Consider the following 111,595-nt stretch of genomic DNA (forward strand, 5'->3'; position numbering starts at 1 on the left):
GTGCTGAAGTCGGGCACCGTCCAGTCGAGGCCAACCAGTCGCAGCAGACTTTCGACGAACCCGGTCGTCTGCCGGAGCGCCATGCCGAACAAGACCTTCATTGAAAGGCAGGTCTGGATAGCGGCATCGCTGTAGGTTTGCTGTCGGCCACGCCGGCCTGTCGGCGCGCCATCCCAGCTCATCTCAGGGTCGAACCAGATCGTCAGCGAGCCCCGGCGCTTGAGCGCTTCATTGTAGGCTGGCCAGTTCCTGGTTCTGTAGGTTGGGGGTGTAGGTCTGCTCATGCATCCCAGCTACCACGCTGGATTCACGAGATGAATCCCTCACACGATTTGTGCAACAGAGCCCGTCTTGGTGGCTTCATCGTCGTGGAGGGAAAAGTCCGGAACCTCCTCGTCCGCGTCAACGTCAGTTCTCCACGCTTTGAACACCGCCCAAGTAGTGCCGGGGAAGTCCCCTGATGCGTCTATCTCGTGGCACCGCACTTCGAGGCTGTCATTCGGCTCAGAAACGAGCGAGAAGTCTTCAGGCCAGTCGAACTTTGGATCGTGCTGAAGGATTGCTCGGCGCTGACGGTAATAGTAGAGGCGAAGCGCCGCGTTCCGCGCAGCTAAATAGTCCTTTAGGTATTCCGCTCGAATTTCAACGAATACAACGGTTCCATCTTCCTTACGAGTTAGTCGGACTACTTGTTCATACCCCTCTTCGGGGCGCAGCCAGTAGTCGCCTTCTTCAAGAAGCCCGTAGGCCATTACGAAGTCTTGATTGATGAAAACGTGCCGTGGGTGAGTAGAATTAAGATAACGCGTAAGGACAAGCCTCAGCCCGAGGCGCCCATCGGGATCGTCGTAGAAAGACTCGGCCTCAAAATATTGTCCATCTCCGTCCAGGTAAGGGGTCGTGTTGTCGAGGGACCAATAATGCCAATCTAACTCCTCTGCTTTCTCGCGCTTGTCGTTGAAGATAACTGCTGACCCAACGGCGAGTGTCTCCTCGACATGCCCAACTTCAGGGTAACGTCCACGTTCGAGAGGAAGAATTGTGCCGTAGACCGGGACCCAGACGGCACGAGAATACAACCTGCGGCGATGGTCTCGCAGTTCGAACCATTCTTGACTCAACTCGTCCATGGGAAACCTCTTGTGCGTGCGCAGGCAGCATCAGCCTGTAGTGGGCTTAGTCAGCCCCACCACAATATGAAGCATATGGGTTTGCCGCTGCAATGCCGAAGATGTGGCCGAGTGAGCGCTTGGCTACATATGCAGCGAATGTCCGGAATGACGGGCTGCTGCGCAGAGTGGTGGTAGGATGTTGAGCGGCCGCTGTGGGCCGTTAGTCACAACCAAACTCTGGCGTCACCCGTCGCCTTCGAGCGTCAGCAGAAACTGAGACACGAAAGCGTCTAAGAAACGCGGGGCTATTCAGCGATTTCGCCGAGGCCTTCCGCTAAAGTGCCAGCCGCTGGCCACCTTCGAGTTGTTCCTCGAAGATGGCAGGGTCGGTATCGACCACAACGAGGCCGAGCGCGCCATGCTCCCCTCGGCACCAGGCGGAAGAACCTTGGAGGGTTCGGACAGCGGTGGCGAATCGCTGGCTTATGTCATGACGCTCCTCGAAATGGCCCAAAAGAACGGTCTCGTCGCTCAAGTTTGAGCTTGCCAACGGCGGCGGGTAGATACTCCCGCACAACCACCCCATTAGGCATGTGCCGTAAGCATCCAGCGGCCGTTTTGGCGACGGAAGAGCCTGCTGGGGGCAAGCCGGGTGCGAAGAGCGTCATAGATCCTCGAAAGCCCTTCGATGGCAGGCTCGCAGCCTGCCTCGCAGTAACCTGTGTCGCCGTCTTCAAGTTTCTGGATAACAGGCATCAATCCGGGCCGGTCGTCCGGACCCTCGTTCCAGTCGGGCCGAATGATTAGGCGGCCAGTCATCGTGATTTGCTTGTCGCGAAGGTAGAACCGGATCCCTTCTGGTTCGTGGGCGAGGAGTAGGTCGCCAGTATTAACGAGTTCCATGACTTCGTGGTGGGCGGGAGAAAGTGACATGATCTTGGCCTTTCATGCTTGATCAGGACAGGAAATGGATATCTGGTGACCGATGCGGAAGAAGTATCTGGCCCCCCCCAACTTGCCTCGTGCAGGTTGCTATCCACCCATCAGTGAAGTCAGGACCGGATCGTCTCGGGGGGCAACGGCCATCGCTTCAACCTTCTCGCAACCGACAGCAATATTAGCCACTGCCGGCGGATGGGAAGCCTTGACACAGAAAAAGTGCGTGATGCTCACTGCGCTGTCGTGCGCATCCGATGCTCGCGAACTTTGGCTCTTCCTCGGCGACTCGCCCGGCTCCTCGCGCCGGCCAGGATGTAGGCCTGGGCGGTGCGGCCGTTCCCTTGGCCGCATAGGGCAAGCGCTATCCACTGCTCGTCGGTTTCGCTTTCAAACATCATGCTGTGCCAGAGGCTACGAACGATGTGCTCTCCGGTGCCGAAGTGTCTGCGCCAGCACCGTGACGGCCACTCGACATAGGGCTCCGTCTCTCCGAAATCATGCGAGAAGATCGGCTGGCCACTCTTCTCGTCGTAGGCACGCCAGAGATCGGCTTGGGCTGTATCGAGCATCAACAGCGCATCCAGGAAGGGCGTCAGCTCAGGCCAGAGCGAGGGCCGGTCATACTCCGTCTCAGTCTTGGATGTAGTAATCCGCAACGACCATCCGGTGGCGTGACGGCGCAGATGCGTGCCGAAACGAATGCGGTGCAAGTCGCCGCACCTCAAGGGACAGACCACGCTGAGAGCGAGACATGCCGCATCCAGGATCGCCTGGGCTCGAGCCGCTGAGCCGGCCATCTCGCCATGGCTGGCGGCAAGCAGATCCTCAGCCCGCACCCAGACGTCACCGATGTTGACTGGGTTTTCGAGCGCCCAGGCGTCCTTGAGCTTCATGTCACCTGTGGCCGCCCGTAAGTAGCGGCCGCGCGTCTTGTGCAGATGCTCGAGCATGTCATCGTCCTCGTCGCACCAATCAGCGAAAATACACAGCTCTTTCAATCGCGCTGCCATCGAGACGGGTTTCATGCAGCGGCCATGGCAATCCTCCCGCCATGCTGTCACCGCGTCTTTGGTCATCGCCGCTGGCAATTGGCGGTTAGCGCAGCTCTTCGCCAGTTGACGCAGAGTGCTAACCAAGTTTCGAATTACGGACGTGGCGGGCGGTTGACGATCATCCAGGTCCAGCAGGCCTTGATCCTGCACGTCACGCAAGCGTCGCATCTCACGGATTCGCTTGCGCCAGAGGCTCGGGAGTTCGGCCTCGGGAACTGATAGCGTTGCCTTTGTTCGCGGCGTGCGTGTCTGGGATGTTTCTGGCGTCGGCTTCACCCTCCGCCACTTCTTCGACCTGAGTTCCCGCAGCGCCGGACGTATCGCGGAGGCACTGCGTTCATCGACGCCGGACAGGACGGTTCGCAGCCTCTCGAGCGTGGATATGCCTCCGAAAGACAGAAAGTCCTCAGGTCTCGGAACGTCAACGCCACGATGGCGCAGGTGATCGTGCCAGCGCTCCAACATGCGCTGCTGCGCAGGTTGAAGCTGCGCGTGACTCAAAAATTCCGTCATTCTGCAAAGTGCCCTTTCCGGTGGCGCGCGGCTATGGTTCGAGCCTGACGCAACTTCTCTCTACCCGCCTCCGAGGCTTTCCTGCGATCAAGCCAGCCGTAGTGCTTGCGCACGGTATCGACGTCGATGTTCAGGACGGCGGCTGCATCGTCCCAGCCGTTCGGATCGACAGACAGGATGAAGTAGGCCGTCACGTGTCTGGCCTGGTGCATCTGCATGTCGATGCCGACTTCCAGAAGGCCCTCCCTGAAGTTTCGATTGAAGGTGCTGGCCTCTGAGGCGGACGTGGACGTTGACGGAAAGAGATAGTCACTGTCCCGGCAGTTCTTGCCGAAAGGGTGCGCCTTGATCAGCCGCGACCGGATATTCGTGAGATACCATCGTAGGATCGGTGCAAGATCGTCATCGGCGACTTCGTCGATGTCCGCACCGTTCTTCACAGCTGCTCCGGGCAACTTGAGACGCAATTCTCGCAGACGACTGTCGTCAACGAGATCGAAGCAGAGCAACTCCGCTCCCGTTCCGCGCATCCTGAGAGTGCGAAGATTCGTTGCTCGGATCGGCGAAGCCCGGAACAAGATTGCGGTCTGGGCCGCTGCGACCCCGAGGCGAAGCGCCATCATCAGCTTGGACTTCTGAACCGCGAGCCCGCGATCATAGCGATCGAGGACCGGAATGGCTCGCTGCATTAGAGTCTCGGGCAACTGATGGACTTTCGCCTGCGACGCAATGTCCCGATCAAACTCCTTGATCCACTCTTCGCGGGCAACAGACATGCGGCCGACCGATTTCGTCTTGATGGCCGGCGCCTTGCGCAACTTGCGTAGTCGCGCCGCTTCCTTGGATGACGGATCGAAGTGTTCGAGTGCCATCTGGACAAGGCGGCTCGTGTGCACATGGAGCGTGGTCTTGTCTGACTGAAGTCCACGGGCTTTCCGCTTCGCGATCCAGTGGTTGATTGCAGCAACGAGGTTCGCGTGCGTGATCGCCTCACTAAGATCCATACCAGGTTGCAGGAGATCGATAGCGCCAAGGCATCCGAGCAGCCATTGCACGGATTCCTTCATGCTCTTGACTGAGGAGTCCTTGTAACCCGAAGGTGTGCCTTCGATCTGAGGGTTCTCTTCTCCGAATTTCCGGATTTCCATGATCCTGTCGAAGTCTGCCCAGACCAGAGTGGCCTCCGGATTCTTGGCCGCCCGCGTCCATGAGGTCGGGCGCGTTCGAAGAGCTGCCGGCACAGGCAGAGGACCGTTCGGCAACCGGAAGCCCGAGAATGCAAAGGGCACGCGTTCTAACACGCGGTTGACCCCCTCGATTCCGCGGCAAAACGATTTCCGTGGTTCGCTCGGGAGCATTCGCGCGCTCTCATCGATCCATGCGCTCGTCAACTGATGCGGAGCAATACCCGCGGCTGATGCCACACGTGCCACCACGCCGATCGTCAGATCCGAATTGGGTCCCAGCGGCCTGCTCTTACCTTGGTTCTCGCGCACGCACGCCAGGAGCGCCTGCCACTCTTCGCTTAGAGTGGTGGGTTGCTGATGCCCGTGTGCTCTGCGAATGGCGGCGCGGACATTCTTGCGCCAAGTGCGAAACTGGTCGGCAGTGTCGAAGTAGCTCGGATAGCGTGATATGCGTCCAAAACCCCACCTCGCGTCGAAGTCCGCCAGGTCCGCCTCGATCCGACCGAGTTCAGTCTGATAGACTTTGGCACTGGTCCGCACCGAGCCAGCGACGTTACGGCCGTGCTTGTCAGAATAGCCGAGTGTCGGAACGAGATCCGCGAGCGTTTCCATGGTCATCATCATTTTCGCGGTCCTTCCGGAGTTGTTCGGGGGGAGGGGAGGTTCACCGAAAGACCTCCCGCCAGCCGATCACGACCGGTAGGAAGACATGCCGCAAACCAGCCGGTTTCCAGCAATTCGTCCGAATTTTGGCACGTTCCAGCCAGACACCTGGCAACATACATCCCGGGTATGTTGGCCGGTGGTCGGCTGGATCCCCGGCGGTATGGGCGCTTTCGCCGCCAACCTGCCGGTTTGCGGCAACAAGCGGCTGGAGGTGCGATCGTTCAAGCATTCGCAGACCCCTCCAGACGTTTCACATCGCGTTCGCGAAACCGCCATTCGGTGCCCAGCTTGATACCCGGCAGTTTACCTTTTTTCGCCTGGTCCGAGATTGTGCGCGGCCGCAGCTTTCTCAGGTATTCGGCCTGCGCCTCGGCGGGTTTCAAGAGCGGCTTCTTGAAAGCCGACATCTCCTCGGATGGGACGTAGGCCGCGCCCTCAAGGCACCAGACATCGCGCCAATCGTATCGGCGGGGGCCGGATTCCACGGGTGCGATGTTACCGACGTCGAGCAACTTCTGCGTCGTCTCACGCGACAGTGCCCAGTGTCGGGCGATCTCGCTGACGGTGGCTGATCCGGGTGCTTTCGATTTCATGTCCAATTCCTTCTTTCGAGGGAACTGGGTCCGTGAAGCTACCTTCGGTAACCGTCCCGAAGGTTTTTCTCCGTGCGCCTTTGTTGGGGCGTGCGGAGGGCACTTCGCCAGCCCGGGCCCCGGCTGAGGCCCGGGCTCGGCATCGACCGATCAAGCGAGCGCCGCGGATCGGATTTCCGCGAGTCTCGCCGACGTTGCCTCGAGTTGCCGGATCTCGTCCTCAAGACGCACGAAGAGCGGCAGGTAACGCTCACCGTCCGGTCTCGTCCGAATACCCAGCTTGACGTAGTCGCGGAGCTCCACAAGTCGGGCGTAGCCACCTGCTTGAGTTCCAGACGTTGTGGCTCCGCGTCGCGTCGGTCGCATGTTCGCTCCATTTCAAGTGAAACGAACGATCCGTTCGACCTACATGCCTTCTCTCAGGCACGCCTCGTCCGGACCGTCCGCGGAGGAACGGGCCCGGGCAGGGGTGACCAACCGTGCTCCGGCACTTGCCGTCGGCACACGGGCGCGGAGCGCCCATATATGGGAAGAATGGTGACGACGCTTTGTGAAGCTGATAACTTGCCGTCAAGTCATTGAATTTAATTTGTTTTTATGAGGCACACCTGCCTGAGGCTTGACCCGTGCTTTTTACGGCAATACCGGTCGGCGATGTTGACGATGGACTCGTCGAGATGGTTCCGGCGGAGGACCTTTCGGAAGAGGTCACCAGGTTCCGTTTGTAGGAAGAACGGGTTCGTAAAGGCGGCCCGGAGCCGTGGAGCCCCTTGGCGCGCGCTTCGGATCAGGTCTTCGATGAAAGCTTCGCGTTCTACAGTCGGCGTGAACCGATAGCGCTCCGTCAGAAAGAGAATGGAGTCGAACAACTCGTAGTTGTCTCGCCGCTTCGACTTGCTGTTGCTCGAGTTCTGCCGGTGGGATGCACGATCCGAGACTTGCCAGTGCTGTTTTCTACACTTTGCAGAACAGAATTTCTTGTTCCGCCGTTTCAGGTCGAAGCGTTTCCGGCATTGTTGGCACCGTGCGCGGGGGCGGATCTGTGAGCACTGGAGGGGAGCGGACATCCACATCGTAAAGCGTCAGAATATGGCGGCAGTGCAGCATGCAGCCGGCAAGTCTATGGTCATGAGAGCTTACTTCGTGCAGACAATAGGAGGTCTTGAGCTTGCGTCCCACTCTTCACGCTAATCACGCAGGCATGAGCCGGTAAGTTCGCTGCGCAACTTCGGCAGACCCCTTCCAAGCAGTATCGCCGGCTAAGTCATTGTGCTAAGGTGGGAGGATGAAACAGACTTTCATTGTGCAAGGCTATCCGGTCCCAGGATCTTGGAAAAAACCCCTCGAAGAAGAGGAAGGCAACAAGCCTGGGAAGTGACATTATGAGATCGGTGTATCTCGCACCGGTTCGCCGGGATATGTCAGTGCTATACAAGCTGGCGCCAAGCCAACGCGGGAAGTTGTTTGGCCGCATTTAAGCACTTCCAGACAAGCGGAGCCCATTTGACAGTAGGCACTTCCCGTGTCGTAATGATCTTGCCGGGCCAGCGTGTTACGTCGAATTCCGGCGCGAGCGCGACTTACCTCGCTGTCGCTGCCTGTCCCCCTGGGGCCTTTCCGATGGTGGGAGCCGTTCCCAAAGTCAATTGCATTGGGTCGATATTGAGTAAGTCGCACGAGGCAAGGTCATCGAAATTGGCTGGCGCTCGACACGGTTGCTGACGCTGGACTCGATCTTCATGATCCTACCGAACAGCCAGGTCGCGCGCCGACGCATCATCAACTACTCCGCCCCGAAACCGCAGTATCGCGCGCAGCTGTCTCTGAAGCTTGCGCATGAAGTTCCCTTGGACGCCGCCAAGGAAATGATCCTGAAGGCGGTGGGCGAGGCGCGCCTGATCCAGACCGAACCGGCACCGGATATCCGCTTGCAGGAGCTGGGAAGCGATGGCAATTCCTATGCGGTCCGGTTCTGGCTGACGCGCTTCGAAAGGGACGTCGATTGCCGGGGGACGAGCTGCTGTCTCTGATCGACCGCGTGATGCGGCAGGCGAAAGTCCCGACCCCACGCAATTCTCGCTTTGCGTCTCAGCCCCTGGCTTGCCACGCCGAAAGCTGATCGGAACCATCCAACTGGTCTATCGCTCGACAAAGGTTCTTAGTCCGCTGAGGCAGGCAGATACGGGCGCAAGCAGAAGTCCAGCAGCCACTGACCTTGGTTGGCTTTCTGCCTGCCCTGAAGGTGTTCATAGCAACGACGAAAACCCACTTTACGCTTGGCGGCGCAGCACGATTTCGTAGCGGTAGCTCTCGGCCGGGAGGACACTGAGGGTGATGATCTGGGGTGTCCCCTCACCGTCAAGGTAGGTTCGCCGAAGCTCGAGGGCCGCACTCCCTGCTTCGACCTTCAGGGTCCGTGAGATGTCGACAGGAACCGGCGCCGCCCGGATCGACTGGTGGATCTCTCGGATGACCACGTTGTGCCGCTCTTCCAGCAACGTGTAGACAAGACCGGCATAGTCCCGGATGTCCTCTGCCATGTCCTGAAACGCCTCGTTCAGGTAGACGTCCGTCCAGCCCACGGGTGTCGCCTGATCCCCGATGTGCCGGGTCTGACGGATAAGCGTCCAGCGCCGCCCGGGACGGTCGTCGAGGGCGATCGCCAGTGTCTCGTCCGCGACGACCGGGAAGATGTCGCGGACCTCTCGCCAGGATGGGCCTGCGAACTGCATGAGATCCCCGCTTGCGGACATGGAATGGACGTAGGTCGGCGGCGGTTCGATCGAGCGGACCCGCGTCGCGGCGCCCTGGCGGCGTTCGACCAGGCCGAGCCTCTCGAGTTCGGCAATCGCGCTCCGCACGGTTGACCGACCGACCTCGAACTTTGCGCAGAGCGCCGTTTCGCTCGGCATCGCGTCTCCGACCTTGAACGCGCCGGAGCGCAGGTCGGCCATGATTCGCGCGGCCACTTCCGGGTATCTCTTCTTCATTTTATATCCCTTTCAATGGCTTACGCGGGTGCGCGCCAAGGCATCTTGACGGCAGGGAAATTATGCCCAAGCATATCCGCATAAGTCAACTTATTCGAATAAGTTTGGCGATGCCAGGGGAGGGATGACGATGGCGGACATGGCCCAGACCGAAGGCCGGCAGGTGCAGGAGGCAGCCGACCTCGATGCGGAGGGGATCGACCGAAACCTGCCGCGCGGTCTCGCGACGGGCCTCCTGATCGCCTCGGCGCTCTATGCCGTCTTCCACCTCACCGTCCTCAACTTCTGGTCGATCGACGAATGGGTCTACCGGGTGATCCACGTGAACATGGGGGCCGTCCTGGCATTCGTCGGGATTCGGGCCTGGCGCGGGGAACGTGGCTGGGTCGCGCTGCCCGACCTGCTGCTGATCGCCGGGGCGGTCTGGTGCAGCGTCTACGTCGCGGCCAACCTCGACATGCTCATCATGCGCACCGGTGTCATGACGACGCCGCTGGATTTCCTCTGCGGAGTCGTCGGCACGATCGTGGTGCTCGAATTCGCGCGGCGGGTCGCGGGGCCGGTCCTGCCGATCATCGCGCTGGTCTTCGTGGCCTATGTCTTCGTCGGCCAGTGGCTGCCCGGGATCCTGCGGCATTCGGGGTTCGAGACGGACAACTTCTTCTCGTTCCTCTACAGCCAGGACGCGATCTTCGGCATGACGGTCGCTGCGTCATCGCGCTACATCATCCTCTTCGTGGCCTTCGCCGTGTTCCTCGAGGCTTCGGGCGCGGGCGAGTATTTCATGCGGCTCGCGATGATGCTCTTCGGGGCCGCACGGGGCGGGCCGGGGAAGGTCTCGGTCTTCTCCGGGCTGCTCTTCGGCACCGTTTCGGGTTCGGCCGTCGCGAACGTGGTGGCGTCCGGCACCTTCACCATTCCGATGATGCGCCGGGTCGGCTATCCCCGCGAGAACGCGGGCGGGATCGAGGCCGCCTCCTCCTCCGGAGGCCAGCTCGCGCCGCCGGTGATGGGGGCAGGGGCCTTCATCATGGCCGAGATCACCGGCATTCCCTATTCCGAGATCGTCGTCGCCGCCATCCTGCCCTGCCTGCTGTTCTACACGGCGATCTACCTGACCGTGGACCTCGAGGCGCGCCGCCTGGGCCTGCATGGCATCCCGCGGTCCGAGCTGCCGAAGCCCAGGGAACTGGCCGGAGACGTCTTCCTGCTCCTGCCGCTTGCCGTGCTGCTCTATCTGCTGCTCTCCGGCTACTCGATCATCGCCGCGGGAACCTGGGGGCTCGCCGCCACGCTGCTGGTGCTGCTCTGCCGGGAGCTGGGCTTCCGGTCCCGGGTGCTGGCCCTGCCGCTCTGCCTCTTCGTGGCGCTGCCGCTGACGGGGATGCAGGTGAACTTCGCGGGCGCCATAGCGACCGCTGCGAGCGCGGGGTTGATGCTCGTGCTGGCATTGGTCCGGGGGCAGGCTACCAGACTTCCCGGGGTGCTCGCCACGATGTCCCGCACGACCTTCACCGGCCTTGCCGAGACGGCGCGGAAGTCGCTGCAACTCATCTCCGTGATGGCCTGCGCGGGGATCGTGGTGGGCGTGCTCGGGCTCACCGGGCTGGGCGGCCGCTTCTCGTCGGTGTTGCTGTCGGCGGCGGGCGAGAGCCAGGCGCTGGCCTTCATCCTCGCCATGCTGATCTCGATCGTGCTCGGCATGGGGATGCCGACGACCGCGGCCTATGCCATCGCGGCCGCCGTGGTGGCGCCTGCGCTTCAGCAGATGGGGGTGTCGGCGCTCGCCGCGCACCTCTTCGTCTTCTACTGCGCGGTGATCTCGGCGATCACCCCGCCGGTCGCCATCGCCGCCTTCGCGGGCGCCGCGATCGCCGGCGGCAAGCCGTGGCCGACCTCGATCAAGGCGATGCGCTACGGCATCGCGGCCTTCGTCCTGCCGTTCATGTTCTACACCAGCCCCGAGATCCTGTTGCAGGGAGACTGGACCGAGACGGCCCATGTCTTCGTCACCGCGCTGGTCGCGATCTACCTGATCGCCGTCGCCGGCGAGGGGCAGCTCTTCGGCCGTGCGAACCCGGCCGAGCGGATCGTGGCGGCTGTCGCCGCGCTGCTCCTGCTCTGGTCGAGCCTCGCCACCGACATCGCCGGACTCGCCCTCGCCGCCATCCTGCTGGGCTGGGCCTGGCACAGGTCCGGCCGGGCGACAGCGCCGCTCGCCGGCGACAGAAACCACCCATGAGAGTCAGACAGAGGAGGAACTCCATGACCATCACCACACGTTTCATCACGGCGGCGGCGCTTGCCGCGGCAACGGCCCTGCCGGCGTCCGCACAGGACCGCCCGGCGTCGATGACGATCTCGACGGCCTCGCCCGGCGGCGTCTACGCGATCTACGGCGAGGGCGTGGCGCAGCTCGTCTCGGACGTCGTCGGCATCCCGACCTCGACGCGGCAGACCCAGGGGCCGGCGCAGAACCTGGTCCTGCTGAAGGGCGCGCAGACCGAACTGGCGATGACCACCTCGGGACCGGCTTTCGAGGCGATGGAAGGCAAGCTCGAGCTCGCCCCCGGTGACACGTATGGCGACCTGCGCGTGCTCTTCGCGATGTATCCCACGCCGTTCCAGATGATCGCGCTTGAGAGCAGCGGGATCACCGCGCTCGACCAGCTCGACGGCAAGCGCGTCGGCGCGGGCCCGCGCGCGGGGACCGGTGGCACCTACTGGACCCGGTGGCTCGGGAACATGGGGATCGACGCCAGCCTGCAATACGGCGGGATCGGCGACCAGGCCAGCCAGCTTGCCGATGGCAGGCTCGACGCCATCGTCACCGCGGGCGGCATCCCGCACCCGTCGCTCTCGGAACTCGAGAACACCCAGGACGTGACGATCTTCGGCATGTCCGACGAGACCCTCGAGGGCATCATGGAGGCCAATCCCTACGCAGTGGAATTCACCATTCCCAAGGGCACTTACAAGACGCCCGAGGGCGACCTCGCCACCGTCGCGATGTGGAACTTCGTCGTCGCCGACGCCTCGATGTCGGACGACCTGGCCTACGAGATCACGAAGGCCGTGCTCGAAGGCAACGACCGGATGGTCTCGACCCATTCGGCGGCGAAGGGGATTCTGGCGGAGAACATCCTGAAGGACACCTTCATCCCGCTCCATCCCGGCGCCGCGCGCTACTACCAGGAGCTCGGGGTCGAGATCCCGGACGCCATCGCCCCTGCCGGGAAGAACTGAGCCCATGAGCCTTGCATCGACCGCGCCCGGTCTGCTGTCCGAGACGGCTGGCTACCGCCGCGCCGCCGCGATCTTCGGCGAGGCCGGAACGGTCGATGCCTACCTCAGGTTCGAGATCGCCCTGGCAAGGGCCCAGGGCGATCTCGGCGTGATCCCGGCCGAGGCGGCGGGGGCCATTGCGAAGGCCTGCCGCCTCGACGCGCTCGACATGGACACGCTGCGGGCGCGGGCGGCGCGCGTGGGCTATCCCGTCGTCCCGCTCGTGACGATGCTGGCGGAGCTGGCCGGAGAGCACGGGGAATGGGTGCATTACGGCGCCACCACGCAGGACGTGATGGACACGGCGCAGGTGCTCCAGATCCGCGATGCGCTCGGGCCGGCGCTGGACCAGGCGGCCGCGTTGGAACCTGCGCTCGCGGACTTGGCGGAGCGGCATCGCGAGACCCCGATGGCGGGGCGTTCGAAGCTTCAGCATGCGGTGCCGATGTCCTTCGGCTACAAGGTCGCGCTCTGGCTCGACCAGGTCCACCGATGCCGCCTTGCACTGGCCGGCGCCCTCGACAGTGCCTCGGTGCTCCAGTTCGGTGGCGCGATCGGAACGCTCTCTTCCCTGCCACAGTCAGGACTCGAGGTCCGGCGCCGGCTTGCCGCCGCGCTCGACCTGGCCGAGCCCGACATTTCCTGGCACGTGAGCCGCGACCGGATGGCGGCGCTCACTTCGGCGGTGGCCACCATGCTGGCCGCATTGGGGAAGATGGCGCTCGACATCGCGCATATGATGTCCACCGAGGTGGGCGAACTGCGCGAACCGGCGGCCGAGGGGCGGGGCGCCTCGTCGACGATGCCGCAGAAGCGGAACCCGGTGATGTGCGAGGCAATCGTCGAGGCGGCGCGCAGCGTCCAGGGCGCCTCGGGCGTGGTGCTCGACGCGATGTTGCAGGAGCATGAGCGGGGTCTTGGTCACGGCTACCGCGAGCGCGCGGTGATCTGCGATGCGATCCTGTCGCTCTCCGGCGCCATTTCGCTGGCGCGCGAGTTGATTGCGGGACTCGAGGTGGACACGGCGAGCATGTTGCGAAACCTCGAGCGGACGAACGGTCTCATCTACTCCGAAACGACGATGATGAGGCTGGCCGAGAGGTTCGGGCGTCTGAAGGCCCACGCCATCCTTCACGACGTGGCCCGGCAGGTTTGCAGCGGGGAGATCGGATTCGACGAGGCGCTTGCGGCCGCGATCGGCGGGTCGACTCCGGTGGCATCGGTCGATGCGGCCCGCCGGATGGAAACGGAACAGGCGATGATAAGTTCGGTCCTTAGTAGGGCGTGTCCGAGATAGGCCGGGGTTGCCGAGGATCTGATACAGACCGGCTGGCTCAGCGGCGCCTGTCAAAACGCAGTTGGGTAGACGCTCGACCGGTTAAAGTATGAGAGATGGCTTCAAGACCGGCCTTCGAGTTCCCGGGCCTGATCCCTGGAGCTCGAAGGCTTGGTGACCGCCTGTGGGCGCAGGGACGCGAGATAAGTCGTCAGGCGAAACCTGCATGGCAAGCATTGTCTGGCGATGCTCGGAAGCCAGATCCGCGATCCTGGCGCCGTAGCTATTCCAAGCTGTCGGAAGATCGTCTCCGCGGTAACTTGTCGCGTGCACGAAGAGCATTGCATACGACGCGCATTCGATTGTTTCGAGCAGTGCAACAGCCGGGAAAATCCAGCTTCCGGCGGTCCAGGGTCGGGGAGCAGTGGATCAACCCGTGGACTCTCCGGAAATCCGGAGGAGAGGCGGGCCTCCGGTCACTTCAAAAGTCGGAGCCGTCAAGCCGTGATCGTCAGTCTGTTACGGTAGGCTAAACGCTTTTTGTCGCAGTCCGACAGAGGTTTCTGTGTTTCTCCGGGAGTGCATCGGCCGGGTAAGAGTCTTCGTGGTTGCGACAATAATATCCTATCGCAACCCAAGACTCGCGCCATCAGTGCGGGAGTCGTTTTGGCAATTTGCCCATAATCTCAGTAATTAACTTGCCCGGATCATCGGAAATCACCGATAGCCAAACGAAAAATTCAACTACGTCAAGCCGCCGCTCGCAGAGTTCAACTTTGGCGACATATGACGGTGGCCGTCCGAGAAGCTCCGCCAACGCGGCTTGCGACAGACCGGCAGCCTTCCGAACCCTTACGAGCTCGGTGACGACATCCTTGTATTCTTGCGAGTGAAGCGTGCCTGCCATGTGCGGTTTTCGGAGTGGACAGGCACTGATACGTAGGTTAGGGAATACTCCCAAATTGGGAGTATAGCGAGGTCGACCATGGATATGTTTTACGCCGATGTGAGATGGTTGGAGCCGGGGTGGCGCGAAACCTTCCGCCTCCGGCTGTCCGGCTGGCTGCCGAACGACTGGGTCGGGGAAGGAATCCGAAACGGTGTCATTTCATGGAGGCAAAACGCAGGTGAGATCGTCGACATCACCGTGCGCGGACGCCATTTAACAGACCTTTCAGATCATTCGTTCACAGATGAAACAACGAAGCAACTCGGTCTGGTCCTGGCGGCACAGGACTGGGACAGCGCTTGGTTTGCTTCTACTCCAGGGATTGCCGGAGGCTGGGTCGGCATCTCGGACATGTTTCCTGAACATTTCCGAGAGAAAGTCGTTGGTGCGTTCGCCCTAATCAGGAGTGGCTCTGATGAAGTTTGTAGGTCGGGCAAGTAATATGAATGGAGTCTGCCCGCTTTACGCTTGCGACCGAGCGAGTCCGCCATGACGGACTCGGTGCGCAATAATCAGAAAGTGGCACAGCCGCGCCTTCTCCATTGGAAACAGCCACTCGAAAACGACGCGAAGAAGGGCGGCAAGCCGCGCAAGTGACATGGCCAGTGCACGAGAACTCCCACTCGATCTTCGCGACGTTGCGGTTTGGCTTGATATCCTCGAAGGCGGTATGCTCGGTGAGGTCTTGGCTGCCGTGAACTACGCACACGACGAAACCTTGCTGTCAGGTCTGCTCGTGCAGTGCGACGAACCCGAACTTCGCCGGATGCTCCGTGCCGAAGGCAAAAGGTGTCTCACTGCGCTCGGCTACGAGTTTGTTCCAACGGGCGGCGACGTCTATTCTGTAAGCGCAGCCCGTCGAAATGGCCTGTCTGCGCATGCTAAAGTATCGATGATCGCTCGGATCAAAGCTGCACTCAATGGCGAGGAGTTCGGGCCGCCGATAGTATTGGACCCGCCCCCGCGCTGGCCGACCGCGGACGAGCCCCCTCAGGATGCCTTCGACGATGATTTCTGAAGAAGAACAGAATAGGCGCCGCGAGTCGTGGCGCCAGGCGAATGCATCGGTCAGGATCGAGGGCGGAACCATCTCGGAGGAATATCAGGCGCTCCAGGAACGCCATATCCGGGGTGAGATCAGTCGCGCCGCACTGCGTGCGGAACTTGATGAAATGGATCGGATGAGATGACTGAGCTCAATGACATGTCGCGCGAACAGCTGGTCGCCATCATCGAGCGTCTGATCGCAGAACGCGGGCGCGGACCGTTTATCACCGGGATGTCGACGCGCGGTGACAAGAACGGGCTGCCTGAACATATTCTCCTGTGTGCTGCCCCCGGCGCTGATGTCGTCGCATCATATCGCCGCGTCGAAGTTCAGTGCCTCGCAGAGCATGTCGTATCTGACCCGGAAATCCGCGGCGGCATTCCAACGCTGGCCGGAACTCGATGTGGCGTCTACGAAGTCTCAGATCTGGCCGCGGCCGAGCCCATAGAGCAGATCCTGAAGGACTATCCGAGCTTGACCCATGATCTGATCGAAGCTGCCGTCGCGTATGCCCGCGAGCACCCCCGCCGTGGCTGATCGATCATACCCCCGGCCGGAGATTACGCTCGATGAGCTGCTCGACGCACTCTACGATGTCGGCGCTGACCGAGGAATAGTCGGCACGGGCAGTCCTAATCGGATCGGAATTTCGATGCCCGGCGCGAGCGATGCTGAGGTCGATGCAGTGTGGCAGAGGGCGATGCTCAAGATCGGTCGAGAAGCTAACGACGAGCAGTTCCGGCGCGCTTTCGAACACTCGCGATATCGCATCAGTGCCGAGATCGACCCAGACGAAGATTCCTGAAGCCAAGGTATGCGGAAAGGCGCCCGAAACCTTCGACGAATTACGGCCCCGCGCACAAGCTTCGCCCCGTTCCGCAGCTTCGATGAGTCCTGACAGACCTCGCCTTCGCCTCATCAATATCAGTCTGCACGCGATTATTCGAGTTCATGCATCGAGCTTAACACCCGCCGTAGCTGCCGCATGGCTGAGGGTATTGACGGTCAACTTACTCGCTGCGAACTCGCTTGCTCGCACTGTCAGCAGGTCGACAGGCAACCCGGACGTGCGTTTCACCTGCCAGACGTTTGGCGCCGCATCTACGGCCGACGGCGCGTAATCTGAGATGACCACCAGGACATCCCAATCGCTGCCTGGTCGGGGATCACCTCGCGAGCGGCTGCCAAAGAGCCAGACCTCCTCGGCAGCGAGTTCCACCATGCACATCTCGACAAGCCGGTGGAGCCGCGGTTCAACTTCGAAAAGCTCCTGAGCGGTCGGTCTGAGCATGTCTGTGATCTTCCTCCGACATCGTATTTTTGCGCCACGCGTCGGGCGCATGTCCATTCCAATGCCGAAAGACAGATAGGCATGAGGATGGGACGAACGACCACAGGTTTGATATGAGCTGGAGGGCGTGGCGGTCACGGCTCAAGCGTAGTTACTACGATACGCGCTCTGATCTCAGAGGATCCAGAGCGGATGTCGACGGCGGAGTGTGGATTGCGCTTCCTGCGACTGAACAACCCCGCTCCGCGATGGCGAGATCCGAAGCCTCGACATCTCTCAGCTCCCAGCCCACGAGCGCATGCGGATCATCGGCAACCGCTCACCCGACCTCTCCGAGATGCTGCGTGCGGCTTACACGGCCGGCTGCAAGCAAGCTGAACGGCTACACCTCGGGGACTGGGCGGTCGAGGGCAGGGGTAATGCGCTCGTGGCTGTCATCGTGGCGCCGCGCCCTCCGCAGCTCGGGTGATGCGCCACGCTACATGATCAAGTATACTCACGTCATGGCAAACGAAGACCGCGAGAAAGACCGGCAGGCCCTGCGCGCCATGCTCGACGAAGGCCGCGCAAGCGATCAGGTCGCGCAGAAATCGGCTGAAGAACTGCGGCGTCGAGTGCGGCAGCAACCTGCTGAAATGGAAACACCCTCGACATCGACGACCAGCGCGCCTGCTTGGGAGGGCATTGTCACCGTGGTTCCGGGCCTGCGCGGTGGGCGACCGGTGATCCGCAGCATGCGGATCACAGTGGGTGACGTTCTCGGTTGGCTGTCGTCGGGAATGAACGAGGCGGAGATCCTTGCCGAGTATCCAGAGCTGAAAGAGACCGATATCAGTGCAGCCGTGGCTTTCGCCGCAGAGCGCGCAGAACTTGAGGCCGAGGCGCATCGACTGCGAGCTGCGATTGAGCGCATCAGCCGCAGGTTCGCTTGTCGCCTGCCGGCATCTGAGCGTTTGACGCGAGACGATGCGAACAGTCGGAGTCGGCCGGGCGATGGTGACGATGCAGATCAGGACAAATGACCGTCCCCGTAATCCTCAACTTTCTCGACGCCGTGCTTGCAACCGACCACGTCGAAGTCCTCGGCGACGAGCTCTGGCATCATTTCGCGTGCTCATATCGTCATGCCGGCCGCGAATTCTGCTTGGAAAGCTGGGCGATGTCCATGCTTGACGCGAAACCCGGGTGAAGACGCTTTGCGGCTCTCCGGAGCGGCAGGTTGTGGAGGCCGTCGATTTCGTGGATGGCTGGGCGCCGCAGGTCTGGCAGGCCTACGAAGTTTCATATGGTGGGCGCCGCGCAACTTCGTGAACTTCATTGATATCTTTCGTCTTCCTGATCGCAATGCTCGATGATCCAATCGACACATCGATCGAACCATACCCCTGTCCCTTAATTGTCGCCTTGGCACCTGTAGCCTTTGGCGGGGTTCTTGGCGTCCAGTTCCTTCCAGAGCATGGTGTGGCCGTGCATATTGAAATTCGGGGAGTCGGCGGCCTGCACCTTTCCGACAATTTTCTCTGGGGGAGACCGGGCCTTATAGGCCCCCTTCATGATGATCTTCCCGATCTCCCCGGTTTCGGCGCTACCCGATGGAACAATTGAGACCGCTGCATTGGCAGCGCCGGGCTTGCCGGCTGTCCGCAATTCGTGTTGGCGTGATCCGTTGGTCCACAGAATGGCGCATCCAAGCCTTGTGAAGCTGGTGCAGTGTCAGAGGCATCCGCGAGCGCTTACCGGTCAGGTGCCCTTATCAGGCCCGTCAAGAGTTCTGTCAGGGCCATGGTGAAGTCTTGATCTTCTTCTGGGTCACAGTCCAGGCCCCGGGCGCTCATCGCAATCGCCAAGGCAGAGCCATGGGTGAAGTCCACGAGTATATCGCGCCACAGCGCCGTCCGGTCACCCGGCAGGCCGACTTCCGCCAGAAGAGTAGAGATCTCGTTGGTGATCCGTTCTGCCTGCTGCGGAAAAACGGTCGGCCGGCTGAAGATCAGCATGGTCAGGGCCGGGTGGCGAAGCACCTGGCCATGGTAGGCCTTCAGTAGCTCGCCAATCCGATCGACTGGCGTGGCGTTCTCAACAGCCTTTACCTGCGCATAGACCGCGTCTGACATTGCGCCGATCAAGCCATCTCGTCCGCCAAAGTGATGATGGATCGTCATCGGGTTGATGCCGAGACGCTTCGCCAGCGCTCTCATCGTCAAGGCGTCTGCCCCATCGTTATCCAGAAGATCGAGGGCAGCCACGACCATGTCGTCGCGCGAGACAGCAGCTTCCGCCCGGGGCGGCCGCCCCCGGGGCCGCTTCATGCGTCGACCCGGTAGCGGGATTGGACAAGTCCGGAGGGAAAGCGCTTCGTCTCCTCGAGGCGCAGCGAAATGTCCGCGCGGACCTTGCCGAACAACCGGCGTCCATCACCCAGGAGCACCGGAACGCTCGTGATCACCATGTCGGAGATCAAACCGGCCCGAAGGAAGGACTGAATGAGAAGGCCGCCATCGACGTAAACCTTCCGATGTCCTTCGATCTCCAGCATTCGCATCGCCTCTTCGGGTGCCTTGTTCACGATCCGGACCTTTTTGGTCAGGTCGTCCGGCAGATCAGTCTGAGCCATCTTCGACGACAGGACGACCACAGGACGACTGTAGGGCCAGGGCATTACGGTTCGCATTTTCTCGAACGTTTCGCGGCCCATCAGAATGATGTCGATGTCCGCAAGGAAGGCATCGTAGCCATGGTCTTCATCGGGGTCGTCACGTTCCAGAAGCCAGGCGATATCGCCGTCGCTTCGAGCGATAAAGCCGTCCAGACTGGTAGCGATGAATACATGTCCCGTGATCATTTTACACCTTTATTTATACTTTGTATAATAAATGGTGCAGCGACCGCCTGGTGTCAAGACCGACACCAGCCCCCAGCGTTGCCAAAGCCGAAACTTCGCGCCAATGAAATGACCCCCCGATAGTGAAACGGTTGCAAAGCCCGAATATTTGACCAAAGCGGTTTGCGGACACCCCCAAGAATTTCATGACCCCGTTCGAAAAGTTGGCGTTGCCACACTATCGCGGGAAACCGTCGGCGTGGCGCTTGATTGCTTCAAGTGCGGCACCACGAGCGGCGCCTTCCGGATCGACGATCCAGTTTTGAAGTCGCGACGGTGCCCCGCCGTGTTTCCGGGCGAGGGCATTTCGACCTCGATAGCCAGTTGGAGGAGCCGTGATCCGATCGGATCGCAGATGCAGGGGCGTCATAGACTTCCGAGGCCCGACAAGCGGTCTCTGCCATAACGATCCTCTGGCCCCGTCGTTCAATCTGTCTGTCTTTCCAGACGAGAGGATCGTGTCCTTGATCCAAGAAGGCCTGAAAGATTGCAACCCGGCGTCAACCGCGGTGCCGGCGAATGCTTCAAGGGGCGGAGGGGCTCCCGCTTTGGACAGGTTCCTAAGCGTGCGTGCGCGCGAGTGCCACGTCGGCGATTGTGGATCGGTTCAGGTTATCGATGAAGGCCATCTCGGCGACCCGAAGCCTTGATTTCAGACGACACCTTCCGTCGATGGTGCACTCTCCGCCACCGGAACCGAAGCATTCCACTAAGGCCTGTCCATCTTCCAACATGCGGACCACATCACCGAGCCGGATTTCCTCGGGCGCCACTGCGAGGATGGCTCCGCCACCTCCACCGCGACGGGTCTGCACCAGGCCAGCCCTTGCCAGGCGCTGCATGATCTTGGTCAGGTGGTTGCGCGAAAGATTGAACTCTTCTGCAAGCTCTGCGGTCGAGAAGGCACGCTCAGGCGCACTGCCCATCCGCATCAGCATGCGAAGACCGTAATCTGTGAAGGAGGTCAGGCGCATTTCGCATCCATGAATAGGTATTCGTAGTGCTTATTAGGGGGCATATGGCAATATAGGAAGAGCAAGGTGGTCGTGCGAGGGGAATATCCCGATCTCGACAGACTTTTCCAGCTTCACCGGGGAGGGCAGCAATGGTCGCCGATTTCGACAGCTTCAGGTGCCGGAGCGGCTTCTCTTCGCCCCCGTGTCTGGCGAGTGAGATGGCCCCCGACTACTTCGAGCCGAATTCCGTAGATCCTCAGCAGAGAATTGATGTCGCACGGTGGCGAAGGGCTGAACGCACCAGGCTGAGACAGGCGCGCGCGTCATTGAATGCAGGTGAACGCAGGAATATTTCGGCGGCGATCATGACTGGTGTGCAGAGCATCATAGATCGCAGGCAATGCGACGAAGCTAAGACGGTCGCGCTCTACTGGCCGATCAAGGATGAACCGGACCTGCGTCCGCTGATGACCGCGTTGCATAGCCGGGCGTTTCAAGTGGTTCTGTCGGTGGTGGAGCAGAGGGCCGCGCCGCTGGTCTTCAGACTTTGGACACCCCAGACACGGATGATACGCGGGAATTGGGGCATACCTGTCCCGCCATCGACTTCGGGTGCACTCCCGCCGGACATAGTTCTGGCGCCGCTCCTCGGGTGGGACAAGCGAGGCTATCGACTGGGATATGGCGGTGGCTACTTTGACCGCACATTGGCCGGCCTCTCACCTCGCCCCCATAGCATCGGAATCGGTCTGTCCTCGGCGCGCCTCGCAACCATTTTCCCGCAACCCCACGACATCGCTCTGGACGTCATCCTGACGGAGCAAGGCATCGAATACGAAAGGACCCAGTGACATGCACAAGGAACAAATCGCACAGGCACTTCTCGAAGATCTACCGGATGCCTTGGTCGTTTCAGATCGGGAGGGCATCATCTGCCTCTGGAACGGAGGCGCCGAGCGGATCTTCGGTTTTTCCACAGAGGAAGCGATCGGGGAGACACTCGACATCATCACGCCCGAACGCCTTCGAAAGCGGCATTGGGGCGGATACCGCCACACGATGTCGACTGGCGAGACGAGGTATGGCTCAGGAGATCTCCTGTCCGTCCCTGCGATCAGAAAGGACGGAGCGCAGATCTCGGTCCAGTTTTCCATCATGCCGATCAGGGGTGAGAACGATGAGATCTCTGCCATCGCGGCGATCATGCGCGATGTCACCGCGGAGTTCGAGGAGCGCAAGAAACTGCGCAAGTCACTGAACGCAGCAACGGCTTGAAATCTGCCAGGGAGTGCGTGCTGGCGGTCGAAGGAACCATCTGCGGATGGTTCCTCATCGCGCTCCACTTGCTGTAACGGCAGGTGTTTCCGTCAATACCAACGCTGCCGGCGCCTCGGTCTTCGGGGGCCCCGCTCTTGTCGACCGCCGGACTTCCAACGCCTGGCGACCAACGCGACTTCCGCTGTCGGTCTACGGCCGGCTCGATTGCCGGGAGACTTCGGCCGTCAGGAGAACTTGCGGGTTTGAACATGATGCAGGACAATGGGCGCGCGATGCCCGGTGCCCTCTTAGGGGCCCGGCTGCCGCCGGTCCTGGGCAACGGCGCATTCGCGACAATCCTTCCAAGGTTCCCATACGCCGCTGATCATAGCGATTGGGCATTGCTGTCGGTCTATGACGCCATTACCTCGTGAAGCCTGCGGGCTTCACGCCGGTCGCAGGAACATCCGGTCATCCTCGTGCTTCTCCACATCCGGGCCGCGAACTTCGCGGTAGCAGTGCCAGGTCGCATGTCCCAGGAGTGGAAAGATCACGATCAGTCCCAGGCCCAGCGTCAGGATGGACAGGGCGAAGAGCGCGGTGACAATGGCGCCCCAGGCGATCATCACCCTTCGATTGTGCCAGACCATTGCCATGCTGATGCCGAGGGCCGACATGGCATCGGTCTTCTCGGCCAGCAGCATCGGGAAGGCGAACACGCTGATCGCGAACGCGAAGGCGGCGAACAGGGCGCCCACGGCACACCCTACCAGCAGGAGACCCCAACCGGTCGGGGTCAGCAGGAGCATCGGCACGATCTCGCCCGTTCCCGGGAACGGCACCATGCCGAAGAAGAGGGCATAGATCAGCACGGCGGCACGCATCCAGAGCAGGAAAAGCCCGAGCATCAGCACACCGGTCATGAGACCTGCCCGACCGGACCGAGGATGCACAAGGACCATCTGCGCAAAGGTGGTCCGCTCTCCGGTCTCGAGCCGGCGGCTCTTCTCGTAGAGACCGTTGGCGATAAGGGGGCCGACGACCATGAAGCCCGCAAGGGCAGGAAACAGCGCATAGTCGAATTCCAGCCGGAACAGCCACCAGACGACGAGCGCGGACAGAAGGAAGACGGCAAATCCGTAAAGCAGGCTCGGGACCGGATTGGTCCAGAGATCAGACCATCCGGCCTTCAGCCAGGTTTGCGCCGTGCGCCATGGCAGGTCCTTCGCGAGGGGGCGCTCCGTCGGCAGGGGTGGGACGACCTTGGGTATGACGCCGGCGGCGTGCGGGTTGTCGGGCGGCGGCGGGCCGTTTCTGTCGTTCAGCATGATGGTCTTGCCGCGCGGTAAGGCGTGGCCCCTTCCTCGTGGACGCAAGCGGGCTGGGAGGACAGCGACACGCTGACGAGATGGAAATTCGCGGCAGCAAATGCGCCGAGAATCAGGAGCGCGCTGGCGCCGATATACATGCGATGGCGCTCAATCCGCATGTTCTCCCTCCTCCTTCAGCGACGAGAGATAGATCGTCAGCATCTTGCGGTCGGCCAGCGGCAGCCGTTCCTCCCACGCGGGCATCCAGCCCCGACGACCATTGTAGACGGTTTCGAACATCGTGTCGTGGTCGCTGCCGTAGATCCAGAAGTCGTCGGTCAGGTTGGGCGCGCCAAGATCCTGCGATCCGGCGGCATCTTCGCCATGACAGCTTGCGCAATTGTCGGCGAAGATGGTTGCGCCTTCCTCCATGGCGGCCGGCGTGAGGCCTGATCCAATCCCGGAAAGGGACCGCACGTAGGCGACGACCGTTTCGATCTGGGCGCGATCGAGCAGCCCGTCCCGGCCGAAGGCCAGCATTTCCGCGTAGCGGCTTTCCGGATGCGGCGCGTTGATCCCGACGCGCAGCGTCTCGAGGATCGTCTCGTCGTCACCGCCCCAGAGCCAGGCGTCGTCGACCAGCGAGGGGTATCCGGGTCCACCCTGCGCGCCGCTGCCGTGGCATGCCGCGCAATTGTCGCCGAACAGCGTGGGCGCAGTCCGGGAGACATGGCGCATCAAGTCGTCGTCCGCCCTGATCTCGTCTGGCGTGAGGGCGGCGACCTGGTCGACCCATTCACCGCGCGCGGCGCTTGCGGCTGCCAGGCGTTCCTCCACCTGCTCCTGCTGGTTCCGTCCGAGCAGGCCCTTGGTGTAGGTGTTCACCAGCGGCCAGGCCGGCATCAGCACCCAGTAGACCAGCGCCCAGACATGGGTGATCGCGATGAAGAGCCAGATGGCGCGGGGGACGCGGGTGTTCAGCTCGGTGATCCCGTTCCATTCGTGGCCGGTCGTCTGGTGGCCGGTTAGCGGGTCGCGTTCCTTTACCGACATGGGCCGTCCTCGTCGTCCAGAATGCTGTTGGCGGCCTTGTCGAAGCGTTTCCCCAGCGAAGGCCAGAAAGCATAGACGGTTATCCCGATCGACAGGGCCAGCAGGTAGAAAAGCCCAAAGGATTTGGCGATCGCCGAGGTCAGTTCGTGGGTCATTGCGTCATTCCTCCCTTGCCGGTTGCGTTTCCGCCGGCAGGTCCGTCAGACCGCCGAGGATTTGCAGGTAGGCGACCAGGGCATCCATCTCGGTGACCCGGTCGCGGCGTCCGTCGAAGAAGCGGACGTTCGTCTCGTCCCCGAAGCGCTCGACCAGGCCGTCGGCGCCATCGGTCTCGGGCATCGCCTGGCCTCGTGCGTCGGCCGAGGCATTCTCGATCTGCTCATCCGTGTAGGGCACCCCGACCGCGCGCAGCGCGGCCAGCCGGTCCGGCAGGTTCTCGGTGTCGAGCTCCGCGTTCAGCAGGAAGGCGTATTGCGGCATCACGGACTCCGGCACCACGGCGCGCGGATCGATCAGGTGCTGGACCTGCCAGTCGTCGGAGTATTTCTCGCCCACGCGGGCCAGATCGGGCCCCGTCCGCTTCGAACCCCAGAGCATGGGGTGATCATACTTCGACTCGACGGCCAGCGAGTAGGGACCGTAGCGGTCGACCTCGTCCTGGAGCGTGCGGATCATCTGGCTGTGGCAGGCATAGCAGCCTTCGCGGATGTAGATGTCGCGTCCGGCCTGCTCCAGCGGCGTGTAGAGACGCATGTCGGGCGCTTCTTCGACCGTCTCGTCGATGGTGAAGAGGGGCGCGATCTCGACGAAGCCGCCGACCCCCGCCGCAAGGATGATGCCGATGGTCAGGGCCATCGAGTGCCGCTCGGCCCGGTAGTGTGTCCGGGCCTGGAATTCGAAGAGGCGCGCGAAGGGGGAAACGAGTTTTCGCAGCATCGGTCTACTCCGCGGCCGGCACGGCGGGTTCCGTGGCTTCGGATGAGGTCGGATAATCCCTCTCGGGGCGCTTCTCTGGCGCGTGCCGGATGGTCATGACGACGTTGAAGAGGGCGAGCACCGCGCCGGTCAGGAACAGTGCCCCTCCGACGGCCCGGGCGACGTAATAGGGATGCATCGCGACGAGCGTGTCGGTGAAGGAGTAGGCGAGCGTCCCGCTCTCGGTATACGTGCGCCACATCAGCCCCTGGGTGATGCCGCTATTCCACATCGCGAAGACGTAGATCACGGTCCCCGACAGGGCGAGCCAGAAGTGCCACTCGACCAATTTCCAGGAATACATCGTCTCGCGCTGCCAGAGCAGGGGCACCACCGCGTAGATCGACCCGAAGGAAATCAGCGCGACCCAGCCCATGGCTCCGGCGTGGACGTGTCCGACGGTCCAGTCGGTGTAGTGCGAAAGGGAGTTGACGGCCCGCACGGCCATGAACGAGCCCTCGAAGGTGGAGAGCCCGTAGAAGACGGCGGCCACCATCATGAACCGCAGCGTCGCGTCGTCCCGCACCTTGTGCCAAGCGCCGTTCAGGGTCATCAGCGCGTTGCCCGCGCTGGCCCAGCTGGGCACCAGCAGCATGACCGAGAAGGTCATCCCGAGCGTCTGAACCCATTGGGGCAGGGCGGTGTAGTGCAGGTGGTGCGAGCCGGCCCAGATGTAGAAGAACGTGATCCCCCAGAACGACAGGATCGACAGCCGGTAGGAATAGATCGGCCGCTCCGCCCGCTTCGGCAGGAAGTAGTAGAGCATGCCGAGGAAGCCGGCGGTCAGGAAGAAGGCCACCGCGTTGTGGCCATACCACCACTGTGTCATTGCATCCTGCACGCCGGAGAAAGCCGAGTAGCTCTTGGCCCCGGTCAGGCTGGCCGGAACGGCGAGGTTGTTGACGATGTGGAGCACGGCCACCACGAGGATGAAGGCAAGGTAATACCAGTTTGCCACGTAGATGTGCGGCTCGTTCCGGCGGGCGAGCGTGCGGATGTAGAGGACGAAATAGACCACCCAGACGATGACCAGCCAGATGTCGGCATACCATTCCGGCTCGGCGTATTCCTTCGACTGGGTGACCCCCATCAGATAGCCGCTGGCCGCGATGATGCAGAACAAATTGAAGCCGAGCAGGACGAACCAGGGTGAGACATGCCCGGCAAGCCGCGCGCGGCTGGTGCGCTGCATGACGTGGAACGACGTGGCGATCAGGGCGTTGCCGCCGAAGCCGAAGATGACGCCCGACGTATGGACGGGTCGGATGCGCCCGAAGCTCGACCAAGCGGCGTCGAACCGCAGGTCCGGCCAAGCCAGTTGGGCCGCGACCCAGACACCCATGCCCATGCCGACGACGGCCCATCCCAGAGCCAGGATCAGCCCGACCTTGGTTGGATCGTCGTAGTAGCTGACCGCGCGATCTTCCCGCGGTTCCGGGTCATAAATCGACCCGAGCGTGAGGAGGAAGACGGCTCCTGCGAAGAGAACGACAATCCATCCGTGTATCCCGAGAGGATCGGCGCGGCCGGCAGCGGCCATGGCCAGTCCGCTGAGTAGGGTGAGAACACTGATGATCAGGGCAAGCTGGCGTTCGGCACCGGTCAGACGCTGCATCATGTCGTCCGTTCTCCTCTTCGTTCCGACTGTCTGTAATCCAGGGGGCGATCATCGGCTTGGAGGATTCGCCGGGCATCGCCTTCGGGGTCGTCATATTGGCCCGAACGGACTGTCCAGAAAAACGTAAGAAGTCCGACGCACCCCATCGCCAGGGTCAATGGGATGAGCAGCATCAGGATTTCCATGCAATGCTCCTTCTCGATTGGATGCTTTCAGGTTGGGCGCTCAACGCTTCGATGGCCCCGATGCAGAACTGTTGCAGCCGATCGCCCGCGTCGCCGATCTCGCTGATCGTGCCAACCCCCATGCCAGCGTAGAGAGGCATCCGCTCGAGTTCGCCGGTGGTAGTTCGCAGTGGAGAGTCCGTGCTTTGCAGAAGGCGTGGGATACCCTCATCGTGCGCGATGATCTCGTGACGTATGCCGCTGGGATCGTGACCAATGAGTGTGGGGCCGAGTGCTTTGGTCACACTGTTATTTAGGACCCGAACAGCTGCGCCCGCGGGCCAATTCAGGACGAAGGCGTCCGTGAGGACGGTGTCCTCTGCGCTGGCATCGATCAAGCGCTGCTTGTGATAGTCGTGGGCAAAAGCCTCGTGCGTCGCGAGGAAGGCGGTCCCGCACTGGATACCGCAAGCGCCCAATTCGAGTGCCTCTGCAAATTGCGTGCCGGTGGTTATGCCTCCGGACAGCACCACGGGCAGCTCGGTCTTTCCGATCAACGCCGCGCCGAGAGTGAAGGTGCCGGTTCGGCCATGCACATGACCGCCAGCCTCGACGCCTTGGGCGATCAGGATATCGGCCCCGGCGGCTTCGGCATCGCGTGCGCACTCCAGCGTCCCGACCTGGTGCAGCACCGTGCAACCTGCCCGCTTGGCACGGGCAACTGCTTCGGGGACCACGTCCCAGAAGAAAGAGAAAATGGTTACGCCAAGCTCCAGACAGGTTTCCATTTGGGCGGTGAGAAGATCGCGATCGGTCGCAGCGGGGATCAGATTGACGGCGAACGGGCGGTCGCTTCCGCTACGGTAGGCAGCAACCTCCGATGCGATCAGCTGTGGTGGCTCCCGCACCATGCCAAGTGTAGGAAACCCGCCGGCACGAGCGACAGCTATGGCCAGTTCGCTTCGAGCGACACCTCCCATGCCGGCAAGGAGGATGGGAATTTCACATCCCAGCATGTCGCAGACGACGGTGTGCAGGCGCGAAACGTCACTCATCTCGAGATCCTCGTCATTCGTCGCTCACGAAAATTCCACAGCGACAATATGGACTCGGCGCCAGCCTTTTGCTGAGCAGCGTAACAAGTCGACACCGGCGACACGACTGCACCCATAACGTTGTCCGTTTCGTTGCAGTTATTCGCCGATCTCCACATAAGTCCTCCAGATGTTCGTCCTGTCGACCAATGACTTTTGGGGTGTGTGGCGATGACTCAATTGGTCTTGGTCGGCTTCAGGATAGGTCGGGAACGCCAGACTCACGAGCGTCCTGAACCGCCATGTTCAACGACCGTGCGATCCTTTCAGCCCGTTCGGTCACATGCTTTGCTCCAGCCGGCGAGCATACCTCCCCGGCTGTTTCTCGGAACAGGTCCAACCAGCGATCAAAGTGTGCCCAGATGACCGGTAGTCCCACATGCTTCTGCACCGGCGCACCATGATATTTGCCGGTCATCAGGGCGACAGAGGACCAGAAGGCCGTCATCCGATCCAGGTGAGGGCCCCAGTTTGAGATGCGATCGGCGAAGATGGGTCCAAGGTCCGGGTCCATACGCACCTTTGCGTAGAAGGCATGAACGAGGTCTCGAAGAACAACTTCGTCGAGCCCGGTTTCAGCCTGGATTTGGGCTGTGACGGCAGGGCGCATCGACGGAACATTGGCGGACATCTCGTGTGCGTTCATCTCTTGGCCTCGCGTGTCGTTGCCAACAAGGGGTATGCCCTGTAATAGGTATTGTAAATACCAATTCAAGCGGGGCAGGGGACGAAAGCTCTCAGGCGCAGGCCCATGCTGTCAGGTGCAACGATAGGTGCCATAATGATAAGTAGTGTTACCGTTTCGGAAGAAGGCTTTGTCGTGGATGCTGCGCTTGTCGGTCGTGCATTCAGGCTTTCGTCCGATGATGTTCGCGAGGAGATGCGGAAGGGACAGATCACGGTCAGGTCGGAGACTGGGATAGGTCGGGACGAGGGGCGCTGGAGACTGACTTTTGTTCGCGACCGACGAGCACTGCGATTGATCGTCAATCGAGATGGGGACGTGCTGTCGCAGGGGACCTTTCCGGTCGGTTCGAACCGACCACCATCCCGTCCTGCCCCTTAGAAATGGTCGCTTGCAGTTGTTGCGAAGAAGCTTCTTGGGGATCGGCGCGATCCGCACGTGCCTTTCGTGAGACCCTAAGCAGCTTCTCACTTGGCCTGCCGACCCTTTCATGATCAGAATCCGTTCTAACTATGCGCCGGGGGTAAAGATGGGGGATGTTGAGGGGCGGGGCGGCTGCGCGGGGCAGGGCGAACTCTACCGGCTCGCCTGCTTGGCTGCGGAAATTGGCGTCTGGGACTGGGAGCTTTCTTCGGGGACAATTTCCCTGTGCCCCCTTGCGCGAAAGGTCCTGGGCTTGCCGTCCGAAGGGCCGATTTGCCTCGCCGATATCCGGGCCCTGACCCATCCCGACGACGCGGTAGAGATGCGCGCTGCGCTTGACCGCGCTCTCGATCCGGAGATCCGATCCCGCGAAAGCTATGTCTACCGGATCAGGCGCGGCGATAGCGGCGATATACGTTGGCTGAGGGCCAATGGAGTTGCGACTTTCGGAATAGTTGAGGGCCGGACTCAAGCAGTCCACTACAGCGGCTCGATCGAAGATATCACGGAGCGGGAGCACATGCGACGCGCCCTGGTTGAAAGCGAAGCTCGTCTTCGAGTCGCGCTCGATGCGGCACGGATGGCGGTATGGGAGCTCGATATCGAAAGTGACACGGTGGCACCGTCCGCGGAACTGAACAGGCTCTACCGCTTCCCCGAGGATGCGAGACCCTCCGCCAATGACTTCCGGCGCAGATACGCGCAAGGAGAGGCAGAACGACTGGCGCAGGCGGGCGCGGAGGCCCGCAGGCGTGGGGAGACGCAGATACAGACAGCTGTGCGCCACGTATTTCCAGACGGAACGGAACGCACGTTCATGCTTCGGGCGGCATTGGCACCGGCAGATTGCACAGGGCGTGAACGGGCTATCGGGGTCGTCTTCGATATCACCGATCAAGCAAGGCAGGAGGAGCGGGTCGAGACGTTGACCCATGAGTTGCGTCATCGCCTGAAGAACATGGCGACTTTGGTGGCTGCGATTGCTGCCCAAACGTGGCCTCGAGACGACCGATACGAAGGTTTCCTGGGGAGGGTTCGAGCGCTGGCAGCAGCGACCGATCTGATGTTCGGCAACGAGACCCGTTCTGCCACAGTGCAAGAACTGCTCGAAAGTGTGCTAATGCCCTTCCGCGCAGCGCACGAGGCGATCGATATTCATGGTCCACAACTGCCGGTGCCGGAGCCTGCGATCTCAGGACTCGCAATGGCTTTCCATGAACTCGCCACTAACGCGGTAAAGCATGGCGCACTCTCCGTCCCGGATGGCAGGGTCGCCGTGAACTGGCACCATCGCCCGGATGATGGAGCACTTTGTCTCCGCTGGACAGAACGCGGCGGCCCGCCGGTTTCTTCACCTGACCAAGAAGGCTTCGGCACTCAGTTACTTCGGCGAGGTGCCCTACCGCCTCCCAACGAGGTCAAATTGCTATTTGAGCCCGGCGGGCTGGTCGCTTGCATCTGCATTAGGTCTGAGCGGCCAGTGTAAGAGACTTGCGCTCGTTTGGACGAGCATACAGTCGGCGTCGTCAGCGGCATGTCCGGGGCGATCATGATCCTGCCGCGTGATGGGCTGATGGATCACGAAGGCGAGCCGGTGAAAGACGACCGCGCGTATTACATCGGGGAGAACAGCTTCTACGTCCCGAAGGATCAGAACGGCAACTACAAGCGGTTCGATGACGTGGGCGAGAGTGACCCGGACACGCTCGAACTGATGAACGGGCTGATCCCGAGACTCGTCGTGTTCAACGGCAAGGCCGGTTCCCTGACCGGCGACAGCAGAGCGAGAAGGTGCCATTTGAGCACAGCCAGGCCAATCGTGACACCCGACCGCACCTGATCGGCGGCAACGGCGACCTCGTCTGGGAGGCCGGCAAGTTCAGCAACCCGCCGGAACGCGACCTCGACATAACCGGGCCCGTAATTCACGCCGGTCAGGTAAATCGCGTCGGCCCAGTCGTGGCTTCCCTTGGATTGGCCCACCCATGCGATCCCAGCCGAGAAGTAGCTGTTTGGGGGACGGCAAAGACGAGGACTTCCGCGACACGCAGGACGAGAAGGCCAACGAAGGTCAGATGGATCGTCCGGGTCGATCCGCTATTCGGATCAGGGGTAAGCCGTCCGAGTTGATATAGGACGCCATGGTGAAGAAGCCCGGTGGCGCTGACCAGAGCGACACCGAAGACAATCGCGAGGAAGGTCATTTCGACAGTGGGTCAGGCAGCGTCGACGGCGGCGATCAGCAGATCGCGGACTGACCCGGCCACGGAATGAAGCGCCTCGTTTTCGATTGACGCCATTGAAGCCATCGGGTCGATGGCACTGACCTCGGTCCCCTCCGCGGTCTCGCGCAGGATGACATTGCACGGAAGCATCGCCCCCACGCGTGGCTCCAGGCCTATCGCTTCGTAGGCCATTTTCGGATTGCAGGCTCCGAGGATGCGGTAACCTGCCATGTCGGCGTCAATTTTCTTCTTCATCGTCGCCTGCACGTCGATCTCCGTCAGAATGCCGAAACCGGCATCTGCGAGGGCGGCCCGCACGCGTTCATCTGCCTGATCAATCGTCACGCCGTGCAGAAGTCGGTCATGGGTGTAGCTCATGTTTGCTCTCCTTGTGGGTGCGGTGTGCCCCGTCCGTTTGTCTCGATGCGCTTCGGCCCGAATCAGAGCCCGGCCTTCCGGTCGGCATATGCTTTGACGAACGTGCCGATCTCATCCTCCGAAAGGTCGAAGCCTCGGTCTCGGCCCTCGGCCAGTGCGGTAGCGCCGTCCCAGCCGTTCTCGGCGGCGATCGCCATGAGCGCCATCGCGCCAGCCCGCTTGCCGGAGGCGCAATGCAGGAACACCGGCTGTGGCAGGTCGTCCAAGGAACGGCGGAAGTTGTCCACGTGGTCGTCATCCAGCTCGGTGGCGGTCACAGGATGGTGCAGGTAGTTGAGGCCGGCCTTTTCCGCCACGCGGCGCTCGTCGGGGATAGACAGGCCACCGTTCTCACCAGCGGCGCGAAAATTGACCACGCTCATCATGCCGGCCGAGGCCGCCTGGCGCAGCGCCGCTTCGTCTGGCGTAAACAGGGCGACAATGTGATTGCTGTCGATAGTAACGATCTGGGTCATGGTGTCCTCACGAGTTTTTAGGGGTTTCTTCGGGGTAGCCGGCGGAGGTCCACGCCTTCCAACTGCCCGGCACGTTGCGGATGTTCTGGAAACCGTTTGCCGCCAGCAGGCTGGCAGCGATGCTGGCGCGAAAGCCGCTTGCGCAATAGGTTGCGTAAGGAGCGGATCGATCGAGGTGCTCCATCCGCTCGCGCAGCTCTCCCAGGAAGGCGTGCCTGGCGCCGGGCACATGGCCGCCGTCCCATTCGTCCGTCTTTCGCACGTCGAGGGGCGTCACATCGGTGGTCTGGTTCAGCTCGTGAACCGACATCTGCGGAATCTGTGCGAAGGGCCGACCCGCCTCACGCCATGCGCTCATGCCACCAGCGAGGTAGCCGCCGAAATCGGCAAAGCCGGTGCGCCACAGGAGCTTGAGCACCTCCGGAAGGTCGCCATCTTCACCCAGGACCAGCCAGATAGGACGGTCGGGATCGAGCAGCCAGCCCGCCCACACGGAAAGTTCGGGCTGCGCACCGATATTGATCGCGCCTTTCACGTGACCTGCACCAAAGGCCATCATGTCGCGCACGTCCAGGACCTGCGCGCCGCTTTCGGCGGCGGCGGAGAATGCATCTACGGATTGTGGCGGAACTCTCGGCAGGTTGTGGAGAACCTTGGGGCCTTCCGCGTTGACCTTCTTCAATCTCGGGTAATGGGTCGGAACGGGCGGCGCATCATCCTGCATGGCTTGCTTGAACGCATCCAGGCTTTCGATCCGGGCATAATCGTTGAACCGTCGCTCGTAACCGATGGTGGAGGACATCCGGTCACCGATATCGGGCCCGCAAGCCGAGCCGGCGCCGTGGCACGGGTAGATGATGACGTCGTCCGGCAGCGCCATGAAGACATCGCGCACCGTGTGAAACAGCTTTTCGGTGAGTTCCTCGGTCTGGTCATCCCCCAGAAGATCCGGCCGACCCACGCTGTCGACGAAGAAGGCATCGCCCGAGAGAACGCCCCAGGGCGTCTTCTTGTCGCCGTCGTAGAGCATGTAGGACAGGTGCTCGGGCGTGTGGCCAGGCGTGAAGCGCGCCTGCATCCGCATGCCGCCGAAGGTGAATTCGTCTCCGTCACGCACGGGCTCATGGTCGAACCCGTATTCGGCACCGCCCTCGGCACTGACGCAGAGCTTTGCCTGCCCGCCCAGCCGGGCAACCAGCTCGCGCGCGCCGCTCATGAAATCGGCGTGGATGTGGGTCTCGAAGACATGCGTGATGGCAAGGCCGAACCGGCGGGCGCATTCGAGATAGATGTCCACATCGGGTCGCGGATCGACGACCGCACAGACGTGGGCGTCATCATCCCCCAGGAGATAGGAACATTCGGCAACGCCGTCGGCCAGGATCTGTTGAAAACGCAGGGTCAAGACGTGTCCTCCTTTCGGGGAAAACGAGCCGTGCCGCTGTCATGTTCCAGTGGGGCACATTGCATGACCCGCATCCGGCAAGCATCCGCACATCCGAAGTCCGCGACACCCTGCATTCGGACCGCTCTCGATCAGCGCGTCGAGCCCGGCGTCCCGAGGCCAGTCGGATGCAGGATCGCAAAGGACATTCACTGAGAAACGGGACATGTTCGCTTGAGACACGGCCGCGCTGTTGAGCATCCGATTGGTGCACCTACGGCCGCGTCGTCGACGATATCCCCGGGTCGTTCAGATGATGCGCACCTGGGCTCCTACAGGGGTGATCGCGAAGAGCTCGGCGATCTTCGCGTTGTAGAGACCGATGCACCCGTCCGACGAGGGCCTTCCGATCTTGCGCGTGTCGTGGGTGCCGTGGATCAGATACGCGGGCCACGAAAGATACATTGCATGGGTGCCCAGCGGGTTGTCGGGACCGGGCGGCATGTATTTCCAACCAAACCGTTCGACCTGGCTTGGCGTGGGCGTCCAATCCGGTCCTACCTTCTTTCGCACGATCCGGGTGTAACCGCGCTTGGTCAGGTCCTCGGAGATGGGCACCGAGGTGGGATAGACCCGGTAGTCCGTTCCGTCGGAGTTCCAGTAGTGCAACGCCCGTGACGCGGTGTCGGCGATGAGAGTCGCGACGCCCAAATCGTCGAAATGGTCCTGCCAGCGGTGCGTGGTGAAGCTGGAGACGTTCCGCCGGGCGGGATCTTCGGCGGCCCTCAGAACCGTGGGTGTGGCCAGCGCGGCCATACCGGCCAGAAGCGCGCGGCGGCGCGAGAGTGAATCGGTCATTTTCGTTCCTCCTTCAGGGTTGATCGACAGTCGTGATCAGGCGCGAGCCAGTTCGACAGCGTCGCGCAGGGCAGCGGCATCCATCGCGCCGGGATAGATCGTGGTGCCGATGATGAAAGCCGGGGTGCCCCTGAGCCCCAGCATCGTCGCCTGGTCACTGTTGCGGCCCATCAGACCGTCCCACCTGCTGCGTTCGTCCCGATAGGCGCGGTCCAACGCCGCGACATCGAAGCCGACGTCCTTCAGCGCCTCGTGAATGCGGGTTTCATCCAGCTTGCCATCGGTTTCCATCAGGGCGGAGTTGGCAGCCTCGTAACGTCCGAGCGTCGCGGCACCGAGAGCGAGCTGGCTCGCCCTGACCGACGGGGCGCCGAATATGGGCCAATCCTTCATGACCAGCCGGATGTTGCCGTCGGCCTCGACGGTTTCGGTCAGGACCGGATGGTTGGCCTTGCAGTAGGGGCACTGGTAGTCGAAGAACTCGACGATCGTCACATCGCCCTCGGGATTTCCCAGCACCGGGTTCGCCGGATCGAAGAGCACCTCCTCCACGGTGATTTCCTTGGCGAAGGCCGGAGCGCGGAGGAGCGACAACAGCCCGGTTCCTGCCGCGGCCGTGAGGACGCCCCCTGCCAGAAGGGTTCTGCGTCTGATGTTGGACATTGGATTTCTCCTTTTGTGGTGTCAGTTGCTTGCCGGTTTCGCGATCGGGGGCACGGTTCCCTTGCCGCTTTCCGCCTCGGTCAGGACACGCACGCGGGCGCCGGCGCGCACCCGTTCGTGAAGGTCGACGATGTCCTGGTTGAACAGCCGGATGCAGCCCGAGGAGACGGCCTTGCCGATCGAGAAGGGATTGTTCGTGCCGTGGATGCGGTAAAGCGTGTCGCGGCCGCCGCGGAAGAGGTAGAGCGCACGCGCCCCGAGAGGGTTCTTCAACCCGCCCTCCATCCCTCTGCGGTATGGTTCGTAAAGGTCCGGGTCTCGCTTCAGCATGTTCGGCGTCGGCGTCCAGCGCGGCCATTCCCGTTTGAAGGGAATGGTCGCCTCGCCCGAGAAACTGCGGCCCTGCTCGCCAACCGCGACGCCGTAGCGCATGGCCCGGTCGTTCTCGAGCACAAGATACAGGAAGCGCGAGAAGGGGTCGACGATGATGGTGCCCGGCGCCTCGTCGGTCCAGTAATCGACCTCCTGACGGCGATTGCGGTCCCCGAGGGCCGCCTCGGGCACGGCGGGGATCATCCTGCCATGATCTTCAGTGGCGCCGTAGAGCGCGTCCTCCATCGCATCAGAACGTTCCGGCTTCGACAGCCCTGGGGCGCAGGCGGTCAGGAGCATGAGGCCGCAGCATGCGGTCAGTTGGCAGGCGCGTTTCATCGGGTCTCCCGGGAAAGTTCATCGATGCGGCGGGTCAGTTCGGCGCGTGAGATCTCGCCGGTGTGCACCGCCATCAGCCGGCCGTCGGCAGCGAAGAAAAGTGTGCTGGGCAATCCGAGCAGGCCGAAGCCGCCCATCAGAACACCGCTTCGGTCCATGACCACCCCGTTCGTGGGAAGCTGCTGGCTTTCGAGGTAGCGAACGATGGTGGATCGGGTCTCGCCCTGGTTTGCAAAGCGGACTGCGACATCAGATCTCGATGCTGCCACGTCCATCATCATGGGCATCTCGCGCCGGCAGGGCGGACACCAGCTGGCCCAGAGGTTCACAACCACGGGCCGCCCGCCGGCATCAGCGAGCGGGATTGCCGTGCCGTCCGTCGCCGGAAGCGTGACTTGCGGAAGGCGACCGCGTGCCTCTACCGGCAACGCCCAGACGGCCACCGCGTAGGCCATGCCCGCGCAGATGGCGGCGGCGATCACGGGTCGCACCGCCTGCGGCTGGCGCAAGATCGCTGCGAAGCCTGCAAGCGCAAGGCCGAACGTCCCGGCCACCGGGTTGAAACCGCCTTGCCAGAACGCAAGAACGCTGAGCGGATCGCCAGCGAACGCATCGAGGTGGGCGAGCACGTATCCGATCCGCGCTGCACCGCCCCAGCTTGCCAGGGCTATCAGCGACCAGCGGCGCGTCGACCTTGCGAGGTTCGGCCAGAACCAGGCCGCCAGTTCGATGGCGGCAGTGAAGGCCGCCAGTGCGATCAAAGCGTGAAGGCGTTCGTGGGAGAGGACCAGCGGCCCGAGGGAGACGGCGTTCATTGCACGGCCCTGGCCGAGGCCACGACCGCGCTCGGGTCCGGTTCACCGATCAGGCGAGTGCCCGGCGCTTCGCGCCCCTCGGCATCGAGGAAGATCATCGTGGGCGGGCCAACGGAGCCCAGTCGGTCAAGCAGTGCCTGGCCGTCTGCATCGAACTCGGTCAAGTCGGCGGCGAGGAGCTGCATGCCGACAAGCGCCGTCTCGACGCCCGGATCGGGCCAGACGCGCCGTTCGATGACACGACAACTCACACACCATTCCGCGGTAAAATAGATCAGAGTGGGCTGCTCCGTCTTGGCAAGTGCGGCGTCGAGCTCGGTCAGGGACCGGATCGTAGAGAAGGCGATTTCCTTCTCGGGCGGCACAGCGCTGGAAGCGGCTCGGAAGCCTGCCAGAGGCCTGAGAGGGTCGTTGCCCCCGGTTGCGGCGCCGAAGCCGAGGAGCGTGGCAACGAAGAGTGCGCTCACACCTGCGGCCTTGCGGAGCCGGGCGATCGGGCTGGCGGTGGCCTCCAACTGATCGAAGCCTCCGAGGAAGACCCCGAGCAGCGCCATCGCGCCCGCCCAGAGTGCAAGTCCCGCCGCAGCCGGAACAACCCGGGACGCGAGCCAGACTGCCATGCCGAGAAAGATGAAGCCGAAGATGCGGTTCACGGTCTGCATCCAGCGTCCCGCGCGCGGCAGGGCTCTGGCGCCGAAAATCCCCAACAACAGAAGCGGGACCCCCTCGCCAAGGCCCAGCGAGAACAGGGCGGCCGCACCGAGCGCGGTGTCTCCGGTCTGGGCGATGTAGAGTAATGCACCGGCAAGTGGCGCAGTCACGCACGGCCCCATGATCAACGCCGAGGTGAACCCGAGGATAGCTGCCCCGCCGAAGGTGCCCCTTCGGCCGGTCCCGGTCCGGGACAGGCGGGTGTTCCATGCGTTTGGCAGGCGCAGCTCGAACACCCCGAACATCGACATCGCCAATGCGGCGAATAGAATCGCCACGCCGCCGATCGCCCAGGGGGACTGCAATGCGATCTGAAGGTTTCGGCCCGACAAGGCGGCGGCCACGCCCAGCAGTGCGAGGGCCGAGGACATGGCGACCACGTAGGTGCCGCTGAGTGCGAACCCGCGTCGCGCCGTCAGTGTCGCACCTTGCCCGGCGAGCAGCCCACCCAGGATCGGGATCATCGGCAGCACACAAGGTGTGAACGCAAGCAGCAGGCCGAAGCCGAAGAAGCCCAGCAGAACCAAGGCCGAGCCGCCACGATCCATGAGGTCCGACACCAGCCCCTCGTCCTTGGCGAGCTGCACGCGCGACGTCGCGTTGTCAGCGAGGCCGTCTGTGGCCGTCACCTTGCCAGGACCGCTGCCAGGTGACGTGGCTGGAGAGCTTGCCGCCGGCTCGGTGTCCGCGCTCGCAGGAGCGACGGCAGGCAGCGTATCCGTGACGGGAGGATAGCAGATGCCATTTTCCTGGCAGCCCTGGTAGGTCACGCGCACTGCGCCCGGCGCCTGTGAAAACGTCGCCTCGGCGCGGTGGTAATACACTTCGACCGAACCGAACGTGGGATCGTGCTTGGCGATGCCCGGAGCGGTCTCGAGGGGCACTACATCTCCCTCGATGGTCTCGACCGCGAGGTGATCGCGATATAGGTAGTAGCCTTCCGCGATTTCCCAGCTGAGAACGCGGCCTCCGTCCGGCTGAAGTTCGACCGAAAGCTCGAAGGCATCGCGTGGCGCCAACGGCTTGGTCGAGGCGAACAGAGTCTCCTGGGCCGTCACCGGGCCGTTCAGACCTGAGGCCAGGGCAAGGACGAACAAGGCAAGCGGCAGAAGGTGGCCGAAGCGGCGCGGTGCGGATGTCGTGACTGTCATGCCGTGTGAGTCGGCCGCCAACCTTAACACTGCCTTAATGTTTGCGGGCGAGCGAGTGAGCGTCACAAAGAGGAGCCGTTGATGCGGATACTGGTGGTTGAGGACGATACATCTCTGGCTGACGGGCTGTGCATCGGCCTGAGGTTGCAGGGATTCATGCCCGAACTGGTGGGCACCTGCGCCGATGCGACAGCGGCCTGGGGGCAGGGCGACTTCTCCGCGGCAGTGCTCGACATAATGCTGCCCGACGGCTCGGGTGCCGAACTGCTCGCAGCCAGGCGCGCGGAGGGGGACCGGCTGCCGGTGCTGCTCCTGACCGCTCTCGATGAGGTGGGCGACCGCATTTCCGGGCTGGATGCCGGAGCCGACGACTACCTCGCCAAGCCGTTTGATCTGGGCGAGTTGGCGGCGCGGCTGCGCGCCATCACCCGGCGTGCTCAGGGTCAGGCCAGCGGCACGATCCACTGGAACGGGCTCGAGTTCGATCCGGCCCGTATGGCCGGGTCAATCGCCGGGGAGGTGGTGCGGTTTTCGCGGCGCGAGTTCGGGCTCTTGCAGGCGCTGCTCGAACGACCGGGCGCCATCGTTCCTAAGGACCGGCTTGAGGAACGGCTTTACGGCTGGCAGGACGGCGTCGAGAGCAACACGGTGGAGGTTCATGTGCACAAGCTCCGGGCCAAGCTGGGGTCGGAGTTCATCGAAACCGTGCGTGGCGTCGGCTACCGGGTCTCGGAGGAAAGCGCATGACCTCCATCCGGACGCGACTGTTCGTCATTCTGCTTCTCGCAACTGGGGCGATCTGGTTCTCCGCGGTGTGGTGGATTCAGCACTCGACCCGGGTTCAGGTCGAACGCGTGCTGGATGCCCGGCTCGCGGAAGCGGCGCAGATGGTGTCGTCACTCCTGTCCGACGGGCGGGTCGAGCTTGCCAGTGCGGCAGAGGCGGTCGACGCGCCGGCGAACCTGACGCGCCCGAAATACTCGCGTCAGCTCTCCTGCCAGATCTGGTCCCTCGATGGTGCCATGATCGGCGCTTCCGGAAGCGCACCGGCCGGCCGCCTGGCCGAGATGCAGGGTGGCCTCTCCGAGAATGTCGTGGATGGAGAGCGCTGGCGCGTCCACACCGAGGTGAATGAGGAACTGGGCCTGCGGGTGATGGTCGGCGACAGGCTGACCGTGCGGGAAAAGCTGGTGGCCGATGTCACCCGGGGACTTCTCGTGCCGGTTCTGGCCATCTTGCCGGTTCTGGCGGGATTGATCTGGCTCAGCGTCGGGCGGGGGCTTGCCCCGCTCGATCGGATGGCGCGCGCTCTGACCGAGCGCTCTGCCGACAACCTTGAGCCGGTCGACGCCGGCCCGCTGCCGCGTGAACTGCGGCCCATGGGAACGGCGCTTAACGCGCTGTTCGGACGTGTCGCCGCCGCGCGTAACCGCGAGCGGAGCTTCTCCGCCTATGCCGCTCACGAGCTGAAGACGCCCCTCTCGGGCATCAAGACGCAGGCTCAGATCGCTGCCATCGCTCCCAACGAGGAGACGCGACGCCGGGCCCTGACCCAGATCGAGCGCGGCGTAGCCCGCACGGATCGCATGGTGCGGCAGCTACTGGAACTGGCCGCGGTCGATACCGTCGCGAATGAAAGCGGCGAACGTCTCGATCTCCGGGATGTCGCTTGCAGTGTCGGCGAGACCCTGGAGCGGGTCGCCTACGCGAAGGGCGTCACGATCCGCATTGATCTGCCGAGAGAGATCCCGGCAGTTTCGGGCAGTGCGGTGACGGCGACAATGGCAGTGCGGAATGTGGTCGAAAACGCGATCGCGGCGAGCCCTGAAAACGGAGATATCAGGATACATGCTGCTGCAACAGCAGATGTTGTGCGACTTTCGATCAAGGATGAGGGGCCGGGCATCGCCGACACGGACCGCCCCCGCATCACCGAGCGCTTCTTCCGTGGCAGCGGGGCCCCCGAAGGCGGCAGTGGCTTGGGCCTGGCGATCGCCGAGGCTGCGATGACCCAAATGGGAGGCACCGTTAAGTTCCGGCGACGGCGGACGGTTGGCGAGGAAGTTATCTTGATCTTCGTTAGAAAGGATCTTTGAGAAGAGATGTTGGCCGAGCCCAAGAGGTTGGGTCTATGGACTTCGGCCTTCGCAATTATCGCTATGTGTCCCGGACCCTTGATTTCCGGGCAGAAGTGGATGGGCGACATCCAAATGGTTTCCCACACACCAAAGCGTTTTATCCGGCTGAAGCGGGCGGACATTAGACATAAGTTCAAGTCTTTCCAATTGTCGCAAGGCTATCGTGCAGCCGAGTCCGCGTTCTTGATGGCCGGCGGTTGGGCGAGGCACTTCAACTGGAGCCAGGCAGTTTGAAGCCTTCCTCTTCGAGTATCCTGCTGATTTCTTGGTTCAGTGTCTGAAAGCTGCGCGGAGCCCACGTCTGTGTGGGGAAAGCGATCATCTCCGCGAACAACGCTCGCAGCTTGAGCTCAGTTTCGTCCCCGTAAACTTCGCGTCCGCGTATGCGTTTCAAGGAGTGCCCCATGAGTTGGCCGCGCTCTTCGTTGTCGATGTTCAATCGGCGCATCCGAGACTCATAGCTGTGGCGCAAGCTACTGATCTTGTGATCCGGGGACGGCAGGAGTTCGTTGTCCTTGAAGAACTTCATGACCGCGTTGGAAAAGTTGGCGTTGCCGCGGTATCGCGGGAAGCCGTCGGGGTGGCGCTGGACTGCTTCAAGTGCAGCGCCAACGAGCGGGACCTTCCGGATCGACGAGCCGGTCTTAACGTCGCGGCGGTGCCCAGCTTTGTCGCCGGGCGAGGGCATCTCGACCTCGATAGCCAAGTGCGGGATCTCGTGATCCAAATGGATTGCGGACGCAGGAGAGTCGTATACCTCTGACGCCCGACAACCGGTCTCTGCCATGACGATCAGGATGTCTCTGGCCTCGTCGTTCAATCTGTCTGTCTTTCCAGGCGAAAGGATCGTCTCCCTGATCCAGGAAGGCTTGAATTCTTTCTTGCTCGATCTCGCGCTCTTCTTCTCCCATGGCTGCTTATCGTCGATGCGAATACCTTGGCATGGATTTTCGAAGAGGTCGATTTCGAGATCGGAATAGAAGGCATCGATCATTGCCTCGAGATAACCGAGGTGCTTGTTCGCGTATCCAGTTGCGACAGCTTTCTCCTCTACACGCTTCCTCCAGAGCCGCCGGACCGCGAAGATGTCCTGAACTGTAACGTCCTTGACCGGCTTGTCTCCGACCGCTGCGACAAAGGCATCGGACGCGCGAATATACCGGTTCTTCCACTCACGCAGCTGGCGGTCGTTCTTTGCGAGCGTCTCCGAGATTAACAGCCGAGGCATGTCCACGGAGAGCTCTGTGATGGTCGTTCCTGGTAGGTCGAAGCCGCCCAGAGCAGCTGCGAAGACAGCTGATTTCGCCTCGGGGTCGGATGCTTGCGCATAGGTCAAGGCTTCGAGCAATTGCGGAAGTGGCCCATCTGCAAGTGCCTGAGCATCCGTGAACCCACGGCCATGAGCCTTGGCGACAGCCAGGGTCGCCTGGAAGGCCTCTCTACTGCTCGCTGGGGCCACTTGAGCCAGCCGAGCGTCAAGTTCTGCAAGCCATTGCCGCTTCACGACCGGAGCAAGTGCGAGCGCTTCGGCTCTGCTATCTGTCTTCAGCGATTGGTTTACGTGAGAGCCCGAGTATACCGACGCGTAGCGGTCGGGGCGCCGCATGCGAAACCAATACGTATTGCCTCGAAGCCAGAGGTTCTTCACGGCTGCATCCTACCAAGAAACTGTATCACGTTTTGTATCACATTTGGGCATCATGTGGGCAGCGCTGTGGCGATTGCGTGCATCTCATCTTTCTGGTTTCGTTGCAGAATTCGTCTCTCGTGCGCCGAAGCCCTTCGGCCGAGTGCTGCTGCCCCCGGGCACCACTTCCAAGGTCATCTCTGTGACGTCGCTCCGGCTTCTTGCCGTAGCTCGGAGCCGTGGACGGTTTGTCCCGCGTTCACCTTCGCGAGGGCCTAGCTCGACTGTCGCCCGCAGGGCGCCCTCTCCGCGCCCGCCTGGCGTTTGATCGACCAGACCATGGCCACGTCGTATCCCGCGGCCTCCAGCATCTCGAGCTTCGATGTCCAGCCCGCCGGGCAGACGACGAAGGCCGCGCCCATGCCGCGTGCGGCGAAGGCGGCTTCGGCGGCCCGCAGGAGCGCGGTCGCCCCCGCGCCGCCCTCTGCCAGCATTGCGGGGGCGCCGAAGTCGGGATGGAAGTAATCGTCGACGACCCCGGTGCCGCGGATGTCATGCGCGGGCGGGAAATGCATGCGTGAGGCGGGCTGGGCGATCACGTAGCCCTCCAGCCGGTCCGGATCGCCCGCGACCAGCATCTCGCGGTCGCGCAGCGTCAGGCTGCGGGTCATCCAGGCGGCGAAGCGCGCGTCGGCCTCCGGGTGCGGCTCCCAGAACGCGTCGATCCCGGAGAGGACCTGCCGGTTCTCGGCGCTGCGGATGACGATGCCCGGCACGTCGTCCTCGGTGGCGGCGCGGACGCCGGAGGGGCGGCCGTCTTCGCCGAGATCGGTGCGCGAGAGGTAGAGCGTCAGCGGGTCGTATCCGCGCGCCGCGAAGGCCGTCTGCCACGTGGCGCCGGTGACGAAGCTCGACAGGAGCAGTTCGGCCCCGGCTGCACGCATGGCCTCTTCCGCAGCCGCCACCAGCGCATCGACGGTGCCCGCGGGCGCGTCGGCCGCGGTCTGGCTGTCGGCGAGGATCAGGCCCGGCGGTCCGAAGGCGCCCGCGTAGATCGGCGGGACCGGCAGCAGCATGGCGTGGATGACACCGGTGAGTGCGCCGTCGCTTTCGCCGACCAGCCAGAATTGCCGGACCGGCTGGTCCTCGGCCGTCAGGGCGAAGCGCAGCGCCTCCTCGATCCGGGCGGGCGCATCCGCGGCGATGCGCCAGAGGACCGGGTCCAGCGCGTGGCGTTCCTCGGCGTCCTGCAAGAGGAGCGGGACGAGGCGCGGGATGTCCACGGGGGTGGCGGGGCGGGTGTGCTGGGTCATCGCGGGGTCGCGCTCGAGGCCTTCTTCGTCGATTTCGGCGAGACGGGGACGCAGGGGACGCTCCACCTCGGGTCCTCGACCGCGACGAAATGGCTGATGCCGCGGATGGAGGGCTTCGCCGCCCCCGCAACAGCGTGACGCCTCGATCCCGAAGCGACCCGCGAGCCCCGCCAGCGGAATTGAGTTACGCTAGGGAAGGTGCTACCCCGGTCGTACAATCTGCGCTGGAGGAAACGCGATGGCACTCTCGGATGAAGGTCTCACCTTTCTGGCGAAGTATTGCGACGCAAGCGGCTTCCTGAAGGCGCGGCTCGCCGAGCGGCGGGAGGAACTCAGGCAGCTTGCGGCCCGGCCCACGGGCGGAGAGCACGTGATCAGGGCCTCGGACATCGGGCGCGCGCGCGATCCGGAGGACAAGGCCGGAGAAAATGCCGCGATCGATGCGGCCGATGCCGCGGCCGCGAAGCTGGGCGCCAAGCTCGAGGCGACGGGGCGCGGCGGCGACCAGCAGCTCGCACCCGGCCGGAAGACACAGCACCTGACCGAGATCCTTCTCAGGGACGAGGACGGGCTGAACGCCAAACAGATCACCGACAAGATCGCGACCGTGGACCGCGCGACAAGAGAGCTTGCGGCAAGGCAGATCGACTCGGGCATGACGCAGCCCGAGAAGAACGCGATCGCGGACGCCCGGCAGAAGGTGGCCCATGCCAAGGCTGCCGTCGTCTATGTCGAGACCCAGATGGCGCAGCTGCAGCTTGCGACCCCCGGATCTTCGCCCCGGGACGGCAAGAACCGCGCCATCGCGGCGCTGGCGGACGAAGTGGGGCAGTACAGCCTCTCGCATTACGCCTCGCGGCACGGGCCGCAGACCACGATCGACGAGCATGTCGCCCGCGTCGCGACGGGCTTCGCGCCCGACGATGCGCGGCCGGTGCCCGGCACGCGCACGGTGTTGTCGCGCGACTGGGTGGATGCCGGCGGCACGCCCGTGAAGGGCGAGAACGTGACGGTGCCCGACGTGCGCGAGATGGGGCCGCATGGCGTCGGCGCGGCCAGCCGGATCGGCTCGGCCGAGGAGGGGCTCTTCATGGTCGAGGACGCGCTGTCCGACGCTCATGCGGCCCGGTCCGGGGGCCAGGTCGGCGACAATGCGAAGCTGGTGAAGCTCGCCAAGAATCCCGCGACCGGCCCCGTGGTGGGCGATGCCGTCGAGCTTGAGAAGGTCGGCACCGACTATGTCGACGACGCGGGGACTCCGCTGTCTTCGCCGAAACAGCTCCGGAGCACGGCGCAGTTGCAGGCAGATAAGGAGAAACAGCTCGGACGGCCCCTGACGCCCGCCGAGGCGACTGCCGCGGCCAACGCGACCAAGAGCGACCTGGTCAAGCAACAGATCATCGACTCGCGGGCGAAGTCGGTGATGATCGACCGCGAGGTGCGCAGTTCCAAGGTCGTTATGGTTGCCGATCCGGACGGCGGGTTCCGCACGGTCACGGCCTTCCCCGAGAAGTCGGTCGCGGCGGAGTTCGGGGTGGCGCCGCAGCGCCAGACCCGGCTCGACAACAGCACGCCTCCGGCGGCGCCCGGCCCGGACCCGATGATCGCCCTGACGCAGGCGGCGCAGGATGCCGAGACCCTCGCGACCACCGCGCGCTCGGAGGCCGACAATGCGCGCAAGGCGGCCGAGGACAGCGTGGCCGACGGCTTCGCCGCGGTGATGGCCGATCCCGCCCATGTGGCCGAGCTGAGCGCGCTCCAGCAGGCCGCGCGCGCCGAAGCCGCGGCCCGGTCCGAGCGCGACGCCGCGGCGGCCGCGCTGCTGCGCGGGCAGCAGGTCAAGACCGAGCTGGAGGACCGCAAGACCGAGGCCGAGAGCCGCCTGAGCGCGGCGACCACGGCTGTCGGCCCGGCGAAGCTCGCGCATGACACCACCCCCGGGGATCGCGCCCTCGAAATCGCGTGGCGGGCCGCGACGGAGGAGGAGGAGACCGCCAAGGCGGATCTCGCGACGCTCCAGTCCCGGCTGGACCGTGTCACGACGCTTGTCGACGAGATGGGGGAGGCGAACAAGACGGCGACGACGGCGCTCGATGAGGCCACCAGGGCGGCAGGCGCCGCAGCCGACGCCGCGCGCAAGGCGGGGGCCTCGGCCGAGCATGTCACGGCGGCGGCGGCCACGGGGGCGGCGATGCAGGCGGCGGTGGCGGCCTGCGACGCGAAGCTGTCCGAGTTGCGGACCCTCGCGGCGAAGGCCGACTTCGCGCGCAACCGGCTCGACGAGGCCAGGGAGGCGGCCGATCCCGCCGCGTCCGATGCCTCCGACACGAATGTCGCGGCGATGCGCGCCGAGAGGGGCAACACGCTGAAGGACGCGCTCGCCAGGGGCGACGGTGATTTCGAGGCGGCGAAACAGGCGTGGCTGGACGAGGTCGCCTCGGTCGAGAAGATGTTCGCCGACGATGCGGACCTGAGGGAAGAGACGCTCGCCCGGCTGAAGGAGGCCGAGGAAGAGGCCGCGGCCCGGATGGCGGCCCGCGTCGACGCGCTGGCGCAGGCCGCGGTCGCGCAATCCGCGCTGTCGCCGGGCGTTGACGGAGCGGCGGCGCAGACGGCGGTCGACACCGCCCGCGCCGAGCTGGAGAAGGCCCGCGAGGCCCTGAAGTCGAGCCGGCGCGACCTCAGGACCAACGAGGCGCTGGTGCGGGCGCAGAAACTCCTCGACGCGGCCGCGGTCGGCGTCGCCCGCGCCCGGGCCGAGGCCGTGGCGGCCGAGGTGCGCGCCGCGAAGGCCGAGGCCGATGGCGCCCCCGATGCGGTGGCGCTGCGGCAGGCGGCGACCCTGCGCCGGGCCGAGGAGGACCTGGCCGAGGCGCAATACGAGGACCACAGGGCGCGGGAGGACCTGCACGATGCGAAGACCGCGCTGCGCCTCGTGCAGCTGGACAACGCCCGGCTGAACGGCCGGATCCTCGCGGCGGAAGACGAGGTCGCCAGGAGTCCGGTGCCGAAAACGAGGGAGATGGCGCGGCTCGAGGACGTCACGCTGCCGGCGCTTCGTCAACGGAAGCAGGCGTCCGACGGCCAGCTCGCGGCGGCCCGGACAGGGTATGACGATGCGATCCGGCAGAACCGGGACGCCGTCGAAAGGGTGAAGCGCTGCGAGGAGGCCGTCGTGGCGGCGATGCCGGCGAACTGAGGCTCAGGTCGCGGAATAGCTTGTCCGGCCGCCGCAGATCGTCATGCGGATCCCCATCTTTGACAGGGCGGTCGGGGCGGTCGCCTCGATGTCGCCGTCGAGGATCACGATGTCGGCCAGCTTGCCGGGCGCGAGCGAGCCCTTGATCGCCTCGGTGTGCTCGGCATAGGCGCCGCCGATCGTGTAGCCGCGCAGCGCCGCCTCGAGGGTGAAGCGCTGGTCGGGCACGCCATCGGTCCAGGCGGCGCGTGTGGTCGCGGATTCGAGCCCCAGCAGGATCGACACCGGCGAGACCGGCCAGTCGGAAGCCAGCGCGATATGGGCCCCGTTGTCGGCCAGCCGCTGCCAGGCGAAGGCGTCCTCCCAGCGGTCGCGACCGATGTTGGTGAGCGTCGGCTCCAGCGGCAGACCGGCGCATCCCGGCGCGTGCGGCGGCTGGATCGAGGCGGTGATGCCGAGCGGGCCGAGGCGGGCGAAATCGCCCGGCGCCACCAGTTCGAGATGCTCGATCCGGTGCCGGATGCCGCTGTCGCCGTTGGCCCTGCGCGCCGCCTCGAAGCCGTCGAGGACGCGGGTCGTGGCGGCGTCGCCGATGGAATGCACCGCGATCTGAAGCCCCATGGCGTCGATCTTCGTGGCGAGCGCGGCGAAGCGGTCGGCCTCGAACCGGCCGGTGGAGCGGAAGCCCGGCTGGCCGGGGTAATCGTTGTGCACGAAGGCGGTGCGGCTGTCGATCACGCCGTCCATGAAGAACTTCACGAAGCCCGAGGCGAGCCATTCGTCGTTCCAGCGGGCAGTCATCTCCTCGGCACGGGAAAGCTCGGACTCGTCCATGTCGGGGACGAAATGGAAGGGCACGCGGACGCGAACGTCGAGCTCTCCGCGGCGGCGGAGCTCGTCGAGAAGCTCGAGCGTGTAGAGATTGCCGTCCATGTTGACGATCGAGGTGATCCCGTGCCGCGCCACGTGGTCGAGACCGCGCTTCATGTGGGCCAGGTCCTCTTCCCGTTCGGCGGCCGTCGGGGCGGGGTCGGGCTCCCCGCCCGTGTTCAGCCCCTCCATCATGCGCGCCTGCCCGCCAAGCGCCAGCACCGGGGCGTAGGCTTCGGGCTCGTAGAGCGCGCCGGTGGCCAGCCCGTCCTCGCCCATCACCACCTCGTGCCCGGGCGCCGTCTCGCGGCCATGGAGGACGCCCGCCGCGTCCAGCGCGGCGGTGTTGGCCCAGACGGTGTGATGGTCGTGACCGACCAGCGCCAGCGGGCGGTCGGGCAGGATCTCGTCCAGCAGCGCCTTGGGCGCGCGGTCGCCGAAGACGCCGTAGTCCGGTGCCTGGCAGGTGATGAGCGGCCGGTCCGGATGCGCCGCGGCAAAGTCGCGGATCAGATCGCGCATCCTGTCGGGGTCGGCGAGGTTGTCGAGCTGGAGGTTCATCAGCTCCGCACCGCCGATGAAGAGGTGCAGGTGGCTTTCGATGAAGCCCGGCAGCACGGTGCCGCCCTGCGCGTCGATCCGGTCGGTCCCGGGGCCGGCCAGCGCCTCGATCTCCGCTGTGCTGCCGACGGCGAGGATGCGGTCGCCGGCCATCGCCACCGCCTCGGCCCGGGGGGCGTCGGGCTCCATCGTGAGGACCTTGGCGTTGGTGATGATCCGGTCGGCCTGTGGCATGTCTCAGTGTCCTTCGGTAAGCGCGCTGCGGATCGCATCGATGGCGCGGAACGTGTCGGCGGTCAATTCCGGCATCAGGAAATCGGGCCAGGTGGAAAGCTTGGTCACCACCAGATCGCTTTCCGGGTCGACATAGATCAGCTGTCCGAAGACGCCCGCCGCGTAGACGTCGCCGCGGTCCGCGTCGCGGATCCACCAGAACCGGCGGTAGGCCCCGTTGGGCGAGACGAGCTTGCGCGCCTCGCCGAAGACCGAAGGGTCGCCGTCGCGCATCTGGTCGATCCAGCCCTCCGGCACGATCTGCGTCTCGCCGGCGCGGCCCCGGTTGCGGACCAGGAGGCCGATCCGGGCGAAATCCCGGAGCGTCGCGTTGAAGCCGCCGTCCGCCAGCGCGGTGCCGGCCGTGTCGACGGTGAAGCAGGCGTCCCGGGCCGGGCCGATCCGCTGCCAGATCCGCTCGGACAGCAGGGGCGCGAGCGCCCTGCCGCTTGCGCGTTCCAGCGCCCAGGCAAGCACGTCGGTCTCGATCGAGCGGTAGTCGAAATCCGAGCCGTGCGGGCGGATGCGGGGCAGGGTGGGGATCACGTCGCGGATCGTCGTGGGGGCGGCGCCCTGCGCATGGGGCCGCCAGCCCGAGGCGATGTCGATCCGGGTCATGTCGCTGCCGGGGGTGTTGTAATCCTCGGTGAAGCGGACGCCCGAGCGCATGTCGAGCACCTGGTCGAGCGTCGCGTCGCCGTAGCCGCAGCCTGCGAGTTCGGGGATCAGCGTCGCGAGCGGCGCGTCCAGGTCGAGCGCGCCTTCGCCGTGGATCACGCCGGCGAGCAGGCCGGTCACGGATTTCGCCACCGATTGCGACAGGTGCAGCGTCTCGGGGGCCATGCCGTTGAAATAGCGTTCGAAGACGACCCGGCCGCGATGCATCACGAGGAAGCCGTCGGTATAGGTGTCGGCCAAGACCCGGCTCAGCGTCGTCCGCCCGGTCGACAGCGGCACGGCGAGGTCGTCGAGCGGTTGCGGCGCCTCCTCCAGCCGGGCCACGGGGCCGAAGCCGCGGAACACCTCGACCGTGGGGATCAGGCTGCGGACGTTCTGGAAGCTCCAGCGGTTGAACGGCGCAAGGTCCCAGTTCTCGAGCGTCGGGCGCTTCTCGGGCGGGGGCGGGAAGCCCTCCATGATGCCAAGCTGGCGGGCCGTCTTCGGCGCGGCTTTCGGGGGCAGCGTCAGGTTCGCCATGGCAGGTCCTTCGGGGAAATCGGGCTTGGCGCGCGGGGCAGGCCCCCGCGCGCCGGTCGGGCCTTACTGCTTCAGCCGGGTCCAGACCTTGTTGTAGAGGTCCACGACCTCCTGCGGGCAGGGGGTCACGAAGTCCGGGTCGGGCGCGTCCGCCGGCATCACGATCTCGGGCGCCTCGAGCATCTCGGCGTCCATGAATTCCTCGGATCCCTTGATGCCGTTCGCGTAGCGCGCGAAGTTCGAGGTCATCGCCGCGTTCTCAGGCTCCATCATGAAGTTGATGAAGAGCTTCGCGTTCTCGAGGTTCGGCGCGCCCTTCAGCACGGCCACGTTGTCCATCCAGCCGGTGAAGCCTTCCTTCGGATAGGCGTATTTCAGGCTCGGCCGCTGGGCCCGGGCGCGCATCGCGGCGCCGTTCCAGGTCTGGGACAGGTCGACGTCGCCCGAGGTCAGCTTCTCGATGGTCGAGTAGTCCATCGTCCGCCAGTCGGCCTTGGCCTTCATCAGCAGCTCCAGCACCTCCTTCATCTCGTCCGGGTTGCCGTTGCAGCGCCCGTAGCCGAGATACCGCAGCCCCGCGTTGATCACGTCGTTCATGTCGTTGAGCATGTTGATGCGGCCCTTCAGCGGCTCGGGCGCGTCGAACATGAGGGCGAGGGTGTCGATGTCGCCGTCGAACACCTCGGTGTCCACGGTGAAGGAGGTCGTGCCCCACTGGTAGGGGATCGAGTAGTTCCGCCCCTCGTCCCACCAGACGTCCACCCACTTGGGATCGACGTTGCCGAAGTTCTCCATCTCGTTCGGCTTCACCTCTTCGAGCAGGTCCTGCTCGATCATCACCTTCACCATGTAATCGCCCGGCACGACGATGTCGTAGCCGGTGTTCCCGGCCTGCACCTTGGCGAGCATGGTCTCGTTCGAATCGTAGCCGTCGAGGTTGACGGTCACGTCGAATTCCTTCTCGAACTTCTCTATCATCTCGGGGTTCGTGTAGTTCCCCCAGTTGTAGATGTTCAGCTCGCCCTCCGCGAGCGCCGCCGAGGCGGTGAGCGCCAGCACCGAGGCCGCGGCAATGGTTGTGTTTCTTTTCATTGTCTTACTCTCCTGTTGGGCCGTCATTTTTCCATCCGCCGCTGCACGAAGAAGAGCAGGACGACCAGAAGCACCGAGACCCCGACGAGGATCGTCGAGACGGCATTGATCTCGGGCGTGATACCGCGGCGGATCGCGCCGAGGATGTAGATGGGCAGCGTGGTCTCGCCGGGGCCGGCCACCATCAGCGTGATGATGACGTCGTCGAGCGAGACGACGAAGGCCAGCATCGCGCCCGCCACGATCCCGGGCATCAGGAGCGGCAGGGTGATGTGCCGGAAGGTCTGCCAGGGCGTCGCGTAGAGATCGGCGCCCGCCTGCTCCAGCACCAGCGTCATGTCCTCGAGCCGGGCCCGGATCGGCATGAAGGCGAAGGGGATGCAGAAGGCCGTGTGCGCCGCCATCAGGTAGCCGATGCCGGTGACGCCCGTCGCGGTCTTGATCAGCGCAAAGAGCGAGAGCGTGGCGATGGCGGTGACGATCTCGGGGATCATCAGCGGCTGGTTGATGATGCCGTAGGCGAGGCCCTGTCCCCGGAAAGATGCGGTGCGGGTGGTGGCGAGCGCCGCCATGGTCGCGGCGGCGGTCGCGACGACCGTGGCCACGAAGGCGATCTTCACCGAGACCCAGGTGGCGTTGCGGATCCCGTCGTTCGACAGCGCCGCCTCGTACCAGCGGAACGAGAATTCGGTCCAGCGCACCACCGAGCGGTTGTCGTTGAACGAGAAGATGACGAGCACCGCCAGCGGCAGGTAGAGCGCGATGATGCAGAGCCAGGCCACCGTCTTGAAGCCGGGCATCGCCTTGAGGTCGCGGGCCCTGGGGCCCTTCCGGATCGCCTCAGCCATGGGTGCGCCTCCCTCGGCCGGCGGAGGCCGCGTAGATCAGCAGGACGATGATGACGAGCATCATCAGGATCAGCGCCGCGGCCGAGCCGAAGGGCCAGTTGCGCGAGGATCCGAACTGGATCGCGATCATGTTGCCGATCATCAGGCTCTTGCCGCCGCCCAGGAGCTCCGGCGTGATGTAGGCGCCGAGCCCGGGGATGAAGACGAGGATGCAGCCCGCGATGATGCCGGGCTTGGCCAGCGGCGCGATCACGTGGCGCAGCACCTTCCAGCGCGAGGCGTAGAGGTCGTAGCCCGCCTCGACCAGCCGGAAGTCGAGCTTCTCGAGGCTGGCGTAGAGCGGCAGCACCATGAAGGGCAGGTAGGAATAGATCAGCCCGATGAAGACCGCGGTGTCGGTGTAGAGAATGGAGATCGGGCTGTCGATCAACCGCAGCTTCATCAGCGAGATGTTCACGAAGCCCTCGTCCCGGATGATCAGCAGCATCGCGTAGGTGCGGATCAGCAGGTTCGTCCAGAACGGCAGGGTGATGAGGAACAGCCAGAAATTGCGCTGGTTGCGGGGCTTCGTCGCGATGAAATAGGCGGTCGGGAAGCCAAGGATCAGCGTGCCGATCATCGCCCCGAAGGCCAGCCCGATGGAGCGCATGAAGATCGACAGATAGGCCGGATCGAAGGTCAGTGTGTCGTCGAAGATGTCGCGCTCGAACAGGAACTGGACATAGGCATCGGTCGAGAAGTTCCACACCACGCCGCCATAGGTGCCGGGTTCGAGGAAGGAATAGACGACGGTGATGCCGAGCGGCAGGATCGAGATCGCGAGGATGATGATCAGCGCGGGGGCGAGCAGCCCGTAACGGGTCCGGGTGGCGCGCGCCTGGGCCTCGCGGTGCGCGGCGGAGAGGGAGGTCTCGGTCATTCCAGCACCCTCGCGCGGCCGGGCTGGATCGCGATGCCGAGGCGCGCGCCCCGGCTCAGGTCGTGCCCGTCGAGGCCGCCGGGCTGGCGCAGCACGAATTCCTCGCCCGAATTGAGCCGCAGGTGCAGGTAGCTGGCCGCGCCGAAATAGACCACGTTCTCGAGCGTGCCGGTGAGGTCCGCTGTTTCGCCCTGGCCCGCGATCCGGGCGGCCTCGGGGCGGATGGCGACGGCGGCGGGGCCGGTCTGCGCCATGCCCTCGGCGAGGCGGGCGCTGATCGTGGTGCCGTCCTTCAGCCGGACCTGCGCGGTGCCGCCCCCGGCGCCGGCGATCTCCCCCTCGAGGATGTTGATGTCGCCGATGAAATCCGCGACGAAGCGGTGCGTGGGGCGTTCGTAGATGTCCTTCGGCGCGCCGATCTGGAGGATCTCGCCCGAGCGCATCACCGCGATGCGATCGGACATGGTCAGCGCCTCTTCCTGGTCATGGGTGACGAAGACGAAGGTGATCCCGGTCTCGGCCTGCAGGCTCTTGAGCTCGAGCTGCATGTTCTTGCGCAGCTTCAGGTCGAGCGCCGCGAGCGGCTCGTCCAGCAGCAGCACCTTCGGCTCGGGCGCCAGCGCCCGGGCGAGGGCGACCCGTTGCTGCTGGCCGCCCGACAGCTGGTCCGTCCGCCGGTTCGCCATCGCCTCGAGCTGGACCAGCGCCAGCATCTTCTCGACCCGTCCCTGCACGTTGTCCGCGGGCCGGCCCAGCATCTTCAGACCGAAGCCGATGTTCTCGGCCACCGTCATGTGCGGGAAGAGCGCGTAGCTCTGGAAGACCGTGTTCACGGGGCGCTTGTAGGGCGGCAGCGCGGTGATCTCCTGACCGTCGAGAAGGATCGTGCCGCTCGTCGGCAGTTCGAACCCGGCGATCATCCGCAAGAGCGTGGTCTTGCCGCAGCCGGAGGGGCCCAGCAGGGTGAAGAACTCGTTCTCGCGGATGTCGATGTCGACGTTCTTCAGGGCGTGGACGGCGTTCTCTCCCGCGCCGAAGGTCTTCACGAGAGAGCGCGCGCTGATCGCTGCGCGGTCGCTGCGGGTGGATTGTGTCGCGTTGCTGGTTTCTGGCACCTGGACCTCACGTTGTCGTCATCGGAAGGCTAGGAAGTCCGCCGCATGACCGTAAATACCCCAAAGGGGATAGGCCCTCAGGCCATGACCGCCCCAAGGAACCTGGCCAGAAGCTCGGACTGGGACGAGATCCGCAGCTTCCGGTAGAGATTCTTGCGGTGGATCTTCACCGTGCCGACCGCCGTTCCCGTCACCTCCGAGATCGAGGCGGTCGAATGGCCGCGCAGGATCAGCGTCGCGATCTCCTGCTCGCGCGCCGTCAGGACGCCCTCGCCGAAGGTGTCGAGCGCCTCGGTGATCGAGGTGGTGACATCCGGCTGGGGCGGCGGCGGCGGGGCGGGGCGGTCGAAATGCTTGCGCACGAGGGCGGCGATCACCTCGAGCTCGCGCCGCAGAACCGTGACCTCGCGCGACAGGAACCGCGGCTCGCCGCCCAGCCGGCCGAGCGACATGAACAGCGCGCTGCGGTCCGGCAGCCGCACGAGGACCGCCAGCTCGTCGGCGAGGTCGATGTTGCCGTAGTAATGCTTGAAATAGGTCGAGCGGCGGAAGTGGTCCGGTGCCACGTCGCGCAGCCGGAGCACGCTGTCGCCCAGACCCTGCACGAAGGCGTTGTAGATCGGGTCGAGCAGGTAGGCCGTGTCGAGATACTGGTCCACGACAAGCTGGCGCCGCTCGGCCCGGACGGTGTCGTAGACATGGCCGGGCCGCCGGTCGAGGTAGATCCGCGTCAGAAGCGCGCCGTTGAAGGGCACGACGGCATTCACCGCGTTCAGCAGCGCCGGCACGAAATTGGCGGTGTGCAGGGCCGTGATGACGGGGGCGGGCGAGAAGTCCTTGCGGTCGCGGCGGTCGTCGGTCTCCGGCGCCATGTCGGTTGCGCTCCCTGCGGAGCGGCGGGCCCCGTCACATGCATGTTTTCGCAACGATAGGAGGTGGATCCCGCCGTTGCAATTGCGCTGCACGGGTCGAGGGGGCTGCGGCGTCGATTTCGCGTCCCCTGGGGCGAAACTGCCGTGTTTCCGACGCCCTCCGGACAGGCGCCGGGGCCGGGCGGCAGGGAGCCGCCCGGCCGGGGCCCGTCAGGCGAAGAGGAAGGCGTCGGTCTCGATCCGCAGGAACTCGGCCGCCGAGACGGCGAATTCCAGATCGCCCGCCGCCGACAGCTCGACCCGGTCGAAATCGGTGCTGCCCGCAAGATCGGCGAAAACCGTGCCGTTCACGGGGTTTACCGAGCGTTCCTCGACCAGTGCGCCGTCGTCGTAGAACCGCATCTCCGCTGCGCCCGTGCCCGAGAGATCCCGGAACTCGAACATCACCGACAGCGCGTCGCCGAGCCCCGCGGCCTCGTCCAGCGAGAAGCTCATCACCTCGCGCCCGTTCACCACGTCGAGCGTGCCGCCGAGGATCGCCTTCAGGCCCGGCGTCGCGATGCCGAGCCCGTCGCCGGTGCCGGTCAGGAAGACCGGAAGGCGCCCCGGTCCGTCCGCCTCGATGCTGATGCCGGCCTTGCGCACGTCGATGTCGCGGTCGATCAGCTTGACCCGCTGCGAGGAGACGTCCTCTCCGTCCAGCGAATAGGACAGCCGGTATTTCGGGAAGTCGCCGCCGAAGTCGAGCCGGGCGAGCTTTGCGTCCGGGGTGAGATCCAGCCCGATGATCATCGGGTCGTGGTCCGACGAGCGGAAGGCGTCCGGGGCGTAGATGTCCGGATTGTCGGGCTTGAACTCGGTGTTGTAGTCGATCAGCCCGGGCTCGTCGGCATTGATGTGCCAAGGCGCCGCGCCGGTCACCTGTCCGGCAAGGCTGCCCGACCCGATGGCGTAATCGAGCGAGCCGTAGGCCTGAACCTGCCCGGCGGTGGCAAGGTCGAGCGGGAAGGCGTAGCTGTAGGCCTCGGGCGCGAGGTTGACGTAATCGTCCCCGGTCCCGGCGGTGTCGTCGCTGCCCGCGAGAAGGGCGCGGATCGGGTCCTCCATCGCGTAGGCGTTCATGTCCCCGAGGAGCAGCACGTCGCTGTCGCCCGACCCGGTCGGGTCCGAGGCGATCCAGTCCGCCAGCGCCTCGGCCGCGAGGGTGCGGGTGGTGTTCGCATTGCCCGCGCCGTCGCCCTGATCCTCGTCACCGGGCGTGCCATCGACAGGCGATCCCTTGGATTTCAGATGGTTGACGACCGCAGTGAATGTGCCGCCGCCGTCGATCTCGCGGAAGCTCTGCGCCAGCGAGGGGCGCTGGTTGTCGCTGTCGAAGCGCGCATCCACGCTCTTGTCGAGGATCGCCGCATCGCCGATCAGCTGCACCTCGCCCGGCTTGTAGATGAAGCCCACGGCAATCGCGTCCGAGCCGAGCTGGTCGACACCGGGATCGACATAGGCGTAGGTGCCGGCGCCCATCTCGGCGTTCAGCGCCGCGACCAGCGAGGCGATGGCGCTCTCGGGCCCGTAGCCGTCGTTCTCGATCTCGATCAGGCCGACGACATCCGCGTCGATGGCCGAGATGGCGGCGACGAGCTTCTCCTGCTGGCGCAGGAACTCGTCATAGGAGTCGGCCCCGCGCGAGGTGGGGAAGCCGCCGCCCATGCCGTCGCCGTTGAAATAGTTCAGCACGTTGTAGGAGGCGACCTTCAGGCTGCCACCGACCTCGGGCGGGGTTTCCTGCCGCGGGTTGGTGTCCTCGAAGACCGGCGCCTCGGTCGGGTTGATGCGATAGTTCTCGTCCCCGTTGCCGCCGGAGCTGCGGGAATAGCGCACCACGCCGGTCAGCCCGGTCACCGTGTCGCCCGAGCTGAGGCCGTCCGCCGTGCCGTAGGACCCGTCGGGGTAGGGCAGGGTGAAGGGGTTCTGCACCGTCCGTCCGTCGTCGATGGTGATCGTGTTCCGGACCGCGTTCTCCAGATACGCCTGGAAGCCCGCCTGGTCCGGCGCGTTCTCCTGCGTGTAGGTCGCGAGGCGCCCGTCGGCATAAAGCCCGATCTCGCCGTAGCGGCTGTAGTCGAAGAGGTCCGCGACCGTCATCGCCTGCGGCACGTTCACCAGCATCCCCTCGTAGGCTTCGAGGTCCGCGATCACCTGCCCGTCGCCGTTGGTCCGGATGTCCGCGATCGGGAAGGTGATGTCTGCCGCGGTCGGCAGGACATTCCCGCTGGATTCGATGACGATCTGCGAGGCGTTGATCTGGGTCTCGCCGAAATATTCCGTCGCCGTGCCGATCAGGGTGACGCGGTCACCGACCTTCACGTCGGTCATGAAGCTGCCCGCGCCCTCGTAGACGAAGATCCCTTCCGAGGTCATGGCGTCGCCGTCGGCATCCGCATCCTCTTCCTGCAGGTAGAAGCCGCCGAAATTGCGCCCGTCATCCGCGTCGCCGTTCTGGAAGTCGCCGACCACGATGGCCGAGACCTTGACCGTCGCGCCGAAGAAGGGCGTCGCGTCGGTGCGCCCGAACTGTTCGCCCCATGTCGCGGCGTTGCCCTGGATCTCGTGGATCAGCGTGATCCCGAGGTCGTCGTTCCGGATCGTGCCGGTCGCGGTCCCGCCTGCGATCGTGCCGCCGACGGGGGCCGAGAGCGTGACGGTGAAATCCTCGTCGCCCTCGTCATCCGTGTCGCCGGTGACGTCGAGGGTGATCACCTTCTCGCTCTCGCCCGCCGCGAAGCTGACCGTGCCCGAGGGCAGCGCGCCGCCGAAGTCCTGCCCGTCGACATCGCCCGAGACGGTGAAGTCGACCGAGCCCGCCTCGGAGGTGTCGCCGCCGCGGGAGACGGTGAAGGTGAAGCCGGTGGTGCCGCTGTCGCCCTCGGACTGCACCGCGTCCAGCGCGGCGACGGAGAAGGTCGGGCCGGTCTCGCCCGGGGCGAAGCTGCCCGCCGGGAAGGGCGTCGCGGCGGTGGCGTTCGTGCTCTCGCCGTCGAGCGCGTTGGTGCCGGAGAAGGTCCAGTCCGCGGGGTCGAACGTGGCCGAGGGCGTGCTGCCCGGGGCGCGGTAGGCCCAGCCGTCGAGGTAATCCCAGGCCTCGCCGGTGCCGTCCGTGTCCGGATCGCCGAAGACATCCGTGACCACGCCGTTCTCGTAGAGCAGGATGGCGTCGTCGCCGTTGATGTTCGCGGCACCGGAGGTGTAGTCCGGCGCGAAGCCGAAATAGCTGGCGAAGCCGTCCGTCTCCGAGGCGATATAGATCACGTCTCCGGCGCGGGCCGATCCGGCGGGGAGGGTGAACTCCACCCCCGTGCTGCCACCGCCGTTGTTCGCGGATTCGAGCCCGTAGACCGAGAGGTCCGGGATGTCGGCCAGAACGGTCAGCTCGATCGCCTTGGGAATCCCGCCCGTGAGCGGTCCGTCGATGACCCCGGAAATGATGATGGACATGTCTGCACCTCGAATCTGCTGCGAAGAATGATCGGTCGTGCCGGGTCGGGGGCCGGCGCCTCCTTCGCTGGTAGGGGGCCAACGTCAGAGAATGATGACAGTGGGGCGGAAGGGGGCGGCTCTGGCAAGCCGCGCCGGGCCTGCGATGGGGCCTGCGGGGCGCGCGTCGGCGTAACTCCGCCCAACCGGGCCGTCGCGGCGGCCGCTTGCCGCGCCGCTGCCCGCGAAACGGACGGGCGCGCCCGCGCCGGAGCCAGAGCTTTCCGCGCCCCGTGCCCATTTGCCTGTATACTTCCGCCACCGCAGCCTGTATGGCGCCGTTTTCCGCGCGACGCGCGGAGGCCGGTGCATGTCGCGCCGGAGACATGTGGACCGCGCCCCGATGATCACGACCCTTTCCGAAGCCCTCGCAGACCGCGGGTACGAGACCCTCACCCCCGTGCAGGAGGCCGTCACCGATCCCGACCTGCAGGACAAGGACCTGCTGGTCTCGGCCCAGACCGGATCCGGCAAGACGGTGGGCTTCGGCCTTGCCATCGCGCCGACGCTTCTGGGCGAGGCGGACCGGCTCGGCCCGCCCGCCGCGCCGCTGGCGCTGGTGATCGCGCCGACGCGCGAGCTCGCCCTGCAGGTGATGCGCGAGCTTGGCTGGCTCTACGCCAAGGCCGGCGCCCGGGTGGTGTCCTGCGTCGGCGGCATGGACATGCGCGACGAACGCCGCGCGCTGGAACGCGGCGCGCATATCGTCGTCGGCACCCCGGGGCGGCTGCGCGACCACATCCAGCGCGGCTCGCTCGAGATGGACGCGCTGCGTGCCGTGGTGCTGGACGAGGCCGACGAGATGCTCGACCTCGGCTTCCGCGAGGACCTCGAGTTCATGCTGGGCCTCGCGCCCGAGGACCGGCGGACGCTGCTCTTCTCGGCCACCGTGCCGCCGATGATCGCCTCGCTCGCGGGCCAGTTCCAGCGCGACGCCGTCCGCGTCACCACGCTGAACCCCGGCACCCAGCACACCGACATCGCCTATCAGGTGCTGCAGGTGGCCCATCAGGACACCGAGAGCGCGATCATCAACATGCTGCGCTTCCACGATGCCGAGAACGCGATCGTTTTCGCCAACACCCGCGCCGCGGTGGCCCGGCTGACCGCGCGCTTCGCCAACCGCGGCTTCCCGGTGGTGAGCCTGTCGGGCGAGCTGAGCCAGTCCGAGCGGACCCATGCGCTGCAGGCGATGCGCGACGGGCGCGCGCGGGTCTGCGTGGCGACCGACGTGGCCGCGCGGGGCATCGACCTGCCGAACCTCGACCTCGTGATCCATGCCGAGCTGCCGACCAATTCCGAGGGCCTGCTGCACCGCTCCGGCCGGACGGGACGCGCGGGGCGCAAGGGGATCTCGGCGCTGGTCATCACGCCGAAGATCTCGCGCAAGGCCGACCGGCTGCTGAAATGGGCCAAGGTCGAAGCGGAATGGACCGTGCCGCCCTCGGCCGAGGACATCCTGCGCCGCGACGAGGAGCGGCTGGTCACCGACGCCGCCTGGGACGGCGAGATGACGCCCGAGCAGGCCGATTTCGCCGCCCGCCTGCTGGCCGAGCGCAGCCCCGAGGAGATCGCGGCCGCCTGCCTCCGCCTCTATCGCGCGAACCTCTGCGCGCCCGAGGAGCTGTCGCCGCCCGATGCCCGCGCGCCGCGCGAGGAACGGGCCGCCTTCGGACCGAGCGGCTGGGTCACGCTGTCCGTGGGGCGCGCCTCGGGGGCGGAGCCGCGCTGGCTGCTGCCGCTGCTCTGCCGGGCGGGCGACCTGTCCAAGGACGACATCGGCGCGATCCGGGTGCAGGACGACACCACGGCGGTCGAGCTGAAGGAGGAGGCGCTCGAGCCGTTCCTCGCCCGGATCGGCGAGGATGGCGCGCTCGAGGACGGCATCACCGTGCGCCGCCATCAGGGCCCGCCGCCCGAGGCGCCGAAGCGCGGCCCCCGGCCGGAACGCGGGCCGAAACCACAGGGCAAACCGCACCGGGGCAGGGACGGCGACGGACCGGCCCGGCCGGCCAAACCGCGCAGCGACACGCCCTACGCGCCGCGCGCCGAGAAGGCCGAGCGCAGCCATGCGCCGCGCGCCGAGAAGGCCGAACGGCCCTACAAGCCGCGCGCCGAGCGGAGCGAGGCCGCCCCGAAGCGGGAACCGGGGGTCGTGACACCCTACAAGCCGCGCGGCGGGGATGCCGGGGGTCCGAAACCCTACAAGGCCCGCGCCGAGGGCGCCGGCCCGGCCAAACCCTACAAGCCCCGCGCGGAAGCTGCGGCGGAGAAGCCGCACAAGGCGCCCGCCGCGAAACGCGCGGCGCCCGAGGCGGGCGAGGGGGCGGCGAAGCCGCGCAAGGCCAAGGCGGTCTGGAAGGACAAGCCCGGGGCCCAGGGCAAGGGCAAGCCGCGCAGCGGCGGGGACAAGCCGCCCTTCAAGGGCAAGGGCGCCCCGGCGAAATACGGCAAGCCGAAGGGCGCCAAGCCCCGGAGCGACCGGGGCTAGCGCTCAGGCGGGAACGGCGCCCGCCGCCGGACCCCGCGCGGCGCCCGTGCTCCGCGCGATGCCGAAGAAGGCATCGACGATGCGGCCCTCGCTCTCGGCCAGGCTGAAGACGGTTTCGTGGGTGCCGAGCCCGCGCATCTCGGCGATGGCGAGGCGGGCGACCCCGTCCGTCCGGCTGGTGCTCTCGCGCCAGAGAAAGCCGATTCCCAGCCCGTTCACCACCGCCTCGTAGAGCCCGTCGCGCGCGTCGAGCGTCAGGAAGGGCTGCGGATCGAGCCCCGCGCGCGAGAACATCCGGTCCACCGCCCGCTGCGTCGAGGAGCCCGAGGCGCGGAAGATCAGCGGCTCGCGCGCGAGCGCGGCGGCCGTGACCTCCGGTTTCCGGGCGAAGGGATGGCCCGGCGGGGCGATCGCGATGACCTCGGAGCCCGCCAGCGGCTCGCGCCGGAAGCGCGGATCGGCGGGCACGTCCGGCAGCACGCCGATGTCGCATTCATGGGTCAGCACCGCGCGGGTGATCTTCTGGTGCGATCCGGTCTCGACCTTCAGCGTCACCCCCGGATAGGCCCGGTGAAAGGCCGCGATCACCGCCATGCCCGGCATCGCGTTGCCGAGGCCGATGGTGATCTTGCCCTCGCGCAGCGAGGAGCGGCTGAGGAGAAGCCGCTCCGCCTCGTCCCGCGCCTCGGCCATCCGTTCGGCCGAATCGCAGAGCTTCAGGCACAGCCCCGTCGGAACCAGCCGCCCCGAGTCCCGCAGGAAGAGGCGCACGCCATATTCCGCCTCAAGCCCGCGAACCTGCGCGGAAACAGCAGGTTGCGTGACATTCATCAGCCGCGCGGCCCCCGCGTAGGACCCGGCCTCGGCCACGGCCCGCACGGCGTCCAATCGGGCGTTACTCAGGGTCATCCGGCTCTCTCCGTAGCGCAGGTTTGCTTTCCCCAAAGCATAGCCTTGCCTTGTTACGGCCATGTCACAGCGGCGCTCCATTGCTCCGGTCAAGCAGCGGGGCCCGCCGGTCCCGCCCGACGGGAGACAGCACTTGGACGCAGCGACGACCCTCCGGCCCGAGACCATCCGCCAGACGCGGCTCGACCCTGCCGCCATCGAGACGGCGGGCGTGGTGCTCTGCGACCTCGACGGCTGCCTGATCTCCGAGGGCCGCGCCTTCGGCGACGCGCCCCGCTTCGCCGCGGCCTGCGGGGATCGGCTCTGGATCGTCTCGAACCGCTCCGACACGACGGCCGCGCTCCTTTCCGCCCGGCTCGCGCCGCTCGGCCTGCATGTCCCGCCCGCGCGCATCCTGCTGGCGGGGGAGGTCGCGCTCGAGCAGCTCGCCCATGCCGGGGTGGAGCGCCTGCGCCTCTGGGCCGACCCCGCGCTTCAGGCGCGGGCAAGGACGCTGGGCCTCGACATCGACGCGCCGCGGCCCGAGGCGGTCCTGCTCTGCCGCGACGCCGCCGTGACGGTCGAGACGATGGGCCCGCTGCTGGCCGAGGTCGCAAGCGGCGCCGCGCTCTGGGTCGCGAACGAGGACCTCTCCCATCCCGGCCATGACGGCGCGCCGGTCGCGGAGACCGGCGCCCTGCTGGCCGCCCTCCGCGCGATCCGCCCGGAGCTCGGCTGGCGCAGCCTCGGCAAGCCCGATCCGCTGATGCTGACCACCGCGCTCGCCCGCAGCGGCATGGCCGCGGCCGAGGCGGTCTTCGTCGGCGACAACGCCGCGACCGACGGGCGCGCCGCCGCCGCGGCCGGCATCCCCTTCCTGCACCTGCAACGGAGCGTCACGCGATGATCGCCTACCTCGCCCGCGTCCTCGTCCGCTCGGTGGTGACGCTCTTCGCCATCGTCAGCGTGACCTTCATCGCCACAAGGCTTTCCGGCAATCCGATCGACACCTTCCTGGGCGAGGGGCTGACCACGGAGGGACGGGAGGAGCTGATCCGCTACTTCCAGCTCGACCGGACGCTCTGGGAGCAATACCTCGCCTTCCTGCGCGGCGTCGTGTCCGGCGAATTCGGGCTGTCCTTCGTCGACCGCCGCCCGGTGACGCAGGTGGTGGCCGAGAGGCTCTGGCCCTCGGGACAGCTTCTGCTCTGCGCGGTGGCGCTGACCATCGCCGTCTCGATCCCGCTGGGCGTGCTGGGCGCCATCTTCCGGAAAAGCTGGATCGGCTCGGCGGTGATGACGGTGGCCTTCGCGGGCTACGCGGTGCCGTCCTTCATCCTCGCGATCCTGATGATCCTCACCTTTTCCTACTGGCTGAACTGGCTGCCGGTGGTCGGGAACGCGACCCCGCTGCATTACATCATGCCGACCATCGCCATGTCCGGCGTGCTGGTCGCGGCGCTGACCCGGTTCACCCGCAACGCGATGCTCGACGTGCTGGGGCAGGACTTCATCCGCACCGCCCGCGCCAAGGGCCTGTCCGAGGCCCGCGTGGTCCTGCGGCACGGTCTGGGCAACGCCGGCGTCACCGTGATCTCGGTCATCGGCCTGCAGATCGCGGGTCTGGCCGCCGCCGGCAGCGTGGTGGTCGAGACGATCTTCTCCTGGCCGGGGATCGGCCAGCTGCTCGTCACCTCCGCCATCACCCGCGATTACCCGGTGCTGCAGTTCGGCGTGATCGCCGTCGCCGTCGCCGTGGTCGCGATCAACGCCCTCACCGACATCGCCTATGCGCTGGCCGACCCGCGCATCCGCCTGGCCCGGAGCTGAGAGATGACCACCTTCGCCGACCCGATCCCCGCCAAGCGCCGCAGCCGGTCCGACGCGATCCAGAAGGCGGCCATCGCCATTGCCGTCGTGCTCTTTGCCGCGGCGCTGCTGGCCCCGCTGATCGTGCCATACGACCCGCTGGCGCAGAGCCTGCTGAGCCGCCTGCGCCCGCCGCTCGGCTTCGAGCGCTACGCCCCCCTCCACCTGGCGGGCACCGACGAACTGGGACGCGACGTCCTCTCCCGCGCGCTCTACGGGTTGCGCCTGACCCTGGCGCTGGCCGTCGCGGGGGCGGTCATCGGCCTGCTGATCGGCGGCACGCTGGGGCTGATCGCCGGGCTCCGCCGCGGCTGGGTCGAGGACACGATCATGGCGCTTGTCGACATGCAGATCGCGATCCCCTTCACGCTCGTGGCGCTGCTGATCCTCTCGCTCATGGGCTCGAGCCTCACGGTCCTGGTCCTCGTCCTCGGCATCGCGGGGTGGGAGCAATACGCCCGCATCGTCCGGGCCGAGGTCCGCAAGCTCTCGGCGCTGCCGTTCCTCGAGGCCGCCCGGACCGCCGGCGCCGGCCCGCTCTACACCGCACGGCGCCACATCCTGCCGAACCTCGTCTCGCCGCTGGTGGTGCAGTTCACCCTGGCGCTGTCGAACATCGTCATCCTCGAAAGCACGCTCTCGTTCCTGGGGCTCGGCGTCCAGCCGCCGCAGCCCTCCCTCGGCTCGATGGTGGGCCTGGGCCGGGACTACATGCCGACGGCGCCCTGGATCGTGCTCACCCCCGCCGCGCTGATCGTGGCGCTCACCTTCTCCGTGCAGACCCTGGGCGACTGGCTGCGTGACCGCGCCGATGTCCGCCTGCGCGACCGCTAATCAAGACCAAGAGCCGCACGACCGGCCTTTCCTCACACCAACCGAACCCCGGAGACCCGACATGATCCGACTGATGCTGACCACCGCCCTTGCCGCGCTGCCCTTCGCAGCCAGCGCGCAGGAGATCACCGTGGGCGCCGCCAACATGGCCCCCTACCTCGACCCCGGCCGCGACCATTCCAACGTGGGCTCGCAGTTCTACTACAACAGCTTCGACACGCTGATCGACCGCGACCACACCAAGCTTGAGCCCGAATGGACCCCCGCGCTCGCCACCTCATGGGAGCTGATCGAGCCGAAGGTCATGGAGCTGAAGCTCCGCGAGGGCGTCACGTTCCACAACGGCGACCCGATGACCGCCGATGACGTGGTCTTCTCGCTCAACCGCATGTTCCAGGCGACCTTCCCGCCCTACGTGGTGCGCGCCAAGGACCGGCTGGGCAACTTCACCGGAGCCGAGAAGGTGGACGACACCACCATCCGCATCCACGCCGAGCGCGAGGAACCGCTCTGGGAGACGCTGATCTCGCTCCAGCAGATCATGATCATCCCCGAGGCCTACACCAAGGCCCTGACCGGCGATCCGGACGTGGCCGAGGACAGCGATTTCGAGGCCTTCGCGCTCGCCCCGGTCGGCACCGGCCCCTACGCGATCGAAAGCTTCCAGCCCGGCGAGAAGCTCGTCTGGACCCGGTTCGACGATTTCTGGGGCGACAAGGCGCCGCTGGAAAAGGTGAACGTCGTCCAGATCGCCGAGACCGCGTCGCGCGTGACCGCGCTGAAGACCGGCGAGGCCGACATCATCACCAACCTCGCGCCCGACCAGCTCTCGCTGGTGGAGAGCGACCCGAACCTGAAGACCGAAGGCTCGGCCACCGCGCTCTTCCACGTGATGATCATGAACCAGAACCACCCCAAGCTTCAGGACCCGCGGATCCGGCAGGCGATGAGCCTCGCCATCGACCGCGACGCCCTGAACGAGGCGCTCTGGGCCGGCAAGGCCGTGGTGCCGTCGTCGCACACGATGGTCGAGATGGGCGCGCTGCACCAGCCCGACCTCGTGACCTTCGAATACGACCCCGAGCGGGCGAAGCAACTGCTCGACGAAGCCGGCTACGACGGGTTCGAGATCACCTACGACACCGCGCCGACCTATTACACCAACGGCCTGCTCGCCGCGCAGGCGATCATGGAGATGTGGGCCGCGGTCGGCATCAACGGCAAGGTGCAGGTGCAGGACCAGTGGTCGGGCAACGACCCCGAGATGATGGCGCGCAACTGGTCGAACCCGATGTATTTCGCGGACCCCTTCGGCAGCTTCGGCGTGATGTGGGCGCCGGGTGGCCCCTCGCAGAGCGAAGGGCGCTTCAACACGGACGAGGATTACGCCGAGAAATGGGAGCGCTTCCGCTTCTCGACCGACGTCGAGACCCGGAAGGAGGCCTATGCCGAGCTGATGGAAGAGGTGAAGGAGGACCCGGCCGTCCTGCCGCTCTACCGCCCGTTCGAAAGCTGGGGGATGAAGACCTCGGTCAACTGGGCGCCGCTGCCCGGCCATATCCCCTACGTGCTCGACTTCCGCGCCGGCAGCATCTCGCTCGCCGACAGCTGACGACACCCCGGGCCGGGCGCATGGGGCGCCCGGTCCACCCCCATCAGGAGCCAGACCCATGACCCGGATCGCCATCGTCACCGACATTCACCACGGCGCGCCCTCCCACACCAAGCGCGGGGACACCGCGCTCGCGCTTCTGGCCGAGTTCGTCGCCTGGGCCAACGCGGCGCGGCCCGATCTGGTGCTCGACCTCGGCGACCGCATCTCGGACGTGGATGCCGAGACCGACGCGCAGCTCGAACGCGAGGTCGCCTCGGTCCTCTCGGGGCTGGAGGCGCCGCTGCACCATGTCTGCGGCAACCACGACCGGGATCACCTGAGCGTGGCCGAGAACGCCTCCATCCTCGGCGCGTCGCTCGAGAGCGAGGTGCTCGACCTCGGCCACTGGCAGCTCGCCCTCTGGCGGGCGGATGCGAAGATCCGCCGGAACGTCCCGCGCCCCGGGTTCGACCTGCCCGAGCGCGATCTCCTGTGGCTCTCCCAGACGATGCAGCGGGCCGGGAAGCCCACGCTCGTCGCCAGCCACGTCCCGGTCTCGGGCCACAGCCAGATCGGGAACTACTACTTCCAGCGCAACGCCTCCGTCTCGACCTACCCGCAGGCCGACCGCGCCCGCGCCGCGCTGGCGCAGGCCCGCGTGCCCGTCGCCTGCGTCGCGGGGCATGTGCACTGGAACACCGTCACCACCGTCGACGGCATTCCGCACATCACCCAGCAGAGCCTGACCGAGAGCTTCACCACCGGCGGCGAACCCGCCCGTGCCTGGGGGATGCTGGAGCTTTCCGACACCGTCCACTGGCAGGTCTTCGGCGACGATCCCTACGAGGCACGCCTGACCCCGGCGCGCCACCGCTGGACCCCGCCGCTCGCCCCCTTCGTGACGGAGCTCGCCGCGGAATGATACTCTCGCCTCCCAATCCGCCCGTCCTCTCGGTCCGCGACCTGCGCATCGCCTTCGGCGAGACGGAGGCGGTGCACGGGCTTTCCTTCGACATCCACCGGGGCGAGACGCTCGCCCTCGTGGGCGAGAGCGGTTCGGGCAAGAGCGCGACGGCGCTGGCGGTCCTGCGGCTGATCGAACGCGAGGGCGGGCGGATCGCGGGGGGTTCGATCCGGCTGGGCGGGGATCGCCCGGCCGAGATCATGGACCTGTCGCCCGCCGCGCTGAGGGCGCTCCGCGGTGACCGGATCGCGATGATCTTCCAGGAGCCGATGACCTCGCTCAACCCGGTCATGTCGGTCGGCGCCCAGCTCTGCGAGACGCTGGCGCTGCACCGTGGCCTGCGCGGTCGCGCGGCACGCCAGGCGGCACGCGCGGCGCTGGAACGGGTGCGGATCCCCGAGCCGGAACGACGGCTCGAGCAGTATCCGCACGAGCTGTCGGGCGGGCTGCGCCAGCGCGTGATGATCGCCATGGCGCTTGCCTGCGAACCCGAGGTGCTGATCGCGGACGAACCCACCACGGCGCTCGACGTGACGACGCAGGCGGAGATCCTGAAGCTCATCGCGACGCTCCAGCGCGAGATGGGCATGGCGGTGCTCTTCATCACCCACGACCTCGGCGTGGTGGCCGAGATCGCCGACCGCGTGGTGGTGCTCAAGGACGGCGAGAAGGTCGAGGAGGGGCGCACCGCCGACCTCTTCGCCAGCCCCCGCGCCGCCTATACGCGTGAATTGATGGCCGCGTCGCCGAAGCTGGGCGAGGGCGCGCCCGCGCCGGTCGAAAGCGCCGAGACGGTGCTGAAGGTGACGGGCCTGACGACGACCTATGGTGGCGGCGGGCTCTTCTCCGGCCGGGCGCCGGTGGCGGCGGTGAAGGATGTCTCGCTCAGCCTCGCACGGGGCGAGACCCTGGGGCTCGTGGGCGAATCCGGCTGCGGGAAATCCACGCTGGCGCGGTCGATCATGCGGCTCGTCGATCCGGCCGCGGGCGAGGTGGAGTTGCTGGGCGATCGCATCGACCACCTGGGCGGCGCCGCGCTGAAACCGCACCGGGCCCGGATCCAGATGGTGTTCCAGGACCCCTATGCCGCGCTGAATCCGCGGATGACGATCCGCGACCTCGTGACCGAACCGGCCTTCCTGCACGGCATGGTGGAGCCGCGGGAGCGCGGCGCGATGGCGGGTGCGCTGCTGGAGCGGGTCAGCCTGCCGGCCGATGCCGCAGACCGCTACCCGCACCAGTTCTCGGGCGGCCAGCGTCAGCGGATCTGCATCGCCCGGGCGTTGTCCGTCCGGCCCCGGATCATCGTGGCGGACGAGGCGGTCTCGGCGCTCGACGTGTCGAACGCGCGGCGCGTGACCGACCTGATGGCCGCGATCCAGCGCAGCGAGGGCGTGTCGTTCCTGTTCATCAGCCACGACATCGCCGTGGTCGAGCGCGTGAGCCACCGGATCGCCGTCATGCTGGACGGCGAGATCGTGGAGACCGGACCGACCGACGCGGTGCTGCGCGCGCCGCGGCATGCCTACACGCGCAAGCTGCTGGCCGCGGTGCCGAAACCGCATCCCGGCAGCCGGAACCGAAGCGCAACGCCGCGGCTGGTCCCGGCGTGATCCTGCGGTCGGGGCCGCTCAGTCCTCGGCCCTGCTGAACCGGATGGTGGGGACGCCGTAGGCGTTCACCAGCGTCAGCAGATCGCCGTTCAGCACGTAGCCGGCGGTGTTGCCGAGCGCGTCGATCACCACGGCCTCGAGCTCCATCACCGGCGGCGGGCAGGCCTTGCGGGTCCCGGCCATGGGCTGGCTGACGACGAAGCCGCCCTCGGTCATCTCGGCCTGCCCGGTGAACTGGTTGCAGCCCGCGAAGACCGAGACCGTGCCGTCCTCCGTCACGGTCAGCGTCGGCGGGGTGTCGACGATCAGCATGCGGCCGCCCACCTCGAAGGCGTTCCAGGTCACGCTTGCGGGGATCGGTTCGGGGGTGGTCGTCTGGCGCGTCTGCATCGGCTCCAGCGCGATCTCGACGCTGTCACCGGCGTCCCGGGTCAGCACCATGTTGGAGGTCGTGGTCCGGGCGACGACGGTATCGCCCGACAGCAGCCTGGCCGCGACGGCATAGGTCATCCGGTCGTCGATCAGCGTGTCCTCGTAGGGCAGGGCGACCGTCACCGGCATGCCCGCCACGGTCAGCATCTGGAGCGACAGCGTGACCGAGGGCGCATCGGCCTTCGAGACGTCCCGGAGCTCGACCGCGAGGATCGCACCCTCGGGGATCGGCGCCTCTCCGGCATAGGTGGCGGTGACTTCGACGGTCGCGATCTCGGCCAGCGCCGGGGCGGCGGGCAGAGCGAGGGCGAGCGCTGCGGCTAGGCATGTCTTCATGGAATTCTCCTCCGGAAACCACGTCGGCCGGCGCGGGGCCGGACAGGCTGAACCTGTGTGCCCGGCTCCCGCACTGCGGGTAAGTATGAGCGCCCAGGATGGCCTATGGTAGAGGAAAGCACGCCCGCGCGCCACAGCTTCGGTGGCCCGGTCGAGGCGGGGTCGGGCGGGGCGTCCTGCACCCCGCCAGGATGGTCCGGGATCAGCCGGCCTGCATGCGGCGGATCTTGTCCATCACGCGGTCATAGTCTTCCTGGTAGCCGACCGGTTCGAAGAAGACGCCGTCCTCGTCGAAGAGCAGCACGTTGGCCGAATGGTCCATCGTGTAATCCCCGTCGCCGAGCGGCACCTTGCGGGCGTAGATCCGGAAGGCCCTGAGCGCCTTCTCGACCTCTTCGGGCGTGCCGGACACGCCCTCCACGCCCGGCGCCCAGGAGACGTAGTCGCGCAGGGTGTCGATGTCGTCCCGTTCGGGGTCCACCGTCACGAAGTAGACGCGCAGCTTCTCGTCCGGGCCAAGCTCTTCCTGCCAGGTCGCGATGTCGCCGAGCGTGGTCGGGCAGACCTCGGGGCAATGGGTGAAGCCGAAGAAGACGGCCGAGGGCCCGCCCTCCAGGCTGGCCTCGGTGAAGGTCCCGCCGGAGGTCGTCTCGAGCCGGTAGTCGCCCGGCCCGATGGTGTCGGCGATGCTCTGTTCGAAGGTCGGCGCGATCAGGCGCGCCCAGGCGAACCAGCCGAGCGCCACCAGGGCGACGCCCCAGAGCACCCCGATGGCGATGTGTTTTCCGGAGAGCCTCATCAGTTCAGTCCTTCTTCATGTGGCCGGAATGGTCCGTCGCGCCCCTGGCATTCGGCGCGCCGATGGCCAGCGGGACGACGACCTCTCCGGCGGTCTCGAATGTCAGCGTGACCTCGACCGTCTCGCCCTCGACGAGGGCCTCCTTCAGGTCCATCAGCATCAGGTGATGGCCGCCGGGCCTGAGTTCAACGGTCCCGCCTGCGGGAATCGGCAGGCCGTCGGGCAGGGGGCGCATCTGCATCACGCCGTCGGCCATCGTCATCTCGTGGACCTCGGCGCGGCCCGCGACCGCAGCGCTGGCCGAAACGAGGCGGTCGTCCTCGGTGCCGGTGTTGACGATGGTGAGGAAGCCGCCGCCGACAGGCGCGTTCGGCAGGGTGGCGCGCGAGAAGCCGCCGGTGATCTCGAGCGCACCTGCGGTCTGCGCCGCGCCATCCGTCGCGCCGTGACCGCCATGCCCGGCATGTTCCTCCGCCGAATCGGTGGCCGCGACGAGGGTGACGCTCGGCGCCGGGTTCGGCACGTCGTGCGAGCCGCTGGTGTCGGTCCAGTCGGCGGTCCCGTTGGCACAGGTCTGAACCGCCGGGAAGACCATCACGCTCTCGGGCGCGAGGTCACGGCCGAAGGTGCCGCGGACGGTGAATTCGTCGTACCAGCCGTCCTCGAGATGGCCGTTCGACCAGGTGACGCTGCGCAGGCCCGAGGTCATCTCGGTCCCGTGGTTGTCGTAGGGCGTGGCGTAGGGGCCGTCCTCGGTCGAGAGATCCCAGCCGGGCTTGGGCATCGGCTTCGCGGCGTAGAACCCGTCGGGCAGGGTCAGGCGGACCGTGTGGGTCGCCTCGCCGTCGCAGCCATGCGGCACGCGCAGGGTGATCTTGGTGGTTTCGCCGGGGGCCGCGGTCTTCTGTTCCAGCGTGGCATGGGCGAGGGCCGAGGTGGCGGCGGCGGCGGCCAGCAGGGCCGAGGTAAGGGTGATGCGGATCATGGGTTTTCTCCGGTGCGAACGCGCGCGGACCTGCCGCTGCCTGCGCTCTGAATGGGGTGGCCCCGCGGGGCCGGTCTGATCGGGTGCCTTGCGGCGAAGCGGATCAGGCCCGTGCCGGAGGGGCGCGTGGAGCATGGCCGGGGTTGCCGGGCAGGGGGCGCGCGGTGCGGTCCGCGAGCGCGCGCCAGCCCTGGCCCGGGCGGAGATCCCGCGCGACGGATGCGGGCGTCATGTCGGGCGGGTCGGCGACCAGGCGGCAGAACGGGCAGCGGTGATCGTCATGCCCCTCGTCGCCGCAGATCTCGGCGACGTCCAGGCCGAACAGCAGCGCCTGGTCGAAGGCGGCCTCGTCCGAACGGTCCGGCGCCATCATCGACGCGGACGCGATGCTGACCGTGGCGATCAGCAGTGCGGCAAGGGCCGCAACGATGGTCCGGGCGAACTGGCGCGTCATGGGACGAGTCCTAGACCGCCCGGCGGGAAGAGGGAAGTGCGCCCGATGGTCGCTCGGGGCCGGCGGCGGGCGTCAGATGCTCCGCGGCAAAGCGGCGAGATCGGCGGTGCCGATGCAGGGCAGGTCGTGCGCCTCGGCCAGCGCGCGGGCGTCCCGCGGCGTGGCGGCCGCACCGCTGGCTGTCAGGAGCGAGCAGGTCACGGCGACAGGCGGGCAGCCGGCGGCCCGCAGAAGGGCGACGGCCAGCTCGGCGCAGGAGGGCGCCTCGTCGGTTTCGGAGCCGAGGGCGATCTGCGGGAAGATGTGGCCGGGGGTTACGAGGTCCCCGCCCTGCGCGCGCGGATCCGCGAGGACGCGGATCGTCAGCGCCCGGTCGGCCGCCGAGATGCCGGTCGAGACGCCGACGCGGGCCTCGACCGAATAGGTATAGGCCGGGCCCGCGCGGTCGTGGTTGCGGCGGGGCTGGAGCGTCAGTCCCATCCGTGCCGCGCGGCCCGGCGTGACGGCGACGCCGATCAGCCCGCGTCCGTGCGTGGCCATGAAGTTGATCGCGGCGTCACTGACCTGCGCCGCGTCCATGATCATCGTCGCGCCGACGTCGGGCGTGTCCGAGATCACGACGAAACCGCCGGTGGCCAGCGCGTGGAGCGCGGCGTCGAGCGGGGCGCTCTCGGCGCGGTCGGGGTAGAAACCGTCCTCCATCACAGGGAGACCGCGTGGAAGGCGCGCGCGTAATAGACGCTCGCGGGTTCGCCCGGCGCGACGACCACGTCGACGACCTCGCAGAACAGGACCGTGTGGGTGCCGACGTCGTGGCGGTGCGTGACGCGGCAGTCGAAGGAGACGACGCTTTCGCTCAGCACCGGCGCGCCCGAGGGGCCCTGCGTCCAGGCGGCGCGGGCGAAGCGGTCGTTCATCGGGGTCTTGCCGCCGAAGAGCATCGCGAGGTCCTGATGCCGCGGGCCGACGGTGTTCACGCAGACCGCGCAGTTCTCGCGGAAGGCGCCCCCGGCCGAGGAGGTGCGGTTGACGCAGACGAGCAGGGTCGGCGGCTCGTCGGTGACCGAGCAGACGGCCGAGGCGGTGAGCCCCGCGCGGCCGCCGGGGCCGTCGGTGGTGACGATGTTCACGGCGCCGGGCAGATGCGCCATCCCCTCGCGGAAGGCCTCGCGGGTGACGTGCTCAAGGGGCGAGAGGTCGTTCATGGCTGCGTCTTTCGGGTCTGGGTCACGGATCAGGTTAGGGTGCTTGCCCGGGCGCTTCCAATGACGAAGCGTCCCGGGGGGGCATGAGGTTTTCTCAGCCGCTCAGGCGACGGGTTCCAGTGCGCCGGCGAAGGCCTTCGCGGCCAGTTTCGCCACCGCGATGGCACGCCGGTCCTCGTAGCGGCGAGCGACGAAGGAGACGCCGATCGGCATTCCGTTCGGGCCGGTGAGGCCGGGGGCGGAGACCACGGGAACCTGCAGGAGCGTCCACATCGAATTCATCGCGGCGTTGCCGGTGAGATCGAGCCCCTCGGGCGCCTCGCCGGTGGCGGAGGGCGTCATGACGATGTCGTAGCCGGTGGCGATGTCGTCGTAGAGCCCGCGGCATTCGTCGGCGAGGCGATAGGCGGAGCGCAGGCTCGCCGGGGTCTCGCCGCGCCGGTTCTCGGTCTTGGCGACGAACTCGTCGTGGATGCCGGGGGTGTTCATCACCTCGGACAGGAAGGCCGAACGCCCCTCGCAATCGAGGATCGCGCGGTGCGCCTCGTGGATGTCGTCGAAGAGGGGCGGGAGGGTCAGTTCGCTCACCTCGGCCCCCGCGTCCTTCATGCGGGCGACGGCCTCTTCCATCGCCTGCACGCCGCCCGGCTCCATCTGGTCCCAGGTGGGGGTGCGGGCGAAGCCGATCCTGAGACCCGGGAGGGTGGCCGGAAGATCGGGCATCTCGAAGAAGCCGAAGACGTCGGCCAGCAGCTCGAAATCATCCGCATCGCGGGCGTAGAGGCCCAGCGTGTCGCAGGTGGCCGAATACATCTTGAGTCCCTCGCGGCTGATCGCGTTCCAGGTGGGTTTCCAGCCGAAGATGCCGTTGAACGAAGCCGGGCGGATCGTGGAGCCCCCGGTCTGGGTGCCGAGCGCAAGGCTCGCCATTTCCGCGGCCACCGCGGCGCCCGACCCGGAGGAGGAGCCGCCGGGGGTGCGCGTGGGGTCATGCGGGTTGCGCGTCTTGCCGCCCCGGTTGGTCGCGGCGAATTCGGTCGTGACGGTCTTGCCGACGATCAGCGCGCCCGCCGCGCGGAGCGTGTCCACGCAGGCGGCGTCGATCCCCGGACGGCTGCCCAAATAACGGGCGCTGTTGTGGCCCGTCGGCATATCCTTCGTCAGGATCACGTCCTTCACGCCCACGGGAACGCCATGCAGCGGGCCGCGCTCCGGGCGGGCGTCGATCCCGGCCGCCTGGGCGCGAAGCTCGGCCGCGTCGAAATACGCCCACGCCTGCACCTCGGGCTCGCGCGTCTCGATCATGGAAATAACGGTTTCCGCGGTCTCGGCGGCGGAGAGCCCGGCGCGGCGGATGGCGGTGGCGGTCATGGGGTCGGACATCGGATGCTCCTCTGGCATGAGACCCCCACGATGGCACGTCCGGAAAGATGCTGCGCCGCAGCTTTCTTCAGGATCGGTGTGAGATTTCCTCATTTGTTGGAAACGGCGCGGTTCCGGAAGCTGAACCCAGTCGAACACCCAAGAACGCGTCGCATTCCGAAGGATAGACCGATGACCCAGACCGACAAGACAAAGCCGAAGGCGGGCGGCCTCAGCCGGCGCTCCGTGCTCAAGAGCGGTGCCGCGGCGGCCGCGGCCTCCGCCTTCCCGGCGCCCATGCTCTGGGCGCAGAACATCAAGGACATCAAGATCGTGCATGTGGGACAATCCTACTCCACGATCCCGAACATCGCCGAGAAGGCCAACGAGGACCTCGATTTCACCGTCGAGATGCAGACCGCGCCGGATCTGACCACGCAGGTCAACCGGATGCTCTCGCAGCCGAAATCGCTCGACGTGACCGATGTGGGAAACACCACGCTGAAGTACTACGTCGGCCGCGGTTTCCTTCAGCCGCTCAACGTCAGCGAATACAAGTACTGGGACAAGACGGTCCCGCTCTTCACCTCGGGCACCTACCCGAGCGGCGAGAAGGCCTCGATGCAGGGCTACGCGCCGATCAAGGCGCAGTACTACACCGGCCCCGATGCGATGGAATATTCGCTCGAGCCGACCGAGTGGCTCGTCGGGATGCCGCTCTATTACAACGCGGACACGCTGGGCATCCGACCGGACCTGATCGGGCGTCCGATCGACAGCTGGGCCGAGCTGCTGAACCCCGAGTTCTCGGGCAAGGTCGCGCTGCAGGACGGCACCGGGGTCGGCGTGCCGGATGCGGCCATGGCGCTCGAGGCCATGGGCGATGTCTCCTATGTCGACAAGGGCAACATGACCCGCGAGGAGATCGACAAGACCATCGAGAAGCTCATCGAATACAAGCGCGACGGCCATTTCCGCAGCTTCTGGACCAACTTCGACCAGTCCGTGCAGCTGATGGCGTCGGGCGAGGTGGTGCTCCAGTCCATGTGGTCGCCGGCCGTGACCGAGGTCCGGACCCGCGGTGTCGAATGCGTCTACAACGGCATGAAGGAAGGCTACCGAGGCTGGTACATCATGATGATGCCGATGGCGCATCTCGAGGGCCTGAAGCGCGAATGCGCCATCGAGTACATGAACTGGTACAACTCGGGCTGGGCCGGCGCCTTCATCTCGCGGCAGGGCTTCTACAACTCGGTCCCCGAGAACGTGAAGTCCCACATGACCGAGAACGAATACGGCTACTGGTACGAGGGCAAGCCCGCGACCGAGGCCGTCCTGAACCCCTTCGGCAAGGTCATGGAAGAGGCCGGCGTCGTGCGCGACGGCGGCGCGCTCTGGGACCGGATGGGCAATATCGGCATCTGGAACACGCTGATGGACGAGGACCGCTACCTCGTGCGCCGCTGGCAGGACTTCCTCGCCGCCTGACGACATGCGCGGCCGCGCCGGATGCGCGGCCGCCGTCCCCTCTCGCCCCACGGGAAGAACATGACAGTTTCGCCGAAAGTTGCCTCCTGGCTGCAGGTCGCCCCCATGGCCTTCGTCTTCACCGCGATGGTGCTGATCCCGCTGGGGATCATCTTCGTGGTCAGTTTCCTGGACTACAATTTCGCCCAGGTCTTTCCCGAGATCTACATGGGGAGCTGGCAGGATGCGCTCTATTCCCGGCTGACGGTCGACCTCTACCTGACCGTCTTCAAGTTCCTGTTGATCACGCTGACGATCACCTTCGCCATCGGCTTCTCGCTGGCCTATTTCCTCGTCTTCCATGTCCGCTCGAACGGGATGCGCCTTGCGCTGCTCGCGGCCGCCGCGATCCCGTTCTGGACGCCGGGCCCGATCCGGATGGTCAGCTGGGTGCCGCTGCTCGGCAAGGAGGGGCTGGTGAACCAGGCGCTTCTGGGCCTGGGCCTGATCGACGCGCCGCTCGACTGGCTGCTCTATTCGCAATTCGCCGTGGTGCTGGCCTACATCAACCTGCTGACCCTCGCCATGCTGGGGCCGATCACCCATTCGATGGCCAAGATCCCGCGCTCGCTGATCCAGGCGGCGCAGGACCAGGGCGCGAGCGAATGGCAGATCATCCGCGAGGTGATCCTGCCGCTCTGCAAGCCCGGCATCGCCATCGGCACGATCTTCATCTGCACCGCCGTGCTGGGGGACTTCTTCATCGTCAAGATCATGTCCGGCGGCCAGACCAACACGCCCGCCAACGCGATCGCGACCGAGCTTGCCGCCTTCCAGTACCCGCCCGCCGCCGCCAAGTCGGTGATGCTGCTGGTGGTCGTCGTGATCCTGGTGTCGGTGCTGCTGCGCTTCGTCGACATCCGCAAGGAGCTTCAGAGGTAACCGCCATGATGATGACCGCCCGGGGCCGCCCGCTTTCGTTCTACGTCCTCGCGGGGCTGATGGCGCTCCTGCTGATCTTCCTCTACGCGCCGATGCTCTGCGTCTACATCCTGTCCTTCCAGGGACCGGACGGGGGGATGAGCTTCCCGATGGTCGGCTGGTCCTTCCACTGGTTCGAGGTGCTCTTCGAGGGCACCGGCGGCCACGGGATCGGCGACGTGCCGAACAGCTTCCGCCGCTCGGTCCGGCTCGCCGCCTTCGTATCGGTGCTGTCCACGGTGATCGCGCTCTCGGCGGGGATGGCCTATCGCCGGAAGTTCCCGGGGTCGAACTTCGTGTTCTACTCGGCCATCGCCGCGATGGTGCTGCCCGGCATCTTCATCGGCTTCGGCATCGCGCTGACCTTCAACCTGATGGGCTGGACGATCAACTGGTGGTCCTCTGGGATCGGCGCGCAGCTGACGTGGTCGCTGCCCTTCGGGCTGCTGATCATGTTCATCGTGCTGGGCCGCTTCAACCCGGCCTACGAGGAGGCCGCGACGGACCTGGGCGCCAATGCCCGGCAGCGGTTCCAGATGATCATCCTGCCGATCATCCTGCCCGGGATCGTGGGGATCTTCGTCTCCTCCATCACCTCCTCCTACGAGGAGAACGCCCGCACCCAGCTCAACGTGGGCCTGGGCAACACGATGCCGATGGAGGTCACGGGCCTTCTGACCGGATCCTCCACGCCGGTGCTCTTCGCCATCGGCACGCTGACCTCTCTCTTCATGTTCGCGCTGATCCTCGGATCGGTCCTGCTGATGGGCTGGATGGCCCGCCGCCGGGCCGCTCGGTCCGAGCTGTGAGCGCCCCCTCTTTCCCCTCGCCGGAGCCTGACGCCATGCACCTCAAGAAGATCGCCGAGACGCCCGACGCACCGACCATCCCCGCGCAGCCCACGGTGCGGCAGGCCACCAAGGGCCACCGCTTCGACGTGGAGCTCGTCGCGGTCACCAAGCGCTACAGCGCGACCACGACGGCGGTGGACGACATCTCTCTGCGCATCCCGCGCGGGTCCTATTGCTGCCTGCTGGGGCCCTCGGGCTGCGGCAAGTCCACGACGCTGCGGATGCTCGCGGGGCACGAGAGCGTCAGCGAGGGCGCGATCCTCGTGCAGGATGTCGAGATCACGACCCTGCCGCCGATCCAGCGCGGCACCTCGATGATGTTCCAGGACTACGCGCTCTTCCCGCACCTGACGGCGCTCGAGAACGTGGCCTTCTCGCTCAAGGTCCGCAAGGTGCCGAAGGAGGAGCGGCTGAAACGGGCGCGGGAATATCTGGAGCTCGTGCAGATGGACAATCTCGCCAACCGGCTGCCGAACCAGCTCTCGGGCGGGCAGCAGCAGCGGGTGGCGCTGGCGCGTTCGCTCATCACCCGGCCCAAGGTCCTGCTGCTGGACGAGCCGCTCTCGGCGCTCGATCCGTTCCTCAGAACCCGGATGCGGGCCGAGCTGAAGCGGATCCAGAAGGAGCTGGGGATCACCTTCGTGCATGTCACGCACTCGCAGGAGGAGGCGATGGCGCTGTCGGACATGATGGTGGTGATGAACGACGCGAAGATCATGCAGGCGGCGCCCGCGCGCGAGATCTTCGAGACGCCCGAGAACGCCTTCGTCGCGAAATTCATTGGCGGGCACAACGTGCTGGTGAGCGAGGGGCGCGCGGTTTCCGTCCGGGCCGACCGCTGCCGGATCGGCGCGCAGCCCGGGATGCGCACGGCGAAGGGCGAGATCACGATGATCGAGTATCACGGGCCCTTCGTGCAGATCTCGCTGGCCGGGGACAGCGGCGACGACCTGACGGCGGTGATGAGCGATGCGGAATATTTCGCGCAGGAGCCCCGGATCGGGGATCGCGCGGCGATCTCGTGGGAGGCGTCCTCGGAGCACGAGCTGGTGGCCTGACGCCAGCGGAAAGCCAGCCAAGGGGGCCGGGCATCGTTCCGGCCCTTTCCTTCCGGGCGGTGGCGTCAGGTCGGGTGCACGCGCGCCGCCGGGCCGACCTTGTCGAAGAGCCAGTCCTTGAAACGGTTGATGACCCGGGCCCGGTCCGCCTTCCATGGCGAGAGCAGGTAGTAGGGGCTGCGGATCGGGTAGCTTTCGCCGACCGCCACCAGTTCGCCCCGTTCCATCGCGCGTTCGATCAGGATCGACCGGCCGAGGATCACACCGAAGCTCGAGCGGGCGGCCTCGATCGAGGGGCTGGCCTGGTTGAAGCGCGGCCCGTGGGTGACGTCGTCGCGGCTGACACCGTATTCGCGCAGGTAGCGTGCCCAGTCGGGATAGGTGCCCTCCAGCCCGTCCTGCATCCGGTCGACGTGGATCAGCGGAGCGTGGGCGAGGATCTCCTTCGCATCGTTGCCGTATTGGGCGGCAAGCTCCGGGGTGGCGACCGGGATGATCTCTTCCTCCAGGAGCGGCTCGACCTGCATGTCGAGATGCGAGCGCCAGTTGCAGATGCGCAGCTCGGCCTCCAGCGTCTCGCCCTCGCGGCGGTTCATGAAGGCACGGACGTTCACGTCGACCTCGGGCTCGAGCTTGAAGAACTCCGACAGGCGCGGCATCAGCCAGAGCGAGGCGACCGAGGCCGAGGCGGCGACGGAGAGCTTGGTGCGCGCCTCCTCCTGTGCCTGAAGGGTCAGGACGGCGTCGTTGATCAGATCGAGGGCGCTGGTGATGTTGGCGACCGTGGCGCTGGATTCGGGCGTCAGCTCGATCCGGCTGTTCTTCCGGTTGAAAAGGCGGGTCTGAAGGAAATCCTCCAGCAGCCGGATCTGGTGGCTGACCGCCGTCGGGGTGACGCATAGCTCATCCGCAGCCTTCGCGACGCTGCCGTTTCGTGCTGTCGCTTCGAAAGCCCGGATTGCGTTGAGAGGGACTCTTTTTCTCATCACTGTCTCCGCAGACCTTCCTCCCCTCCGTCCATAGTGCGGGCGAAGCGCGAGACCGCGCAAACCCGGCCGGGGCCCGGGCGGGCAGTAAGTTGCCATTGTCCATTAATGCGGCAAAGCGTCATGCGCTTGTCATCTTTCGCGCCGGTTTGCCGGGCGTTCAGATGGCGGGAAGGCGCCGGTTCACGGCCAGACCCCATGCCTTGCGGGTCGCAAGGGCGATTCCCGCGATGCACATGACGCCATTGAGCGCCACCGCCGCCCAGACCGCCTGTTCCGCCATGATGCCGGTCAGGATGGCCCCGATCGGCGAGGAGCCCACGATCAGCAGCGTCACCATCGAGGCGAGGCGGCCCCGCATGTGCACGGGGGTCAGGAGCTGGAAGGAGGTCTGGATCGAGGTCGAGAAGGTCACCGCCGCCGCGCCCACGCAGAAGAAGAGCGCACAGGAGAGCCAGAGCCTTTCGGTCAGGGCGATGGCGATCAGGAGGATCCCGAAGGCCAGACCCGCGAACAGGATGCGCCCCATCGTCGGCCGGCCCGAGCGCGAGACGGTGAAGGCCGCGCAGAGCGAGCCGAGGCCGAGGCAGGAGTTCAGCAGCCCGAACTGCGCCCTGGTGGCATGCACGATGAGCTCGGCCACCATCGGCACCATGGTCGAGAAGTTCTGCCCGAAGAGCCCGATGAAGCCGGTCGCCACCAGCAGGACCTGGATCATCGGGGAATTCAGCGCAAATCCCAGCCCCTCGCGGACATCGGCGAGGAGGGTGGTCCGCCCGGTGCGGCCGACCCGGGCGAGGTGCCCGGGCCGGATCGTGCCGAGGCAGATCGCGAAGAGGACGAAGGTGATCGCGTTCAGCGTGAAGGCGGCGGCGGGCCCCGTGGCGGCGAGGACGAGGCCCCCGAGGGCCGGGCCGATCACCCGCCCGATGTTCATCGCCAGCGCGCCGAGGGCGATGCCGTTCGGCAGCGCCTCCTGCGGGACAAGGTCGGCGACGAAGGCCTGGCGCAGCGGCTGGTCGATCGCGCTCACCGTGCCGAGGAGGGCGGCGAGGGCGAGGATGTGCCACATCTCGACCGCGCCCGAGGCGACGATCAGGGCGAGGGCGGCCGCCTGCACCGCGCCGATGCACTGGGTCCAGATCAGGAGCTCGCGGCGCCTGAACCGATCCGCCACCGCGCCCCCGATCAGCGAGAAGAGCATGATCGGCAGGAATTGCATCGTCGTGACCCAGGCCAGCATCAGCGGCGAGCCGGTCATGTCGAGCACCAGCCACGCCTGCGCCGTCATCTGCATCCAGTTGCCCGGGACCGAGATGACGGAGCCTGCGAAGTAAAGCCGGAAGGCGGGGATCTTGAGCGCCCTGTCGGTGCGCGCCGCGCGCCGCAGGCTCCCGGGACTCGGGGCGTCCATGAGCGCTCAGGCGGTCAGGGCAGGGGCATAGGCGTCGGGGCGCCGGTTGGTGGCGAAATCCCATCTCTCGCGCAGCCGGGCCTGTGCGGCCATGTCGAGATCGGCCGCGACGACCTCGTCGCCCTGGCTTTTCGCGCGGGTCAGGATCGCGCCGTCCGGCCCGCAGATGAACGACCCGCCGATGAACCGCGTGCCACCCTCGACGCCTGCCTTGCCGGCGGCGATCGCATGGGTCGCGGTGGAATAGGCGCCGCCGCAGATGGCGAGTTCCGAGGCGCGGCGGGCGCCCTTCAGCGTGCCGCCGGGCATGACGGGGGTGTTGTAGCCGACGCAGATCAGATCGGCCCCGTTCAGGCTGAGCGAACGATAGCTCTCGGGGAAGCGCCGGTCGTAGCAGATCAGCCCGCCCGCCTTCACCGCGCCCATGTCGAAGGCCGCGAAGGGCAGGTCGCCCGGGGTGAAGTAGCGCTTCTCGAGGATGTTGAGCGGCTTGTCGGGGTCGGGCGCGACCTTGCCGGGGATGTGGATCTTCCGGAAGGTGCCCTGGCAGGCGCCTTTGTCATCATAGAAGACCATCGCGTTGAAGAGCCCCTCGTTCGTCTGCTCGGCGAAGGGGATTACGATGGCCATGCCGTGGCCCGCGGCGCGTTCCGCGATGGCCTCGACCGCCTGCTTGTTCTCGGGGACCGAGGTGAAGGGCGTGAGGTCCTGCCGGACGGCGGCCGCGAAATAGGGGGTGAGCGCCAGTTCAGGCAGGACGGCCAGCGTGACCTTGTCCCGCGCGGCCGCGTCGATCAGGTCGAGGATGCGCGCGGCCGTCGTCGCGATGGTGGCGGAGGCGGGGCCGAGTTGCAGGGCCGCCGCGCGGATCGGGGAGGGGCTGGTCATGGCGGCCGCTCAGGCGGTGGCGAGCTTGGCGGGCGCGGGCGCGCCGATGATCGAGAGCGCCTCGGCCTCGTCGATCACGTTGCAGATCTTGAACTGCATGTCGAAGAGGGCGGCGGCGTGGCTCATCTCGATCCGGTCGAAGACGCCCTCCTCGACGACGCTCATCCTGAAGCCCGCGCCCGCGCCGTCGACGCAGGTGGCGCGCACGCAGCCCGAGGTGGAATTGCCGACGACGATCAGCCCGTCGATTTGCAGTTCGTTCAGGATGAGGGGCAGGTTCGTGTAGGCGAAGCAGCTCGGGGTCTGTTTCTCGACCAGGATGTCGCCCGCTTGCATGGCGACCTCGGCCGGGACCTCGGAACGGGGGTCGGTCTCGGAGAAGACGCCTTCCTTCGCGCGCGCCATGCCGGTGTATCCATGGAAGATGTGCTTGGAGTAGATCACCGGCATCCCGACCTCGCGCGCGGCGGCGAGGAGGCGTTGCTGCACCGGGATCGCCTTCCAGGCATGGGGCCCGCAGGCGCCGGGATAGCGGTCGAGCTGCTCGTGGATCGGCATGTCCTCGCCGCAGGCGGTGACCTGCATGTCGATGACGAGGAGGGCGATGTTCTCGCCCGGGCCTGACGGCTCGCGGAGGTTGCGTTTCGCGATGACCTTCTTGTCGTCCTCGGTGAGGAATTTGTCCCAGACGCGCGCCATGGTGGTCTCCTTTTTGAAAGGTTTCACGGGGAGCGTAGGGGGTGGGGCCGCGGCGTGCCTAATGCAGAAAATTCGGATGGGGGGTGAGAAAAGGTCACCTCGGGCGGTGGGTTTGACGTGGCGCCGGGCCCTCCGCGCGAGGCGTCCTTCCGATTGAGCTTGTTGCCATGTCCGGAATCAAGCCCGAAGGGCGCCGGACAAGCGCCGGCCCGTCCGCACGGGCTGGCGCTTCGGTGACGTCGGCGCCGAGTGTCGGCATGAGAGCTGCCACGGCTGGCATAAAGCGCGAGGCTCGGAGATCCGGCCGCGCCATCCCACGGGCCGGCGCTTGTCCGGCTTGCGCCCGTGGGGAGGGGGCATGGTGTGCGCGAGCACGCTGCCAAGGGAAACGCTGCGCGCGATGCCACTGCCATGCGCCGCCCGCCAGTCCGGGACGGTAGGCCGGTCCTGAGCCCGGCCCACGGAAGGGGGAGGGGCCGAAGCGGCGGGGCGGTCGAGCGTCTTTCCCCCATGACCACCCCGCGGGGCGCTGAAATTTCCTCCTGCCCGGCCAAAACCTTTCTCTTTTGACCCTCGCCTCCTCGCCCGAGCAAACAGGCGCTGCCGGATACCCCCGGTGACAGCGACGGAGAGCCCATGTCCCAGGACCTCACCGGCGGACGCCAGATCGCCATTGCCTGCGTGATCGCCTGCGCCTTTCTCATGCAGGGGATCGACACGACCCTCCTGACCATCGCCATTCCGACCATCGCGCCGGATCTCGGGGTCTCCTCGCTCATGATGCATTTCGCGGTAACGGCCTACCTGCTGGGCCTCGCCGTCTTCATGCCGGTCTCGGGCTGGTTCGCCGACCGGTTCGGATCCCGCCGGGTCTTCGCCGCGGCGATCACCGTCTTCGTCCTGGGCTCGGTGCTCGCGGGCCTCTCGCCGACCCTGTCGGCCATGGTCGCGGCCCGCCTGTTGCAGGGGTTCGGGGGCGCGCTGATGACCCCGGTGGGCCGGCTCATCGTGCTCAGGACCTTCGGACCGGATCGGGTGCTCGACGGGATGACGTGGCTCACGATCCCGGTGCTGATCGGCCCGCTCCTCGGGCCCCTGATGGGCGCGATCATCGTCACCTCCTTCGACTGGCGCTGGATCTTCTTCGTCAACGTCCCGCTCTGCGCCCTGACCCTCGCGCTGACCCGCTGGCTGATCCCCTACGAGCCCGCGCCGGGCGCCGGGCGCTTCGACTGGGGCGGTTTCGCGCTCGCGGGCCTCGCGCTTGTCCTCTTCCAGCTCGCGGTCGAACACCTGGGCCACCCGCTCTTCGCCGGGGCCTTCGGTACGCTCTTCCTGCTGGGCGCGGCGCTGGCGGTCTTCCAGCTCTACCGCCGCCATGCCCGCCGCCATCCGTCCCCGGCCCTGGACCTGAGGCTCTTCCGGCTGCGCCCCTTCGCGACCGGCGTGATCGCGGGCGGGATCGGCCGGGTGGGGCTCAACTCGCTCGCCTTCCTGCTGCCGGTGATGTTCCAGCTCGGCATGGGCATGTCGCCGATCCGGGCGGGGGTCTATGCCTCGGCGGCGGCCCTCGGCGCCTTCGCGGCGAAGCCGCTCCTGCGGCGGATGATCCGGACCTTCGGCTATGCCGCCGTGATCTCCTGCCTCGCGGTGGCGGGCTCGCTCCTGCTGGCGGGCTTCGCGCTGTTCGATCCGGCGATGGCGGGGCTGATCGTTGCGCCCTACGTCGTGGCCTCGGGCGCGGTCAAAACGATGCATTTCAATGCAGTCAACACGCTGACCTATTCCGGCGTCCCGGCGCCCGAGCTCAGCCGGTCGGTGGCCACGGCGGGGGTGTTCCAGCAGCTTTCCATGGGGCTCGGCATCTCGCTCGGGGCGGCCTTCCTGGCGCTTGTCTCGGGCGGGGCGGAAGCCCTGACCATGCGCGATTTCTCCTTGGTTTTCCTGATCATGGCGGTGATCCCGCTGCTCTCTCTCCCGGTGCTCGCGCGGCTTGGGCAGGAGGCGGGGCGCGTGGCGGCGAAGGCGCCCGAGCCCGAGCCCGCCCGGGCCTGAGCGTGCCGCGCCGCGGCGAGATGAGAAAAACTCACCCCGGCGTCAGGAATTAGTCTTTTGCCACGCGCCGCCGACCTGCCGAGACTGAAGCGGCAAGAACTGCGGCACGACCTCCGGGACGCGCATGCGTCTGATCCCTCGGCGCGACCCGGACCGCCCCCTCAAGGAGACCTATCCCATGACCCAGATCGGCGTTTTCATTCCCATCGGAAGCCGGGGCTGGCTGATTTCGACCACCTCGCCGAAGACCATGCCGAGCTTCGATCTCAACCGGACCATCGTCCAGCGCGCCGAGCATTACGGGCTCGATTTCGCGCTCTCGATGATCAAGCTGCGCGGCTACAACGGCCCGTCGGAATACTGGGTCCACAATCTCGAGAGCTTCACGCTGATGGCCGGCATCGCCGCCGTCACCAAGCGGATCCAGCTCTTCGCCTCCACCGCGATCCTGACCCTGCCGCCGGCGCTGACCGCCCGGATGGCGACGACGATCGACTCGATCGCGCCGGGCCGCTTCGGGGTGAACATCGTGACCGGCTGGCAGCCGAAGGAATACCAGCAGATGGGGATCGAGCTCACCCAGGAGCATTTCGCCAACCGCTACGATTACGCCGCCGAATACGTGACCGTGATGCAGGACCTCTGGACGAAGGGCGTGTCGGACTTCCAGGGCAGGTACTTCCAGATGGACGATTGCAAGCTCTCGCCGCAGCCCTCGGCGCATATCCCGATCGTGGGGGCGGGGCAGTCCGAGAAGGGGATGGAGTTCGTCGCCAAGCACGGGGATTTCAACTTCGTGGGCGCGGGCGGTCCGGGCAAGGACATCAACGTGACGGACGGGCTGCGCGAGACCGTCGGCCGGGTCGAGGCCGCGGCGCAGAAGTTCGGCCGCGATACGGGGGCCTTCACGCTCCTGATGGTGATCGCCGACCGGACCGAGGAGATGGCCTGGGCCAAGTGGGAGCACTACAAGACCGGCACCGATATCGAGGCGTTGGAATGGCAGGCCATGCAGGCCGGTGCCGATACGGTCGCCAAGGAGGGCTCCACCGCCGCGGGGCTCAAGCGCGGTATCCAGAACCCGCAGCCGACGGGGCTTTTGAAGCTGATCGGCTCCTACGAACAGGTCGCCCAGATGCTGGACGAGATCGCGGGCACCCCGGGGCTCAAGGGCATCATGCTGACCTTCGACGATTTCGTCGTCGGCATCGAGCAGTTCGGCGAACACATCCAGCCGCTGATGAGATCGCGCCAGCCGAAGCTGCTGGCGGCGGCCGAGTGACCCCCGCCGCCCGGACCCCGGGCGGTCCCTCCCATGCCATGGAAGGCAGAGACAGATGACCAAGATCGGTGTTTTCGTTCCCATCGGGTCGCGCGGGTGGTTCATGTCGACCACCGCGCCCAAGACCGAACCCACCTTCGACCTGAACAAGACCATCGTGCAGCGGGCCGAGCATTACGGCATGGATTTCGCGCTGGCGATGGTGAAGTTCCGCGGCTTCGACGGGCCCTCGGAATACTGGGTCCGCAACCTCGAGCCCTTCACCCTGATGGCGGGCATCGCGGCGGTGACCTCGAAGATCAAGCTCTATGCCTCGATCCCGCTGCTGATCACGCCCCCGGCGCTCGCCGCGCGAATGGCGACGACCATCGATTCCATCGCGCCGGGCCGCTTCGGGGTGAACATCGTCACCGGCTGGCAGCCCAAGGAATACCAGCAGATGGGTCTCTGGCCCGGCGATGAGTGGTTCGCCAAGCGCTACGAATACGCGACCGAATACGTCACCGTCATGAAGGAGCTCTGGGAGACCGGCGTCTCGAACTTCAGGGGAGAATTCTTCCAGATGGACGATTGCAAGCTCAGCCCGCAACCGTCGAGCAAGATCGAGATCGTCTCGGCCAACTCCTCGGACCGCGGCATGCAGTTCGTGGCCGAGCACGCCGATTACAATTTCGTCGGCGCCGGGCAGGGGATCAACCAGGTCGACCTTTCGGGCGATCCCGCCGCCCGCCTGATGGCCGCGGCCGACAAGACCGGCCGGGACGTGGGGGCCTATACCCTCGTCACCGTGATCGCCGCGCCGACCGACGAGATGGCCTTTGCCAAGTGGGACCATTACCGCGCGGGCACCGATATGGAGGCCATCGCCTGGGCCAAGGGCCAGTCCGGCGCGGACACCAAGGCCGCCGAGAATTCGACCGCCGGGCGCATCGCGCGCAATGCCGAGGCGCAGCTGAAGGACCCGTCGAAGGCGATGCCGAACGGCGGCTTCAAGCTGATCGGCTCCTACGAGAAGGTCGCCGAGATGCTCGACCAGATCGGCTCCACCCCCGGCATCAAGGGCATCATGCTGATCTTCGACGATTTCATCGCCGGGATCGAACAATTCGGCGAGCATATCCAGCCGCTGATGAAGACCCGCAACGCACCCGCGCTTGCCACCGCCGCCGCGTAGGCGCCATCGCCACGGCCGCCCCTGAGAGCGGCCGGGCCCATCCACACAAGGGGAGTTCCACAGATGCAAATGGGCGTATTCATCCCGATCGGGAACAACGGCTGGCTGATCTCGAAATCCAGCCCGCAATACATGCCGAGCTTCGAGCTCAACAAGCTGATCGTGCAGAAGGCCGAGGGCTACGGGCTCGACTTCGCGCTCTCGATGATCAAGCTGCGCGGCTTCGGCGGCGAGACGGAGTTCTGGGACCACAACCTCGAGAGCTTCACGCTGATGTCGGCGCTGGCCGCGGTGACGACGAAGATCAAGCTCTTCGCCTCGACCGCGATCCTGACCCTGCCGCCGGCGATCGTCGCGCGGATGGCCTCGACCATCTCCTCGGTCGCGCCGGGGCGCTTCGGGATCAACGTCGTGACCGGCTGGGCCAAGGGGGAATACACCCAGATGGGGATCTGGCCCGGCGACGATTACTTCGGCCACCGCTACGATTACGCCAGCGAATACGTGCAGGTGATGAAGGAGCTCTGGGCGGACGGCGCGTCCGACTTCAAGGGCGAGTTCTTCCGGATGGAGGATTGCAGGCTCTCCCCCGCGCCCGAGGGCAAGGTCGAGATCGTGGCCGCCGGCCAGTCCGACCGGGGGATGGAATTCGCCGCCGCCTACACGGATTATTCCTTCGTTCTGGGCTCGGGCGTCAACACGCCCAAGGCCTTCGCGCCGACCTGCGAGCGGCTGGTCGCGGCGGCCGAGACGACCGGGCGGGACGTGGGGGCCTATGTCCTCTTCATGGTCATCGCGGACGAGACCGACGAGGCGGCCATGGCGAAATGGCACGATTACCACGACAATGCCGACCAGGAGGCGCTCTCCTACATGGGGGTCGAGGGCTCGGCGGATACATCGGCGGGCGAGAACTCCACCGCAAAGTCGATCAATCTTCCCGAGGGGGCGGTGAACTTCAACATGGGGACCATCGTCGGCTCCTACGAGAGCGTCGCGAAGATGCTCGACGAGGCGGCGAGCGTGCCGGGCGTGAAGGGCATCATGATGACCTTCGACGATTTCGTGATCGGGATGGACCAGTTCGGCCAGCGCATCCAGCCGCTGATGCAAAGCCGCGCCGAGGCCGCGGCCTCCGTCGCCGCCTGAAGGGCAGGGCCGGGCATTGCGCCCGGCCGTATGAGCATGGACATCGCCGCCTCCCCGTCGCCCGCCACGCTGACCGCCAGCGAGGCGCGCCGCCAGATCCGCGCCGGGGGGCTGACGCCTCTGGCCCTGACGCAGGCCTGCCTCGCCCGGATCGCCGGGCGCGACCGGGCGGTCCGCGCCTGGATCACCGTGAACCCCGCCGTGGAAGCGCAGGCGGCGGCGGTCGTCGCGGAGGACCCGCGCCCGCTCGCCGGGATCCCGGTGGGGATCAAGGACATGATCGAGACGGCGGAGCTGCCGACCACGCACAACTCGCCGCTCTACGGGACCAACCGCCCCGCCAACGATGCGCCCTGCGTCGAGATCCTCAAGGCCGCGGGGGCGCTGGTGCTGGGCAAGCTCGACACCTCCGAATTCGCCGCCGGGGGGCGGCACGCGGCGACGGTGAACCCGCATGACCTGACGCGGATCCCCGGGGGCTCGTCCTCGGGCTCCGCCGCGGCGGTGGCGGACGGGCATGTGCCCCTGGCCCTGGGGACGCAGACCGGAGGCTCGACGATCCGCCCTGCCGCCTATTGCGGGGTGACGGCGCTGAAACCCTCATGGGGGTTGATCTCGACCGAAGGGGTGAAACGCTACGCGGTGAGCTTCGACACGGTGGGTCTGTTCGCCCGCGCGGTGGAGGACCTCCAGCTGCTGGCCGACGTCTTCAACCTGCCCGAGGCGCCCGCGGCCGCGCCGGGGCGGCTGCGGCTGGGGCTTTGCCGGACACCCTATTTCGACCGGGCGGAGCCCGAGACGGTGGCGATGTTCGACCAACTCGAGGGTCTGCTGGCCCCCGTGGCCGACCTCGTGCCCTTCGAGGCGCCGGAGGGATTCGGGGAGGCCGACGAGCTCCACCGCTGCGTGATGCATTGCGAGGGGGCGGCGGCGTTCCTGAACCTCGTCCGGACGCGGGGCACCCTGCTGCATGACGATTTCCACGACCGGGTGGAGCTTCGGAACGGCTATACCCAGCGTCAGCACTACGAAGCCTACGACCGGCTCGCCCTGATGCGGATCGCGCTGGAGAAACGGATGGCGGGAGTGGACGCGGTGCTCGCGCCCTCCGCGCCCGGCTACGCGCCGCAATATGTCGAAGGGGTCCGGCCGCGCGAGAACCCGCTCTTCAACGCCTGCTGGACGGCGATGCAGGTGCCGGTGCTGAACCTGCCGGTGATGGGTCCGGGGGACCACCTGCCTCTGGGCGTCTCGGTGATCGGCCCGCGGGCCGAGGACCGGCGGGTGCTGGCGATCGGCGCACGGCTCGCGGGGCTGCTGGACCGGCGGGGCGCGGCGGGATGACCCTCACCCCGGGTCGCCGGGCCGGCGCTTCGCCGGCTTTGCGGGGAGGATGGTGGGCCAATGGCGCATCCTGCGGCAGGTATCGCCGTGGAAGGGGATGCGAACTGGTGCGGGGCCCGGCTGACCTCAATCGCTCAGGAACTTGCCCCGGAAGAACACCAGCGGCGCGCCGTCGCCGGCGGCCTTCACGCCCTTCACGGTCCCGATCACCAGCGCCACGTTGCCGCGGTCGACGACCTGGTCGACCTCGCAATCGAACACGCCGAGCGCCGCGCCGTAGACCGGCGCCCCGGTCGCGAGCGTGTCCCATTCACCCTCGACGAACCGCGCCGCGCGGTCCTCGTCGGTCTTGCCGCCGAAGGCCCGTGCCAGCGCCGCCGTCCCTTCGGGCAGGAAATTCACCGCGAAGCCGCCGCTCTCGAGGATGCCCTCGAGCGCCGAGGTCTTCTTGTCGACCGAGACCACCATCGTGGGAGGGGACGCGCAGACATGGGCCGCCGAGAGGCCGAGGAAGCCGTTCGGCCCCTCGGCGCCCGCGGTGGTGACCACGGTCGCCCCGATCGCGCGCTCGCCGAGCGTGCGCCAGAAGGCTCCGATGTCGATGGCGTCTCCGGTGGCGTCCAGGCTCATGGCGGGTCTCCTTCTGCGACGCCCCAGATCTAGCAGAGCGCCCCGCGCCCCGCACGAAAGGAAAGCTCAGGCCGGGGCGGTAGTTTTCCTCCTGTCATCAAAGCTTCGCAGGAGCCGTCGCGGTTTCCGCTCGACCTTCCGCCGCCGGAGCGCGATGGTGCGGCCCGTGCCGGACAAGGAGACGTCGCGATGTGGTTCAGCAATTTCCGCGTGGTGCGCGCCGATCGCGTGATCCCGAACGGTGCCCTCCGCGTCGAGGGCGGCCGGATCGCCGAGATCCGCGAGACGCCCGTCGCGGGCGCGGAGATCGAGGGCGACGGCCTGCTTCTGATGCCCGGTTTCGTCGACATGCACGGCGACATGATCGAGCGCGAGGTCGAGCCGCGGCCGGGGGTGAAGATGCCGATGGAGCTCGGGCTCCGCGATCTCGACCGGCGGCTCAAGGTGGCGGGCGTGACGACAGGCTACGCCGCGGTGAGCTTCAACCCGCAATCGCTGCATGGCCACCTGCGCTCGCACGCCCATTCGAGCGAGATGCTCCGCGCGCTCAAGCGGATGGGGGGCGAGCTTAAGGTCGATCACCGGGTCCATGCGCGGTTCGAGGTCAATTATCCCAACGGCCTTTCCGTGGTCGAGGCGTTGATCGCGGAAGGGACGGTGGACCTTCTGTCGCTCACCGACCACACGCCGGGGCAGGGGCAATACCGCGACATCGAGGCGCTGGCGGCAAAGATCGCCACCTCCGAAGGCCTTGCGCCCGACGACGCCGCGCATCGCGTGCAGGAGCGGATTGCCGAGAGGCGCGCGGCGGGCGGCGATACGGAGGCGACCATCGCGCAGATCGCGGAAGTCTGCGCGCGGCACGGGATCGCGCTGGCCAGCCATGACGACGATACGGCGGAAAAGGTCGCGTTGATGCAGGCCATGGGCGCGGTGATCTCGGAATTCCCGGTGACGCTCGAGGCCGCGGCGGCCGCGAAGGAGGCGGGCCTCCTGACCGCCATGGGCGCGCCGAACGCGCTGCGGGGAGAGAGCTATTCCGGCAACCTCTCGGCGCGCGAGGCCCATGCGGCGGGGCTGCTCGACATCCTCGCCTCCGATTACCACCCCTCGGCCATCCTGCCGGCGGTGCTGATCCTGGGGCGCACGGATCCGGGCGGTCTGGCCGGCGCGGTGCGGCTGGCCAGCGCGAACCCGGCGCGGGCGCTCGGGCTCCTCGACCGGGGCGAGATCGCGCCGGGCCTGCGGGCGGATCTGGTGGTGGCGGATGACACCGGCGTCGGGCATGTGCGCGCGACGTTCCGGGAGGGCCGGGCGATCTTCTCCGACGGCTCGGTGGCCGAACGGGTTCGGACCGAAGGCGCCGTCTGACCGCGCCGCCGACGGCACACACTTAACCATGACGACGATGACCGTCGCGCCGCCCGCGGGACGCGCGCGCGCGCCTCTGCGCATCGCAAACTCATGTCCGGAAAAGAAAAAACGGCGACGCCAGGGAGGAGGAGAGGCGCCGCCGTTCATTTCACGACCGCCCAGGGAGGAGGAGAGGGCGACCGATTGTCTGCAAGTGTCCGGCGGTGCCAGGGAGGAGGAGAGGCACCGCCGGTCTTGCAATCGCCGGCCCAGGGAGGAGGAGAGGACCGGCGAAACTCGTGCGGCATGACCCGGCCGCTCGGGAGGGAAAGCACCCGGCGGCGCCAGGGAGGAGGAGAGGCGCCGCCGGACTTTCATCCATCGGCCCAGGGAGGAGGAGAGGACCGATGAAACTCTGCGGGGCGTGACCCTGCCCCGGGGATGAGGTGCCGACGACGCCAGGGAGGAGGAGAGGCGTCGTCGGCGATAATCACCGGCCCAGGGAGGAGGAGAGGGCCGGCGAAACTGGTGCGGCCTGACCCGGCCGCCGGGGTCGAAAGTCTCCGGCGGTGCCAGGGAGGAGGAGAGGCACCGCCGGACTTTCATCCGCCGGCCCAGGGAGGAGGAGAGGACCGGCGAAACTTCGGAGCATTAACCCCGCTTCGGGGAGAAGGTTGCGGCGACACCAGGGAGGAGGAGAGGTGTCGCCGCGAAGTCACAGATGGCCCAGGGAGGAGGAGAGGGCCATCTGATCCCGTAATCACATCGAGCGGTAAGCCTGCTCGTAGGCGAGCGAACGGATCATGGTCCGGTTCGCGCCGAAGTCGCGCAGTTCACGGTCGGAGAGCATGGAGAGCTCGGAAACCGTCTTGCGGTAGGCGGCGTAGCGGGTGAAGCGTTCGCCGATGGTATCTGCGAGCCGGGCGAAGAAACCGCGGGTTTCGGTTGCGCCGGCGTGGGTGTCGGTCATCATGGCCATTGTCGTCGTGCCTTTCGTCGTCTTGCGATGCCGCGGCGGTCCGTGTCATCGCTTCGTCTGTTGGGTCTAATTTACGCTTATGCTGCAGCTGCACAATGGCCGCCTTGGCAATGCTGCTATGCAGCAAGTGCATATGAAATGTTGACCTAACGGTAGTTGAAAACATTGGATTTTTCCGATTTCGTTCGGAAACCGCCCGGTGTTTGACCACCTGAACCGCAAAACGCCCACTGAGGATGCATGACAATGGAAGCCGACAGAATTTACGCCGCGTTACGGAATCTGAAGCTTCCCGATGGGGGCGACCTGGTCGCGCGCGACATGGTCCGGGCGATGCGAGTCGAGGGCGGTGACGTGAGATTCGTCATCGAGGCCCCGAATCCCGACATCGCCAGACAGATGGAACCGCTGCGCCAGGCCGCCGAGGCCGTGGTGAAGCAGATCGAGGGTGTGAGTTCGGTGCAGGTCGCGCTCACCGCCCATGGCCCCGCCGCGGCCCCGCCGAAGGCGCCGCCCCAGGGCATGAAGTTCGGCGGCCATCCGACGCCGCAGGCCGGACCGATGCGCCCCGCGGGTGTCGACAGGATTCTCGCCGTGGCCTCCGGCAAGGGCGGGGTCGGCAAATCCACCGTCTCGGCCAACCTCGCGGTGGCGCTGGCGAAGCAGGGCCGGCGGGTCGGCCTGCTCGACGCCGACATATACGGACCCTCCCAGCCCCGGATGATGGGCGTCTCCAAACGCCCCGCCTCGCCGGACGGCAAGACGATCGAGCCGCTGCATGCGCATGGCGTCACCATGATGTCCGTGGGGCTCATGGTCGACGAGGGCAAGGCGGTGATCTGGCGCGGGCCGATGCTCATGGGCGCGCTCCAGCAGATGCTGGGGCAGGTCGCCTGGGGCGAGCTCGACGTGCTGATCGTCGACCTGCCGCCGGGGACGGGGGACGTGCAGCTCACGCTCTGCCAGCGGGCGGCGATGACGGGCGCGCTCGTCGTCTCCACCCCGCAGGACGTGGCGCTTCTGGATGCGCGCAAGGCGATCGACATGTTCAACACGCTCAAGACCCCGGTGCTGGGGCTGATCGAGAACATGTCGACCTTCATCTGCCCGAACTGCGGTCACGAGAGCCACCCCTTCGGCCATGGCGGTGTCGCGAAGGAAGCGGAGGCGATCGGCGTGCCCTTCCTGGGCGAACTGCCCCTCGACCTCGACACGCGGCTCGCCGGGGACAGCGGCACGCCGATCGCCACGGGCGACGGGCCGATGGCGCAGGCCTATGCCGCGCTGGCCGACCGGCTGGTGAAAGGCGGGATGGCCTGATGGCCCTGGTCCTCCGCCGCGCCGTGGCGGGGGACCAGTCCGCTCTCTCTATACTATAGCTCCGCTCGAAGGCGCATCGGCGCCGCCGACGCAGGCGAGGCGGGACACTGCCTCTCCTTCGGTGCCCGCCGGGGTGGGAGAGGTCCCCGCCGGCGACATCCGGGCCGCGTCCTGACGTTTCTCCTGACGGATCCTGCCGGAACCGGCGCTCTGCCGGGATTTCATGGGACCGGGGCCGGGAATTTGGCCCGCGCATGGGAATTTGCACCACTCAGGGCGCGGTGCGCCCTGTGCAGGTTCCCGCCGACGGCTTCAAAACCGAATCAACACACCGTGATTCTGGGGGTCGGGCCCCGAAATCGGCCTCCCGCGCCCCTTTGCTGGGTGCTATTTTTGCCCCAGCCGGGAACCGATGCCACTTTTTGGGACGGAAAGCTGGGGCGCAGGTCTGTCTACATCTAGTGGGGCAAGCCTGACGTAGCGCAAATTGGGCTAAAATGCCGGCCATTGTGGCCTTTGGCAGGCAGCGCTCGACCGTGCTGAGCCCAGTCTTTCCCAAAAATAACCGTTGCCTCCCACAAATTCCCATGAGATACCTGATCCCAGAGATGAGGACGGGAACACGGGGCACCAAACGACCCCAAACAAAACTTCCCACGAGGCAGTGTTTCATACAGGCAACCCCTCTTCATCCAAGAAAAGATCCGTGGCGCGGGGCGAGCAGACATCCCCCCAGGTGGCACCGCGCAGAACGGACCAAAACCCGGACACGGGACGAGGGCGGCGGATAGGGCAGTGGCAGCAGCACCTATCCGCCGTTTTCCGTTTCAGGGACGGGCAGACAGCAACATGGGGGGAGAGGGACGGACCAGACGGTGAGCCGCGCGAGGTTCAGAGGCGAACACCATCTGAAGATGGACAGCAAGGGTCGTGTCTCGATCCCTGCCGAGTTCCGCCGTGCCCTCGAAGCGAACGATCCGGACTGGACCGACGGCGCCAATCCCCGGATGTACATCCACTACGGCGACAACCTGAAGGGCGGCCTCGCCGTCTATACGGTCAAGGCGCAGGAAGAGATCGAGGATATCGTTCTCGACATGGATTACGGCCCCGAGCGCGAGCTCTCCGAAGACTACTTCCTGACCTCCACGCAAGAGATCAAGCTCGACGATACCGGCCGGGCCGTGCTGCCGCAGATGCTGCGCCAGAAACTCGCGCTGGAGGACGGCATGGAGATCCTGGCCCGCGGCCGCGGCGACACCTTCGAGATGTGGAACCCCGAAACGCATCGCGCGGTCCGCTCCGCGCGCACGTCGGAATTCCTTGCCTCGCAGCCGGCCAACTTCGATCCGAAATCCCTGCTCAACGACGCGCGACGCAAGCGGGAAGAGCAGCGGATGCAGGGCAGGGACTGAGCCATGGGGCAGGGTGAATGAGCGCCGATCAGCCCCATATCCCGGTTCTGCTGAACCCCCTTCTCCGGGCGGTCGCGCCGGTGGAGGGTGTCTGGCTGGACGGGACCTTCGGCGCGGGCGGCTACACCCGCGGCCTGCTCGGGGCCGGCGCCGCGAAGGTGATCGGGGTGGACCGCGATCCGATGGTCTTCGACATGGCGCAGGGCTGGGCCGGTGACTACGGCGACCGGCTGGAGCTGGTCGAGGGCGTCTTCTCGAAGCTGGACGACTATTCCGACGCGCCGCTCGACGGCGTGGTTCTGGACCTCGGCGTCTCCTCCATGCAGCTCGACCTTGCCGAGCGCGGCTTCTCCTTCATGCGCGACGGGCCGCTCGACATGCGGATGAGCTCTCACGGGCCTTCGGCCGCCGACCTCGTCGCGGAGACCTCGGAAGAGGATCTGGCCGACATCATCTTCCTCTACGGCGAGGACCGGGCCAGCCGCCGCATCGCGCGCGCCATCGGCAAGGCGCGGGCGGAGGCGCCGATCACCTCGACCCTGCAGCTGGCGGGGATCGTGGAATCGGTCCTGCCGCGCCAGAAGCCGGGACAGTCCCATCCGGCGACGCGCACCTTCCAGGCGCTCCGCATCGCGGTGAACGACGAATACGGCGAGCTTGCCGCGGGGCTCGAGGCCGCCGAACGCGCGCTGAAGCCCGGAGGGCTGCTCGCCGTCGTCACCTTCCATTCGGTCGAGGACCGGATGGTGAAGCGCTTCCTCCAGCTCCGCTCGGGCGGGGCGGGGCGGGCGAACCGTTACGCGCCCGCGACCGAGGAAGACGCGCCGCGCTTCGAGATCGTGACCCGGAAGGCCGTCGGACCGGACGAGGACGAGCTGGACGTGAACCCGCGCGCCCGCTCCTCGCGCCTGCGTGTCGGACGCAGGACGGACGCGCCGGCCGGGCCGGTGGACAGGAAGGCACTGGGAATGCCGCAACTCAGGGGAAAGACATGAAGAGCCTGCTCTATGTCCTGTCGGCGATGGCCGTCATCGGCCTCGCCTTCTGGGCCTACCGCGAGAATTACGAGACGCAGCACGTGCTGAACCAGGCCGAGCGCCTGCAGCGCGATATCGGCGACGCCCGCTCGCGGCTCGCCATGCTGCGCGCGGAATGGGCCTACCTGAACCGCCCGGACCGGCTGCGCGATCTGGCCGAGATCAACTTCGGCGGGCTGGCCCTGCTGCCGCTGCGTCCCGACCAGTTCGGCCGGATCGACCAGGTGGCCTATCCGACCGAGGAGAAGATGGTCATCTCGCAGACGGTGGAAGTGTCCAGCGACGGCGCCGGTGAGCCCGACCTTCAGGCGAGGGACGAGGAATGATCCGCAAGCCGCTCCGCCCGCTGGCCCGTGTCATCGACGCCCGTGCCAAGGGCGAGAACCCCGACGCGATCGAGCGCGAGAACTTGCGCCTGCGCCACGAGGAGATGCGCGACCGCGACCGCAACCGCGCCGAGGGGCGGCTTCTGGTGCTGGGGGCGATGTTCTTCTGCGCCTTCACCGTGATCGGCTTCCGGATGGGCGCGATGGCCGGATCCGAGCCGGCCGAGCCGCGTGCCTCGGCCGCCGGCTCCGCGATCATCGCCGACCGGGCCGACATCGTGGACCGCAACGGGCGCATCCTCGCGACCAACCTGGAGACCCATGCGCTCTACGCCCACCCCCAGCAGATGATCGACCCGCTGCACGCGGTCGACAGCCTGATGGAGATCTTCCCCGATCTCGACCGGGACCGTCTGCTCCGCGATTTCACCGGCAAGCGGAAGTTCCTGTGGATCAAGAAGCGCCTCTCGCCCGAGCAGCAGCAGGCGGTGATGGACATCGGCGAGCCCGGGCTGCTCTTCGGCCCGCGCGAGATGCGGCTTTATCCCAACGGTCGGATCGCCGCCCACGTGCTGGGCGGGGCGGGCTACGGGCAGGAGGGCGTCGCCTCGGCCGAGGTGATCGGCGTCGCCGGCGTCGAGCGCCAGTTCGACAGCCACCTGCGCGACCCGGCCTTCAGCGACAAGCCGCTGGAGCTGTCGCTCGACCTGTCGGTCCAGGCCGCGACCGAGCGCGTGCTCTACGGCGGCATGAAGCTGATGAACGCCAAGGGTGCCGCGGCGGTGCTGATGGACATCCACACCGGCGAGGTGATCTCGCTCGTGTCGCTGCCCGACTTCGATCCGAACGACCGGCCCGCCCTGCCGACGAAGGGACATCCCGATGACAGCCCGCTGTTCAACCGTGCGGCGCAGGGGCTCTACGAACTGGGCTCGACCTTCAAGATCTTCGCCGTCGCGCAGGCCATGGACCTCGGCCTCGTCGCGCCGCAGACCGAGATCGACATTCGCGGCCCGATCCGCTTCGGCCGGCACCTGATCCGCGATTTCCACTATTACGGCAAGGAGCTCACGGTCGAGAAGATCATCGTGAAATCCTCCAACATCGGCACGGCGCGCATCGCGCAGATGCTGGGCGTCGAGCGCCAGAAGGAATTCCTCGGCAACCTCGGGCTGACCGCGCCTTCGCCGATCGAGCTGCCGGAGGCGCGGCAGGCGTCTCCGCTGCTGCCGTCGAAATGGACCGAATTGTCCGCGATGACGATCTCCTACGGTCACGGCATGTCGGCCAGCCCGCTGCATCTGGCCGCGGCCTATGCCACCATCGCCAACGACGGGCTCGAGGTCCGGCCGACGCTGCTCAAGCAGAGCGCGCCGCAGCCGGGGCGGCGGGTGATGTCCTCGACGACCGCGGAACGCTCGCAGGCGATGCTGCGCAAGGTGGTGACCGAGGGCACCGCGAGCTTCGGCGAGGTCGAAGGCTACGCGGTTGCCGGCAAGACCGGCACGGCCGACAAGCCCAAGCCCACGGGCGGGTATTATGACGACAAGGTGATCACCACCTTCGCCTCGATGTTCCCGGCCTACGATCCGCAATACGTGCTCGTCGTCTCGCTCGACGAGCCGGTGGAAACCTCGGGCAAGGAGCCCCGGCGCACCGCCGGCTGGACCGCCGTTCCGGTCGCGGCCGAGATGATCCGTCGCGTCGCACCGCTGCTCGGGCTCAGGCCCCAGATTGAACCCGCAATGCTGGCTGATATAACGCTGACATCGCAGTAGCGGATGGAGGCGGCGGCATGGCGGCAGCAAGGGCATCGGGCAAGACGGCGACCCTGAACGAGCTTGGACTGACCGCCGCGGGCGGTGCATCGGCGCGGGTCACGGGTCTGACCGTCGACAGCCGGTATGTGGAAAACGGCAATCTTTTCGCGGCCTTGCCGGGCAGCAAGGTGCATGGCGGGCGCTTCATCCCGCAGGCGCTGGAGGCCGGGGCCGGGGCGATCCTGACCGATTCCGAGGGCGCCCGGATGCACGCACAGCTTCTGCGAGAAAGCTCTGCCGCGGTGATCGTGGCAGAGGATCCGCGGCAGGTTCTCGCCTATGCCGCGGCGCTCTGGTGGGGCGCGCAGCCCGAGGTGATGGCGGCGGTGACCGGCACCAACGGCAAGACCTCGGTCGCGACCTTCACCCGCCAGATCTGGGCCCGGCTCGGCCATGATGCCTGCAATTTCGGCACCACCGGCGTCGAGGGGGCCTGGGAAGCGCCGCTCTCCCACACCACGCCCGAGCCGATCACGCTCCACCGTGTCCTGGCCGAGGCGGCGCGCGCCGGCGTCACCCATGGCTGCATGGAGGCGTCGAGCCACGGGCTCGCGCAGCGGCGGCTGGACGGGGTGCAGCTGCGCGCCGCGGGCTTCACCAACTTCACCCAGGACCATCTCGATTACCACGCGACGTTCGAGGAGTATTTTGAGGCCAAGGCCGGGCTCTTCAGGCGCCTGCTGTCGCCCGAGGGCGTGGCCGTGGTGAACCTCGACGGCCATCGCGGCGGCGACATGGCGCAGATCGCGGTCGACCGCGGCATCCAGGTGCTGGGCGTCGGCCGTTCGGACCGCGCGCAGCTCCGGATGAAAAGCCACCGCTACGAATCCGACGGCCAGATCCTGCGCTTCGGCTGGGACGGGCGCGACTACCAGGTCCACCTGCCGCTGATCGGGGGCTTCCAGGCCGAGAACGTGCTGGTCGCCGCGGGCCTTGCCATCGGCACCGGCGAAAGCCCCGAGGCGGTGTTCGAGACGCTCTCCGACCTCGACACGGTGCGCGGCCGGATGCAGCTGGTCGCGCAGCGCGAGAACGGGGCGGCGGTCTTCGTCGATTACGCCCATACGCCCGACGCCGTCTCGACCGCGCTCAAGGCGCTGCGCCCGCATGTGATGGGCCGCCTCGTGGCCATCGTCGGCGCGGGCGGCGACCGCGACGCCACCAAGCGGCCCCTGATGGGGCAGGCGGCGGCCGAGAACGCGGACCTCGTCTTCGTCACCGACGACAACCCCCGGACGGAGGATCCGGCGACGATCCGGCAGGCCGTCCTGATGGGTGCGCCCGAGGCGATCGAGGTCGGCGACCGGGCCGAGGCGATCCTGCGCGGCGTCGACGCGCTCGGGCCGGGGGATGCGCTGCTGATCGCCGGCAAGGGGCACGAGACCGGGCAGATCGTGGGCACCGCCGTCTATCCCTTCGATGACGCGGAACAGGCCTCGGTCGCGGTCGCCGCGCTCGACGGGAGGCTCGCGTGAGCCTCTGGACCGCGGCGGATGCCGCGAAGGCCACCGGCGGCACCCTGCAGGGCGACTGGTCCGTAAACGGCGTCTCCATCGACACCCGCACCCTCGCGCCGGGCGATCTCTTCGTCGCGCTGAAGGCGGCGCGGGACGGGCACGACTTCGTGGCACAGGCGCTCGAGAAGGGCGCCGGGGCGGCCATGGTCACCCATGTCCCCGACGGCGTCGCGCAGGACGCGCCGCTTCTGATCGTGCCCGACGTGCTCGAGGCGCTCGGCGCGCTCGGCCGGGCCGGGCGGGCGCGGATGAAGGGCAAGGTCGTCGCGGTGACGGGCTCGGTCGGCAAGACCTCGACCAAGGAGATGCTGCGCATCGTCTGCGAACACCGGCACCGGACCCACGCGGCCGAGGCAAGCTACAACAACCATTGGGGCGTGCCCCTGACGCTGGCGCGGATGCCCGCGGACACCGAGCTTGCCGTGATCGAGATCGGGATGAGCAATCCGGGCGAGATCTCTCCCCTGAGCATGATGGCCCGCCCGCATGTCGCGATGATCACCACGGTCGCCGCCGTGCATCTCGAGGCGTTCGAGGACGTGGCCGGCATCGCCCGCGAGAAGGCCGCGATCTTCGACGGGCTGGAGCCCGGCGGCGTGGCCGTGCTCAACGGCGATCTCGAGACCACCCCGATCCTGCTGGAGGCCGCGCGAGCAAGGGCCGCCAAGACGCTGACATTCGGTGAGAAACCGGGCAGCCACCATCGCCTGACGGGCCTCCGCCTGGGCGACGAGACGACCATCGTCGAGGCGCGGGCCTGGCGCACGCCGGTCCTGTTCAAGATCGGCGCCCCGGGCCGGCACTTCGCGCTGAACGCGCTCGGCGTGCTGGCGGTGGCGCATGTGCTGGGGCTCGACCGGGCGATGGCCGTGGCGGACCTCGGCCGCTGGACGCCGCCCGCGGGGCGGGGCATGCGCGAGACGCTGCTGCTCGACCGGCTCGACGAGAAGCTGAGCTTCGAACTGATCGACGACGCCTTCAACGCCAACCCGACCTCGATGGCCGCCGCGCTCGAGGTGCTGGCCGCCGCGCAGCCGCGCGACAATGTCGGGCGCCATGCCCATGGCCGCCGCGTCGCGGTGCTGGGCGAGATGCTCGAACTGGGCCCGGACGAGGAAGAGATGCACCTCGGCCTCGCCAGCCTGCCGTCGATGGCCTCCCTTGACGTCATCCACTGCGTCGGAGAGCGCATGCAGGTGCTCTACGAGGCGCTGCCCGAGGCCAAGCGCGGCCGCTTCGCGCGCTCCGCCGGCAAGCTCGCCGACCGCGCCGCCCGGCTGGTGGATGCGGGCGACGTCATACTCGTGAAGGGCTCCAAGGCGAGCCGCGTGAGCCTTGTCGTTGACGCGCTCAGGAAATTGGGCCATCCGGCGACGAAATGAACAGGACTAGACCATGCTCTACTGGCTGACCGCCTTGTCGGATGGCGGGGATTTCTTCAACCTTTTCCGCTATATCACCTTCCGAGCCGGCGGCGCTTTCATGACCGCGCTGATCTTCGGATTCTTCTTCGGACGCCCGCTGATCGACGTCCTGCGCCGCACGCAGGGCAAGGGCCAGCCGATCCGCAACGACGGGCCCGAGGGCCATCTGGCGAAGGCCGGCACGCCCACGATGGGCGGGCTGCTGATCGTCGGCGCGCTCGTCACCTCCACCCTGCTCTGGGCGCGGCTCGACAACGCCTACGTGCTGCTCGTGCTCTTCGTGACGCTCGCCTTCGGGCTGATCGGCTTCGCCGACGATTACGCCAAGGTCTCCAAGCAGAACGTGGCCGGGGTCTCGGGCAAGATCCGGCTCCTGCTGGGGTTCTGCATCGCGGCCCTCGCCTCGGCCTGGGCGACGTGGTTCCACCCGCCCGAGCTTCAGCTGCAACTTGCGTTCCCCGTGTTCAAGGACGCGCTGGTGAACATGAGCTTCCTGTTCATCCCCTTCGCGATGATCGTCATCGTGGGCTCCGCCAATGCGGTGAACCTGACCGACGGTCTGGACGGGCTGGCGATCATGCCGGTGATGATCGCGGCCTCCGCGCTGGCGGTGATCGCCTATACCGTGGGCCGGGTCGACTTCACCGAATATCTCGACGTGCATTACGTTCCCGGCACCGGCGAGATCGCGGTCTTCGTCGCGGGGCTCGTGGGCGGGGGGCTCGGCTTCCTGTGGTACAACGCGCCGCCCGCGGCGGTCTTCATGGGCGATACCGGCTCGCTCGCGCTCGGCGGCGCGCTCGGCGCGATCGCGGTGGCCACCAAGCACGAGATCGTGCTGGCGATCATCGGCGGGCTCTTCGTGGTCGAGGCGCTCTCGGTCATCATCCAGGTCGGCTATTTCAAGCGCACCGGCAAGCGGGTCTTCCTGATGGCGCCGATCCACCATCACTACGAGAAGAAGGGCTGGTCCGAGCCGCAGATCGTCATCCGGTTCTGGATCATTTCCCTCATTCTGGCCATGGTCGGCCTTGCGACGCTGAAACTGCGCTGAGGGCGGAAATGCCGAAGACGATAAGCGACACACGGGCCATGATCGCCGCGATGGCGCCGGAACTGGTGCCGGGCACGTGGCATTTCTGCGCCTGCGATGCCCGCCGCGAGGCAGCGTTCCTGCCCCGTGCGCTCGCCACCTTCCGCGAGAAGGAGGGCGTCTCGATGATCCTCGACGCGGCCGCGGCCAATGCGCTCGGTGCGCCGATGGACCAGCCGATGCGGCAGATCACGCTGAACGTGAACTCCGCGCTCGATGGGATCGGGCTGACCGCCGCGGTGGCGCAGGCCCTGACCGAGAAGGCGATCCCCTGCAACGTCGTGGCCGCGCTGCGTCACGACCACGTCTTCGTTCCCGCCGACATGGCCGAGACGGCGCTGCGCACGCTGCAGGCGCTTTCGGCGACAGCCAAGTGGACCAAGCCATGATACCCGTGACCGGATTCGGCGGGGCCAGGATCGGGGTGCTCGGGCTCGGGCGGTCCGGCCTGTCGACCGCCCGTGCGCTCAAGGCCGGGGGCGCCGTGCCCGTGTGCTGGGACGACAACCCCGACGCCCGCGCCCGGGCCGAGGCCGAGGGCTTCGACTGCGCCGACCTCGGGCGGCAGGGCGCGATGGACGATCTTGCCCGGCTGGTGGTGAGCCCGGGGATCCCGCATCTCTATCCCGCGCCGAACCCGGTCATCGCGGCCGCCTACGAGGCGGGCGTGCCGGTCGACAACGACATCGGGCTCTTCTTCCGCTCGCTCGCCGCCGGAGGGTGGGAGCAGTTCGACACCCCGCCCAAGGTCTTCGCGATCACCGGGTCGAACGGGAAGTCGACGACCTCGGCGCTGATCCATCACTGCCTTGTCGCGGCGGGGCGCGAGGCGCAGCTGGCCGGCAACATCGGACGCGGCGTGCTGGACATCGACCCGCCGGGCGACGGCGGCGTCGTGGTGCTCGAGCTCTCGTCCTACCAGACCGACCTGGCCCGGGCGCTGACGCCGGACGTGGCGGTCTTCACGAACTTCTCGCCCGACCACCTCGACCGTCACGGCGGCATCGGAGGCTATTTCGCCGCCAAGCGCAGGCTCTTCGCCGAAGGCGGACCGGACCGCGCGGTGATCGGCATCGACGAGCCGGAGGGGCGCTACATTGCCGACCAGCTGGGCGAGGGGGCCGCGGACGACCGCGTGATCCGCATCTCGGCCAGCCGCAAGCCCACGGGGCCCGGCTGGCAGGTGATGGCGCGCAAGGGCTTCCTGTCGGAATGGCGCAAGGGGCGTCAGGTCGGCTCGATCGACCTGCGCGCGGTCGCCGGGCTGCCGGGGGCGCACAACCACCAGAACGCCTGCGCGGCCTATGCCGCGCTGCGCACGCTCGGCATCGCGCCCCGGACCATCGAACAGGCGTTCCACAGCTTCGCCGGCCTGCCGCATCGCAGCCAGCTGATCGCCGAGGCGGACGGCGTGCGCTACGTGAACGACAGCAAGGCCACCAACGTCGACAGCGCGGCCAAGGCGCTCTCGGCCTTTCCGAACATCCGCTGGATCTGCGGCGGGCTCGAGAAGGAGGGCGGGCTCGACGCCGTGATCGAGGCCGCGGGCTCGGTGGTGAAGGCCTATGTGATCGGGCGCGAGGCGGCGGCCTTCGCCGTCAAGCTGCGCGGCATCGAGGCCGAGGTCTGCACCGACATGGAGACGGCGGTCCGCCGCGCCATCGAGGATGCGCAGCCGGGCGACACCGTGCTGCTCGCACCCGCAGCCGCCAGCTTCGACCAGTACGACAGCTTCGAACGCCGGGGCGAGGATTTCACCGCGCGGGTGACCGCCGCGCTCGGGCTCTAGTCCCGGCCCGCGCGCGGCAGCGTCCAGCCGTAGCGGACGCTCGCCACGCGGATCGCGAAGGCCAGCAGCACGGCGCCCCCGGCGGCCCATGCCCCCGTCAGGCCGAAGGCGACGCAGGTGGCATAGGCGGCGGCCCCGGCGAGCGCGGCGAGGGCATAGACCTCCTCGTGCAGGACGCGCGGCACCTCGGCGGCCATGATGTCGCGCAGCACGCCGCCACCGATCGCGGTGATCATCCCCAGAAGCACCGCGCCCGGCCACTCGAGCCCTGCCGCCAGCGCCTTGTTGCATCCCGCCACGGCGAAGACGCCGAGCCCGGCGGCATCCAGCAGCATCACCGGGCGCGTCAGCCGGTCGATCACCGGCCCGAAGAAGAAGGCGCAGAGGCCGGCGAGGCTGGTCACCGCCAGCGGCCAGATCGTGCGCAGCACCTCGGGCGGCACGTCGCCGAGCAGAAGGTCGCGGACGATCCCGCCCGCGGTGCCGGTCGCGGCGGCGAGGACAAGGATGCCGAAGATGTCGAGCCTGCGGCGGATCGCGACAAGGGCGCCGCTGAGCCCGAAGGCGAAGGTGCCCAGCACGTCGAGCAGGCTGAAGAAGGTGGTGGCGGTCATCGGGCCCTCGTCACGCGGCGTGGCGCATCCTATACGCTCGCGGGCAGGCGCCAAGACGAAAGCCGGGCGCGTGTCCTGCGGGCAACGCGGTGCAATCGAAACGCCACGGCGGGAACCTTTCGCGGTTGACGATTCCGTCTTCCCTGGTCTGCTTTCCGGCTGGTCACATCGCCCGAAAACCGCTAGAGTTGTCGTAGACCCCGAAAAGGGGCGAGGCAGAGGCAATATCGGCGGTACTCCATGACTGATATGGTGCATGGCGCGGTTCCCGTTTCGACGGGTGAACCGGTTCTTCCCAAATGGTGGCGCACGCTGGACAAGTGGACGATGTCCTGCGTGCTCATTCTCTTCGGGGTGGGTCTTCTTCTGGGGCTCGCGGCCTCGCCGCCGCTGGCGGCGCGCAACGGCTTCGCTCCCTTCCATTACGTGCAGCGGCAGGCCTTCTTCGGCGGGCTCGCGATCGTGGCGATGTTCGCGGTGTCGATGATGACGCCGCAGATGGTGCGGCGCCTTGCGGTGCTGGGCTTTCTCGGGGCCTTCGTGGCGCTCTGCCTGCTGCCGTTCCTCGGCACCGATTTCGGCAAGGGGGCGACGCGCTGGTTCTCGCTGGGCTTCGCGAGCGTTCAGCCCTCGGAGTTCCTGAAGCCGGTCTTCGTGGTCACCGCCGCCTGGATGATGGCGGCGAGCCAGGACCTGAACGGCCCGCCGGGCCGGGCGTGGAGCTTCCTGCTGACCTTCATCCTGGTGATCCTGCTCGCCATGCAGCCCGACTTCGGCCAGGCCTGCCTCGTGCTCTTCGGCTGGGGCGTGATGTATTTCGTCGCCGGCGCGCCGATGGTCCTGATGGTGGGCATGGCGGGGCTGGTGACGCTGGGCGGGATGCTGGCCTACAACGCCTCGGAACACTTCGCGCGCCGCATCGACGGCTTCCTCAATGCCGAGGTCGATCCGACGACCCAGCTGGGTTATGCCACCAACGCGATACGCGAGGGCGGCTTCTTCGGGGTCGGCGTGGGCGAGGGGCAGGTCAAGATGAACCTGCCGGACGCGCATACCGACTTCATCATCGCCGTGGCGGCCGAGGAATACGGGCTGTTCCTCGTGCTCTGCATCATCGCGCTCTACACCGTCGTGGTGGTGCGTTCCCTGACCCGGCTGATGCGCGAGCGCGATCCGTTCATCCGCCTCGCGGGCACCGGGCTGGTCGCCACCTTCGGCGTGCAGGCGATGATCAACATGGGTGTCGCGGTGCGCCTTCTGCCCGCCAAGGGCATGACGCTGCCCTTCGTGAGCTACGGCGGCTCCTCGGTCATCGCGAGCGGCATCGCCATCGGGATGCTGCTGGCGTTCACCCGGACCCGGCCGCAGGGCGGGATCGGCGACATCCTCGGGCGCGGCCGATGAACGACAACGCGCCTCTCCTCATCATCGCGGCGGGCGGCACGGGCGGGCACATGTTCCCGGCGCAGGCGCTGGCCGAGGTCATGCTCCGCCGCGGCTGGCGGGTGAAGCTGTCGACCGATGCGCGCGGCGCGCGCTACACGAGCGGCTTTCCCCATTCGGTCGAGATCGAGCAGGTCTCGAGCGCCACGCCGGCGCGCGGCGGCGCGATGGCGAAGCTGGCCGCGCCCTTTCGGATCGGCGGGGGCGTGATGTCGATGATCCTGAGGATGCGGCGCGACCGGCCGAAGGTGGTCGTCGGCTTCGGCGGCTACCCGGCGATCCCGGCGATGGCGGCGGCGACGGTGCTCAAGCTGCCGCGGATGATCCATGAACAGAACGGCGTTCTGGGGCGGGTGAACCAGAAATTCGCCAACCGCGTCTGCCGGGTGGCCTGCGGCACATGGCCGACCGAGTTGCCCGAGGGCGTCGAGGCGGTCCACACCGGCAATCCCGTCCGCATGGCGGTCGGCGAGCGCGCGGGCGCGGGCTACATCCCGCCGGGCGACTACCCGATGTCGATCCTCGTCATGGGCGGATCGCAGGGCGCGCGGATCCTGTCGGACGTGGTGCCCGGCGCCGTCGCGCGCCTGCCCGAGGCCATCCGCCGCAACCTCCGCGTGAGCCACCAGGCGCGCGAGGAGGACATCACCCGTGTCGCGGAACATTACGCCGGACAGGGCATTGACGCGGACGTAGAGACCTTCTTCCACGACGTGCCGCGCCGGATGAGCGAGGCGCAGCTGGTCATCACCCGCTCCGGGGCCTCGACTGTCGCCGATCTGACGGTTATCGGTCGCCCTTCGATTCTGGTGCCGCTCGCGGCGTCGATCCGGGACGAGCAGACGGTGAACGCCCGCGGCCTCGTCGAGGCGGGGGCGGCGATCCTGATGCCCGAGAGCCAGTTCTCGGAAGAAAGCCTCGCGGAGCAGATCGCGCTCGTGCTGGAGGATCCGGCCGGGGCGGAACAGATGGCGCGCGCCGCGCTGTCGCTGGGCAAGCCCGAGGCGGCGCAGACACTGGCGGACATGGTTGACGGTCTGGCAGGCAAAGGGAAAGAATAAGAGATGAACGCAGCAGCGACGAAGCTTCCGCAGGACGTTGGCCCGATCCATTTCGTGGGCATCGGCGGCATCGGCATGTCCGGCATCGCCGAGGTGCTCCTGAACCACGGCTACATCGTGCAGGGCAGCGACCTGAAGGCCTCCAAGATCACCGACCGGCTGAAATCGCTCGGCGCGCAAGTCTTCGAGGGGCAGCGCGCCGAGAACCTCGAGAACGCGCAGGTCGTGGTGATCTCCTCGGCGATCAAGCCCGGCAACCCCGAGCTCGACGAGGCGCGCAAGCGCGGCCTGCCGGTCGTGCGCCGGGCCGAGATGCTGGCCGAGCTGATGCGGCTGAAGTCCAACGTCGCCGTCGCCGGGACCCACGGCAAGACGACCACGACCACGATGGTCGCGACGCTGCTCGACGCGGGCGATTTCGACCCGACGGTCGTCAATGGCGGGATCATCCACGCCTACGGCTCGAACGCGCGCGTGGGTCTGGGCGAATGGATGGTGGTCGAGGCCGACGAGAGCGACGGCACCTTCAACCGTCTGCCCGCCACGATCGCCATCGTGACCAACATCGACCCCGAGCACATGGATCACTGGGGCGATTTCGACAAGCTGCGGCAGGGCTTCCTCGATTTCGTGTCGAACATCCCGTTCTACGGCGTCGCGGTCTGCTGCACCGACCATGCCGAGGTTCAGGCGCTGGTCGGCAAGATCACCGACCGCCGCGTCCTGACCTACGGGTTCAACGCCCAGGCCGACATCCGCGCGGTGAACCTGCGCTACGAAGCCGGGATCGCGCATTTCGACGTGCTGCTCCAGACCGAGGACCGGGTGATCAAGGATTGCACCCTGCCGATGCCGGGGGACCACAACGTCTCGAACGCGCTCTCGGCCGTGGCCGTGGCCCGTCACCTCGGCATGAAGAGCGAGGAGATTCGCGAGGCGCTGGCCAATTTCGGCGGCGTGAACCGGCGCTTCACCCGGGTGGGCGAGGTCAACGGTGTCGCCATCATCGACGATTACGGCCACCACCCGGTCGAGATCACGGCGGTCCTGAAGGCCGCGCGTCAGGCGACATCGGGCCGGGTGATCGCGGTGCACCAGCCGCACCGCTATTCGCGGCTGCATTCGCTGTTCGATGATTTCTGCGCCTGCTTCAACGAAGCCGACGTGGTCGCCATCGCCGAGGTCTATTCCGCGGGCGAGGACCCGATCGAGGGCGCGAGCCGCGACGACCTCGTCGCAGGGCTGATCGCCCATGGCCACCGCCATGCCCGCGCGATCGTCTCGGAAGACGATCTCGAGCGGCTGGTGCGCGAACAGGCAAAGCCGGGCGACATGGTGGTCTGCCTCGGCGCGGGGACGATCTCGGGCTGGGCCAATGGCCTGCCCGCGCGGCTGGCGGACTGGGAGAAACAGCAGGTGGCCCTGCGCTCGGTCTGACAGTCAACGAAGACGAACGGCAACGGGGCGGCACAAGATCGCCCGCAGGGACAGCGTGACGACATGAGCGGTGACATCTTCTCCGGTCGCTCCGGCGACTGCGGACGGCATCGGCGCAAGCCGGGGATGGCGGCATGAGCACCGCGCTGGTCCTCGGCTGCGTCTGGGTTCTGGCGGCGACACTCGTGGCGATGCTGCCGATGCGGCGCCAGCTCCTCCCGGGCCTCGCGCTCTTGCTGGCCGCGCCGGTGCTGGTGGCCTTCATCGGCTGGCAGCACGGATGGGGCTGGGCCGGGCTGGCGCTCGCGGGTGTCCTGTCGATGTTCCGCAAACCGCTCGCCCATGTCTGGCTCCGCCTGCGCGGCGCCCCGGAGGAACGCGTCGAATGAGCACCTCTCTGATCCTCGCCTGCCTCTGGGGCCTTGCCGCCAACCTGGCCGCCATGATCCCCAGCCGGGACGATCACTGGACGCGGGCCTACATCCTGATCGTCTTCGGGGTGCCGATCCTCGGCTTCGTGACGCTCCAGCACGGCGCATTGGTCGGGCTGCTCGTCCTCGCCGCGGGTTGCTCTGTCCTGCGCTGGCCTGTGATCTATGTTGGGCGGTGGATGCGGCGGAAGACCGGGCCCCGCAAGGCGGCCGACTAGCCGCCTGCGACCCGCGACACCACAGAGAGGACCCCCATGCCCAGACCCGACGCCATCGAGATCCGCGGCCGCCTGACCGCCGGCCGGGACCTTTCAGAGCTGACATGGCTGCGTGTCGGCGGCCCGGCGGACTGGCTGTTCCAGCCCGCGGATGTCGAGGACCTGTCGGCCTTCCTCGCGGCGCTCGACCCCGAGGTGCCGGTCTTTCCGATGGGCGTCGGCTCCAACCTCATCGTGCGCGACGGCGGCATCCGGGGCGTCGTCGTCCGGCTGGGCCGGGGCTTCAACGGGATCGCCTGCGTGGACGGGCAGGTGACGGCCGGGGCTGCGGCGCTTGATGCGCATGTGGCGCGCAAGGCGGCCGAGGCGGGGATCGACCTGACCTTCCTGCGCACCATCCCCGGCTCCATCGGCGGCGCGGTGCGGATGAACGCGGGCTGCTACGGCAGCTACACGGCGGACCATTTCGTCGCGGCCCGCGGCGTCACGCGGGCAGGGGAGGTGATCGAACTGACCCCCGACGACATGGCCTTCGCCTATCGTCAGACCGGGATCGCGCCGGACACGATCGTCACCGAGGTGGTGCTCGAAGGGCCCGCGGGCGACCCGGAGGAGCTGGCGGCCCGGATGCAGGACCAGCTCGACAAGCGCGACCGGACCCAGCCGGTCAAGGACCGCACCGCAGGCTCCACCTTCCGCAACCCGGCGGGCTATTCCAGCACCGGCCGGGCCGACGACACGCACGAACTGAAGGCGTGGAAGCTGATCCAGGACGCCGGGATGCAGGGCGTTCCGATGGGCGGCGCGGTGATGAACGAGAAACACGCCAATTTCCTGACCAACACCGGCGCGGCGACCGCGGCCGAGCTGGAGGGATTGGGCGAGGAAGTCCGAAAAAGGGTTTTTCAAAGCTCTGGAATAGAGTTACAATGGGAAATCATGCGCGTCGGTGAACCGGGCTAAAACCGGGACGGCATGACCGCGGCCGCAGGCACGGCCGGATTTAACGAAAAAGGGCCAGAGAATAGGCCCGGGAAACGAGGCACGAAGTGGGTTCGTCGAGCAGGACAACCCCGACAGTTGCGGTGTTATTGGGCGGGCCTTCGGCAGAACGCGAGGTCTCCCTGTCGACAGGACGCGAATGCGCGGCCGCGCTGCGGGATGAAGGCTACGAGGTGGTCGAGGTCGATGCAGGCCCCGATCTGCCCGCGCGCCTTGCCGAAATCAGACCGGATGTCGTCTTCAACGGGCTCCACGGCCGATGGGGCGAGGACGGCTGCGTGCAGGGCCTGCTGGAATGGCTCCGCATTCCCTACACCCATTCCGGGGTGCTGGCCTCGGCCCTTGCGATGGACAAGGCCCGGGCGAAGGAAACCTTCGCCGCGGCCGGCCTGCCCGTCGTCCGGAGCGTTCTGGCCGAACGCCACGAGGTCGAGGCACGGCACCTGCTCGAGCCGCCGTATGTGGTGAAGCCCAACAACGAAGGCTCCTCGGTCGGCATCTACATCGTTCAGGAGGGTGCGAACACGCCGCCGAAGCTGGCCGAGACGATGCCGGACACGGTGATGGTCGAGCAATACGTGAAGGGCCGCGAACTGACGACCTCGGTCGTCGGAGACCGCGCGCTCGGCGTGACCGACATCATCACCGACGGCTGGTACGATTACGACGCGAAGTACAAGCCCGGCGGCTCCCGCCACGAGATCCCCGCCAAGGTCCCACAGGAGATCACCGACGCCTGCCTCGACTACGCGCTCCGCGCCCATCGTGCGCTCGGTTGCCGGGGTGTCAGCCGGACCGATTTCCGCTGGGACGAGGAGAAGGGGCTGGACGGTCTCATCCTGCTCGAGACCAACACCCAGCCGGGCATGACGCCGACGTCGCTGATCCCCGAACAGGCGCAGGCCCTCGGCATCTCCTTCGGGGAACTCTGCCGGATCCTCGTGGAGGACGCCTCATGCGGAAGGTGACCCGTTCCGACCCGGCGCCCTCGCGCTGGTCGTACCGGATGCAGCGGATCCTGCTGACGCCGACCTACCGCCTTGCCGTCCGCATCGGGGTGCCGTTCGTCCTCTCTGCCGGGCTCACCTACGGCTATCTCGCCAGCGATGCGCGCCGCGACGCGGTGATCGACCAGCTTGTCGCCTGGCGCGAGGCCTTCGAGACCCGGCCGCAGTTCATGGTCAACCTGATGGCGGTCGAGGGCGCGTCCCCGGGCGTCGAGGAGGACA

At 66.5% G+C, this 111,595-nt stretch carries 109 protein-coding genes (1 of these 109 cut by a window edge); 54 read left to right on the forward strand and 55 right to left on the reverse strand.

All coding sequences use genetic code 11. The features are described 5' to 3' along the window. From Q344_RS22760 to Q344_RS26450, 7 genes are all read right to left on the reverse strand, one after another. On the reverse strand, positions 1–284 hold a 284-nt coding region (locus Q344_RS22760; protein ID WP_036538587.1), incomplete at its 3' end, for an IS5/IS1182 family transposase. Between the two features lie 39 nt (positions 285–323). Continuing rightward, on the reverse strand, positions 324–1,130 hold the full coding sequence (locus tag Q344_RS0100980; RefSeq protein ID WP_028285004.1) for a hypothetical protein: 807 nt from the start codon (positions 1,128–1,130) through the stop codon (positions 324–326). Between the two features lie 316 nt (positions 1,131–1,446). Continuing rightward, positions 1,447–1,647 (reverse strand): hypothetical protein, encoded by a 201-nt coding sequence (locus Q344_RS0100985; protein ID WP_156954603.1) that lies wholly within the window; start codon positions 1,645–1,647, stop codon positions 1,447–1,449. Between the two features lie 50 nt (positions 1,648–1,697). Continuing rightward, positions 1,698–2,045 carry a hypothetical protein gene (locus Q344_RS0100990; RefSeq protein ID WP_028285006.1) on the reverse strand — a complete coding sequence of 116 codons (348 nt, stop codon included), beginning with the start codon at positions 2,043–2,045 and terminating at the stop codon, positions 1,698–1,700. Positions 2,046–2,281: 236 nt separating this feature from the next. Next, positions 2,282–3,616 carry a hypothetical protein gene (locus Q344_RS25970; RefSeq protein ID WP_156954604.1) on the reverse strand — a complete coding sequence of 445 codons (1,335 nt, stop codon included), beginning with the start codon at positions 3,614–3,616 and terminating at the stop codon, positions 2,282–2,284. After that, entirely contained in the window at positions 3,613–5,427 is a 1,815-nt protein-coding gene (locus Q344_RS0101005; protein WP_028285008.1) for a hypothetical protein, read from the reverse strand. Before Q344_RS0101005 ends, Q344_RS25970 begins: the two co-directional genes overlap by 4 nt. A 263-nt stretch (positions 5,428–5,690) precedes the next feature. Then, positions 5,691–6,062, reverse strand: a complete 372-nt coding sequence (locus Q344_RS26450; protein ID WP_028285009.1) for a helix-turn-helix domain-containing protein — start codon at positions 6,060–6,062, stop codon at positions 5,691–5,693. Positions 6,063–7,777: 1,715 nt separating this feature from the next. Between Q344_RS26450 and Q344_RS26530 the strand changes: the two genes are divergently transcribed. Further along, positions 7,778–8,092 (forward strand): mechanosensitive ion channel domain-containing protein, encoded by a 315-nt coding sequence (locus tag Q344_RS26530; RefSeq protein WP_028285010.1) that lies wholly within the window; start codon positions 7,778–7,780, stop codon positions 8,090–8,092. A gap of 240 nt (positions 8,093–8,332) precedes the next feature. Here Q344_RS26530 and Q344_RS0101020 read toward each other — a convergent pair whose 3' ends face one another. Then, complete coding sequence (locus Q344_RS0101020; RefSeq protein WP_028285011.1) at positions 8,333–9,052, reverse strand: GntR family transcriptional regulator; 720 nt, start codon at positions 9,050–9,052, stop codon at positions 8,333–8,335. Between the two features lie 130 nt (positions 9,053–9,182). On the opposite strand from Q344_RS0101020, the gene Q344_RS22770 reads away from it, so the two are divergent. From Q344_RS22770 to Q344_RS0101035, 3 genes are read left to right on the forward strand one after another with little or no spacing between them, the layout of a single operon-like run. Further along, a complete protein-coding gene (locus Q344_RS22770) occupies positions 9,183–11,294 on the forward strand; it encodes a TRAP transporter permease (protein WP_051630470.1) in 2,112 nt (703 codons plus the stop codon). 23 nt (positions 11,295–11,317) lie between these two features. Further along, complete coding sequence (locus Q344_RS0101030) at positions 11,318–12,298, forward strand: TAXI family TRAP transporter solute-binding subunit (protein ID WP_028285012.1); 981 nt, start codon at positions 11,318–11,320, stop codon at positions 12,296–12,298. 4 nt (positions 12,299–12,302) lie between these two features. After that, positions 12,303–13,634: a class-II fumarase/aspartase family protein gene (locus tag Q344_RS0101035; protein WP_051630180.1), complete on the forward strand. Its 1,332-nt coding sequence runs from the start codon at positions 12,303–12,305 to the stop codon at positions 13,632–13,634. Between the two features lie 628 nt (positions 13,635–14,262). Here Q344_RS0101035 and Q344_RS25470 read toward each other — a convergent pair. After that, positions 14,263–14,520: a helix-turn-helix domain-containing protein gene (locus Q344_RS25470; protein ID WP_084178254.1), complete on the reverse strand. Its 258-nt coding sequence runs from the start codon at positions 14,518–14,520 to the stop codon at positions 14,263–14,265. A 78-nt stretch (positions 14,521–14,598) separates the two neighbouring features. Here Q344_RS25470 and Q344_RS25980 point away from each other — a divergent pair, with 78 nt between their 5' ends. The 5 genes from Q344_RS25980 to Q344_RS0101050 all read left to right on the forward strand — a co-directional run bounded on the left by Q344_RS25980 (position 14,599) and on the right by Q344_RS0101050 (position 16,415). Next, positions 14,599–15,003, forward strand: a complete 405-nt coding sequence (locus tag Q344_RS25980) for a hypothetical protein (protein ID WP_156954605.1) — start codon at positions 14,599–14,601, stop codon at positions 15,001–15,003. Between the two features lie 157 nt (positions 15,004–15,160). Beyond that, the gene (locus tag Q344_RS25985) at positions 15,161–15,580 is read left to right on the forward strand and encodes a hypothetical protein (RefSeq protein WP_156954606.1); all 420 of its coding nucleotides are present in this window, start codon (positions 15,161–15,163) and stop codon (positions 15,578–15,580) included. Beyond that, on the forward strand, positions 15,570–15,752 hold the full coding sequence (locus tag Q344_RS25990; protein ID WP_156954607.1) for an antitoxin VbhA family protein: 183 nt from the start codon (positions 15,570–15,572) through the stop codon (positions 15,750–15,752). The genes Q344_RS25985 and Q344_RS25990 overlap by 11 nt, the downstream gene beginning before the upstream one ends. Then, positions 15,749–16,147: a DUF433 domain-containing protein gene (locus Q344_RS24970; RefSeq protein WP_051630181.1), complete on the forward strand. Its 399-nt coding sequence runs from the start codon at positions 15,749–15,751 to the stop codon at positions 16,145–16,147. The genes Q344_RS25990 and Q344_RS24970 overlap by 4 nt, the downstream gene beginning before the upstream one ends. Next, entirely contained in the window at positions 16,140–16,415 is a 276-nt protein-coding gene (locus tag Q344_RS0101050) for a hypothetical protein (protein ID WP_156954608.1), read from the forward strand. The genes Q344_RS24970 and Q344_RS0101050 overlap by 8 nt, the downstream gene beginning before the upstream one ends. Positions 16,416–16,559: 144 nt before the next feature. On the opposite strand, the gene Q344_RS22780 is transcribed toward Q344_RS0101050, so the two are convergent. After that, positions 16,560–16,901 carry a nucleotidyltransferase domain-containing protein gene (locus Q344_RS22780; RefSeq protein WP_051630182.1) on the reverse strand — a complete coding sequence of 114 codons (342 nt, stop codon included), beginning with the start codon at positions 16,899–16,901 and terminating at the stop codon, positions 16,560–16,562. 503 nt (positions 16,902–17,404) lie between these two features. On the opposite strand from Q344_RS22780, the gene Q344_RS25475 reads away from it, so the two are divergent. Then, entirely contained in the window at positions 17,405–17,923 is a 519-nt protein-coding gene (locus tag Q344_RS25475; protein ID WP_211249901.1) for a DUF433 domain-containing protein, read from the forward strand. A 711-nt stretch (positions 17,924–18,634) separates the two neighbouring features. Here Q344_RS25475 and Q344_RS22790 read toward each other — a convergent pair. From Q344_RS22790 to Q344_RS0101090, 3 genes are all read right to left on the reverse strand, one after another. Then, a complete protein-coding gene (locus tag Q344_RS22790) occupies positions 18,635–19,147 on the reverse strand; it encodes a TetR/AcrR family transcriptional regulator (protein ID WP_211249902.1) in 513 nt (170 codons plus the stop codon). A 59-nt stretch (positions 19,148–19,206) separates the two neighbouring features. Beyond that, positions 19,207–19,743, reverse strand: coding sequence for a dihydrofolate reductase family protein (locus Q344_RS0101085; RefSeq protein WP_028285016.1), 537 nt, complete (start codon positions 19,741–19,743; stop codon positions 19,207–19,209). A gap of 599 nt (positions 19,744–20,342) precedes the next feature. Further along, positions 20,343–20,756, reverse strand: a complete 414-nt coding sequence (locus tag Q344_RS0101090; protein WP_028285017.1) for an RrF2 family transcriptional regulator — start codon at positions 20,754–20,756, stop codon at positions 20,343–20,345. Between the two features lie 200 nt (positions 20,757–20,956). On the opposite strand from Q344_RS0101090, the gene Q344_RS0101095 reads away from it, so the two are divergent. Both Q344_RS0101095 and Q344_RS0101100 read left to right on the forward strand, forming a co-directional pair. After that, complete coding sequence (locus Q344_RS0101095; RefSeq protein WP_229669111.1) at positions 20,957–21,589, forward strand: 5-formyltetrahydrofolate cyclo-ligase; 633 nt, start codon at positions 20,957–20,959, stop codon at positions 21,587–21,589. A gap of 1 nt (position 21,590) precedes the next feature. Beyond that, entirely contained in the window at positions 21,591–22,013 is a 423-nt protein-coding gene (locus tag Q344_RS0101100) for a PAS domain-containing protein (protein ID WP_028285019.1), read from the forward strand. A 428-nt stretch (positions 22,014–22,441) separates the two neighbouring features. Here Q344_RS0101100 and Q344_RS0101105 read toward each other — a convergent pair whose 3' ends face one another. The 9 genes from Q344_RS0101105 to Q344_RS0101135 form a co-directional block, all read right to left on the reverse strand. Further along, positions 22,442–23,323 carry a DUF2189 domain-containing protein gene (locus Q344_RS0101105; protein ID WP_051630183.1) on the reverse strand — a complete coding sequence of 294 codons (882 nt, stop codon included), beginning with the start codon at positions 23,321–23,323 and terminating at the stop codon, positions 22,442–22,444. After that, positions 23,317–23,484, reverse strand: a complete 168-nt coding sequence (locus tag Q344_RS25995) for a hypothetical protein (protein WP_156954609.1) — start codon at positions 23,482–23,484, stop codon at positions 23,317–23,319. Before Q344_RS25995 ends, Q344_RS0101105 begins: the two co-directional genes overlap by 7 nt. Beyond that, positions 23,474–24,358 (reverse strand): cytochrome-c oxidase, cbb3-type subunit III, encoded by an 885-nt coding sequence (gene ccoP / locus Q344_RS0101110; protein ID WP_028285021.1) that lies wholly within the window; start codon positions 24,356–24,358, stop codon positions 23,474–23,476. The genes Q344_RS25995 and ccoP overlap by 11 nt, the downstream gene beginning before the upstream one ends. After that, positions 24,349–24,513, reverse strand: a complete 165-nt coding sequence (locus Q344_RS25345; RefSeq protein ID WP_063131885.1) for a cbb3-type cytochrome c oxidase subunit 3 — start codon at positions 24,511–24,513, stop codon at positions 24,349–24,351. Before Q344_RS25345 ends, ccoP begins: the two co-directional genes overlap by 10 nt. Positions 24,514–24,517: 4 nt before the next feature. Beyond that, a complete protein-coding gene (ccoO, locus tag Q344_RS22795; RefSeq protein ID WP_051630184.1) occupies positions 24,518–25,294 on the reverse strand; it encodes a cytochrome-c oxidase, cbb3-type subunit II in 777 nt (258 codons plus the stop codon). Between the two features lie 4 nt (positions 25,295–25,298). Continuing rightward, positions 25,299–26,951, reverse strand: a complete 1,653-nt coding sequence (ccoN, locus tag Q344_RS0101125; RefSeq protein WP_028285022.1) for a cytochrome-c oxidase, cbb3-type subunit I — start codon at positions 26,949–26,951, stop codon at positions 25,299–25,301. Continuing rightward, entirely contained in the window at positions 26,948–27,136 is a 189-nt protein-coding gene (gene ccoS, locus Q344_RS25480; protein ID WP_084178256.1) for a cbb3-type cytochrome oxidase assembly protein CcoS, read from the reverse strand. Before ccoS ends, ccoN begins: the two co-directional genes overlap by 4 nt. Next, entirely contained in the window at positions 27,124–28,170 is a 1,047-nt protein-coding gene (locus Q344_RS22800) for an NAD(P)H-dependent flavin oxidoreductase (protein WP_084178257.1), read from the reverse strand. The genes ccoS and Q344_RS22800 overlap by 13 nt, the downstream gene beginning before the upstream one ends. Positions 28,171–28,405: 235 nt before the next feature. Beyond that, positions 28,406–28,855, reverse strand: a complete 450-nt coding sequence (locus Q344_RS0101135; protein WP_229669112.1) for a group III truncated hemoglobin — start codon at positions 28,853–28,855, stop codon at positions 28,406–28,408. 135 nt (positions 28,856–28,990) lie between these two features. Between Q344_RS0101135 and Q344_RS26535 the strand changes: the two genes are divergently transcribed. The 3 genes from Q344_RS26535 (at position 28,991) to Q344_RS0101145 (ending at position 31,157) form a co-directional block, all read left to right on the forward strand. Next, positions 28,991–29,275 (forward strand): DUF6522 family protein, encoded by a 285-nt coding sequence (locus Q344_RS26535; protein ID WP_084178258.1) that lies wholly within the window; start codon positions 28,991–28,993, stop codon positions 29,273–29,275. 109 nt (positions 29,276–29,384) lie between these two features. After that, positions 29,385–30,803, forward strand: coding sequence for a sensor histidine kinase (locus Q344_RS0101140; RefSeq protein ID WP_084178259.1), 1,419 nt, complete (start codon positions 29,385–29,387; stop codon positions 30,801–30,803). Between the two features lie 15 nt (positions 30,804–30,818). After that, complete coding sequence (locus tag Q344_RS0101145) at positions 30,819–31,157, forward strand: cupredoxin domain-containing protein (protein ID WP_028285025.1); 339 nt, start codon at positions 30,819–30,821, stop codon at positions 31,155–31,157. 376 nt (positions 31,158–31,533) lie between these two features. On the opposite strand, the gene Q344_RS0101150 is transcribed toward Q344_RS0101145, so the two are convergent. From Q344_RS0101150 to dsbD, 8 genes are all read right to left on the reverse strand, one after another. After that, positions 31,534–31,920 (reverse strand): DUF302 domain-containing protein, encoded by a 387-nt coding sequence (locus Q344_RS0101150; protein WP_028285026.1) that lies wholly within the window; start codon positions 31,918–31,920, stop codon positions 31,534–31,536. A 62-nt stretch (positions 31,921–31,982) separates the two neighbouring features. Beyond that, a complete protein-coding gene (locus tag Q344_RS0101155; RefSeq protein ID WP_028285027.1) occupies positions 31,983–32,435 on the reverse strand; it encodes a protein tyrosine phosphatase family protein in 453 nt (150 codons plus the stop codon). Positions 32,436–32,442: 7 nt separating this feature from the next. After that, the gene (locus Q344_RS0101160; protein ID WP_028285028.1) at positions 32,443–33,840 is read right to left on the reverse strand and encodes an MBL fold metallo-hydrolase; all 1,398 of its coding nucleotides are present in this window, start codon (positions 33,838–33,840) and stop codon (positions 32,443–32,445) included. Positions 33,841–34,128: 288 nt separating this feature from the next. Then, a complete protein-coding gene (locus tag Q344_RS0101165) occupies positions 34,129–34,677 on the reverse strand; it encodes a L,D-transpeptidase (protein WP_028285029.1) in 549 nt (182 codons plus the stop codon). 36 nt (positions 34,678–34,713) lie between these two features. Continuing rightward, positions 34,714–35,340 carry a DsbA family protein gene (locus tag Q344_RS0101170; RefSeq protein WP_028285030.1) on the reverse strand — a complete coding sequence of 209 codons (627 nt, stop codon included), beginning with the start codon at positions 35,338–35,340 and terminating at the stop codon, positions 34,714–34,716. A 21-nt stretch (positions 35,341–35,361) separates the two neighbouring features. Next, entirely contained in the window at positions 35,362–36,051 is a 690-nt protein-coding gene (locus Q344_RS0101175) for a L,D-transpeptidase (RefSeq protein ID WP_028285031.1), read from the reverse strand. Continuing rightward, positions 36,048–36,866, reverse strand: a complete 819-nt coding sequence (locus Q344_RS0101180; RefSeq protein WP_028285032.1) for a TlpA disulfide reductase family protein — start codon at positions 36,864–36,866, stop codon at positions 36,048–36,050. Before Q344_RS0101180 ends, Q344_RS0101175 begins: the two co-directional genes overlap by 4 nt. Then, positions 36,863–38,728, reverse strand: a complete 1,866-nt coding sequence (gene dsbD, locus Q344_RS0101185) for a protein-disulfide reductase DsbD (RefSeq protein WP_028285033.1) — start codon at positions 38,726–38,728, stop codon at positions 36,863–36,865. Before dsbD ends, Q344_RS0101180 begins: the two co-directional genes overlap by 4 nt. A gap of 81 nt (positions 38,729–38,809) precedes the next feature. On the opposite strand from dsbD, the gene Q344_RS0101190 reads away from it, so the two are divergent. Together Q344_RS0101190 and Q344_RS0101195 are read left to right on the forward strand one after the other, a co-directional pair. Then, a complete protein-coding gene (locus Q344_RS0101190; RefSeq protein WP_028285034.1) occupies positions 38,810–39,475 on the forward strand; it encodes a winged helix-turn-helix domain-containing protein in 666 nt (221 codons plus the stop codon). After that, positions 39,472–40,824: an ATP-binding protein gene (locus tag Q344_RS0101195; protein ID WP_028285035.1), complete on the forward strand. Its 1,353-nt coding sequence runs from the start codon at positions 39,472–39,474 to the stop codon at positions 40,822–40,824. The genes Q344_RS0101190 and Q344_RS0101195 overlap by 4 nt, the downstream gene beginning before the upstream one ends. A 253-nt stretch (positions 40,825–41,077) precedes the next feature. On the opposite strand, the gene Q344_RS24975 is transcribed toward Q344_RS0101195, so the two are convergent. Beyond that, positions 41,078–42,514 carry a DUF6538 domain-containing protein gene (locus tag Q344_RS24975; RefSeq protein WP_156954610.1) on the reverse strand — a complete coding sequence of 479 codons (1,437 nt, stop codon included), beginning with the start codon at positions 42,512–42,514 and terminating at the stop codon, positions 41,078–41,080. Between the two features lie 254 nt (positions 42,515–42,768). Then, complete coding sequence (locus Q344_RS0101210) at positions 42,769–43,806, reverse strand: hypothetical protein (protein ID WP_156954611.1); 1,038 nt, start codon at positions 43,804–43,806, stop codon at positions 42,769–42,771. On the opposite strand from Q344_RS0101210, the gene Q344_RS0101215 reads away from it, so the two are divergent. Next, entirely contained in the window at positions 43,795–43,944 is a 150-nt protein-coding gene (locus Q344_RS0101215) for a hypothetical protein (RefSeq protein WP_156954612.1), read from the forward strand. The genes Q344_RS0101210 and Q344_RS0101215 overlap by 12 nt on opposite strands. 100 nt (positions 43,945–44,044) lie before the next feature. After that, positions 44,045–47,005 (forward strand): coiled-coil domain-containing protein, encoded by a 2,961-nt coding sequence (locus tag Q344_RS0101220; protein ID WP_028285040.1) that lies wholly within the window; start codon positions 44,045–44,047, stop codon positions 47,003–47,005. 3 nt (positions 47,006–47,008) lie between these two features. On the opposite strand, the gene Q344_RS0101225 is transcribed toward Q344_RS0101220, so the two are convergent. The 8 genes from Q344_RS0101225 to Q344_RS22815 form a co-directional block, all read right to left on the reverse strand. Next, entirely contained in the window at positions 47,009–48,670 is a 1,662-nt protein-coding gene (locus Q344_RS0101225; protein WP_028285041.1) for an amidohydrolase, read from the reverse strand. Between the two features lie 3 nt (positions 48,671–48,673). Beyond that, positions 48,674–49,906 (reverse strand): serine hydrolase domain-containing protein, encoded by a 1,233-nt coding sequence (locus tag Q344_RS0101230; RefSeq protein WP_051630185.1) that lies wholly within the window; start codon positions 49,904–49,906, stop codon positions 48,674–48,676. A gap of 63 nt (positions 49,907–49,969) precedes the next feature. Next, the gene (locus Q344_RS0101235) at positions 49,970–50,998 is read right to left on the reverse strand and encodes an ABC transporter substrate-binding protein (RefSeq protein WP_028285043.1); all 1,029 of its coding nucleotides are present in this window, start codon (positions 50,996–50,998) and stop codon (positions 49,970–49,972) included. Between the two features lie 23 nt (positions 50,999–51,021). After that, on the reverse strand, positions 51,022–51,846 hold the full coding sequence (locus tag Q344_RS0101240; RefSeq protein WP_036538152.1) for an ABC transporter permease: 825 nt from the start codon (positions 51,844–51,846) through the stop codon (positions 51,022–51,024). Beyond that, complete coding sequence (locus Q344_RS0101245; RefSeq protein ID WP_028285045.1) at positions 51,839–52,765, reverse strand: ABC transporter permease; 927 nt, start codon at positions 52,763–52,765, stop codon at positions 51,839–51,841. Before Q344_RS0101245 ends, Q344_RS0101240 begins: the two co-directional genes overlap by 8 nt. Then, a complete protein-coding gene (locus Q344_RS0101250; RefSeq protein ID WP_051630186.1) occupies positions 52,762–53,880 on the reverse strand; it encodes an ABC transporter ATP-binding protein in 1,119 nt (372 codons plus the stop codon). Before Q344_RS0101250 ends, Q344_RS0101245 begins: the two co-directional genes overlap by 4 nt. Before the next feature lie 77 nt (positions 53,881–53,957). After that, entirely contained in the window at positions 53,958–54,752 is a 795-nt protein-coding gene (locus Q344_RS22810) for a helix-turn-helix transcriptional regulator (RefSeq protein WP_051630187.1), read from the reverse strand. A 210-nt stretch (positions 54,753–54,962) separates the two neighbouring features. After that, positions 54,963–58,244 carry an ExeM/NucH family extracellular endonuclease gene (locus tag Q344_RS22815; protein WP_051630188.1) on the reverse strand — a complete coding sequence of 1,094 codons (3,282 nt, stop codon included), beginning with the start codon at positions 58,242–58,244 and terminating at the stop codon, positions 54,963–54,965. 382 nt (positions 58,245–58,626) lie between these two features. On the opposite strand from Q344_RS22815, the gene Q344_RS22820 reads away from it, so the two are divergent. Next, a complete protein-coding gene (locus tag Q344_RS22820) occupies positions 58,627–60,774 on the forward strand; it encodes a DEAD/DEAH box helicase (protein ID WP_051630472.1) in 2,148 nt (715 codons plus the stop codon). Between the two features lie 3 nt (positions 60,775–60,777). Here the strand turns inward: Q344_RS22820 and Q344_RS0101270 are convergent, their stop codons facing one another. After that, positions 60,778–61,683, reverse strand: a complete 906-nt coding sequence (locus Q344_RS0101270) for a LysR substrate-binding domain-containing protein (RefSeq protein WP_028285047.1) — start codon at positions 61,681–61,683, stop codon at positions 60,778–60,780. A gap of 133 nt (positions 61,684–61,816) precedes the next feature. Between Q344_RS0101270 and Q344_RS22825 the strand changes: the two genes are divergently transcribed. From Q344_RS22825 to Q344_RS22830, 6 genes are all read left to right on the forward strand, one after another. Further along, positions 61,817–62,569, forward strand: coding sequence for an HAD hydrolase-like protein (locus Q344_RS22825; protein WP_229669113.1), 753 nt, complete (start codon positions 61,817–61,819; stop codon positions 62,567–62,569). Continuing rightward, a complete protein-coding gene (locus tag Q344_RS0101280; RefSeq protein ID WP_028285048.1) occupies positions 62,566–63,492 on the forward strand; it encodes an ABC transporter permease in 927 nt (308 codons plus the stop codon). Before Q344_RS22825 ends, Q344_RS0101280 begins: the two co-directional genes overlap by 4 nt. Before the next feature lie 3 nt (positions 63,493–63,495). Continuing rightward, entirely contained in the window at positions 63,496–64,365 is an 870-nt protein-coding gene (locus Q344_RS0101285) for an ABC transporter permease (RefSeq protein ID WP_028285049.1), read from the forward strand. Between the two features lie 61 nt (positions 64,366–64,426). Beyond that, entirely contained in the window at positions 64,427–65,977 is a 1,551-nt protein-coding gene (locus Q344_RS0101290; protein WP_028285050.1) for an ABC transporter substrate-binding protein, read from the forward strand. Between the two features lie 58 nt (positions 65,978–66,035). Beyond that, positions 66,036–66,881 carry a metallophosphoesterase family protein gene (locus tag Q344_RS0101295; RefSeq protein WP_028285051.1) on the forward strand — a complete coding sequence of 282 codons (846 nt, stop codon included), beginning with the start codon at positions 66,036–66,038 and terminating at the stop codon, positions 66,879–66,881. Continuing rightward, the gene (locus Q344_RS22830) at positions 66,878–68,536 is read left to right on the forward strand and encodes an ABC transporter ATP-binding protein (RefSeq protein ID WP_036538159.1); all 1,659 of its coding nucleotides are present in this window, start codon (positions 66,878–66,880) and stop codon (positions 68,534–68,536) included. Before Q344_RS0101295 ends, Q344_RS22830 begins: the two co-directional genes overlap by 4 nt. A gap of 18 nt (positions 68,537–68,554) precedes the next feature. Here Q344_RS22830 and Q344_RS0101305 read toward each other — a convergent pair whose 3' ends face one another. From Q344_RS0101305 to Q344_RS22845, 7 genes are all read right to left on the reverse strand, one after another. Further along, positions 68,555–69,304 (reverse strand): META domain-containing protein, encoded by a 750-nt coding sequence (locus Q344_RS0101305; RefSeq protein WP_028285052.1) that lies wholly within the window; start codon positions 69,302–69,304, stop codon positions 68,555–68,557. A 202-nt stretch (positions 69,305–69,506) separates the two neighbouring features. After that, positions 69,507–70,103 carry an SCO family protein gene (locus Q344_RS0101310; RefSeq protein WP_028285053.1) on the reverse strand — a complete coding sequence of 199 codons (597 nt, stop codon included), beginning with the start codon at positions 70,101–70,103 and terminating at the stop codon, positions 69,507–69,509. Between the two features lie 4 nt (positions 70,104–70,107). After that, a complete protein-coding gene (locus tag Q344_RS0101315) occupies positions 70,108–71,088 on the reverse strand; it encodes a DUF1775 domain-containing protein (RefSeq protein WP_036538161.1) in 981 nt (326 codons plus the stop codon). A 103-nt stretch (positions 71,089–71,191) separates the two neighbouring features. Continuing rightward, positions 71,192–71,542 (reverse strand): hypothetical protein, encoded by a 351-nt coding sequence (locus Q344_RS24980; protein ID WP_051630189.1) that lies wholly within the window; start codon positions 71,540–71,542, stop codon positions 71,192–71,194. Between the two features lie 72 nt (positions 71,543–71,614). Beyond that, on the reverse strand, positions 71,615–72,244 hold the full coding sequence (locus tag Q344_RS22840; RefSeq protein WP_051630190.1) for a 3,4-dihydroxy-2-butanone-4-phosphate synthase: 630 nt from the start codon (positions 72,242–72,244) through the stop codon (positions 71,615–71,617). After that, positions 72,244–72,747, reverse strand: a complete 504-nt coding sequence (locus tag Q344_RS0101330; protein ID WP_028285055.1) for a flavin reductase — start codon at positions 72,745–72,747, stop codon at positions 72,244–72,246. The genes Q344_RS22840 and Q344_RS0101330 overlap by 1 nt, the downstream gene beginning before the upstream one ends. Before the next feature lie 102 nt (positions 72,748–72,849). Next, positions 72,850–74,130: an amidase gene (locus tag Q344_RS22845; protein ID WP_051630191.1), complete on the reverse strand. Its 1,281-nt coding sequence runs from the start codon at positions 74,128–74,130 to the stop codon at positions 72,850–72,852. Positions 74,131–74,301: 171 nt separating this feature from the next. Here Q344_RS22845 and Q344_RS0101340 point away from each other — a divergent pair, with 171 nt between their 5' ends. Genes Q344_RS0101340 through Q344_RS0101355 form a run of 4 tightly spaced genes read left to right on the forward strand, consistent with a single transcriptional unit; the run spans position 74,302 to position 78,466 of the window. Further along, the gene (locus tag Q344_RS0101340) at positions 74,302–75,597 is read left to right on the forward strand and encodes an ABC transporter substrate-binding protein (protein ID WP_051630192.1); all 1,296 of its coding nucleotides are present in this window, start codon (positions 74,302–74,304) and stop codon (positions 75,595–75,597) included. A 60-nt stretch (positions 75,598–75,657) separates the two neighbouring features. Next, entirely contained in the window at positions 75,658–76,518 is an 861-nt protein-coding gene (locus Q344_RS0101345; RefSeq protein ID WP_028285057.1) for an ABC transporter permease, read from the forward strand. A gap of 5 nt (positions 76,519–76,523) precedes the next feature. Further along, positions 76,524–77,366, forward strand: coding sequence for an ABC transporter permease (locus tag Q344_RS0101350; RefSeq protein WP_229669114.1), 843 nt, complete (start codon positions 76,524–76,526; stop codon positions 77,364–77,366). 35 nt (positions 77,367–77,401) lie between these two features. Beyond that, positions 77,402–78,466, forward strand: a complete 1,065-nt coding sequence (locus Q344_RS0101355; RefSeq protein WP_084178262.1) for an ABC transporter ATP-binding protein — start codon at positions 77,402–77,404, stop codon at positions 78,464–78,466. 65 nt (positions 78,467–78,531) lie between these two features. On the opposite strand, the gene Q344_RS0101360 is transcribed toward Q344_RS0101355, so the two are convergent. From Q344_RS0101360 to Q344_RS0101375, 4 genes are all read right to left on the reverse strand, one after another. Further along, complete coding sequence (locus Q344_RS0101360) at positions 78,532–79,452, reverse strand: LysR substrate-binding domain-containing protein (RefSeq protein ID WP_028285060.1); 921 nt, start codon at positions 79,450–79,452, stop codon at positions 78,532–78,534. Between the two features lie 160 nt (positions 79,453–79,612). After that, complete coding sequence (locus Q344_RS22850) at positions 79,613–80,866, reverse strand: MFS transporter (RefSeq protein WP_051630193.1); 1,254 nt, start codon at positions 80,864–80,866, stop codon at positions 79,613–79,615. 6 nt (positions 80,867–80,872) lie between these two features. Beyond that, on the reverse strand, positions 80,873–81,754 hold the full coding sequence (locus tag Q344_RS0101370) for a nitrilase-related carbon-nitrogen hydrolase (protein WP_028285061.1): 882 nt from the start codon (positions 81,752–81,754) through the stop codon (positions 80,873–80,875). Positions 81,755–81,763: 9 nt separating this feature from the next. Continuing rightward, positions 81,764–82,453 (reverse strand): cysteine hydrolase family protein, encoded by a 690-nt coding sequence (locus Q344_RS0101375; protein WP_028285062.1) that lies wholly within the window; start codon positions 82,451–82,453, stop codon positions 81,764–81,766. Between the two features lie 636 nt (positions 82,454–83,089). On the opposite strand from Q344_RS0101375, the gene Q344_RS22855 reads away from it, so the two are divergent. The 5 genes from Q344_RS22855 to Q344_RS0101400 all read left to right on the forward strand — a co-directional run bounded on the left by Q344_RS22855 (position 83,090) and on the right by Q344_RS0101400 (position 89,457). Beyond that, complete coding sequence (locus Q344_RS22855; protein WP_051630194.1) at positions 83,090–84,508, forward strand: MFS transporter; 1,419 nt, start codon at positions 83,090–83,092, stop codon at positions 84,506–84,508. A 178-nt stretch (positions 84,509–84,686) separates the two neighbouring features. Then, entirely contained in the window at positions 84,687–85,790 is a 1,104-nt protein-coding gene (gene rutA, locus Q344_RS0101385) for a pyrimidine utilization protein A (protein WP_028285063.1), read from the forward strand. Between the two features lie 55 nt (positions 85,791–85,845). Next, complete coding sequence (gene rutA, locus Q344_RS0101390) at positions 85,846–86,964, forward strand: pyrimidine utilization protein A (protein ID WP_028285064.1); 1,119 nt, start codon at positions 85,846–85,848, stop codon at positions 86,962–86,964. A 63-nt stretch (positions 86,965–87,027) separates the two neighbouring features. Then, positions 87,028–88,113: a pyrimidine utilization protein A gene (gene rutA, locus Q344_RS0101395; protein ID WP_028285065.1), complete on the forward strand. Its 1,086-nt coding sequence runs from the start codon at positions 87,028–87,030 to the stop codon at positions 88,111–88,113. A 36-nt stretch (positions 88,114–88,149) separates the two neighbouring features. After that, positions 88,150–89,457 (forward strand): amidase, encoded by a 1,308-nt coding sequence (locus tag Q344_RS0101400; protein WP_028285066.1) that lies wholly within the window; start codon positions 88,150–88,152, stop codon positions 89,455–89,457. 126 nt (positions 89,458–89,583) lie between these two features. On the opposite strand, the gene Q344_RS0101405 is transcribed toward Q344_RS0101400, so the two are convergent. Next, positions 89,584–90,087: a flavin reductase family protein gene (locus tag Q344_RS0101405; RefSeq protein WP_036538172.1), complete on the reverse strand. Its 504-nt coding sequence runs from the start codon at positions 90,085–90,087 to the stop codon at positions 89,584–89,586. A gap of 189 nt (positions 90,088–90,276) precedes the next feature. Here Q344_RS0101405 and Q344_RS0101410 point away from each other — a divergent pair, with 189 nt between their 5' ends. Next, a complete protein-coding gene (locus tag Q344_RS0101410; RefSeq protein WP_028285068.1) occupies positions 90,277–91,458 on the forward strand; it encodes an alpha-D-ribose 1-methylphosphonate 5-triphosphate diphosphatase in 1,182 nt (393 codons plus the stop codon). 742 nt (positions 91,459–92,200) lie between these two features. Here Q344_RS0101410 and Q344_RS0101415 read toward each other — a convergent pair. Next, complete coding sequence (locus tag Q344_RS0101415; RefSeq protein WP_244881783.1) at positions 92,201–92,413, reverse strand: DUF1127 domain-containing protein; 213 nt, start codon at positions 92,411–92,413, stop codon at positions 92,201–92,203. A gap of 246 nt (positions 92,414–92,659) precedes the next feature. Here Q344_RS0101415 and Q344_RS0101420 point away from each other — a divergent pair, with 246 nt between their 5' ends. The 10 genes from Q344_RS0101420 (at position 92,660) to murD (ending at position 104,160) form a co-directional block, all read left to right on the forward strand. Further along, the gene (locus Q344_RS0101420; RefSeq protein WP_028285070.1) at positions 92,660–93,739 is read left to right on the forward strand and encodes an Mrp/NBP35 family ATP-binding protein; all 1,080 of its coding nucleotides are present in this window, start codon (positions 92,660–92,662) and stop codon (positions 93,737–93,739) included. A gap of 875 nt (positions 93,740–94,614) precedes the next feature. Further along, complete coding sequence (locus Q344_RS22860) at positions 94,615–95,154, forward strand: division/cell wall cluster transcriptional repressor MraZ (protein ID WP_028285071.1); 540 nt, start codon at positions 94,615–94,617, stop codon at positions 95,152–95,154. A gap of 17 nt (positions 95,155–95,171) precedes the next feature. Further along, on the forward strand, positions 95,172–96,149 hold the full coding sequence (gene rsmH / locus Q344_RS0101430) for a 16S rRNA (cytosine(1402)-N(4))-methyltransferase RsmH (protein ID WP_028285072.1): 978 nt from the start codon (positions 95,172–95,174) through the stop codon (positions 96,147–96,149). Continuing rightward, the gene (gene ftsL, locus Q344_RS0101435; protein WP_028285073.1) at positions 96,146–96,517 is read left to right on the forward strand and encodes a cell division protein FtsL; all 372 of its coding nucleotides are present in this window, start codon (positions 96,146–96,148) and stop codon (positions 96,515–96,517) included. The genes rsmH and ftsL overlap by 4 nt, the downstream gene beginning before the upstream one ends. Further along, positions 96,514–98,295, forward strand: a complete 1,782-nt coding sequence (locus tag Q344_RS0101440) for a peptidoglycan D,D-transpeptidase FtsI family protein (protein ID WP_028285074.1) — start codon at positions 96,514–96,516, stop codon at positions 98,293–98,295. The genes ftsL and Q344_RS0101440 overlap by 4 nt, the downstream gene beginning before the upstream one ends. A gap of 17 nt (positions 98,296–98,312) precedes the next feature. After that, the gene (locus Q344_RS0101445; protein ID WP_036538174.1) at positions 98,313–99,812 is read left to right on the forward strand and encodes a UDP-N-acetylmuramoyl-L-alanyl-D-glutamate--2,6-diaminopimelate ligase; all 1,500 of its coding nucleotides are present in this window, start codon (positions 98,313–98,315) and stop codon (positions 99,810–99,812) included. Continuing rightward, positions 99,809–101,236 (forward strand): UDP-N-acetylmuramoyl-tripeptide--D-alanyl-D-alanine ligase, encoded by a 1,428-nt coding sequence (locus tag Q344_RS0101450; protein ID WP_028285076.1) that lies wholly within the window; start codon positions 99,809–99,811, stop codon positions 101,234–101,236. Before Q344_RS0101445 ends, Q344_RS0101450 begins: the two co-directional genes overlap by 4 nt. A 13-nt stretch (positions 101,237–101,249) precedes the next feature. Beyond that, positions 101,250–102,332 carry a phospho-N-acetylmuramoyl-pentapeptide-transferase gene (gene mraY, locus Q344_RS0101455; protein WP_028285077.1) on the forward strand — a complete coding sequence of 361 codons (1,083 nt, stop codon included), beginning with the start codon at positions 101,250–101,252 and terminating at the stop codon, positions 102,330–102,332. A gap of 8 nt (positions 102,333–102,340) precedes the next feature. Then, positions 102,341–102,760 carry an ACT domain-containing protein gene (locus tag Q344_RS0101460; RefSeq protein WP_028285078.1) on the forward strand — a complete coding sequence of 140 codons (420 nt, stop codon included), beginning with the start codon at positions 102,341–102,343 and terminating at the stop codon, positions 102,758–102,760. Beyond that, a complete protein-coding gene (gene murD, locus Q344_RS0101465; RefSeq protein WP_028285079.1) occupies positions 102,757–104,160 on the forward strand; it encodes a UDP-N-acetylmuramoyl-L-alanine--D-glutamate ligase in 1,404 nt (467 codons plus the stop codon). The genes Q344_RS0101460 and murD overlap by 4 nt, the downstream gene beginning before the upstream one ends. On the opposite strand, the gene Q344_RS0101470 is transcribed toward murD, so the two are convergent. Continuing rightward, a complete protein-coding gene (locus tag Q344_RS0101470; RefSeq protein ID WP_028285080.1) occupies positions 104,157–104,774 on the reverse strand; it encodes a trimeric intracellular cation channel family protein in 618 nt (205 codons plus the stop codon). The two genes, murD and Q344_RS0101470, sit on opposite strands and share 4 nt — an antisense overlap. A 240-nt stretch (positions 104,775–105,014) precedes the next feature. Here Q344_RS0101470 and ftsW point away from each other — a divergent pair, with 240 nt between their 5' ends. The 8 genes from ftsW to Q344_RS22865 form a co-directional block, all read left to right on the forward strand. Then, the gene (gene ftsW / locus Q344_RS0101475; protein ID WP_028285081.1) at positions 105,015–106,178 is read left to right on the forward strand and encodes a putative lipid II flippase FtsW; all 1,164 of its coding nucleotides are present in this window, start codon (positions 105,015–105,017) and stop codon (positions 106,176–106,178) included. Further along, on the forward strand, positions 106,175–107,278 hold the full coding sequence (locus tag Q344_RS0101480) for a UDP-N-acetylglucosamine--N-acetylmuramyl-(pentapeptide) pyrophosphoryl-undecaprenol N-acetylglucosamine transferase (protein WP_028285082.1): 1,104 nt from the start codon (positions 106,175–106,177) through the stop codon (positions 107,276–107,278). Before ftsW ends, Q344_RS0101480 begins: the two co-directional genes overlap by 4 nt. A gap of 3 nt (positions 107,279–107,281) precedes the next feature. After that, the gene (murC, locus tag Q344_RS0101485) at positions 107,282–108,715 is read left to right on the forward strand and encodes a UDP-N-acetylmuramate--L-alanine ligase (protein WP_028285083.1); all 1,434 of its coding nucleotides are present in this window, start codon (positions 107,282–107,284) and stop codon (positions 108,713–108,715) included. A 134-nt stretch (positions 108,716–108,849) separates the two neighbouring features. Then, positions 108,850–109,104 carry a DUF2484 family protein gene (locus Q344_RS0101490; RefSeq protein WP_028285084.1) on the forward strand — a complete coding sequence of 85 codons (255 nt, stop codon included), beginning with the start codon at positions 108,850–108,852 and terminating at the stop codon, positions 109,102–109,104. Further along, entirely contained in the window at positions 109,101–109,364 is a 264-nt protein-coding gene (locus tag Q344_RS0101495; RefSeq protein WP_028285085.1) for a DUF2484 family protein, read from the forward strand. Before Q344_RS0101490 ends, Q344_RS0101495 begins: the two co-directional genes overlap by 4 nt. Positions 109,365–109,400: 36 nt before the next feature. Continuing rightward, positions 109,401–110,327 (forward strand): UDP-N-acetylmuramate dehydrogenase, encoded by a 927-nt coding sequence (murB, locus tag Q344_RS0101500; protein WP_028285086.1) that lies wholly within the window; start codon positions 109,401–109,403, stop codon positions 110,325–110,327. Positions 110,328–110,413: 86 nt separating this feature from the next. After that, on the forward strand, positions 110,414–111,334 hold the full coding sequence (locus Q344_RS0101505) for a D-alanine--D-alanine ligase (RefSeq protein ID WP_028285087.1): 921 nt from the start codon (positions 110,414–110,416) through the stop codon (positions 111,332–111,334). Further along, positions 111,322–111,595: the 5' portion of a cell division protein FtsQ/DivIB gene (locus tag Q344_RS22865; protein ID WP_036538177.1), read on the forward strand. 599 nt of this gene lie beyond the right edge of the window; 274 of the gene's 873 nt are visible here — the first part of the coding sequence; its start codon is at positions 111,322–111,324; its stop codon lies beyond the right edge, outside the window. The genes Q344_RS0101505 and Q344_RS22865 overlap by 13 nt, the downstream gene beginning before the upstream one ends.

The organism is Pseudooceanicola nanhaiensis DSM 18065 (genome assembly GCF_000688295.1).
In the GTDB taxonomy this organism is placed as follows: Bacteria; Pseudomonadota; Alphaproteobacteria; order Rhodobacterales; family Rhodobacteraceae; genus Pseudooceanicola; species Pseudooceanicola nanhaiensis.

Bases quoted from the DNA above. Each gene is read 5' to 3' on its own strand.
- Q344_RS0100980 (WP_028285004.1), bottom strand. From the start codon at position 1,130: ATGGACGAGTTGAGTCAAGAATGGTTCGAACTGCGAGACCATCGCCGC.
- Q344_RS0100990 (WP_028285006.1), bottom strand. From the start codon at position 2,045: ATGTCACTTTCTCCCGCCCACCACGAAGTCATGGAACTCGTTAATACT.
- Q344_RS25970 (WP_156954604.1), bottom strand. From the start codon at position 3,616: ATGACGGAATTTTTGAGTCACGCGCAGCTTCAACCTGCGCAGCAGCGC.
- Q344_RS0101005 (WP_028285008.1), bottom strand. From the start codon at position 5,427: ATGATGATGACCATGGAAACGCTCGCGGATCTCGTTCCGACACTCGGC.
- Q344_RS26450 (WP_028285009.1), bottom strand. From the start codon at position 6,062: ATGAAATCGAAAGCACCCGGATCAGCCACCGTCAGCGAGATCGCCCGA.
- Q344_RS0101020 (WP_028285011.1), bottom strand. From the start codon at position 9,052: ATGAAGAAGAGATACCCGGAAGTGGCCGCGCGAATCATGGCCGACCTG.
- Q344_RS22770 (WP_051630470.1), top strand. From the start codon at position 9,183: ATGGCGGACATGGCCCAGACCGAAGGCCGGCAGGTGCAGGAGGCAGCC.
- Q344_RS0101030 (WP_028285012.1), top strand. From the start codon at position 11,318: ATGACCATCACCACACGTTTCATCACGGCGGCGGCGCTTGCCGCGGCA.
- Q344_RS0101035 (WP_051630180.1), top strand. From the start codon at position 12,303: ATGAGCCTTGCATCGACCGCGCCCGGTCTGCTGTCCGAGACGGCTGGC.
- Q344_RS25470 (WP_084178254.1), bottom strand. From the start codon at position 14,520: ATGGCAGGCACGCTTCACTCGCAAGAATACAAGGATGTCGTCACCGAG.
- Q344_RS25980 (WP_156954605.1), top strand. From the start codon at position 14,599: ATGGATATGTTTTACGCCGATGTGAGATGGTTGGAGCCGGGGTGGCGC.
- Q344_RS25985 (WP_156954606.1), top strand. From the start codon at position 15,161: ATGGCCAGTGCACGAGAACTCCCACTCGATCTTCGCGACGTTGCGGTT.
- Q344_RS25990 (WP_156954607.1), top strand. From the start codon at position 15,570: ATGATTTCTGAAGAAGAACAGAATAGGCGCCGCGAGTCGTGGCGCCAG.
- Q344_RS24970 (WP_051630181.1), top strand. From the start codon at position 15,749: ATGACTGAGCTCAATGACATGTCGCGCGAACAGCTGGTCGCCATCATC.
- Q344_RS22780 (WP_051630182.1), bottom strand. From the start codon at position 16,901: ATGCTCAGACCGACCGCTCAGGAGCTTTTCGAAGTTGAACCGCGGCTC.
- Q344_RS25475 (WP_211249901.1), top strand. From the start codon at position 17,405: ATGGCAAACGAAGACCGCGAGAAAGACCGGCAGGCCCTGCGCGCCATG.
- Q344_RS0101085 (WP_028285016.1), bottom strand. From the start codon at position 19,743: ATGATCACGGGACATGTATTCATCGCTACCAGTCTGGACGGCTTTATC.
- Q344_RS0101090 (WP_028285017.1), bottom strand. From the start codon at position 20,756: ATGCGCCTGACCTCCTTCACAGATTACGGTCTTCGCATGCTGATGCGG.
- Q344_RS0101095 (WP_229669111.1), top strand. From the start codon at position 20,957: ATGGCCCCCGACTACTTCGAGCCGAATTCCGTAGATCCTCAGCAGAGA.
- Q344_RS0101100 (WP_028285019.1), top strand. From the start codon at position 21,591: ATGCACAAGGAACAAATCGCACAGGCACTTCTCGAAGATCTACCGGAT.
- Q344_RS0101105 (WP_051630183.1), bottom strand. From the start codon at position 23,323: ATGCTGAACGACAGAAACGGCCCGCCGCCGCCCGACAACCCGCACGCC.
- Q344_RS25995 (WP_156954609.1), bottom strand. From the start codon at position 23,484: ATGCGGATTGAGCGCCATCGCATGTATATCGGCGCCAGCGCGCTCCTG.
- ccoP (WP_028285021.1), bottom strand. From the start codon at position 24,358: ATGTCGGTAAAGGAACGCGACCCGCTAACCGGCCACCAGACGACCGGC.
- Q344_RS25345 (WP_063131885.1), bottom strand. From the start codon at position 24,513: ATGACCCACGAACTGACCTCGGCGATCGCCAAATCCTTTGGGCTTTTC.
- ccoO (WP_051630184.1), bottom strand. From the start codon at position 25,294: ATGCTGCGAAAACTCGTTTCCCCCTTCGCGCGCCTCTTCGAATTCCAG.
- ccoN (WP_028285022.1), bottom strand. From the start codon at position 26,951: ATGATGCAGCGTCTGACCGGTGCCGAACGCCAGCTTGCCCTGATCATC.
- ccoS (WP_084178256.1), bottom strand. From the start codon at position 27,136: ATGGAAATCCTGATGCTGCTCATCCCATTGACCCTGGCGATGGGGTGC.
- Q344_RS22800 (WP_084178257.1), bottom strand. From the start codon at position 28,170: ATGAGTGACGTTTCGCGCCTGCACACCGTCGTCTGCGACATGCTGGGA.
- Q344_RS0101135 (WP_229669112.1), bottom strand. From the start codon at position 28,855: ATGAACGCACACGAGATGTCCGCCAATGTTCCGTCGATGCGCCCTGCC.
- Q344_RS26535 (WP_084178258.1), top strand. From the start codon at position 28,991: ATGATAAGTAGTGTTACCGTTTCGGAAGAAGGCTTTGTCGTGGATGCT.
- Q344_RS0101140 (WP_084178259.1), top strand. From the start codon at position 29,385: ATGATCAGAATCCGTTCTAACTATGCGCCGGGGGTAAAGATGGGGGAT.
- Q344_RS0101150 (WP_028285026.1), bottom strand. From the start codon at position 31,920: ATGAGCTACACCCATGACCGACTTCTGCACGGCGTGACGATTGATCAG.
- Q344_RS0101155 (WP_028285027.1), bottom strand. From the start codon at position 32,435: ATGACCCAGATCGTTACTATCGACAGCAATCACATTGTCGCCCTGTTT.
- Q344_RS0101165 (WP_028285029.1), bottom strand. From the start codon at position 34,677: ATGACCGATTCACTCTCGCGCCGCCGCGCGCTTCTGGCCGGTATGGCC.
- Q344_RS0101170 (WP_028285030.1), bottom strand. From the start codon at position 35,340: ATGTCCAACATCAGACGCAGAACCCTTCTGGCAGGGGGCGTCCTCACG.
- Q344_RS0101175 (WP_028285031.1), bottom strand. From the start codon at position 36,051: ATGAAACGCGCCTGCCAACTGACCGCATGCTGCGGCCTCATGCTCCTG.
- Q344_RS0101180 (WP_028285032.1), bottom strand. From the start codon at position 36,866: ATGAACGCCGTCTCCCTCGGGCCGCTGGTCCTCTCCCACGAACGCCTT.
- dsbD (WP_028285033.1), bottom strand. From the start codon at position 38,728: ATGACAGTCACGACATCCGCACCGCGCCGCTTCGGCCACCTTCTGCCG.
- Q344_RS0101190 (WP_028285034.1), top strand. From the start codon at position 38,810: ATGCGGATACTGGTGGTTGAGGACGATACATCTCTGGCTGACGGGCTG.
- Q344_RS0101195 (WP_028285035.1), top strand. From the start codon at position 39,472: ATGACCTCCATCCGGACGCGACTGTTCGTCATTCTGCTTCTCGCAACT.
- Q344_RS0101210 (WP_156954611.1), bottom strand. From the start codon at position 43,806: ATGACCCAGCACACCCGCCCCGCCACCCCCGTGGACATCCCGCGCCTC.
- Q344_RS0101220 (WP_028285040.1), top strand. From the start codon at position 44,045: ATGGCACTCTCGGATGAAGGTCTCACCTTTCTGGCGAAGTATTGCGAC.
- Q344_RS0101225 (WP_028285041.1), bottom strand. From the start codon at position 48,670: ATGCCACAGGCCGACCGGATCATCACCAACGCCAAGGTCCTCACGATG.
- Q344_RS0101230 (WP_051630185.1), bottom strand. From the start codon at position 49,906: ATGGCGAACCTGACGCTGCCCCCGAAAGCCGCGCCGAAGACGGCCCGC.
- Q344_RS0101235 (WP_028285043.1), bottom strand. From the start codon at position 50,998: ATGAAAAGAAACACAACCATTGCCGCGGCCTCGGTGCTGGCGCTCACC.
- Q344_RS0101240 (WP_036538152.1), bottom strand. From the start codon at position 51,846: ATGGCTGAGGCGATCCGGAAGGGCCCCAGGGCCCGCGACCTCAAGGCG.
- Q344_RS0101245 (WP_028285045.1), bottom strand. From the start codon at position 52,765: ATGACCGAGACCTCCCTCTCCGCCGCGCACCGCGAGGCCCAGGCGCGC.
- Q344_RS22810 (WP_051630187.1), bottom strand. From the start codon at position 54,752: ATGGCGCCGGAGACCGACGACCGCCGCGACCGCAAGGACTTCTCGCCC.
- Q344_RS22815 (WP_051630188.1), bottom strand. From the start codon at position 58,244: ATGTCCATCATCATTTCCGGGGTCATCGACGGACCGCTCACGGGCGGG.
- Q344_RS22820 (WP_051630472.1), top strand. From the start codon at position 58,627: ATGATCACGACCCTTTCCGAAGCCCTCGCAGACCGCGGGTACGAGACC.
- Q344_RS0101270 (WP_028285047.1), bottom strand. From the start codon at position 61,683: ATGACCCTGAGTAACGCCCGATTGGACGCCGTGCGGGCCGTGGCCGAG.
- Q344_RS0101280 (WP_028285048.1), top strand. From the start codon at position 62,566: ATGATCGCCTACCTCGCCCGCGTCCTCGTCCGCTCGGTGGTGACGCTC.
- Q344_RS0101285 (WP_028285049.1), top strand. From the start codon at position 63,496: ATGACCACCTTCGCCGACCCGATCCCCGCCAAGCGCCGCAGCCGGTCC.
- Q344_RS0101290 (WP_028285050.1), top strand. From the start codon at position 64,427: ATGATCCGACTGATGCTGACCACCGCCCTTGCCGCGCTGCCCTTCGCA.
- Q344_RS0101295 (WP_028285051.1), top strand. From the start codon at position 66,036: ATGACCCGGATCGCCATCGTCACCGACATTCACCACGGCGCGCCCTCC.
- Q344_RS22830 (WP_036538159.1), top strand. From the start codon at position 66,878: ATGATACTCTCGCCTCCCAATCCGCCCGTCCTCTCGGTCCGCGACCTG.
- Q344_RS0101305 (WP_028285052.1), bottom strand. From the start codon at position 69,304: ATGAAGACATGCCTAGCCGCAGCGCTCGCCCTCGCTCTGCCCGCCGCC.
- Q344_RS0101310 (WP_028285053.1), bottom strand. From the start codon at position 70,103: ATGAGGCTCTCCGGAAAACACATCGCCATCGGGGTGCTCTGGGGCGTC.
- Q344_RS0101315 (WP_036538161.1), bottom strand. From the start codon at position 71,088: ATGATCCGCATCACCCTTACCTCGGCCCTGCTGGCCGCCGCCGCCGCC.
- Q344_RS24980 (WP_051630189.1), bottom strand. From the start codon at position 71,542: ATGACGCGCCAGTTCGCCCGGACCATCGTTGCGGCCCTTGCCGCACTG.
- Q344_RS22840 (WP_051630190.1), bottom strand. From the start codon at position 72,244: ATGGAGGACGGTTTCTACCCCGACCGCGCCGAGAGCGCCCCGCTCGAC.
- Q344_RS0101330 (WP_028285055.1), bottom strand. From the start codon at position 72,747: ATGAACGACCTCTCGCCCCTTGAGCACGTCACCCGCGAGGCCTTCCGC.
- Q344_RS22845 (WP_051630191.1), bottom strand. From the start codon at position 74,130: ATGTCCGACCCCATGACCGCCACCGCCATCCGCCGCGCCGGGCTCTCC.
- Q344_RS0101340 (WP_051630192.1), top strand. From the start codon at position 74,302: ATGACCCAGACCGACAAGACAAAGCCGAAGGCGGGCGGCCTCAGCCGG.
- Q344_RS0101345 (WP_028285057.1), top strand. From the start codon at position 75,658: ATGACAGTTTCGCCGAAAGTTGCCTCCTGGCTGCAGGTCGCCCCCATG.
- Q344_RS0101350 (WP_229669114.1), top strand. From the start codon at position 76,524: ATGATGATGACCGCCCGGGGCCGCCCGCTTTCGTTCTACGTCCTCGCG.
- Q344_RS0101355 (WP_084178262.1), top strand. From the start codon at position 77,402: ATGCACCTCAAGAAGATCGCCGAGACGCCCGACGCACCGACCATCCCC.
- Q344_RS0101360 (WP_028285060.1), bottom strand. From the start codon at position 79,452: ATGAGAAAAAGAGTCCCTCTCAACGCAATCCGGGCTTTCGAAGCGACA.
- Q344_RS22850 (WP_051630193.1), bottom strand. From the start codon at position 80,866: ATGGACGCCCCGAGTCCCGGGAGCCTGCGGCGCGCGGCGCGCACCGAC.
- Q344_RS0101370 (WP_028285061.1), bottom strand. From the start codon at position 81,754: ATGACCAGCCCCTCCCCGATCCGCGCGGCGGCCCTGCAACTCGGCCCC.
- Q344_RS0101375 (WP_028285062.1), bottom strand. From the start codon at position 82,453: ATGGCGCGCGTCTGGGACAAATTCCTCACCGAGGACGACAAGAAGGTC.
- Q344_RS22855 (WP_051630194.1), top strand. From the start codon at position 83,090: ATGTCCCAGGACCTCACCGGCGGACGCCAGATCGCCATTGCCTGCGTG.
- rutA (WP_028285063.1), top strand. From the start codon at position 84,687: ATGACCCAGATCGGCGTTTTCATTCCCATCGGAAGCCGGGGCTGGCTG.
- rutA (WP_028285064.1), top strand. From the start codon at position 85,846: ATGACCAAGATCGGTGTTTTCGTTCCCATCGGGTCGCGCGGGTGGTTC.
- rutA (WP_028285065.1), top strand. From the start codon at position 87,028: ATGCAAATGGGCGTATTCATCCCGATCGGGAACAACGGCTGGCTGATC.
- Q344_RS0101400 (WP_028285066.1), top strand. From the start codon at position 88,150: ATGGACATCGCCGCCTCCCCGTCGCCCGCCACGCTGACCGCCAGCGAG.
- Q344_RS0101405 (WP_036538172.1), bottom strand. From the start codon at position 90,087: ATGAGCCTGGACGCCACCGGAGACGCCATCGACATCGGAGCCTTCTGG.
- Q344_RS0101410 (WP_028285068.1), top strand. From the start codon at position 90,277: ATGTGGTTCAGCAATTTCCGCGTGGTGCGCGCCGATCGCGTGATCCCG.
- Q344_RS0101415 (WP_244881783.1), bottom strand. From the start codon at position 92,413: ATGATGACCGACACCCACGCCGGCGCAACCGAAACCCGCGGTTTCTTC.
- Q344_RS0101420 (WP_028285070.1), top strand. From the start codon at position 92,660: ATGACAATGGAAGCCGACAGAATTTACGCCGCGTTACGGAATCTGAAG.
- rsmH (WP_028285072.1), top strand. From the start codon at position 95,172: ATGAGCGCCGATCAGCCCCATATCCCGGTTCTGCTGAACCCCCTTCTC.
- ftsL (WP_028285073.1), top strand. From the start codon at position 96,146: ATGAAGAGCCTGCTCTATGTCCTGTCGGCGATGGCCGTCATCGGCCTC.
- Q344_RS0101440 (WP_028285074.1), top strand. From the start codon at position 96,514: ATGATCCGCAAGCCGCTCCGCCCGCTGGCCCGTGTCATCGACGCCCGT.
- Q344_RS0101445 (WP_036538174.1), top strand. From the start codon at position 98,313: ATGGCGGCAGCAAGGGCATCGGGCAAGACGGCGACCCTGAACGAGCTT.
- mraY (WP_028285077.1), top strand. From the start codon at position 101,250: ATGCTCTACTGGCTGACCGCCTTGTCGGATGGCGGGGATTTCTTCAAC.
- Q344_RS0101460 (WP_028285078.1), top strand. From the start codon at position 102,341: ATGCCGAAGACGATAAGCGACACACGGGCCATGATCGCCGCGATGGCG.
- murD (WP_028285079.1), top strand. From the start codon at position 102,757: ATGATACCCGTGACCGGATTCGGCGGGGCCAGGATCGGGGTGCTCGGG.
- Q344_RS0101470 (WP_028285080.1), bottom strand. From the start codon at position 104,774: ATGACCGCCACCACCTTCTTCAGCCTGCTCGACGTGCTGGGCACCTTC.
- ftsW (WP_028285081.1), top strand. From the start codon at position 105,015: ATGACTGATATGGTGCATGGCGCGGTTCCCGTTTCGACGGGTGAACCG.
- Q344_RS0101480 (WP_028285082.1), top strand. From the start codon at position 106,175: ATGAACGACAACGCGCCTCTCCTCATCATCGCGGCGGGCGGCACGGGC.
- murC (WP_028285083.1), top strand. From the start codon at position 107,282: ATGAACGCAGCAGCGACGAAGCTTCCGCAGGACGTTGGCCCGATCCAT.
- Q344_RS0101490 (WP_028285084.1), top strand. From the start codon at position 108,850: ATGAGCACCGCGCTGGTCCTCGGCTGCGTCTGGGTTCTGGCGGCGACA.
- Q344_RS0101495 (WP_028285085.1), top strand. From the start codon at position 109,101: ATGAGCACCTCTCTGATCCTCGCCTGCCTCTGGGGCCTTGCCGCCAAC.
- murB (WP_028285086.1), top strand. From the start codon at position 109,401: ATGCCCAGACCCGACGCCATCGAGATCCGCGGCCGCCTGACCGCCGGC.